Annotated in this window: 105 protein-coding genes (1 of these 105 cut by a window edge); 37 read left to right on the plus strand and 68 right to left on the minus strand. The window is 71.0% G+C overall.

Annotated elements, in window-relative coordinates:
• From BLT21_RS09745 to BLT21_RS15860, 15 genes are all read right to left on the minus strand, one after another.
• A protein-coding gene (locus BLT21_RS09745; protein ID WP_091501490.1) for a dipeptide ABC transporter ATP-binding protein crosses the window boundary here: on the minus strand, positions 1-589 show its start. It extends 1,061 nt beyond the left edge of the window; 589 of the gene's 1,650 nt are visible here — the first part of the coding sequence; the start codon lies at positions 587-589; its stop codon lies off the left edge, out of view.
• A complete protein-coding gene (locus tag BLT21_RS09750) occupies positions 586-1,518 on the minus strand; it encodes an ABC transporter permease (protein ID WP_091501492.1) in 933 nt (310 codons plus the stop codon). The genes BLT21_RS09745 and BLT21_RS09750 overlap by 4 nt, the downstream gene beginning before the upstream one ends.
• A gap of 12 nt (positions 1,519-1,530) precedes the next feature.
• Positions 1,531-2,487, minus strand: a complete 957-nt coding sequence (locus BLT21_RS09755) for an ABC transporter permease (RefSeq protein ID WP_091501494.1) — start codon at positions 2,485-2,487, stop codon at positions 1,531-1,533.
• A gap of 30 nt (positions 2,488-2,517) precedes the next feature.
• Entirely contained in the window at positions 2,518-4,167 is a 1,650-nt protein-coding gene (locus BLT21_RS09760) for an ABC transporter substrate-binding protein (RefSeq protein ID WP_256336013.1), read from the minus strand.
• Positions 4,168-4,387: 220 nt separating this feature from the next.
• Positions 4,388-5,191 carry an ABC transporter ATP-binding protein gene (locus BLT21_RS09765; protein WP_091501498.1) on the minus strand — a complete coding sequence of 268 codons (804 nt, stop codon included), beginning with the start codon at positions 5,189-5,191 and terminating at the stop codon, positions 4,388-4,390.
• Entirely contained in the window at positions 5,188-6,243 is a 1,056-nt protein-coding gene (locus BLT21_RS09770) for a FecCD family ABC transporter permease (protein ID WP_256336014.1), read from the minus strand. Before BLT21_RS09770 ends, BLT21_RS09765 begins: the two co-directional genes overlap by 4 nt.
• A complete protein-coding gene (locus tag BLT21_RS09775; protein WP_091501501.1) occupies positions 6,240-7,292 on the minus strand; it encodes a FecCD family ABC transporter permease in 1,053 nt (350 codons plus the stop codon). Before BLT21_RS09775 ends, BLT21_RS09770 begins: the two co-directional genes overlap by 4 nt.
• On the minus strand, positions 7,282-8,334 hold the full coding sequence (locus BLT21_RS09780; protein ID WP_091501503.1) for an iron-siderophore ABC transporter substrate-binding protein: 1,053 nt from the start codon (positions 8,332-8,334) through the stop codon (positions 7,282-7,284). Before BLT21_RS09780 ends, BLT21_RS09775 begins: the two co-directional genes overlap by 11 nt.
• Positions 8,335-8,382: 48 nt before the next feature.
• The gene (locus BLT21_RS09785) at positions 8,383-10,272 is read right to left on the minus strand and encodes an FAD/NAD(P)-binding protein (RefSeq protein ID WP_218125771.1); all 1,890 of its coding nucleotides are present in this window, start codon (positions 10,270-10,272) and stop codon (positions 8,383-8,385) included.
• Positions 10,273-10,285: 13 nt separating this feature from the next.
• Complete coding sequence (locus BLT21_RS09790) at positions 10,286-11,608, minus strand: NtaA/DmoA family FMN-dependent monooxygenase (protein ID WP_091501506.1); 1,323 nt, start codon at positions 11,606-11,608, stop codon at positions 10,286-10,288.
• Positions 11,605-12,795 carry an LLM class flavin-dependent oxidoreductase gene (locus BLT21_RS09795; RefSeq protein ID WP_091501507.1) on the minus strand — a complete coding sequence of 397 codons (1,191 nt, stop codon included), beginning with the start codon at positions 12,793-12,795 and terminating at the stop codon, positions 11,605-11,607. Before BLT21_RS09795 ends, BLT21_RS09790 begins: the two co-directional genes overlap by 4 nt.
• Positions 12,796-12,887: 92 nt before the next feature.
• Positions 12,888-13,451, minus strand: a complete 564-nt coding sequence (locus BLT21_RS09800; RefSeq protein WP_091501509.1) for a dihydrofolate reductase family protein — start codon at positions 13,449-13,451, stop codon at positions 12,888-12,890.
• A 16-nt stretch (positions 13,452-13,467) separates the two neighbouring features.
• Entirely contained in the window at positions 13,468-14,487 is a 1,020-nt protein-coding gene (locus tag BLT21_RS09805; RefSeq protein WP_091501511.1) for an LLM class flavin-dependent oxidoreductase, read from the minus strand.
• 86 nt (positions 14,488-14,573) lie between these two features.
• Positions 14,574-15,563: a cation efflux transmembrane domain-containing protein gene (locus tag BLT21_RS09810; RefSeq protein ID WP_256336015.1), complete on the minus strand. Its 990-nt coding sequence runs from the start codon at positions 15,561-15,563 to the stop codon at positions 14,574-14,576.
• Positions 15,560-16,054, minus strand: a complete 495-nt coding sequence (locus BLT21_RS15860; RefSeq protein ID WP_256336016.1) for a transporter substrate-binding domain-containing protein — start codon at positions 16,052-16,054, stop codon at positions 15,560-15,562. Before BLT21_RS15860 ends, BLT21_RS09810 begins: the two co-directional genes overlap by 4 nt.
• 142 nt (positions 16,055-16,196) lie before the next feature.
• On the opposite strand from BLT21_RS15860, the gene BLT21_RS09815 reads away from it, so the two are divergent.
• Together BLT21_RS09815 and BLT21_RS09820 are read left to right on the plus strand one after the other, a co-directional pair.
• Positions 16,197-17,483 (plus strand): adenylosuccinate synthase, encoded by a 1,287-nt coding sequence (locus tag BLT21_RS09815; protein ID WP_091501516.1) that lies wholly within the window; start codon positions 16,197-16,199, stop codon positions 17,481-17,483.
• Position 17,484: 1 nt separating this feature from the next.
• A complete protein-coding gene (locus BLT21_RS09820) occupies positions 17,485-18,663 on the plus strand; it encodes a lactonase family protein (RefSeq protein WP_091501519.1) in 1,179 nt (392 codons plus the stop codon).
• A gap of 30 nt (positions 18,664-18,693) precedes the next feature.
• Here BLT21_RS09820 and BLT21_RS09825 read toward each other — a convergent pair whose 3' ends face one another.
• Positions 18,694-19,842, minus strand: a complete 1,149-nt coding sequence (locus BLT21_RS09825) for an AI-2E family transporter (protein WP_091501521.1) — start codon at positions 19,840-19,842, stop codon at positions 18,694-18,696.
• Between the two features lie 88 nt (positions 19,843-19,930).
• Here BLT21_RS09825 and BLT21_RS09830 point away from each other — a divergent pair, with 88 nt between their 5' ends.
• The 5 genes from BLT21_RS09830 (at position 19,931) to BLT21_RS09850 (ending at position 24,251) form a co-directional block, all read left to right on the plus strand.
• Positions 19,931-20,227 (plus strand): chorismate mutase, encoded by a 297-nt coding sequence (locus BLT21_RS09830; protein WP_091501524.1) that lies wholly within the window; start codon positions 19,931-19,933, stop codon positions 20,225-20,227.
• Between the two features lie 334 nt (positions 20,228-20,561).
• Positions 20,562-21,665, plus strand: coding sequence for an ABC transporter substrate-binding protein (locus BLT21_RS09835; RefSeq protein WP_091502224.1), 1,104 nt, complete (start codon positions 20,562-20,564; stop codon positions 21,663-21,665).
• An 84-nt stretch (positions 21,666-21,749) separates the two neighbouring features.
• Positions 21,750-22,622, plus strand: coding sequence for a carbohydrate ABC transporter permease (locus BLT21_RS09840; protein ID WP_091501526.1), 873 nt, complete (start codon positions 21,750-21,752; stop codon positions 22,620-22,622).
• On the plus strand, positions 22,619-23,524 hold the full coding sequence (locus tag BLT21_RS09845) for a carbohydrate ABC transporter permease (protein ID WP_091501528.1): 906 nt from the start codon (positions 22,619-22,621) through the stop codon (positions 23,522-23,524). Before BLT21_RS09840 ends, BLT21_RS09845 begins: the two co-directional genes overlap by 4 nt.
• Position 23,525: 1 nt before the next feature.
• Positions 23,526-24,251, plus strand: coding sequence for an alpha/beta fold hydrolase (locus tag BLT21_RS09850; RefSeq protein ID WP_091501530.1), 726 nt, complete (start codon positions 23,526-23,528; stop codon positions 24,249-24,251).
• Here the strand turns inward: BLT21_RS09850 and BLT21_RS09855 are convergent.
• The 3 genes from BLT21_RS09855 to hisD (BLT21_RS09865) are packed head-to-tail and all read right to left on the minus strand — an operon-like array spanning position 24,218 to position 27,050.
• Entirely contained in the window at positions 24,218-24,964 is a 747-nt protein-coding gene (locus BLT21_RS09855) for an HpcH/HpaI aldolase family protein (RefSeq protein WP_091501533.1), read from the minus strand. The genes BLT21_RS09850 and BLT21_RS09855 overlap by 34 nt on opposite strands.
• A complete protein-coding gene (locus tag BLT21_RS09860) occupies positions 24,964-25,734 on the minus strand; it encodes an SDR family NAD(P)-dependent oxidoreductase (RefSeq protein WP_091501535.1) in 771 nt (256 codons plus the stop codon). The genes BLT21_RS09855 and BLT21_RS09860 overlap by 1 nt, the downstream gene beginning before the upstream one ends.
• The gene (gene hisD, locus BLT21_RS09865) at positions 25,731-27,050 is read right to left on the minus strand and encodes a histidinol dehydrogenase (RefSeq protein ID WP_091501537.1); all 1,320 of its coding nucleotides are present in this window, start codon (positions 27,048-27,050) and stop codon (positions 25,731-25,733) included. The genes BLT21_RS09860 and hisD (BLT21_RS09865) overlap by 4 nt, the downstream gene beginning before the upstream one ends.
• A gap of 109 nt (positions 27,051-27,159) precedes the next feature.
• Between hisD (BLT21_RS09865) and BLT21_RS09870 the strand changes: the two genes are divergently transcribed.
• The 3 genes from BLT21_RS09870 (at position 27,160) to BLT21_RS09880 (ending at position 30,459) form a co-directional block, all read left to right on the plus strand.
• Positions 27,160-28,158: a LacI family DNA-binding transcriptional regulator gene (locus tag BLT21_RS09870; RefSeq protein WP_091501539.1), complete on the plus strand. Its 999-nt coding sequence runs from the start codon at positions 27,160-27,162 to the stop codon at positions 28,156-28,158.
• Positions 28,159-28,287: 129 nt separating this feature from the next.
• On the plus strand, positions 28,288-29,268 hold the full coding sequence (locus BLT21_RS09875) for a nuclear transport factor 2 family protein (RefSeq protein WP_091501542.1): 981 nt from the start codon (positions 28,288-28,290) through the stop codon (positions 29,266-29,268).
• A gap of 24 nt (positions 29,269-29,292) precedes the next feature.
• On the plus strand, positions 29,293-30,459 hold the full coding sequence (locus BLT21_RS09880; protein WP_091501544.1) for a cupin domain-containing protein: 1,167 nt from the start codon (positions 29,293-29,295) through the stop codon (positions 30,457-30,459).
• Positions 30,460-30,495: 36 nt separating this feature from the next.
• Here the strand turns inward: BLT21_RS09880 and BLT21_RS09885 are convergent, their stop codons facing one another.
• Complete coding sequence (locus BLT21_RS09885) at positions 30,496-31,422, minus strand: LysR family transcriptional regulator (RefSeq protein ID WP_091501546.1); 927 nt, start codon at positions 31,420-31,422, stop codon at positions 30,496-30,498.
• A 78-nt stretch (positions 31,423-31,500) separates the two neighbouring features.
• Here BLT21_RS09885 and hisD (BLT21_RS09890) point away from each other — a divergent pair, with 78 nt between their 5' ends.
• The 4 genes from hisD (BLT21_RS09890) (at position 31,501) to BLT21_RS09905 (ending at position 36,374) form a co-directional block, all read left to right on the plus strand.
• A complete protein-coding gene (gene hisD / locus BLT21_RS09890) occupies positions 31,501-32,820 on the plus strand; it encodes a histidinol dehydrogenase (protein ID WP_091501549.1) in 1,320 nt (439 codons plus the stop codon).
• 328 nt (positions 32,821-33,148) lie between these two features.
• Positions 33,149-34,474, plus strand: coding sequence for a quaternary amine ABC transporter ATP-binding protein (locus BLT21_RS09895; protein ID WP_176786868.1), 1,326 nt, complete (start codon positions 33,149-33,151; stop codon positions 34,472-34,474).
• Entirely contained in the window at positions 34,474-35,397 is a 924-nt protein-coding gene (locus BLT21_RS09900; RefSeq protein ID WP_091501552.1) for an ABC transporter permease, read from the plus strand. The genes BLT21_RS09895 and BLT21_RS09900 overlap by 1 nt, the downstream gene beginning before the upstream one ends.
• A 65-nt stretch (positions 35,398-35,462) precedes the next feature.
• The gene (locus tag BLT21_RS09905; protein ID WP_091501554.1) at positions 35,463-36,374 is read left to right on the plus strand and encodes a glycine betaine ABC transporter substrate-binding protein; all 912 of its coding nucleotides are present in this window, start codon (positions 35,463-35,465) and stop codon (positions 36,372-36,374) included.
• A gap of 65 nt (positions 36,375-36,439) precedes the next feature.
• Here BLT21_RS09905 and BLT21_RS09910 read toward each other — a convergent pair whose 3' ends face one another.
• The 4 genes from BLT21_RS09910 to BLT21_RS09925 all read right to left on the minus strand — a co-directional run bounded on the left by BLT21_RS09910 (position 36,440) and on the right by BLT21_RS09925 (position 41,782).
• Positions 36,440-37,282 (minus strand): HlyD family secretion protein, encoded by an 843-nt coding sequence (locus BLT21_RS09910; protein ID WP_091501556.1) that lies wholly within the window; start codon positions 37,280-37,282, stop codon positions 36,440-36,442.
• Between the two features lie 71 nt (positions 37,283-37,353).
• The gene (locus BLT21_RS09915) at positions 37,354-37,539 is read right to left on the minus strand and encodes a hypothetical protein (RefSeq protein ID WP_091501558.1); all 186 of its coding nucleotides are present in this window, start codon (positions 37,537-37,539) and stop codon (positions 37,354-37,356) included.
• Between the two features lie 7 nt (positions 37,540-37,546).
• Positions 37,547-39,868 (minus strand): phosphoribosylformylglycinamidine synthase subunit PurL, encoded by a 2,322-nt coding sequence (purL, locus tag BLT21_RS09920; protein WP_256336017.1) that lies wholly within the window; start codon positions 39,866-39,868, stop codon positions 37,547-37,549.
• Between the two features lie 159 nt (positions 39,869-40,027).
• The gene (locus tag BLT21_RS09925) at positions 40,028-41,782 is read right to left on the minus strand and encodes an alkaline phosphatase family protein (RefSeq protein WP_256336018.1); all 1,755 of its coding nucleotides are present in this window, start codon (positions 41,780-41,782) and stop codon (positions 40,028-40,030) included.
• Between the two features lie 68 nt (positions 41,783-41,850).
• Between BLT21_RS09925 and BLT21_RS09930 the strand changes: the two genes are divergently transcribed.
• A complete protein-coding gene (locus BLT21_RS09930) occupies positions 41,851-42,483 on the plus strand; it encodes a hypothetical protein (protein ID WP_091501563.1) in 633 nt (210 codons plus the stop codon).
• Here the strand turns inward: BLT21_RS09930 and BLT21_RS09935 are convergent.
• The 6 genes from BLT21_RS09935 to BLT21_RS09960 all read right to left on the minus strand — a co-directional run bounded on the left by BLT21_RS09935 (position 42,449) and on the right by BLT21_RS09960 (position 48,467).
• Complete coding sequence (locus BLT21_RS09935; protein ID WP_091501565.1) at positions 42,449-43,036, minus strand: DUF1349 domain-containing protein; 588 nt, start codon at positions 43,034-43,036, stop codon at positions 42,449-42,451. The genes BLT21_RS09930 and BLT21_RS09935 overlap by 35 nt on opposite strands.
• Before the next feature lie 18 nt (positions 43,037-43,054).
• Positions 43,055-43,447 carry an ester cyclase gene (locus BLT21_RS09940; protein ID WP_091501567.1) on the minus strand — a complete coding sequence of 131 codons (393 nt, stop codon included), beginning with the start codon at positions 43,445-43,447 and terminating at the stop codon, positions 43,055-43,057.
• A gap of 47 nt (positions 43,448-43,494) precedes the next feature.
• Complete coding sequence (locus BLT21_RS09945) at positions 43,495-44,853, minus strand: ABC transporter substrate-binding protein (RefSeq protein ID WP_091501569.1); 1,359 nt, start codon at positions 44,851-44,853, stop codon at positions 43,495-43,497.
• Between the two features lie 37 nt (positions 44,854-44,890).
• Positions 44,891-45,847: a carbohydrate ABC transporter permease gene (locus BLT21_RS09950; protein ID WP_091501571.1), complete on the minus strand. Its 957-nt coding sequence runs from the start codon at positions 45,845-45,847 to the stop codon at positions 44,891-44,893.
• Positions 45,847-46,776, minus strand: a complete 930-nt coding sequence (locus BLT21_RS09955; protein WP_091501573.1) for a carbohydrate ABC transporter permease — start codon at positions 46,774-46,776, stop codon at positions 45,847-45,849. The genes BLT21_RS09950 and BLT21_RS09955 overlap by 1 nt, the downstream gene beginning before the upstream one ends.
• Positions 46,777-46,949: 173 nt before the next feature.
• Positions 46,950-48,467: a glycoside hydrolase family 76 protein gene (locus BLT21_RS09960; RefSeq protein ID WP_176786869.1), complete on the minus strand. Its 1,518-nt coding sequence runs from the start codon at positions 48,465-48,467 to the stop codon at positions 46,950-46,952.
• 195 nt (positions 48,468-48,662) lie between these two features.
• On the opposite strand from BLT21_RS09960, the gene BLT21_RS09965 reads away from it, so the two are divergent.
• From BLT21_RS09965 to BLT21_RS09985, 5 genes are all read left to right on the plus strand, one after another.
• On the plus strand, positions 48,663-49,988 hold the full coding sequence (locus tag BLT21_RS09965) for a glycoside hydrolase family 125 protein (protein ID WP_218125784.1): 1,326 nt from the start codon (positions 48,663-48,665) through the stop codon (positions 49,986-49,988).
• A complete protein-coding gene (locus BLT21_RS09970) occupies positions 49,985-50,932 on the plus strand; it encodes a carbohydrate ABC transporter permease (protein ID WP_218125786.1) in 948 nt (315 codons plus the stop codon). Before BLT21_RS09965 ends, BLT21_RS09970 begins: the two co-directional genes overlap by 4 nt.
• Positions 50,929-51,894, plus strand: coding sequence for a carbohydrate ABC transporter permease (locus BLT21_RS09975; protein WP_091501576.1), 966 nt, complete (start codon positions 50,929-50,931; stop codon positions 51,892-51,894). Before BLT21_RS09970 ends, BLT21_RS09975 begins: the two co-directional genes overlap by 4 nt.
• Positions 51,895-51,943: 49 nt before the next feature.
• Positions 51,944-53,194 carry an ABC transporter substrate-binding protein gene (locus BLT21_RS09980; RefSeq protein WP_091501578.1) on the plus strand — a complete coding sequence of 417 codons (1,251 nt, stop codon included), beginning with the start codon at positions 51,944-51,946 and terminating at the stop codon, positions 53,192-53,194.
• A 64-nt stretch (positions 53,195-53,258) separates the two neighbouring features.
• Complete coding sequence (locus BLT21_RS09985; protein WP_176786870.1) at positions 53,259-54,386, plus strand: glycoside hydrolase family 76 protein; 1,128 nt, start codon at positions 53,259-53,261, stop codon at positions 54,384-54,386.
• Between the two features lie 41 nt (positions 54,387-54,427).
• Here the strand turns inward: BLT21_RS09985 and BLT21_RS09990 are convergent, their stop codons facing one another.
• A complete protein-coding gene (locus BLT21_RS09990; RefSeq protein WP_091501582.1) occupies positions 54,428-55,528 on the minus strand; it encodes a GntR family transcriptional regulator in 1,101 nt (366 codons plus the stop codon).
• A 197-nt stretch (positions 55,529-55,725) separates the two neighbouring features.
• Here BLT21_RS09990 and BLT21_RS09995 point away from each other — a divergent pair, with 197 nt between their 5' ends.
• On the plus strand, positions 55,726-56,169 hold the full coding sequence (locus BLT21_RS09995; protein ID WP_143024969.1) for a hypothetical protein: 444 nt from the start codon (positions 55,726-55,728) through the stop codon (positions 56,167-56,169).
• A gap of 118 nt (positions 56,170-56,287) precedes the next feature.
• Here the strand turns inward: BLT21_RS09995 and BLT21_RS10000 are convergent, their stop codons facing one another.
• The 13 genes from BLT21_RS10000 to BLT21_RS10060 form a co-directional block, all read right to left on the minus strand.
• Positions 56,288-57,085 (minus strand): polyprenol monophosphomannose synthase, encoded by a 798-nt coding sequence (locus BLT21_RS10000; RefSeq protein ID WP_091501585.1) that lies wholly within the window; start codon positions 57,083-57,085, stop codon positions 56,288-56,290.
• Between the two features lie 55 nt (positions 57,086-57,140).
• Complete coding sequence (locus tag BLT21_RS10005; RefSeq protein ID WP_091501587.1) at positions 57,141-58,748, minus strand: class F sortase; 1,608 nt, start codon at positions 58,746-58,748, stop codon at positions 57,141-57,143.
• Positions 58,748-59,650: a DUF4397 domain-containing protein gene (locus tag BLT21_RS10010; RefSeq protein ID WP_091501589.1), complete on the minus strand. Its 903-nt coding sequence runs from the start codon at positions 59,648-59,650 to the stop codon at positions 58,748-58,750. The genes BLT21_RS10005 and BLT21_RS10010 overlap by 1 nt, the downstream gene beginning before the upstream one ends.
• Positions 59,651-59,707: 57 nt before the next feature.
• On the minus strand, positions 59,708-61,723 hold the full coding sequence (locus tag BLT21_RS10015) for a glycosyltransferase family 39 protein (protein WP_091501591.1): 2,016 nt from the start codon (positions 61,721-61,723) through the stop codon (positions 59,708-59,710).
• The gene (locus BLT21_RS10020; RefSeq protein WP_256336019.1) at positions 61,720-63,231 is read right to left on the minus strand and encodes a glycosyltransferase family 2 protein; all 1,512 of its coding nucleotides are present in this window, start codon (positions 63,229-63,231) and stop codon (positions 61,720-61,722) included. Before BLT21_RS10020 ends, BLT21_RS10015 begins: the two co-directional genes overlap by 4 nt.
• Positions 63,228-63,764 (minus strand): GtrA family protein, encoded by a 537-nt coding sequence (locus BLT21_RS10025; protein WP_176786871.1) that lies wholly within the window; start codon positions 63,762-63,764, stop codon positions 63,228-63,230. The genes BLT21_RS10020 and BLT21_RS10025 overlap by 4 nt, the downstream gene beginning before the upstream one ends.
• A 147-nt stretch (positions 63,765-63,911) precedes the next feature.
• Positions 63,912-64,586 carry a response regulator gene (locus BLT21_RS10030; protein WP_091501593.1) on the minus strand — a complete coding sequence of 225 codons (675 nt, stop codon included), beginning with the start codon at positions 64,584-64,586 and terminating at the stop codon, positions 63,912-63,914.
• A complete protein-coding gene (locus BLT21_RS10035; protein ID WP_091501595.1) occupies positions 64,583-67,099 on the minus strand; it encodes a sensor histidine kinase in 2,517 nt (838 codons plus the stop codon). Before BLT21_RS10035 ends, BLT21_RS10030 begins: the two co-directional genes overlap by 4 nt.
• 177 nt (positions 67,100-67,276) lie before the next feature.
• Entirely contained in the window at positions 67,277-67,885 is a 609-nt protein-coding gene (gene kdpC, locus BLT21_RS10040; RefSeq protein WP_091501597.1) for a potassium-transporting ATPase subunit KdpC, read from the minus strand.
• A 20-nt stretch (positions 67,886-67,905) separates the two neighbouring features.
• Complete coding sequence (kdpB, locus tag BLT21_RS10045; RefSeq protein ID WP_091501599.1) at positions 67,906-70,083, minus strand: potassium-transporting ATPase subunit KdpB; 2,178 nt, start codon at positions 70,081-70,083, stop codon at positions 67,906-67,908.
• Positions 70,083-71,765: a potassium-transporting ATPase subunit KdpA gene (gene kdpA, locus BLT21_RS10050; RefSeq protein ID WP_091501601.1), complete on the minus strand. Its 1,683-nt coding sequence runs from the start codon at positions 71,763-71,765 to the stop codon at positions 70,083-70,085. The genes kdpB and kdpA overlap by 1 nt, the downstream gene beginning before the upstream one ends.
• A 1-nt stretch (position 71,766) precedes the next feature.
• A complete protein-coding gene (locus BLT21_RS15535) occupies positions 71,767-71,853 on the minus strand; it encodes a potassium-transporting ATPase subunit F (protein WP_256336053.1) in 87 nt (28 codons plus the stop codon).
• 248 nt (positions 71,854-72,101) lie between these two features.
• Positions 72,102-72,317, minus strand: coding sequence for a hypothetical protein (locus BLT21_RS10060; protein WP_091501605.1), 216 nt, complete (start codon positions 72,315-72,317; stop codon positions 72,102-72,104).
• Positions 72,318-72,439: 122 nt separating this feature from the next.
• On the opposite strand from BLT21_RS10060, the gene BLT21_RS10065 reads away from it, so the two are divergent.
• The 4 genes from BLT21_RS10065 to BLT21_RS10080 all read left to right on the plus strand — a co-directional run bounded on the left by BLT21_RS10065 (position 72,440) and on the right by BLT21_RS10080 (position 74,699).
• Positions 72,440-72,829 carry a hypothetical protein gene (locus BLT21_RS10065; RefSeq protein WP_091501608.1) on the plus strand — a complete coding sequence of 130 codons (390 nt, stop codon included), beginning with the start codon at positions 72,440-72,442 and terminating at the stop codon, positions 72,827-72,829.
• A 9-nt stretch (positions 72,830-72,838) separates the two neighbouring features.
• On the plus strand, positions 72,839-73,174 hold the full coding sequence (locus BLT21_RS10070) for a TraR/DksA family transcriptional regulator (RefSeq protein ID WP_091501610.1): 336 nt from the start codon (positions 72,839-72,841) through the stop codon (positions 73,172-73,174).
• Positions 73,175-73,296: 122 nt separating this feature from the next.
• Positions 73,297-73,662, plus strand: a complete 366-nt coding sequence (locus tag BLT21_RS10075) for an ArsR/SmtB family transcription factor (RefSeq protein WP_091501612.1) — start codon at positions 73,297-73,299, stop codon at positions 73,660-73,662.
• A 59-nt stretch (positions 73,663-73,721) separates the two neighbouring features.
• Positions 73,722-74,699: an SRPBCC family protein gene (locus BLT21_RS10080; RefSeq protein ID WP_091501615.1), complete on the plus strand. Its 978-nt coding sequence runs from the start codon at positions 73,722-73,724 to the stop codon at positions 74,697-74,699.
• Between the two features lie 2 nt (positions 74,700-74,701).
• On the opposite strand, the gene sufU is transcribed toward BLT21_RS10080, so the two are convergent.
• From sufU to BLT21_RS10120, 8 genes are all read right to left on the minus strand, one after another.
• A complete protein-coding gene (gene sufU / locus BLT21_RS10085) occupies positions 74,702-75,160 on the minus strand; it encodes a Fe-S cluster assembly sulfur transfer protein SufU (RefSeq protein WP_091501617.1) in 459 nt (152 codons plus the stop codon).
• Positions 75,157-76,485, minus strand: a complete 1,329-nt coding sequence (locus BLT21_RS10090) for a SufS family cysteine desulfurase (protein ID WP_091501619.1) — start codon at positions 76,483-76,485, stop codon at positions 75,157-75,159. The genes sufU and BLT21_RS10090 overlap by 4 nt, the downstream gene beginning before the upstream one ends.
• Before the next feature lie 170 nt (positions 76,486-76,655).
• Complete coding sequence (locus tag BLT21_RS10095; RefSeq protein WP_091501621.1) at positions 76,656-78,716, minus strand: APC family permease; 2,061 nt, start codon at positions 78,714-78,716, stop codon at positions 76,656-76,658.
• An 85-nt stretch (positions 78,717-78,801) separates the two neighbouring features.
• Positions 78,802-79,557, minus strand: a complete 756-nt coding sequence (locus tag BLT21_RS15665; RefSeq protein ID WP_091501623.1) for a hypothetical protein — start codon at positions 79,555-79,557, stop codon at positions 78,802-78,804.
• A 178-nt stretch (positions 79,558-79,735) separates the two neighbouring features.
• The gene (locus tag BLT21_RS10105) at positions 79,736-80,698 is read right to left on the minus strand and encodes a hypothetical protein (protein ID WP_091501625.1); all 963 of its coding nucleotides are present in this window, start codon (positions 80,696-80,698) and stop codon (positions 79,736-79,738) included.
• Positions 80,695-81,909: an amidohydrolase gene (locus BLT21_RS10110; protein ID WP_091501627.1), complete on the minus strand. Its 1,215-nt coding sequence runs from the start codon at positions 81,907-81,909 to the stop codon at positions 80,695-80,697. The genes BLT21_RS10105 and BLT21_RS10110 overlap by 4 nt, the downstream gene beginning before the upstream one ends.
• Positions 81,910-81,999: 90 nt before the next feature.
• Positions 82,000-83,004 (minus strand): LacI family DNA-binding transcriptional regulator, encoded by a 1,005-nt coding sequence (locus tag BLT21_RS10115; RefSeq protein WP_091501629.1) that lies wholly within the window; start codon positions 83,002-83,004, stop codon positions 82,000-82,002.
• Positions 83,005-83,018: 14 nt separating this feature from the next.
• Positions 83,019-84,728, minus strand: coding sequence for a glycoside hydrolase family 13 protein (locus tag BLT21_RS10120; RefSeq protein ID WP_091501632.1), 1,710 nt, complete (start codon positions 84,726-84,728; stop codon positions 83,019-83,021).
• 78 nt (positions 84,729-84,806) lie between these two features.
• Between BLT21_RS10120 and BLT21_RS10125 the strand changes: the two genes are divergently transcribed.
• Positions 84,807-85,325 carry an adenine phosphoribosyltransferase gene (locus BLT21_RS10125; protein ID WP_091501634.1) on the plus strand — a complete coding sequence of 173 codons (519 nt, stop codon included), beginning with the start codon at positions 84,807-84,809 and terminating at the stop codon, positions 85,323-85,325.
• 33 nt (positions 85,326-85,358) lie between these two features.
• Here BLT21_RS10125 and hpxO read toward each other — a convergent pair whose 3' ends face one another.
• From hpxO to uraD, 6 genes are all read right to left on the minus strand, one after another.
• Complete coding sequence (hpxO, locus tag BLT21_RS10130; protein ID WP_091501637.1) at positions 85,359-86,537, minus strand: FAD-dependent urate hydroxylase HpxO; 1,179 nt, start codon at positions 86,535-86,537, stop codon at positions 85,359-85,361.
• Entirely contained in the window at positions 86,534-87,355 is an 822-nt protein-coding gene (locus BLT21_RS10135) for an ABC transporter ATP-binding protein (protein WP_091501639.1), read from the minus strand. The genes hpxO and BLT21_RS10135 overlap by 4 nt, the downstream gene beginning before the upstream one ends.
• 11 nt (positions 87,356-87,366) lie before the next feature.
• Positions 87,367-88,278, minus strand: coding sequence for an ABC transporter permease (locus BLT21_RS10140; protein WP_091501641.1), 912 nt, complete (start codon positions 88,276-88,278; stop codon positions 87,367-87,369).
• A gap of 18 nt (positions 88,279-88,296) precedes the next feature.
• Entirely contained in the window at positions 88,297-89,250 is a 954-nt protein-coding gene (locus tag BLT21_RS10145; RefSeq protein ID WP_091501643.1) for an ABC transporter substrate-binding protein, read from the minus strand.
• Between the two features lie 131 nt (positions 89,251-89,381).
• The gene (gene uraH / locus BLT21_RS10150; protein ID WP_091501645.1) at positions 89,382-89,702 is read right to left on the minus strand and encodes a hydroxyisourate hydrolase; all 321 of its coding nucleotides are present in this window, start codon (positions 89,700-89,702) and stop codon (positions 89,382-89,384) included.
• Positions 89,699-90,208, minus strand: coding sequence for a 2-oxo-4-hydroxy-4-carboxy-5-ureidoimidazoline decarboxylase (gene uraD / locus BLT21_RS10155; protein ID WP_091501648.1), 510 nt, complete (start codon positions 90,206-90,208; stop codon positions 89,699-89,701). The genes uraH and uraD overlap by 4 nt, the downstream gene beginning before the upstream one ends.
• 52 nt (positions 90,209-90,260) lie before the next feature.
• Here uraD and BLT21_RS10160 point away from each other — a divergent pair, with 52 nt between their 5' ends.
• Positions 90,261-90,914, plus strand: a complete 654-nt coding sequence (locus BLT21_RS10160) for a helix-turn-helix domain-containing protein (protein ID WP_176786872.1) — start codon at positions 90,261-90,263, stop codon at positions 90,912-90,914.
• Positions 90,915-90,950: 36 nt separating this feature from the next.
• Here BLT21_RS10160 and BLT21_RS10165 read toward each other — a convergent pair whose 3' ends face one another.
• Positions 90,951-91,553 carry a helix-turn-helix domain-containing protein gene (locus BLT21_RS10165; RefSeq protein ID WP_091501652.1) on the minus strand — a complete coding sequence of 201 codons (603 nt, stop codon included), beginning with the start codon at positions 91,551-91,553 and terminating at the stop codon, positions 90,951-90,953.
• A gap of 149 nt (positions 91,554-91,702) precedes the next feature.
• On the opposite strand from BLT21_RS10165, the gene BLT21_RS10170 reads away from it, so the two are divergent.
• The 7 genes from BLT21_RS10170 (at position 91,703) to BLT21_RS10200 (ending at position 101,757) form a co-directional block, all read left to right on the plus strand.
• Positions 91,703-93,262 (plus strand): NCS1 family nucleobase:cation symporter-1, encoded by a 1,560-nt coding sequence (locus BLT21_RS10170; RefSeq protein ID WP_091501654.1) that lies wholly within the window; start codon positions 91,703-91,705, stop codon positions 93,260-93,262.
• Complete coding sequence (locus tag BLT21_RS10175) at positions 93,259-93,978, plus strand: aspartate/glutamate racemase family protein (RefSeq protein ID WP_091501656.1); 720 nt, start codon at positions 93,259-93,261, stop codon at positions 93,976-93,978. The genes BLT21_RS10170 and BLT21_RS10175 overlap by 4 nt, the downstream gene beginning before the upstream one ends.
• A gap of 102 nt (positions 93,979-94,080) precedes the next feature.
• Positions 94,081-95,484, plus strand: a complete 1,404-nt coding sequence (allB, locus tag BLT21_RS10180; RefSeq protein WP_091501658.1) for an allantoinase AllB — start codon at positions 94,081-94,083, stop codon at positions 95,482-95,484.
• A complete protein-coding gene (locus BLT21_RS10185; RefSeq protein ID WP_091501660.1) occupies positions 95,481-97,085 on the plus strand; it encodes an AtzH-like domain-containing protein in 1,605 nt (534 codons plus the stop codon). Before allB ends, BLT21_RS10185 begins: the two co-directional genes overlap by 4 nt.
• Positions 97,082-98,320, plus strand: a complete 1,239-nt coding sequence (locus tag BLT21_RS10190) for a pyridoxal-phosphate-dependent aminotransferase family protein (protein ID WP_091501662.1) — start codon at positions 97,082-97,084, stop codon at positions 98,318-98,320. Before BLT21_RS10185 ends, BLT21_RS10190 begins: the two co-directional genes overlap by 4 nt.
• A gap of 63 nt (positions 98,321-98,383) precedes the next feature.
• Entirely contained in the window at positions 98,384-99,640 is a 1,257-nt protein-coding gene (locus BLT21_RS10195; RefSeq protein ID WP_091502231.1) for a Zn-dependent hydrolase, read from the plus strand.
• A gap of 737 nt (positions 99,641-100,377) precedes the next feature.
• Positions 100,378-101,757 carry an amidohydrolase family protein gene (locus BLT21_RS10200; RefSeq protein WP_091501664.1) on the plus strand — a complete coding sequence of 460 codons (1,380 nt, stop codon included), beginning with the start codon at positions 100,378-100,380 and terminating at the stop codon, positions 101,755-101,757.
• A 112-nt stretch (positions 101,758-101,869) separates the two neighbouring features.
• On the opposite strand, the gene BLT21_RS10205 is transcribed toward BLT21_RS10200, so the two are convergent.
• The 6 genes from BLT21_RS10205 to BLT21_RS10230 form a co-directional block, all read right to left on the minus strand.
• Positions 101,870-102,673 (minus strand): ABC transporter permease, encoded by an 804-nt coding sequence (locus BLT21_RS10205; RefSeq protein ID WP_091502233.1) that lies wholly within the window; start codon positions 102,671-102,673, stop codon positions 101,870-101,872.
• Positions 102,670-103,476: an ABC transporter permease gene (locus BLT21_RS10210; protein ID WP_091501666.1), complete on the minus strand. Its 807-nt coding sequence runs from the start codon at positions 103,474-103,476 to the stop codon at positions 102,670-102,672. Before BLT21_RS10210 ends, BLT21_RS10205 begins: the two co-directional genes overlap by 4 nt.
• Entirely contained in the window at positions 103,476-104,297 is an 822-nt protein-coding gene (locus BLT21_RS10215; protein WP_091501667.1) for an ABC transporter ATP-binding protein, read from the minus strand. Before BLT21_RS10215 ends, BLT21_RS10210 begins: the two co-directional genes overlap by 1 nt.
• A 23-nt stretch (positions 104,298-104,320) precedes the next feature.
• Positions 104,321-105,430, minus strand: a complete 1,110-nt coding sequence (locus BLT21_RS10220) for an ABC transporter substrate-binding protein (RefSeq protein ID WP_091501670.1) — start codon at positions 105,428-105,430, stop codon at positions 104,321-104,323.
• A gap of 151 nt (positions 105,431-105,581) precedes the next feature.
• A complete protein-coding gene (locus BLT21_RS10225) occupies positions 105,582-108,332 on the minus strand; it encodes a molybdopterin-dependent oxidoreductase (RefSeq protein ID WP_091502235.1) in 2,751 nt (916 codons plus the stop codon).
• Positions 108,333-108,343: 11 nt separating this feature from the next.
• Positions 108,344-109,192, minus strand: coding sequence for an FAD binding domain-containing protein (locus BLT21_RS10230; protein WP_091501672.1), 849 nt, complete (start codon positions 109,190-109,192; stop codon positions 108,344-108,346).
• Between the two features lie 137 nt (positions 109,193-109,329).
• Between BLT21_RS10230 and BLT21_RS10235 the strand changes: the two genes are divergently transcribed.
• Both BLT21_RS10235 and BLT21_RS10240 read left to right on the plus strand, forming a co-directional pair.
• Positions 109,330-110,358 (plus strand): XdhC family protein, encoded by a 1,029-nt coding sequence (locus tag BLT21_RS10235; protein WP_091501674.1) that lies wholly within the window; start codon positions 109,330-109,332, stop codon positions 110,356-110,358.
• Positions 110,355-110,948, plus strand: a complete 594-nt coding sequence (locus BLT21_RS10240; RefSeq protein ID WP_256336021.1) for a nucleotidyltransferase family protein — start codon at positions 110,355-110,357, stop codon at positions 110,946-110,948. The genes BLT21_RS10235 and BLT21_RS10240 overlap by 4 nt, the downstream gene beginning before the upstream one ends.
• Positions 110,949-110,955: 7 nt before the next feature.
• Here the strand turns inward: BLT21_RS10240 and BLT21_RS10245 are convergent, their stop codons facing one another.
• From BLT21_RS10245 to purS, 3 genes are read right to left on the minus strand one after another with little or no spacing between them, the layout of a single operon-like run.
• A complete protein-coding gene (locus BLT21_RS10245) occupies positions 110,956-111,885 on the minus strand; it encodes a 2-hydroxyacid dehydrogenase (RefSeq protein ID WP_091501676.1) in 930 nt (309 codons plus the stop codon).
• A gap of 23 nt (positions 111,886-111,908) precedes the next feature.
• Positions 111,909-112,613, minus strand: a complete 705-nt coding sequence (gene purQ, locus BLT21_RS10250) for a phosphoribosylformylglycinamidine synthase subunit PurQ (protein ID WP_091501678.1) — start codon at positions 112,611-112,613, stop codon at positions 111,909-111,911.
• A complete protein-coding gene (gene purS / locus BLT21_RS10255) occupies positions 112,610-112,855 on the minus strand; it encodes a phosphoribosylformylglycinamidine synthase subunit PurS (RefSeq protein WP_023953132.1) in 246 nt (81 codons plus the stop codon). Before purS ends, purQ begins: the two co-directional genes overlap by 4 nt.
• A gap of 233 nt (positions 112,856-113,088) precedes the next feature.
• Between purS and BLT21_RS10260 the strand changes: the two genes are divergently transcribed.
• Complete coding sequence (locus BLT21_RS10260) at positions 113,089-114,351, plus strand: ABC transporter substrate-binding protein (RefSeq protein ID WP_091501680.1); 1,263 nt, start codon at positions 113,089-113,091, stop codon at positions 114,349-114,351.
• The last annotated feature ends 64 nt before the right edge of the window (positions 114,352-114,415 follow it).

A 114,415-nucleotide genomic window follows, 5' to 3' on the forward strand; every position in this document is an offset into this window, starting at 1 on the left:
TCTGCTTCTGCACCGTGACGTCGAGGGCGCTCGTCGGCTCGTCGGCGATCACGAGCTGCGGCTCGGCCGCGAGCGCCGCAGCGATGAGAGCGCGCTGCCGCATCCCGCCCGAGAACTGGTGCGGGAACTGCTGCGCCCGGGCCTCGGGCTCGGGGATGCCGGCGAGTCCGAGCAGCTCCACCGCCTGCCGGTCGGCGGCGCGACGCGAGGCGAGCCCGTGGATCACGAGCGGCTCGCCGACCTGCCGGCCCACGCGCTTCACCGGGTTCAGGCTCGTCCCCGGGTCCTGTGGGATCAGGCCGATCCTGCGACCGCGCACCGCGCGCCACGCCCGGGACGAGAGCCCGGTCAGGTCTTCGCCGTCGAACCGGATGGCGCCGGCGTCGACGCGGGCGTTGCGTGCGAGCAGGTGGATGACGGCGTGCGCGGTCGTGCTCTTGCCCGAACCGGACTCGCCGACGATGGCGACGACCTCTCCTCGGTCGACCGAGAACGACACGTCCGTCACGGCGGGTCGCGTCTCACCGTCGACCGTGTACGACACGGCCAGCCCGTCGACCTCGAGCAGGGGGGTGCGCGGAGCGGTCATCGGGTTCCTCCGTTGCGTTCAAGAGCGCGTGAGATGCGGTTGGCCGAGAGCACGACGGCGACGATCACGAGCCCGGGCAGCGTCGTGAGCCACCAGGCCACCGCGAGGTAGTCGCGGCCGCCCGACACGAGCGATCCCCACTCGGGCGTCGGCGGCGGTGCGCCGAACCCGAGGAACGACAGCGACGAGATCGCCAGCACCATGACGCCGAACTCGAGGGCGGCGAGGGCGACGACCGGTCCCGACGCGTTCGGCAGCACGTGGCGCGCCAGGATCGTGTACCACCGCACGCCCGACACCCGGGCTGCTTCGACGTACACCGCCGTCGCGACCTGCAGCACCTCGGCGCGCATGACGCGTGAGAACGACGCGACGCTCGCGAGTCCGACCGCGATCGCGACGTTGATCGTCCCGAAGCCCAGTGCCGTGATGAGGGCGAGCGAGAGCAGCAGGCTCGGGATCGCCAGCAGGACATCCATGAAGCGCATGATCGCGTCGTCGACGAATCCGCGCAGGAAGCCGGCGAGCAGCCCGAACACCGAGCCCACCGTGAGCCCGACGGCGACGGCGACGCTCGTCGCGGCGAGCGAGGTGGCCGAGCCGTGCACGACCCGGGCGAACAGATCGCGCCCGAGGTTGTCGGTGCCGAAGAGGTGCGCGGCCGACGGCGGCTGCAGCCGGTCGCGCGCGACGCCCTCGATCGGATCCCACGAGGTGAACCAGGTCGGCGCCACGGCCCACAGCACGACCAGGCCGAGCACGGCGACAGCGAGCACGAGCGTCGGTTGGCGCAGGAACGAGCGGATGCCGCGCGCGGCGCGTGCCCGATCCGCTCCGCCACGAGTCGGTCGACGGCCGCTGCCGGGCTCCGGACGGGCGGGGTCGGCGGGGTCGGTCGGACGCGCGGGGGCGTCGAGGGTGATGGCCATGGTTCCTCCGGCTCAGGCGGCGATGAACGCCGTGCGGGCGAGCGTGATGCGGCGGTCGACGAGCGGGTAGACGAGATCGACGAGCAGGTTGGCGACGACGAAGACGAGGGCGGCGAACACCACGACGATCTGCACGACCGGGACGTCGCGGTTGTTCACGGCGGTCACCACCAGGCGCCCGATGCCCAACCGCGAGAAGACGGTCTCGGTCACGACGGCGCCCGAGAGCAACCCGCCCACGAGGACGCCGCCCATCGTCAGGGTGGGGATGACGGCGTTGCGCAGCGCGTGACCGAACTGCACGCGGGCCTCGCCGGCGCCCTTCGCGCGGACGACCTCGACGTAGGGCTGCGCGAGGGTCGAGCGCAGGCTGCGCGAGAGCAGCTGCGCGATGAACGCCCCCGAGGGGATCGCGATCGTCACGGCGGGCAGCACGAGACTCACGAAGCCGTCGTCACCCATCGCCGGGAACAGGCGCAGCTGGAACGAGAACGCCTGCAGCAGCAGGAGCCCGATCCAGAACACCGGGATGGAGACGCCGATCGGCGGGAGCGAGAACAGCAGGTTGCGCAGCCACGCGGTGCGCGTGAGCGAGGCCGCGAGGGCGAGGACCGCGCCGAGGACGATCGACAGGACGAATGCGAAGCCGGTCAGGGCGAGCGTCGGAGGCAGCGCCTCACCGAGCAGATCGGCGGCGGGACGACCGGTCTGCGTCGAGGTGCCGAAGTCGCCGACCAGGGCCCGGCCGAGCGCCGTGAGGTACTGCTCCCACAGGGGCCGGTCGAGCCCGAGCTCGGCGCGCAACCGCGCCACGAGCTCGGGGTCGACCGCTTCCTGGTCGGCCCCGCCCGCGAACAATGCGGAGGCGTCACCGGGCAGCAGGTACAGGACGAGGAACGAGATCGTGTACGCCGCCCAGAGCACGACCAGGCCCTGTCCGACGCGTCGCGCGATGTATGTCAGCCACATGATGATCCGGTCCCCGTCCGTTCGGCGCGCTTACTCGGCGATCCAGGCGTCGTAGAAGTCGAGACGGCTCGACGCCTCGAACGTGAGACCCTGCACCTTCGACGACGCGGTGATGGTGGTCGAGAGCTCGTAGATCGGGATCGTGATGCCCTCGGTGATGAGCGCGCGCGCCGCATCGTCGACGACCGTCTGACGCTGTGCGGCATCCGTGATCGCCGACTGCTCGTCGAGCAGATCGTCGACGGCGGTGCGCGTCGTGCGCCGGGTGTTCCCGGTCGGGTTGTCGGCCGTGAAGACGGTGCGCAGCACGTCGGGGTCGGACCGGGTCAGGTTGCCGTAGACGAAGTCGTAGGTGCCGTCGGCCGATGCCGCCTGCGAGTCGGCGATGCTGGCGAACTTCAGCTGCAGGTCGACGCCGATCGCGCGCAGCTGCTGCTGGACGAGCTCGAGCACCTCCTTGGGCGACTGCCAGTACGTGACGAGGAAGCTGAGCTTCTCGCCGTCCTTCTCGCGGATGCCGTCGGCGCCGATCGTCCATCCGGCCTCGTCGAGCAGGTCGCCCGCGGCATCCGGGTCGTATTCGAGCACGTCGCTCAGGTCGGTGAAGTACGGCGTCGACGAGGCGAGCGGCGACACCGCCGGCTTGTCGTCGGGTCCGAGCAGGGTCGCGGTGATCTCTCCGCGGTCGATGCCCTTCTGGATGGCCAGGCGCACGTCGGGGTCGGCGAGCTTGGGCGTCGACTGATTCGCGTAGAGGTTGTAGACGACGCCGGGGTTGGCGCGGTTCTCGCTCCAGAAGCCATCGCCCTCGAAGAGCACGGCGTCGGTCGCCGAGATGCCGGTGGTCGCGTCGATCTGCCCCGACTGCAGGCTGCCGGTGCGGTTGCCGGCCTCGGGAACGACGACGTACTCGATCGCGTCGAGGTAGGCCTCGCCGGTGTGCTCGTTGGTCGCGGGGCCCCAGTCGTAGCCCTCCCGACGCACGAGCGTCGCGCCCTGGTTCGGGGTGTAGCTCTCGACCGAGAATGGGCCCGAACCGACGTAGTCGCCGAGACAGCGGTCGGCCTGGCTCACCGCGGCGGTCGCGGGGGAGAGCAGCCCGAGGCTGAACGTCGACGTCGCCTGCAGGAACTGCGCGCTCGGACGCGAGAACGCGATCGTCACGGTGCTGGCGTCGACGACGTCGATGCTCGCGAGGTCGGCGAGGTACGACGACCCGAGCGGAGCCTTCGCGCCGAGTGCCTGGATCGCCTCGAAGTTCGTCTTCACCGAGGCGGCGTCGATCGGCGCCCCGTCGGCGTAGGTCGCCCCGTCGCGCAGCGTGAACGTGAAGCTCGTGGCGTCGGCGTTGACCTCGTAGTCCTCGGCGAGCCAGGGCAGGATTTCGCCCGTCTCGGAGTCCTGCGTGGTCAGCGACGCGACCGTCTGGCGGGCGATCGCGATCGCGTCGTTGTTGCCGACCTGCTGGGGGTCGATGCACTGACTGTCGACGGAGATCGCGAAGGTCAGCGTGCCGCCCGACGCGGGCTCACCGGACGGAGAGGGGCTCGTGCCGGCGGTGGTCGAGCTGCAGGCGGAGAGGAGGAGGGCGCCGGCGGCCGCGCCGGCGATCAGTGCGGCCGGCGCGGTGACGCGATGCGCACGTGAGCGGGCGCGGGAACAGGTGCGGAGAAGAGGCATGCGTCCCAGGCTCGCGACCATGGGCTCGGCCGGCGCGCGCCCCCGTCACACAGCGGAAGACCCCGACACCCGGCTTCACACCCCGTCACGCAGCGTCATCCAGCCCGGCCCCGGTCCCCTCTCCTGCCCTCCGTCGAGTCGCCAGGAACGGCGGATGCTGACGCTCCCTCATCCGCAATCCGTGGCGAGTCGACCCCGGGCGGAGCGAGGCGGCAGGTCGTCAGGCGCGGTGGTGGCGACTGAGGGGAGAGACGAGCGGCGCCCCGGAAGCGGGGTCGGGGATGACGATCGCGTCGATGCCGAAGACCTCGCGCACGAGGTCTGCCGTCACGACATCGACGGGAGCACCCTCCGCGACGATGCGCCCGCCTGACATCGCGACGAGATGGTCGGCGTAACGGCACGCGAGCGACAGCTCGTGCAGCACCATCACGATCGTCGTGCCGCGCTCGTGGTTGAGGTCGACGAGCAGGTCGAGCACGTCTATCTGGTGGCTGATGTCGAGGTAGGTCGTCGGTTCGTCGAGCAGCATGACATCGGTCTGCTGCGCCAGGGCCATCGCGATCCAGACGCGCTGACGTTGACCGCCCGAGAGGGTGTCGACGGAACGGTCGGCGAGCTCGGCGACCCCCGCCGTGCGCATCGCAGCGTCGACGATCGCATCGTCTTCGGATGCGCGTCGCCGCAGCCAGCTCTGGTGCGGGTACCGTCCGCGGGCGATGAGGTCGGCCACGAGGATCGATTCCGGCGCGACCGGCGATTGCGGCAGCAGCCCCAGCACGCGCGCGACCTCCGCGGTCGGCCGCGAACGGATGTCGGCGCCGTCCAGCAGGATCGCGCCCGTGGCGGGCGTGAGCAGCCGGGCCAGAGCCCGGAGCAGCGTCGACTTTCCGCAGGCGTTCGCCCCGACGATCACGGTGATCCGCCCGGGCGGCACGGCGAGCGACAGGCCGTCGACGATCGTGACTCCGTCGTAGCCGAGCGTGATCGCCTCGGCGCTGAGTCGGTGGTCGGCGGTGGTCATCGGGTGCCTCCCGGTCGGGTGGGGTCGGAGCGCGTGAGCAGCCAGGCGAGGTAGGGAGCGCCGATCGCTCCCGTCACGACCCCGACGGGAAAGGGGATGCCGGGAACGGCGTACAGCGCGATCAGGTCGGCCGCGCTGACGAGAGCGGCGCCGGTGGCCGCCGAGGCGACCAGCGAGATCGATCCCGGCCCCACGAGGCGTCGCGCGATCTGCGGCGCCATCAGGGCGACGAACCCGATCGGTCCGCTCGCCCCGACGGCGATCGCGGCGAGAACGACGGCGGTGAGCAGCACACCGACGCGGACCCGCTGCACCCGCACGCCCAGGGCCGCGGCTGTCGCGTCGTCGAGTTCGAGCCCGCGTAGCCCCCGCACCTGCAGAGCCAGCAGGGCGAACGCGATGACCGCGACGACCCCGCTCGTGCCCACGACGCTCCACGACGAGCCGCCCAGACTGCCGACGAGCCAGGTGTACGCGACGCTCACGTCGCGGATCACCGCGCGGGTCAGCACGGTTCCCGTCAGCGCCGTGGCGAAGGCGGAGAACCCGACGCCGACGAGGATGAGCCTCAAGCCGTGCAGCCCGCGGTTCCAGGCCAGGACGCCGATGAGCGCCGCGGCGACGACCGACCCACCGGCGACGAGACCGGTCAGCGCGATCCCACTGACACCGAGACCGAGCACGGCGGCCACGCCGACGGTTCCGGCGGACGCCGTGACCCCCAGCACGTCGGGGCTCGCGAGCGGGTTGCGCAGGACCGACTGGAAGACGGCCCCCGCGGCGCCGAGGCAGGCGCCGACGACGACGGCAGCGAGGGCGCGCGGCATCCGCAGCTCCCAGACGACGAGCGAGACGACCGGCTGGGCGCGGCCTGTGATCGCCTCGACGACCTCTGCCGGCGAGAGCGCCGCCGGTCCCAGCAGCAGCGCCACCGCGAACAGGACGGCGACGGCGACGGCGGCGCCCCCCGAGACGATCGCGACCCGGCGAGCAGATGCTCGACGGAGCGGTTGCGTCAGAGCCGCGGGCATCGCGGCCGGCGCGGGCGTCACAGCCCCGCCATCCGACCCCGCCGCACGAGCGCGATGAAGAACGGTGCCCCGACCGCCGCGACCACGATGCCGACCTGCAGCTCTCCCGGTCGCGCGACGATCCGGGCGACGACGTCCGCCGCGACGAGGAGGACGGCGGCGGTCGGCGCTGCGAAGAGCAGGATCCACCGGTAGTCCGGGCCCGCGATGCTGCGCACGGTGTGGGGCACGATCAGGCCGACGAAGGCGATGGGACCCGCGACCGCCGTGGCGCCGGCTGCGAGCACGACCAGTGCGATCGCCAGAAGCAGGCGCGCGCGGTTCACCCGCAGGCCGAGGGCCGCGGCGGTCTCATCGCCGAGGGCGAAGAGGTTCAGCGTCCGAGCCGACGCCAGCGCGACGGCGGCCGCGACGATCAGGACCGGCAGCACCGGAACGAGCACGTCGAGACCACGCCCGGCCAGGGCGCCGACCTGCCAGAAGCGCATGGCGTCGAGCGCCTCACGGCTGACGATGAGCACCGCCGACACGAGCGAGAACAGCGCCGCGGACACGGCCGCTCCCGCGAGGGCCAGCTTGCCCGGGGTGGCCCCGTCGCGACCTCGCGACGACAGCACCCAGACGATGGCGGCGGCCATCGCCGCGCCGACGATCGCGAACCAGAGATACGAGCTCGGCCCGGTCGCACCGAAGACCGTGATGGCTGCGACGACCGCGAGGGCGGCGCCCTGGTTGACGCCGAGGATGCCGGGGTCGGCGAGCGGGTTCCGGGTCACCCCCTGGGCGAGGGTGCCCGACAGTCCGAGCGCCGCGCCGACGATGATGCCGACGATCGTGCGTGGCAAACGTTTCTGGATGATCGCGATGTGCTCGGGATCGGCGGGATCGTAGGCCGTGAGCGCGTGCCAGACGGTGCCGAGGGGGATGTCGGACGTGCCGATCGCGAGGCTCGCGACCACGACGCCCGTGAGCGCGAGCGCGATCGCTGCCCCTGCCCAGACGCGCCGACGGGGCAGCGACCGCGGCGAGCGGCCACTGCCCCGGGGAAGCGCGAGGGTGTCAGCCGACACGCTCGGCGACGGCGGCGAGCTGCGGGACGTACTGGTCCAGCATCCACGGGATCGACAGCACCGTGGGCGCGCTCGAGGCCATGACGAACGACTCGCCGACGATCGGGGCGAAGCGGTCCTCCTTCACCTGCGGCATGGCGGCAACGAGCGGGTCGGCGACGAAGGCGTCGACGTCTGACTGTGTGCCGAAGTAGGCCACGAGCACGTCGGACTCGAGGGCGTTCAGGTTCTCGAAGCCGAGCTGGTAGAAGTAGCTGTCGTCGTCGGGGGCAAGCGTCTCGACCGAGGGGGCGACCGTCATGCCCAGCTGGGTGAGCAGCTGTACGCGCGGGTCGTCATCGCGGAAGACGTTGAAGATCTCGGGCTGGTTGTTCGCTCCGTAGGCGAACGATGTGTCTGCGAGCGCCGGATACTGCGCCGCGAGGTCGGCGATGTCGGCGTCGACCTGGGCGACCAGGTCGGCGGCCGCGTCCGTCAGGCCCAGCGCCTGGCCGACGATCGCGGTCTGGTCCTCCCACGAGGTCGCCCAGCGCTGGTCGGGGTAGGCGACGACGGGGGCCACCTTGCTGAGCGCGTCGTACTGCTCCTGCGTCAGCCCCGAGTAGGGCGCGAGGATGACGTCGGGGCGGGCTTCGACGAACTCTTCGATGTTCGGCTCGCCCGTGTCGCCGCCCGTCAGGAGCGTGGGGGTCTCGCCGCCGAGGTCCTCGATCGCATCGGTATCCCACGGGAGCACGCCGTCGACGCCGCCGTAGGCGAAGGCGGGCATGGCGACCGGGACGACGCCGAGAGCGAGCACCGCGTCCTGCGCCGACCAGCCCCATGTCGCGATGCGCTCGGGCTTCTCGGGGATCACCGCGTCGCCCAGGGCGGACGTGATCGTGACGGGGAAGCCGGCAGCACCGGCGCCGTTCGCGGCGGGGTCCGTGCTCGCGTTCTCGGCCGCGGGCGCGGAGCAGGCGACGAGGCTGGCGCCGGTGACGAGGAGGGCAGTGATGACCGCGGCGGCGCGGCCCCCGGGACGGGAGAGAGCAGTGTGCATGGAGATCCTGGCTGAAGAGGGCTGTCTGACCGGCGACCCGGTCGGACGTTAGGTTACCCTAACCAGCGGCACGGCTGCGTCGAGAACCGCATCGACGATGGCGCCGGCGGTGCGATCCGTCTGGCGGATCGAGAGCGCGTTCGATCCCGGGCGGGTGAAGGCGCCGCTCTCCGGCAGCGATGTGAAAGGCCCGAGCGCGAAGACGGATGCCGTCGGCACGCCGTCCGCCGTCAGCACGCGGCCGTCGGCGTCGGTCAGCACCCGTGCTTCCGAGCCCTGCTGCTGGGCGAGCGCACGCAGCACGGGGTTCTCGCTGAGAGCGGCGCCGGGTCCCGGCAGCCAGGCGTCGACGAGGCTGCGGGCGACCGTCTCCCCCGGAACCCGGCGGCTCGAGGCGACGAAACCGCGCTCCGGGTCGACGCTCACGTCGGTCTCGGGTCCGAGGAAGCGGACGACCCCGGCATCCGCGAGGGCGAGGAGTTCCTCGAGCCGATGCGCGGGCGGGCCGCTCGCGACGTAGCTGAAGAAGGTGTGCCACCGGCCCGGCAGCGACTGCGAGCGCGAGCGCTCGTTCCACCGGGCCGCGGGGATCTCGGCAAGCGCGAGGAACGACAGCAACGCCGCAAGGAAGACGCCCTGCGCGGCGCTGCGCTCCGGGGTCGTCCGCAGATGCAGGTCGGTGACGATGTGGGCGCGCACCCGCTCGTGCGCGTCGTCGCGGTCGGCGAAGGCCGCAGCGGCCAGCGGGCGGTCGAGCGAGCCGACGTCGAACCGGTCGAGCGGGTCGGGCACCGTCGCCGCGATCGCCTCGAGAAGGGCCGGATCGTCCCACGCGTGCGACTGCAGCACGGTGCGGAACGTCGGCCAGTCGCCCACGACGCGGTCGGGGTGGCCCGTGAACAGCTCGCGGTAGTGGCCGTGTAGCAGCTCGCCCGCGATGAGCGGCCACACGTCGGCCTCGAAGTCGATGAGACGCGGGCGGGCCGCCAGCTCGGCGATCGCCGCGGGCGTCAGCACCTCGCGCTGGGGCGCGTCGCCCTGTATCGCCGACGACACCTTGGAACGGTAGGGCACGCCCCGGCGCGACCCGAGATGCAGGCGGGGCTCGCGCCCGGATGCGACGTAGCGCAGCACGCCGTCGTCGTCGACGAAGCGTCCGCCGCGGCCCTGCGTCAGCAGCACGACGAGGTCGACCGCGGCCAGCCCCATGCCGCGCACGATGACGTCATCGCCCGCGCCGAGCTGCGAGAGGTCGGCGTCGGCCGTGAAGGCGGGAGGCACGTAGTGCAGCCGCTCGCTGCGCGCCGCGTCGATGAGCGCCGCGGTGGCGGCATCCGGTTCGCGACCGGTGTGACCCAGCGCGAACACCACGCCGTCGGTCTCGAGCTCGAGGCCGCTCACCAGGGTGACGCGATTCTCCGGGCTCACGCTCGCGACCGTGTCGCGACGCCAGCGCACCGTGACCCCGCTGGGTGCCTCGGCGACCGTACGCCGGTAGAACCACTCCAGGTAGTAGCTGTGCAGGCGGCGGGTGGGGAAGCTGTCGCCGCGCAGCCCGCGCGCCTCGGCCGCGGCCACCTCGTCGTCGATCTCGATGCCTCGACCGGTCGCGGCCAGCTCGCCGCTGCGCCAGAGCTCGGCCCACTCGATGAGCGACGGGCCCGGACGGATCGGACCGTCGATGGTGCAGCTGTCGTCGGTGAAGACCGTCACGTCGCGCGCCATCGAGTTGAGCTTCAGCAGCGGTGACTGCGCCCGCCGCCAGATGCGGCCAGCACCCGGAGGATGCGGGTCGATCAGCTCGACGTGCAGGCGCGGTGCGCCGACCGAGCGGGCGTCCGCCGTGCCCGCGGCGACGCCGAACCGCGCGATGATCCGCTCGAGGAGCATGATCGCGCGCGGGCCGGCGCCGACGAAGACGAGCCGGTGGACGCTCACGCGAACCGCCGCGTCATCGCACGGGCGCAGCGGCCGGAACCGCGGCCGGCAGCCCGAGCAGATCGCGCAGGGTCGCGCCGTCGTCGTACGAGTCGCGGTACGACCCACGCTCCTGCAGCAGGGGGACGACGCGGGTGGCGAACTCGTCGAGCCCGTTCGGCGTCAGGTGGCCGACGACGGTGAAGCCGTCGGTCGCCCGCTCCTGCACGTAGCGGTCGATCTCGCCCGCGATGTGCTCGGGCGTGCCCACGAACGTGTGCTTCGCCGTCAGCCGGATGACGAGCTCGCGCACGCTCAGGCCCTCGGTCTCGGACAGCTCGCGCAGCGTCGCGATGCGTGCCTGCACCGCCTTGTGGCGGTTGGCCCAGCCGCGAGCCGTCTCCGACCCGGTGTCGGGCTCGACGTCGGGCAGCGGACCGTCGGGGTCGTAGCCGCTTAGGTCGCGGCCCCACACCTGCTCGAGGTACGTGAGCGCCTGCTCCGGCCGCACCTGCTGCAGAGCGATCTCGCGCGACCGCTCGCGCGCCTCGGCATCCGTGTCGCCGATGACGAACGTCGCGGCGGGCAGGATCTTCAGCGAGTCCTCGTCGCGACCCCACGCGGCCAGACGGCCCTTGACGTCGTCGTAGAACACGCGCGCCGCATCGAAGTCCTGATGAAGCGAGAAGATGACCTCGGCGTGCTCGGCCCCGAAGTCGCGACCGTCGGCGGAGTCGCCGGCCTGCACGATCACGGGGCGCGCCTGCGGCGACCGCGGCACATCGAACAGGGCGTCGACGTCGAACTGCGGGCCGGAGTGCCGGATGCGGCGGGGCAGCGCCTCGCCCTCGTCCCACGAGTCCCAGAGCTTCTTCGACAGCGCGGCGAACTCCTTCGCGCGCTCGTAGCGGTCGGCGTGGTCGAGGAACCCGCCGCGACGGAAGTTCGCGCCGTGGAAGGCGTCGGAGCTCGTCACGGCGTTCCATCCGGCGCGGCCGCCCGACAGGTGGTCGAGCGAGGCGAGCTGACGGGCGAGCTCGTACGGCTCGTTGAACGTCGTGCTCAGGGTGCCGACGAGACCGACGTGGTCGGTGACCGCGGTGAGCGCCGCCAGGATCGCGAGGGTGTTGGGTCGGCCGAGCACGTCGAGCTCGTGCACGCGGCCCTTGTGCTCGCGCAGCCGCAGTCCCTCGGCGAGGAAGACGTAGTCGAAGAAGCCGCGCTCGGCGGTGCGGGCGAAGTACTCGAAGGCCGCGAATTCGATCTGGCTGCCCGAGGTGGGGTCGGTCCAGACGGTCGTGCTGTTGACGCCGGGGAAGTGCGCGGCGAGATGGATCTGGCGGGGCGAACGGCTCACAGGGCGACCTTCTCTCGTGCCGGAACGGAGTCTTGGGTGGGGGCGGCGTACCTGCTCGCAGGACGCGGCAGGCCGAGTCGGCCGCGCAGGGTGGCGGCGTCGTCGTCGCGGAGCACGCGGGTCGCGCGCAGCAGCGGGGCGAGGCGCTCGGCGATCGCGACGACGTCGTCGGGCTGGCGCGCGGGCCGCAGTCGCACGCCGTCGACGCCGGTCTCCGCGAGGGCGCGGATGTGCTCGGCGACCTCCGTGGCCGTGCCCGCGACGACGCGCGCATCGGAGCGGAACTCGGCTCCGGCGAGGTCGTCGAGCCGCGCGAGCGCGTCGCGTGCGGCGGGCGATGTCTCCTCGATCAGCACGATCACGTCGGCGAACACACGCAGTCGCTCGGGAGAGCGGCGCAGCTCGGCGGCGGCGCCGTCGAGCTCGGCGAGGATCCCGGTGGCCGCGGCCTCGTCGTGGGGCGTGACGAATACTACGTCGGCGTGCTCGGCAGCCAGTCGGAACGGCACCGTCTGATGCGCGAGCACCGAGATGATCGGGCGCCCCTGGGGCGACCGGGGCACGATCGACGCGCCGGTGATCGAGAAGAACTCGCCCGCGAAGTCGATGTTGTGGATGCGGTCGGCGTCGACGAACCGGCCGCTCGCGGCATCGCGGATGATCGCGTCGTCCTGCCACGAGTCCCAGAGGCGTCCGATCGCGTCGGCGACCTCGCCGGCCTCGCGGAACCCGGTCTCGAGGTCGATCTCGTCGCGCCGGCCGAAGTTCGCCCGCTCGGCGGCCGAACCGCCGACGACGAGGCGCACGCCCGCGCGGCCTCGGCTGGCGAAGTCGAGCGTCTGGATGCCGGTGGCCAGGTGGAACGGCTCGGTGTGCGTCGTCGTGACCGTCGGGATCAGGCCGATCCGGTGGGTGATCGGCGCGAGAGCTGAGGCCAGCAGCACCGCGTCCACGCGCCCGTGCAGACGCCGCGGGTCGGGGTCGTCGGCGTTCTCGGAGCGATCGGTCAGGGTGAGCGCGTCTTCGATGGTCGCGAAAGCGACGCCCGCCCGGTCGAGGACGCGCACCTGGTCGGCCCAGTGACGCGGTGTGGTGAGCGTGCTCGGCGAGAGACCCGCGGCGCGCCACGCGGCGGGGTGCCAGCCGGCCCGCTCGAGGGCGACGGCGAGATGGATGCGGTGAGACATGTGCCCACTGTCGACCTCACCCCGGGCACCGCCAAGGCCGCGCGTCATCCGGCGACACCTGTCGTAACCGGAGTTCGCGGCGGGAGCCCGGGTCAGGCGCTGCGGAGCCGATATCGCGTCGCCACGGCCCCGGACCGGAACGCCGTGCGGTCCACGGGGTCGAGTTCGATCTGCCGGTCCAGGCCCGCGAGCAGGGTCGGTCCGCGCCCCGCGACGACCGGTTGCACGAGGAACTCGAACTCGTCGATCAGCCCCCGGTTCGCCAGGGCCGTGGGCAGCGCCACGCCGCCCACCCAGAGCCCGGCACCCGGTTCGGCCTTCAGTGCCCGAACGGCCGTCTCCAGGTCACCCGAGAGGAGCTCGGCATTCCAGTCGGGGTCGCTGAGGGTCGACGACACGACGTACTTCCGGGCACCGTCGATCGCTTCGGCGAACCGGATCTCCGCCTCGTCCATCCACGCGGGCCACCCGCCCGATGCCGGGCGTCGCCAGGCGGCCGCCATCATCTCGTACGTCACCCGGCCGAGCAGCAGCGCGTCGACCCCGGCCATCTGAGTCGTCCAGAAGTCCATCGACTCCTCGTCGGGCGGCAGTCCCGCTTCGTGGTGGCAGCAGCCGTCGAGCGTCACGTTGATCGAGTAACGGAGAGGTCTCATGCCTCATCCTGTCTACTCACACCTTCGCGGTCCAGCCCAGTGCCGGGCCGAGGTTCGTCGCGAGCTCGCGCACGATGTGCCGCTGGTCCTCGGCGCTGAACGAGAAGGGCAGCTCGAGCAACAGGTCGTCGACAGCGGTGAACGCCGGATCGTTCGCGATCGTGTCGACGATCTCGGCGGTCGAGCCGATGATGTCGCGGGCGATCAGGGTGCGGCCCGGTCCCTGCGGCGCGAGCGTGCGAGGCGTCCGCGTCTCGACGTAAGCGGCGAAGCGCTCGCGCTGCTCGGGAGTGGCGTTGTCGGTCGGCAGGATGACGTGGCCTTTCCCGACCGTCGCGGCGTCGCCGAGCGGATGCCGCGACCGGAAGAGGTCGATCTGCTGCCGCTGCACGTCGGAGAAGACCTCCGAGTCCTCTGCGGTGGAGATGTTGCTGACGAGCAGGTTGAGTCCCGCCGAACCGGCCCACTCCGCCGAGCGCAACGATCCGCCGCCGTACCAGAGGCGCGACGCGAGGCCGGGGCTGTGCGGCTCGACGCGATCGGAGGAGAGCTCGGTGACGCCGCCGAGCCCGATCTCGCGCTCGCGATCGACGGCGTCGCCGCGGATGAACCCGAGGATGCGCTCGATGCGGCGGTAGGTGACGTCCTCGTCGCGCCAGCGCTCGCCGAGCACGCGATCGGCGACGTCGTCGGGGAGCCGCGGCGCCCCGACGCTCAGCCCCGGCTGCAGGCGGCCACCCGAGAGCAGGTCGGCCGTGGCGAGGTCTTCGGCCAGACGGAGGGGCGACTCGAACACCGTCGGGATCACGGCGACGCCGAGATCGATGCGCCGCGTGCGCTGCGCGGCCGCGGCGAGGAACACGGCCGACGACGGCACGCCGTACTGCAGGTGCCGCGTCCGGATCCACCCGCCGTCGAGGCCCAGCTCCTCGCCGTACGAGAACAGCTGCAACGCCTCCTCGAGACCCGTCGCCGGGTCGTCCCGGCGGAACGGCACGATGTGGAGGAACCCGAGTTTGCGCAGTCGACCGGTCACGACATCACGCTAGCCATGCCGAGTGTGCCCGCGGCTCGTGAGCGTTCACATGCCGACACAGTCGCGCGGCACGTCGCGTGTCCACCTCATGCCCGCGACTCGGCGACCGGAACGACGATCGGCAGCTCGCGGACGGGCACGAGCACGATGTCCTGCACCTTCCAGTCCAGCTCGACGCAGCCGTCGCGCGCCGCCTCCAGCTCGTCGAGGCTCGGCATCCGTCCGTCGCGCGGCACGACGAACGACTCGACGTGGAACACATGGCCCTCGTCGCGGACGCGGCTGCCCGCCGCCGACACCCACGGCAGACCCGCGAGATACGCGTCGATCTCGCCCGCGAGAGGATGCGGCTCGGCGTCGTCGAAGGTCGTCGCCCGCGCATCCATGAGGTCCACGATCGCGGCCCGCAGGTTCTTCAGGCCGTCGCGCAGGATGCCCGCCGCGATGAAGAGCGCCGCCGCCGCGTCGAGCCACCACAGGCCGAGACCGATGCCGGTGACGCCGACGATCGAGCCGACCGCGGTCATCCAGTCGGCCTTGTTCATGTCGGCATCCGCGTAGAGCACCTTGTTGTGCAGCTCGCGCGCCAGCTTCAGCTTCGCGCGCCCGAGGAGGACGGGTGGCACGGCCGTCATCGCCATGACGCCGATCATGAGCCACCCGAGCCAGATCGAGGCGCCGAACAGCTCGACAGTCCCGATCGTCGGGTGCTCGCCGCTCAGCAGCCCGATGCCCGACTCGACGATCAGGTACGTGCCCATCGTGGTCAGGGCCACGGCCGCGACCAGGTGGCCGACCCCGACCGAGCGGTGATAGCCGTACGGATGCGTGAGCGTCGGCCGTCGGCGGTTGACCCGGATCGCGATGAGGAACGCCAGCGGCGGGATGAACGACAGCAGATCCTCGATCCACGCCGCCTTCATCGCCTGCGAGTTGCCGAGCACGAGGAAGACCAGCGTCACGGTGACCGCCAGGAACGCGATCGTGATCCACTCGAGCCGCACCGCCCGTCGCAGCGCCTCGACCTGGCGTTCCGGCAGCGTCGTCTGCCCGAACCGCACCTCCGACCGGTTCACAGCTCGCCCGCCTTCGCCCGCTCCGAGAGGAAGGTCTCGAGGTGCGAGAGGAACGCGTTCTCGCCGAGTGGCACGAGCATGACGACCTTGAGGGTGCTGCCGTCCTTCGCCGTGGCCTCGGCATACGGGCGCGTGACCCCCGCCTTGTCGGTCCACGGCGTCTGGTCGGTGATGCCGCCCGCGATGAGGTCGAGCCCGCCGTTCTCGAGCTCGCGCACCAGAGCCTCCTCCGACCCGACGGTCCATTCCACGTCGGCGTCGAGCGAGTCGGCGAAGGCCCGGATCGCGTCCGGCTCGCTGCCCTCCGGCTCGTCGCCGTCGACCTGCACCCATTCGCCGTCGGGCGAGACGCCGGCCCGTAGAGTCCCGCCCTCGACCGAGGCGAGCGTGCCCGACGGGTCGGTCGGGATCGACAGGCCGCAGCCCGCGAGCGCGACCGACGACAGCATCACCAGGACGGCGCCGACCGCTGCAGGAAGCCGATGGTGCATAAGACCCTCCTCGTTGCATTGCCGATGGACGCATCCGACGCGCGCCATCACCCTGGCGCGTGTGCTGCGATCGCCGTAAGGGGGTTGCGTCGGTGTCGATAGGATGGGGTGCAATCCCTCCTCGACAGAAAGGGAGATCCGCATGCCGGGAATCGTCATCGTCGGCGTCCAGTGGGGCGACGAGGGCAAGGGCAAGGCCACCGACCTGTTGGGCGATCGCACCGACTGGGTCGTCAAGTTCAACGGCGGCAACAATGCCGGGCACACCGTCGTCATCGGTGACGAGAAGTACGCCCTGCACCTGCTGCCCAGCGGCATCCTGTCGCCCGGCGTCAACGCCGTCATCGGCAACGGCGTCGTCGTCGACCTCGAGGTGCTCTTCGCCGAGCTCGAGGCGCTGTCTGCGCGCGGGCTCGACATCTCGCGCCTCAAGGTCAGCGCCAACGCGCACCTCATCACGCAGTACCACCGCACGCTCGACAAGGTGACCGAGCGCTTCCTCGGCAAGCGCCAGATCGGCACCACCGGCCGCGGCATCGGACCGGCGTACGCCGACAAGATCAACCGCGTCGGCATCCGCGTGCAGGACCTGTTCGACGAGAACATCCTGCGCCAGAAGGTCGAGGGTGCCCTCGACCAGAAGAACCACCTGCTGGTGAAGGTCTTCAACCGGCGTTCGATCACCGCCGACGAGATCGTCGACGACCTGCTGTCGTACGCCGACCGTCTGCGTCCGATGGTGTGCGACACCGGTCTGCTGCTGGGCCAGGCGCTCGACGACGGCGACGTCGTCGTGTTCGAGGGCGGCCAGGCGACGATGCTCGACGTCGATCACGGCACCTACCCCTTCGTGACGTCGTCGTCGGCGACTGCGGGCGGCGCCGCGACCGGTTCGGGGGTCGGGCCCAACCGCCTCGACCGCATCGTCGGCATCGTCAAGGCGTACACGACGCGGGTCGGCTCGGGCCCGTTCCCGACCGAGCTGTTCGACGACAACGGCGACTTCCTGCGCTCGCGCGGATTCGAGTTCGGCACGACGACCGGTCGTCCCCGCCGTGTCGGCTGGTACGACGCCCCGATCACGCGGTACGCGACGCGCATCAACGGCATCACCGACCTCGTGCTGACCAAGCTCGACATCCTGACGGGCCTCGACAGCATCCCTGTCTGCGTCGCCTACGACGTCGACGGCGAGCGGTTCGACGAAGTGCCGGTCAACCAGTCGGACTTCCACCACGCACAGCCGATCCTCGAGCACTTCCCCGGCTGGAAGGAAGACATCTCGACGGCGCGCACGTTCGACGACCTTCCCGTCGCGGCGCAGGAGTATGTGCTCGCCCTCGAGAAGATGAGCGGCACGCGAATCTCCGTGATCGGCGTCGGTCCCGCGCGCGACGCCGTCATCGTCCGTCACGATCTCGTCGACTGACGTGCGGCTGCTGCTCGGCGGCTACACCGCCGACATGGGCGGGGCGGCGACCGGCATCGGCCTGATCCACGCCGGCGACCCCGACGGGGCGACGGCCGATGGGCAGCTCGCATTGCGAACCGAGGTGCTGCCGGTGTCGTCGCCGTCGTGGCTCGCGCGCCACCCGAGGCTCGACGTGGTCTACGCCGCCCTCGAGTTCCGGGGCGAGGTGCAGGCCTACCGACGCACCGGACCCGATTCGTGGACGCCCCTCGGACGGGCCGTCCCCGCGGGCGAGGCCGTGTGCCACATCGCCGTCGCGCCCGACGGCGGCTCGCTGGTGGCGAGCTGCTGGAGCGACGGCCGCCTCGTGCGCATGACGCTGGACGCCGCGGGCGCGCCGTCGACCCCGATCGTCGCGCCCGCCGCCGCCGACCCGTACGGACCCGATGCTCCCGCCGAGAGGGCCGAGGGCGACGTCGACCTCGCCGCCGCCGCGCGGGCGCTCCGCGAGGCTGCGGGTCCCGAGTTCGCTCACCTCATCCCGGGATCGGACCGGCCCGCACCGGCGCATCCCGGTCCGGACGAGGATGCCGGCGCCGCGCGTCCGTCGCGTTCCCATCAGGCTCGGCACCTGCCCGGCGGCCTGATCGCCACGACGGACATGGGCCTCGACCTCGTGCGATTCTGGCGCGACGGCGGCGCCCGCGGGCTGCGGCCCGTGCAGCAGGTCGCCCTGCCGCTCGGGAGCGGACCGCGTCACACCCTGTGGCATCCGAGTGGCCACCTGTACGTCCTCACCGAACTGTCGCGCGAGGTGTTCGTCCTCTCCGCCGATCGCGAGGGCGTCTGGCGGATGCGGTCGGCGACCGGCCTCCTCGGCTCGCTCGACGACGACACGGCCGCCGAGATCGCGATGACCCCCGATGGCGAGACCGTCTATGCGGGCGTGCGCGGCAGCAACACCCTCGGCGTGCTGCGCGTCAGCGGCGCGGGCGACCGGCTCGAGCAGCTCGCCCTCGTAGATGCCGGGGTCTCGTGGCCCCGCCATCACGTCGTCGTGCGCGACACCCTGCTCGTGGCCGGCCAGCACTCGGACGACCTCGTTTCGATGTCCCGCGACCCGCGCACCGGGGTGCCGGGTCGCGTGCGACACCGCGTCGGCGTTCCGAGCCCCACGTGCGTGCTGCCCGTCGCCTGAGCGCGCGTCTGAACGCCGGCGCGGGACCCGTCAGGTGATGCGCTTCTTCGCGTCCTGACGCGGGATGACGATCTGGTTGATGATGAGCAGGATCGACGCGGTCACCGGGATCGCGACGAGCGCGCCGAGGAGGCCCAGCAGGGTGCCGCCGACGAGCGCGCCGATGACGACGAGCGACCCGGGCACCGACACCGTGCGGTTCATGACCCGCGGCGTCAGCAGGTACGCCTCGATCTGCATGTACAGAAGGTAGGCGGCCGCGAAGATGATGGCCTGAGCGGGCGCCGTCGGGTTCGTCAGCAGGGTGATGACCGAGGCGCCCACCCAGAAGATGACCGTTCCGACCAGCGGGATGAGGGTGATCGCGAAGGCCAGCACCGCGAGCAGCGCCGCGAACGGCACGCCCAGCAGTGTCAGCAGGATGAACGCGAAGACCGCGTTCATGAGGGCGAGCACCACCATCCCCGAGAGGTAGCCGCCGATCGACTCGGTGATCTGCCGCGTCATGTCGGCGACCGTCTCGCGCGACCGTGCGGGCGAGATGCGCACGAGCGCGTTCTTCATGCGCGGGAGCGATGCGAGGAAGTACAGGCTCAGCACGAGCACGATGATCGAACCCGAGACGGCGGTCACGACGTTGACGCCGATCTGGAGCAGCCCGCCGCCGATCGCCGCGATGTTCGCGGGGTTGGTGACGAAGCTCTGCACCTCGTTCAGGACGTCGCTGAGGCTGTCGCCGAACGTGTCCTCGGCCCACCGGACGGTGTCGCTCTGCAGCACGTCGTTGACGATGTTCGGCACGTCGCCCACGAACTGCTCGATCTGGCGCACGACGGGCGGCAGGACGACCCACAGGATGCCCGCGATGATGAGCGCGAGAGCGCCGAACGTGATCACGATGCCCCATGCGCGGCTGATGCCGCGTCGCATCAGGAACCGCACCACCGGGTCGAGTGCGAGGGCCACGAAGAGGGCGATGGCGACGTAGATGAGCACCGTGGACAGGCTGGAGACGGCGAGTCCGAGCACGATCGCCGTCAGCGCCCCGAGGGCGAGGAAGAAGCCGGCGGCGAAGGGGCGGGAGAGCGCGCCCCAGACCGGTCGATCGCGCGACGGCGCCTCGGCTGCCGAGGCGGTGCGGGCCGCGGTCGCGGAGGTGCTCGGGGCGGGCTTGGTCATGGTCACACTCTAGGCCGAGGCCGCCGGCGTCGCCGCGGGGGAACGTCGCCCCTCGACAGCCGATAGGGTCGGCGGGGGAGGAGCCACCATGACCGACGCCACGACCGAACTCCAGCGCCTGCGCGCGAGCATCGACAACATCGACGCCGCCCTCGTCTTCATGCTGGCAGAGCGCTTCCGCTGCACCAAGCAGGTCGGCGAGCTCAAGGCGACGCACGGCATGCCGGCATCCGACCCCGGGCGCGAGGAGCGTCAGATCGCGCGGCTGCGGCGTCTCGCCGAGGAGGCCGACCTCGATCCCGAGTTCGCGCAGAAGTGGTTCGGCTTCGTCGTGGCCGAGGTGATCCGGCACCACCGCATCGCCGCGGAGGACGCGACCGAGTGAGTCGCCGCAGCGGCTGACCGTTCGCCGCTGCCCCTGCAATACTTATACGTATTCACGAAACGTGATCGTTACCAAGCAGGGTCCGGGGTAAGGCTTCCCTTATCGCTATGCATACGTATACGGTGTGGCCATGTCATCCACTCAGAAGCGCGCTTTCGCCCTCGTCGCCGCGGCGGCCGTGGGTGCACTCGCCCTCACCGGATGCGGCGCCGGCAGCCGCACGGGGAACGCGAATGCCACCGAGGTCACGTGCGACTACACCGCACCCGATTCGGCGACCACGGTCAACGTGCTCGCCTACAACTCCTCCGCCATCGACCCCTTCACGAACACCATGGTGTCGAGCTGCTCGAAGGACGATGTCACCGTCAAGCACGATCCGATCGACTTCGGCGGTCAGGTGACGAAGACGACCGCGACCCTCGCGGGCGACTCCGGCACCTACGACATCGTCGAGACCTACGGCTTCGTCATCCCGGGGCTCGCCACCGACGAGAAGCTCGTGCCGCTCGACGATCTCTTCGACAAGTACGCCGACGAGTACGGCCTGAACGAGATCAGCGAGTCGATGCGCACCGGCATGTCGTACGACGGCAAGCTCTACGCCCTGCCGATGCAGGCGCAGATGTTCGTCATGGCCTACCGGGCGGATGTCTTCGAAGACCTCGGGCTCGAGGTCCCGACCACGTTCGACGAGGTCGTCGACGCGGCGGAGGCCATCCGCGCGGCGGGCACGATGGAGTACCCCGTCGCACTCCCCTGGCTCGCGACGGCAGACGTCACGACGAGCTTCCAGGCCGCGATGAACTCCCTCGGAGCCGACTTCGTCGACGAGGCCGGCGATGTCACCCTCGACACCCCCGAGGCCCAGCAGGCGCTCGAGGGCATGCTCGCGCTCGTGCCGTACATGGACCCGCAGGTCACCACCTTCGACCAGCCGAAGGTGCAGCAGCAGATGTACAACGGCACCGCCGCCATGTCGATCATGTTCTCCGGACGCATGAACGACCTCACCCTCGACACCAACAGCAACCTCGCCGACTCGTTCGACTTCGCGGCGCCGCCCAAGCTCTCGGCCGACGCGCCGTACGCCTACAACCGGCTCTCGATCGACGGGTGGTCGATCCCCTTCAACACGAAGCTCGACCACGAGATGCTGTTCGTCATGATGGCGTCTGCCGTCAGCGAGGACGCCTCGAAGGCGTCGGTCCCCGCCGCCTACCCGGCGCGCGAGGGGATGGTCACGTCCGAGAACTCGCCCTACGGCGAGGCCGCGAACGACTCGATCGCGGCCGCGATGCCGCCGATCGTCTCGCCGATCCTGGCCGACCTCACCAATGAGATCCGTCCGATCCTCGTGCAGGTGCTGTCGGGCAACGTCTCGGTCGAGGATGGCATGGCCCAGATGCAGGCGGCGGGCGAAGCCTTCGTCGGCTGACCCGCCCGTCCGCACCGTACCGATGCATCGACGACCGCGGCCTGGATTCGGGTCCAGGCCGCGGCCGTTCGAGAGGAGCACTTCATGAAGGCACGCGAGTTCTGGCTGCTGTTCGCGCCGAGCTTCGTGATCATGGCCGGCCTCTTGGTCGTGCCGCTCGTCCGGACCATCCAGTGGAGCTTCGAGAGCGTCCGCTACGGAACACCCGGCACGTTCATCGGTCTCGACAACTTCACCGACGCGCTCACCGACGAGCGGTTCGGTCGTGCCGCGTTGTTCACCGTCGTCGTCACGATCGTCACGACGACGATCCTGCTCGTGCTGGGCTACCTCATCGCCACCGGGGTGAACCGCCTCACCCGCTCACGTCCGCTCGTGCTGGGGATCATGCTCGTCTCGTACGTGCTGCCGAACCTCGTCGGCGCCGTCGCCTATTCGTGGCTCTTCGACGACAACTTCGGCGGTGTCGTCAACCGGTTCATCGGGCTGCTCGGCGGCACGCAGGTGCTGTGGTTCACCGATCAGGTGCCCAACGCCATCCTCGTCATCTCGAACACCGTCTGGCACATGCTGCCGTTCGCGATGCTCATCATCCTCGCGGGCCTTCAGGGCGTGCCGGTCGAGCTGCGCGAGGCCGCGACGATCGACGGCGCGAACGGGTGGCAGACCCACCTCAACGTCATCATCCCGACCATCCGGGGCGTGCTGGGCTTCGTCACACTGATCTCGATCATGGACGTGCTGCGCATGTTCGACAACCTCATCCCGCTCTCCCCACAGGCGCAGGCGATCGGCAACGAGTCGATCATGCTGTACGTCTACTCCGTCGCGTTCGCCGACGGCGCCCAGAACCTCGGGCTGGGCAGCGCCATCAACGTGCTGACGATCCTGCTCATCCTCGTCATGCTCATCCCCTTCATCCGCGGCATCTTCCAGGAAGCGAGGGCCGAACGATGACGCTCACCGGCGGAGATCTCTCCACGCGAGCCATCACGACCGGCGACATCGAGGGGACGGGTCGCACCACGCGACGCGGCCGGCTCCGTCGCCCGCCCGTGGTCACCGGCATCCTCCTCGCGATCCTCTGCGTCGTGATGCTGAGTCCCTTCATCTGGATGACGCTGTCGGTCACGAAGCCGACGAACGTCGCCTTCGCCAACCCGCCGGTGCTGTGGGACTACCAGCCCACGGTGCAGGCCTTCGTCGATCTGTGGCAGACGACCTACTTCGCCGACTACCTCGTGAACACGATCGTCGTCGCGGTCGTCTCGACCGTCATCGCGTTGATCATCGGCATCCCCGCCGCATACGCCCTCTCGCGTTTCCCGAGCTACGTCTCGGCGATCCTGCTGGTGCTGGCCCTGATCTTCCGGGCGCTCCCGCGCTTCGCCGTGGTGCTGCCGATGTACGACATCAGCCGGGCTCTGGGCATCTACGACACCACCTTCGCCCTCGCCATCGCGCTCGTCGCGATCAACCAGCCCTTCACGATCTGGCTGCTGCGCAACTTCTTCGCCGAGATCCCGCGCGAGCTCGACGAGGCGGCCATGATCGACGGCTGCACGCGGATCGGGATGCTGCGTCGCGTCATGATCCCGCTCATGGGTCCCGGCATCCTGACCGCGGGCATCTTCGTGTTCCTGTTCGCGTTCCAGGAGTATCTGACGGCCCTCGTGCTCACCGACTCGTCGTCGAAGACCGTGCCGGTGTTCATCGCCACTCAGCTCGGGCAGACGCTGCCGATGCTGCAGCAGGCCGGGGCCGCATCCATGCTGCTCACGATCCCCGTGGTGGTGATCGCCTTCATCGCGCAGAAGTACCTCGTCGCCGGACTCAGCGACGGTGCCGTCAAGGGCTGAGGTGGTTCCGCTCGTCCTGCTCCCGGGCATGAACTGCACCGCCGACCTGTGGGCGGGAACGGGACTCGACGACGCCGTCGCGCCCGAGCTCGGCGAGGACAGCCTCGACGCGCAGGTCGACGTGCTCCTGCAGACGCTGCCGCCCGTCTTCGCGATCGGCGGGCTGTCGCTCGGCGGCATTGTGGCGATGGCGCTCGCCCTCCGCGCCCCGGAACGCGTCGCGGGCCTGTGGATCGCCGCAGCGAACGCGAAGGCCCCGACCGATGCGCAGCGCGCCGGGTGGCGATCGTGGCTCGAGCGGCTCGACGACGGAGTCCGGCCGGCGGACCTGCAGCGAGACATCCTCGGGGCGCTGCTCTCCCCCGAGGCTCGCGGACACCGCCCGGATCTCGCGGACCGTGCGGTGCGGATGGGAGGCGACACCGCGCCGGACCGACTGCGGGCGCAGCTGCGCATGCAGGCGACGCGCGTCGACCTGCGCGCCGGGCTTCGCCGCGTCACGGCGCCGAGTCTCGTGATCGACGGCGCGGCCGACGCCCTCTGCCCGCCGGCGTTCCTCGACGAGATCGCGGCGGCGCTGCCGCGGGCGCGCCGGGCGTCGGTGGCGGCCGGTCACCTGATCCCGCTCGAGGAGCCGCAGGCGTTCGGCGGGCTCGTGCGGCGATGGTGGGAGCAGATCGGGCCCGCGACGCCTCAGCCCCGCGCGTCGCGCAGCCCCCGCAGGTGACCCATGAGCGAGTGGGCGAGGTTGTAGACGACGAGCTGCGCACCGTCGGCGAACGCGGCCTCGGCGCCCGCGCGCGTGCCGACGATGTCCATGCGCAGGCGGCCGGCCGCGGCGATCGCCGCAGTGACGACGGCCGACGCCTCCGCGACCGGGAGGTCGTCGGGCCCCGACGACGCCGCCAGGTCGGACGGGCCGATCATGATGCCGTCGAGCCCCGGCGTCCGGGCGATGGCGGACGCCGCGGCGACGCCGACCGGCGACTCGATCATGCCCATGACGAGCGTGTTGTCGAGGAACCAGTCGCGATGGACAGCGGCGTCCGTCTCGCCGAAGCGACCGGCGCGGCTGTACGTCGCGAAGCCGCGCTCGCCGAAGGGAGGGTAGTGCGCTGCCGCGACGATGTCGGCGGCGGCGCGGTCGTCATCGAGGTGGGGCGCGAGGATGCCCTCGGCCCCCTGATCGAGAGCACGCAGGATCATGCCCCTGTCGCCCTCGCCCACGCGCACCATCACGGGCACGCCGTGCAGGGCCGCGACGGCGATGTGCTGACGCAGCGCGATGACGTCGGCAGGACCGTGCTCGGTGTCGATCAGCACGAAGTCGAAGCCCGAGACCGCGAGCATCTCGACGAGCTCCTCGCCCGGCATCCGCAGCAGCGCGCCGATCAGGCGTTCGCCGGAGCGGGCCCGCGACCGCAGCGACTGCCGCGTCATCAGGCCACCATCCCGGCCGACAGGTCGACATCGGCGCCGCTCATGCCGGGCATGTGCAGCATCGCCACCACCGCCGCCCCCACCTCGGTCTCGGTCACCATGCGACCGAGCGCGGACCGCGAGACGAACGCCTCCTCGGCGTCGCGCGGCGTGCTGCCCGAGCGTTCGGCCTCGAGTCGGAAGTTCCGGGTCATCCGTTCGCCGGCGACGGGGCCGGGCGACAGGCTGTTGACCGAGACACCCGAGCTCCCGACCTCGAACGCCAGGGTCGAGGTGAGCCCGAGGACGGCCATCTTCGATGCCGTGTAGGGCGTCCGATGGGCGAGCGGCCGCTTGCCGGAGACCGACGCGACGTTGATGACGTCGCCCGAACCCCGCTCGATCATGCCCGGCAGCAGCGCGCGGCACACGAGGAACGTGCCGCGGACGTTGACGGCGAACACCTCGTCCCAGTCGGCCGCCGACACGTCGGTGAGGGCCGCGACCGGACCGGCGATCCCCGCGTTGTTGACGAGGATCGACACGGCGGAGCCGGCGAGATCGTCGCGCAACCGGTCGACGGAGGCGGGGTCGGAGACATCGCACACGAGACGGCGCGCACCCGCGCCGAGACGCGCGACGACCGCGTCGAGCCGGGCGGCGTCGCGGCCCACGACGACGACCTCGGCACCCGCGGCATGCAGTGCCGTCGCGATCGCCGCGCCGAGCCCGCTGCCGCCGCCGGTCACGACGGCGGTGCGGCCGGCGACCCGACCGGCGAGGGCGGTCACCGTGCGCCTGCCCCTGCGCTCTCGTCGATCCACGCGAAGCTCGCGCCGCCGTGGCGCCAGGCGCGGGCGTCGCCCGAGCGGGCGTGGCCCTCGAAGAGCTCGACGCGCGCGGCGCGCCCGCAGACCTCGCCCAGCAGGGCGGACGACGCGGGGTCGACGATCTCCTGGTAGGTGACCGTCCGCAGGTACTTGCCGACCCAGAGGCCGCCCGTGTAGCGGGCGGCGCCCAGCGTGGGGAGCACGTGGTTCGTGCCGATGACCTTGTCGCCGTACGAGACGCACGTGTTCTCGCCGAGGAACAGGGCGCCGTAGTCGTGCATCTTCGTCAGTGCCTCGCGAGGCTCGCGGGTGAACACCTGGACGTGCTCGAAGGCGAACGAGTCGGCGAGGGCGTAGGCCTCGTCGATGTCGTCGACGACGATCACCTGACCCCAGTCGCGCCACGCGGGCTCGGCGTAGTCGCGCGTCGACATGCCGGGCAGCAGCTCGTCGACGATCTGCATGACGCGCTCGCCGAGCTGCTGCGACGTCGTGATGAGCACGGCGGGGGACTCGGGGCCGTGCTCGGCCTGCGAGAGCAGGTCGACGGCGGTGAGGAACGGGTCGGCGTCGTCGTCGGCCACGATGAGGATCTCGGTGGGGCCTGCGAAGAGGTCGATGCCGACCTCGCCGAACAGCTGGCGCTTGGCCTCGGCCACGTAGGCGTTGCCGGGGCCGGCGATCAGGTTGACCGGCGCGATCGTCTCGGTTCCCACGGCCATGGCGGTGACCGCCTGCACACCGCCCAGGATGTAGATCTCGTCGGCGCCGGCGAGCTTCATCGCGGCCACCGTCGCCGCGGGGATCTCGCCGCGGATCGGCGGCGTGCAGGCGACGACGCGCGGCACGCCGGCGACCTTCGCCGTGATGATCGTCATGTGCGCGGACGCCGTCAACGGATACTTGCCGCCCGGGATGTACGCGCCCGCCGCCTGGACCGGCACGTGCTTCTGACCGAGGTGCACGCCCGGAAGGGTCTCGACCTCGATGTCGACGAGCGAGTCGCGCTGCGCCTGGGCGAACCGGCGCACCTGATCCTGGACGAAACGGATGTCGTCGATGACCTGCGGGTCGAGCGACGCCATGATCTCGGCGACGTGCTCGTCGTCGAGGCGGAAGGGCTGCTCCCAGCGGTCGAACTGCGCGGCGTATCGGCGGACGGCCTCGTCGCCGTTGCCGCGGATGTCGTCGATGATCGTGCCGACCCGCGCGGCGACGTCGCTCTGCGCGGTGTCGGTGAACGACTTGGTGGGCGCCTTCTTCAGGTACAGGGGCATCGGTGCATCCTTCCCATGCATACGTATGTTGCCACTATGACTGCGTATGCACAGAAGGTCAAGTCTCCGGTAGACTCCGACCCGTAAGGCCGAGCCTGCAGGGGGGTCCATGGCTGTCACCAGCAGAGATGTCGCTCGGCTCGCCGGAGTCTCGCAGCCCACCGTATCGCGTGCCCTGCGCGACGATCCCCGCGTGTCGGACGAGACGAAGAAGCGCGTGCGCGAGGCGGCCGAACTGCTCGGCTACGTCCCGAGCGAGGCCGGCCGCGCCCTGTCGTCCGGGCGCACCCGCCGCATCGGGCTGCTCGTGACCGACCTCGGCAACCAGTTCTACTCGCACATCATCGCCCCGCTTCACCGCGAGCTCGAGGCGCGCGGCTACCAGCTCGTGCTGCACACCGAGACGACGGACGAGTCGGTCGCCGAGCGCCTGATCGCGAACGGTCTCGACGGAGTCATCCTCGCGACGACGACCGTCGACTCGGTGGTGCCGCTGCGCCTGCGCGACCGAGGTCTGCCCTTCGTCTACTTCAACCGCACGGCCGCCTACGTCGACGCCGACGCGACCGTCGTGGCCCCGTCGGCCGGGTTCCAGGCCGCCGTCGATCGCGCGCTCGAAGTGGGCCACGAGCGGATCGGCGCCGTGCTCGGCCCCGAGAACACGAGCACCGGGCAGTCCCGCGAACTCGCGCTGCGTTCGGCGCTGGGCGCCCGCGGCATCACGCTCGATCCGGCGTACGTGCGCCGCGGCCCGTTCGACACCCAGACGGGCGACGCCGCCACCGCGGAACTGCTCGGGCTCGCCGACGCCCCCTCGCTCATCTTCTGCGGCAACGACGTCGTCGCGTACGGCGCGTTGAACGCGGCCCGGCGCGCCGGCGTCGAGGTGCCGGACGACGTCTCGATCATCGGCTTCGACGATCTCCCGCCGGCGTCATGGCCGATCATCCAGCTCTCCACGATCGCGTACGACTACGTGCGCATGGCGCGAGAGGCCGGTCGACTGATGGTGGAACGCATCGAGCGCCGCCCCGAGGCGTACGCGCACGTCGAGTTCGAGACGACTTTCGTCGAGCGTCGCACCCTCTCCGCCCCGCACACCCGCTGAGCCGGTCCGGCGGCCGCGCGTCGGTGCCCCTCCGGTCGGCGCGGACTCTTGCGAGCCGGTTGTGCATACGCATACACTGCGAGCATCACACGCCGCGCCGCTCGGCGCCGAACCCCCAAGGAGTGACGAGTGCCTCTCGATCCGGTCGCCTACCAGCCGTACGCCGACCCCGACGACTTCATCCGGGAGGTCACCGACCTCATCTGGGTGGACCGGTCGATCAGCTTCATCCGCGAGAACTACGAGCCCGACTCGATCGTCCACGGGGCCTACGGCACCTCGACGACGCGCGACGAGGTCATCGAGGGCACGCTGATGCGCATCTCGGCGACGCCCGACCGGACCGGCCAGGCCGAGGACGTGATCTGGGAGGCCCGTGGGGACGACGCCTTCCTGAGCTCCCACCTCGTGCTCTCGGGCCACCTGCAGACCTCGGAGCACAGCCGTACCATCGCCAACTGCCTCTACCGGCGCGGTCGCATGGTGGAGGAGTGGGTCGTCCGCGACTCGCTCGCCGGGGCGCTCGCGCTGGGCGTCGACCTCGACGAGCTGGCCCGACTCTCGGCCTTCCGCGGGTACACCGGCTCCTGGACCGAGCCGGCCCCCGCCGACCCGATCTCGGTCGGCGACTCGGGGCCGCGCCCCGACGACCACCGGTCCGAGGTCGAGCGGGTCATCGAGATGATCCAGACGGTGTGGAACGACCGCGACCTGCAGAAGGTCGAGAAGTTCTTCCACCGCGACCTCGTGCTGCTCACCGTGGGGAACCGCGTCGTCATCCGTCCCGAGGGCTACCGGCGGGCGCTCCTGCGCTTCCTCGAGTCGTTCCCGGCCGGACAGTTCGAGATCCGCGACATCCAGACCAACTACGACGTGCGCTACGCGGGACTGCGCGTCGCGGTCACTTGGCGGTTCGTCGGCGCCTACAACGGCGTCCCGAACTACGGTCCGCTCACCGGCAAGCCGGTCGACGTGCTCGGCATCTCGCAGTTCACGTTCCACCAGGGCGCCCTCGTCAAGGAGGTCCGCCTGTGGGACGACATCGCCCTGCGCGCCCAGATCGCGGGCATGCGCGGCGACGAGCCCGTCGGTCCCGGAAACATCTACTGATCCACTGGAGGGAAGAACACCATCATGAGTACCGATCACCTGAGCCACGACACCGTCGTCGACGGGGCCGAGATCGAGCGCCGCACCATCCGCAAGAGCGACTGGGCGCCCCACAACGCCGCTTTCATCGACTGCCGCACCCCCGGTTCGGACCGCAAGGAGAACTACGCCTTCATCGGCGGCGGCGTGTCGCAGAACGCGGGACAGATCATCAACCTGACCGAGGAGCACGGTTTCAACACCGGTGCGGCCGGCATGCCCAACGGCATCTCGAACAACCTGCACCTGCACTTCACCGCTGAGGTCTTCGTCAACCTCGGCGGCGAGTTCCGGCTGCGGTGGGGCATCGACGGCAAGCAGGGCGAGTACGTCAGCACCGACGGCGACATCATCTCGATCCCGACCTGGATCTTCCGAGGCTTCACGAACGAGGGGCCCGACGACGGCATCCTCTGGACGGTCCTCGGCCGTGACGTCACCGGAGGCATCATCTGGGGTCCGTCCGTGCTGAAGGAGGCCGAGTCGTACGGTCTCTACCTGACCGCGGAGAACCAGCTGATCGACACCGTCGCGGGCGACGAGCTCCCCGACGACGTCGCGCTCATCAAGCCCATCCAGCAGAAGTACGTCGACGAGCTGACGTCGTACTCGGTCGAGGAGATGCGCCAGCGCGTCATCCAGCCCGGCGACCGGGTCTACAGCGCCAACGCCCTGCTGTGCGCGAGCCTGCCCGGCGGCGCTGCGGAGCTCAGCCTCGCGATCGGGTACGGCATGAGCGAGGACCGGCGCCAGGTGCCCCGCATCCACGAGCCGCACTCGTTCAACATGGCCTGGCTGCGTGCCGCCGAGGACGAGGGGATGCTGCGTCATCGACACGACAAGAACCAGGCGCTGCTGGTCAAGAGCGGCCGATGGGCGGTGACCCTCAACGGCGACCCGTCGTCGACCGTCGAGCTGGCCCCGTCCGACTCGTTCTCGGTGCCCGCGGGCGCCTGGCGGGCGTTCCGCTGCATCGAGGCCGGCGAGTCCGGCGCGGGCGAGCTGCTCGTCGTGACCTCGGGCGACGACCGCGTCTACCTCGAATGGGCCCCCGAGGTCGTCGACGCCGCGCGCGACGCCGACTGGATGATCGATCCCAACGGATACCTCGCGCCCGTCGGCGTGATGGTCACCGCGACCGAGGACGACTGACCCGGCGCACGTCGCCCGCTCCGGGGCGTCCGCCGGTCACGAGGCCGGCAGGCGTCCCGGATGCGCGTCGAGGCGGGTGCGCAGCAGCTGCTCGGCGAGCGTCGCCATCCGGCGCGCGGCCGGCGAGAGGTAAGCGCCGTCGCGGTGGGCGAGGGCGATCGTGTCGTACACCGGGTCGGCGAACGGCACCGCGGTGACGCCCGCCGGGAATCGTGCCGACTCGGCGATCGTCCGCGAGACGATCGTGTCGGCCGCGCCGCTCGCCACCAGGCCCAATGCCGTCTCGACGTTCTCGACCTCGATCGCCGGGTCGAGGGACAGCCCCTCGAGTCGCGCTCGTTCGAGCAGCTGGCGTCGGGTCGGGTCGGTCCATCCGGCGTACGCGTCGTAGAGGACGAGCTTCGCCGCCGCGACGTCTGCGATGGACACGGGTGCGGTGGGCGCGTCCGGGCGTCCCGACACGAAGAGCACCTCGTCGCGGAACAGCGGCGTGATCCGCAGACCGGTCTCGTCGACCGGCAGCACGAGCAGGCCGGCCTCGATCTCGCCGGCAGCGATCGACCGCGCCACGAGCGCGGAGTTGATGCCGACCAGGCGCACCCGCACGCCCGGGTGCTGCGCGTGGAAGCGCTCCACGAGGTCGGCGAGGTCGTAGTACGCCGCATTGCGGAGCACGCCGAAGGTGCACGTGCCCCCCTCGAGCGAGTGCAGGGCCCGCATCGTCTCGATGCCGTTGTCGATCGCCGACACGGCCTGTTCCGCGTGCGCCCGCAGGGCCGTCGCCGCCTCCGTCGGTGCGAGGCGTCGCCCGCCGCGACTGAACAGCCTCACGCCCAACTCGCGCTCGAGGCGCGCGACCAGCTCCGACACCGACGCCTGCGTGGTGTCGAGCTCGATCGCGGCGGCGGTGAATGATCCGCACTCGAGCGCCGCGAGGAAGGCCTTCAACTGGGTCAGGGTCACGTCCCAATGGTAAACCCGATGCTTCGTATCGGATCCATCGGGCTTGTGGGGGATGAGGGCTCGCCCTAGCGTTCCGGTATGCGATTCACTCCCGCTCTGCTCGAGCGCCTCGACGGTTCCTTCCGCCACCTCAAGACGCCGCTCGTCGACGCCCCGGCGGCGCAACGCGACCCGAAGGTCATCGAGACCGTGTCGACGATGCTCTCCGACATCCAGGCCCGCGGCCTCGACGCCGTCCTCGATTACGCCCGCTCGCTCGACCGATACGAGGGCGGCGATATCGAGCTGACGGCCCAGCAGATCGCGACCAGCGGCGACCGTCTGCCCGCCGACCTGCGCGAGGCGATCGAGCTGGGCTCGCAGCGCACCCGCGCCTTCGCCGCCGAGCAGCGGTCGCACCTGACCGACTTCGAGACCGAGCTCGTGCCGGGGCTCGTGACCGGCGCCCGATACGTGCCCGTGTCGCGCGTCGGCGCCTACCTGCCCGCGGGGCGCTTCCCCCTCACCGCGAGCGCGTTCATGACCGTCGGCGTCGCGAAAGCCGCCGGTGTGCCGACCGTGATCGCGTGCACCCCGCCGCAGCCGGACGGCGGCGCGAACGACGCCGTCGTCTACGCAGCGCACCTCTCCGGTGTCGACCGCGTGTTCGTGCTGGGCGGCGTCCAGGCGCTCGCCGCCATGGCGTTCGGTCTGCTCGGCGACCTGCCGGTCGACATGCTCGTCGGCGCGGGCAACGCGTTCGTCGCCGAGGCCAAGCGCCAGCTGTTCGGGACCGTCGCGATCGACCTGCTCGCCGGCCCCTCGGAGGTCGCCGTCATCTCGGACGAGACCGCCGACCCCGAGATCGTCGCCGCCGACCTGCTCGGCCAGGCCGAGCACGGCCCCAACTCCCCGGCCGCACTCGTCACGACATCGGAGGTGCACGGCCGCGCCGTGATCGAGGCCGTCGACCGTCAGCTCGCCACACTCGCGACCGAACCGATCGCCGGCCCGGCATGGCGCGACTACGGCTCGGTCACGGTCGCCGACGACCGCGAGACCGCCGCCGCCCTGATGGACGACCTCGCGCCCGAGCACCTCGAGGTCATCTCGGCCGACGACACCTGGTATCACGACCGCCTGCGCAACTACGGCTCGATCTTCCTCGGCCCGTGGAGCACGGTCGCATACTCCGACAAGGGCATGGCCGGCACGAACCACGTGCTCCCGACGGCGGGCGGCGCGAAGCACAGCGCGGGCCTGTCGGTCTCGCGCTTCCTCAAGCCGCTGACGTATCAGCGCATCACGCGCTCGGCCACGCCCGAGCTCGCTGAAGCCGTGCAGGTCATCTCCGACTCCGAGGGTATGGCGGCGCACAGCGCGACGGCCACGATGCGGCTCGCCACCTACGCCGACTGAGACGCGCCCGCGCCGTGCGTGATGCCGAGGACATCCCGCGCGGCGCGCGCGTGATAGCGGAACCGCCGATCAGCGGTCAAATCCCCGGGACGATTTGCGACCTCGGGGGAGACGTGAAACGTTGGGTCAGGCCTGTTGTGGGCCTCTACCCGACCAGTCCGCGGTCGCTGGTGGCAACCCTGGGGGTGCCAGACCGGCGAGCGTATGGTCGGCGGCCCGTGCGCGTGGATCCGACATCCGCGGCCGAGACGCCGTCGCGAGACGTGCGCCAGGAGGTCGCCACCCGGGCGTGACCGCTGCAGCCCTGCACCGGCTGCCGAGGTGACCTGTGACCACTCCGTCTTCTGTGGGGGAAGCTCCTTCTCCTGCCCTGGAAGCCAAGAACCTGTACAAGGTGTTCGGCCGGAATCCCAAGACCGTCGTCGAGAGACTGCGGGCCGGCGCCCAGCGCAACGAGATCGCCGACGCCGGGACGGCCGCCGTCATCGACGCGTCGTTCAGCGTCCAGCCCGGCGAGATCTTCGTCATCATGGGCCTCTCCGGATCGGGCAAGTCGACGCTCATCCGCATGCTCAACGGGCTGCACGACGCGACCGCGGGTGAGATCACGGTGAAGGGCGACTCGATCACCGACGTCGCCCCCGCCCGGCTGCGCAGCATCCGTCGAGAGCGCATCGCGATGGTGTTCCAGCACTTCGCCCTGCTGCCGCACCGCACGGTCGCCGCGAACGTCGCCTACCCGCTCGAGCTCCGCGGTGTCGGCAAGGCGGAGCGCACCGCCAAGGCCGAGGAGATCCTCGCGCTCGTCGGGCTCGAGGGCTGGGGCGACAAGCTCCCGTCCGCGCTCTCAGGCGGGATGCAGCAGCGCGTGGGCATCGCCCGTGCGCTCGCCGCCGACAGCGACATCCTGCTGATGGACGAGGCGTTCAGCGCGCTCGATCCGCTCATCCGACGCGAGATGCAGGAGCAGCTGCTGGAACTGCAGCAGAAGCTGCAGAAGACGATCATCTTCATCACGCACGACCTGAACGAGGCGATGTTCCTCGGCGATCGCATCGCGGTCATGCGCGACGGCCGCATCGTGCAGATCGGCACGCCCGAGGACATCCTCACCGACCCCGCCAACGACTACGTCGAGCAGTTCGTCCAGGACGTCGACCGCGCCCGCGTGCTCACGGCCGCGAACGTCATGGAGCGGCCGCGGCCCGTCGTCGCGGAGTCGGCCGGTCCCCGCGTCGCCCTCAAGCAGATGCGCGACGCGTTCATGTCGGCGGCCTACGTCGTCGGTCGCGACCGCACGCTGCTCGGCGTCGTCACCGACCGCGATGCCGTCAAGCTCGTGCGCCGCGGCGAGTCGTCGCTGTCGTCGGTCATCAAGGCCGCGCCGCAGGCCGTCAGCCAGGACGAGGTGCTCATGAACCTGTTCGTCCCCGCCGTCGAGTCGCCGCTGCCGCTGGCGGTCCTGGACGACGAACGTCGCCTCGTCGGCGTCATCCCGCGCATCACCCTGCTCGCCGCCCTCGGCCCCGGCCCGGGCGCGACCGAGGAGATCACCATCCCGCTGCAGCCGATGCCGCAGGCCGCGATCGATGAGGTGCTGGCCGAGGCGACCGCCGTCGACGGCGCAGCCGCCCAGAACGGGGAGGTGCGCTGATGGACGGGTTCCGCATTCCGCTCGGCCAGTGGGCCGAGGTCGTGGTCGACTGGATCCGCGACAACGCGTCGTGGCTGCTCGGCGCCGTCTCGACCGCCGTCGGCTGGCTCGTCGGCTCGCTCGCCGACCTGCTGCTGAGCGCGCCCATCGTCGTCGTGATCGTCGTCGCGGCGTTGCTCGGCTGGTTCCTCCGGTCGTGGAAGTTCGCGATCGGCACCGCGATCTCGTTCGCGATCATCCTCGGCGTCGGGCAGTGGGTCACGGCGATGCAGACGCTCGCGCTCGTGCTGATCGCGACCATCATCGCCGTCGTCATCGCCGTGCCGCTCGGCATCCTCGCGGCCCGCAGCGACCGCTTCAGCGCGATCATCAAGCCCGTGCTCGACCTGATGCAGGCGATGCCCGGATTCGTGTACCTCATCCCAGCGATCGTGTTCTTCAGCATCGGCTTCGTGCCGGGCCTCGTCGCGACCGTGATCTTCGCGCTGCCCCCGGGTGTGCGCCTCACCGAGCTGGGCATCCGCAGCGTCGACTCCGAGACCGTCGAGGCCGGGCATGCCTTCGGCGCCACGCCCGGGCAGATCCTGCGCGGCGTGCAGCTGCCGCTCGCCATGCCGACCATCATGACCGGTGTCAACCAGGTCATCATGCTCGCCCTGTCGATGGCCGTCATCGCCGGCATCGCCGGAGCCCCCGGGCTCGGCAAGGAGATCGTCCAGGCGATGTCGACCGTCAACATCGGCACGGGCGTCGAGGCGGGCCTGAGCGTCGTCATCCTGGCCATCTACCTCGACCGCCTCACCTCGGCGCTCGGCGACATGAGCGGCCAGAAGGGCTCGCTCCTCGGCGTGATCGCCCGGCGCCGCACGGCCGCCGCCGTCACCGCTGCGGCGGAGAAGCGCGAGCTCGTCCCCGCCGCCTGAGCCCCAGAACGTATCCTCCCTGCACCATCCATACGGAACGAACGAATACATACGGAAGGCACACGATGAACAAGCGACACCTCGTCGGGATCGTGGCGCTCGGCGCCGCAGCATCCCTCACCCTCGCCGGCTGCGCGAGCGGCAACCAGGCCGAAGGCGGCACCGGCGGCGACGGCGACAGCCTCGGCACCATCACCCTGGGCTACCTGCCCTCGTGGACGGACGGCCTCAGCACCGCCTACCTGCTCGAGGATCAGCTCGAGAAGATCGGCTACACCGTCGAGATGCAGGAGCTGACCGAGGCGGGTCCGCTCTACGCCGGTCTCGCTCAGGGCGACGTGGACATCTACCCCTCGGCCTGGCCCGAGCTCACCCACGCCTCGTACATGGAGCGCTACGGCGACCAGATCGAGGACCTCGGCGCGTACTACGGCAACGCCAAGCTCACGATCGCCGTGCCCGAGTACGTCGACATCACCTCGATCGAGGACCTCGCTGCCAACGCCGACCGCTTCGGCGGGCAGATCTACGGCATCGAGCCGGGCGCCGGCCTGACCGAGCAGACGCAGGAGTCGATGATCCCCGAGTACGGTCTCGACGGCACGTACGAGCTCGTCACGTCGTCGACCGCGGCGATGCTCACCGAGCTCGACACCGCGATCGCCGCCGAGCGCGACATCGTCGTGACCTCGTGGCGTCCCTTCTGGGCCAACGAGCAGTATGGGCTGAAGGACCTCGAAGACCCGCGCGGCGCCATGGGCGACGCGGAGGCCCTGCACTTCCTGGCCACCGCCGGCTTCGCCGACGAGTACCCCGAGGCCGCCGAGCTGATCGGCAAGATCAAGCTCGACGACGAGCAGTACGCCGCCCTCGAGGACATGGTCGTCAACCAGTACGGCGAGGGCAAGGAAGCCGAGGCGATCACCGCCTGGCTCGAGGAGTACGGCACGCAGGTCGACGGTCTCCAGACCAGCTGACCCAGCCTGTACGAAACCCCCGGGGGAATCCTCGGGGGTTTCATGCGTTCGCCGTGCGGCGAGAGTCAGTCGGGTCGGTCGGCGCGGTCGCCTCGCTCCGCGCGCGGAGGTCGGTCGCGCCGCATCCGGTTCCACATCTCGGTCGAGCGGGTGATCGCGCGCTGGGCGTTGTCGAGGAGATCCTGCGCGACCTCGGTCCAATCGGTCGAGCGGTCATCGGGCTCGGGCAGCTCACGCGGGGTGCCCTGACGCGCAGCCCGCTCGGCCGCGTCGAACGCGTGGGTCGCGCGGCGCACGGCCTCACGGTACGCGCTGTAGTCGGCGGGGGCCATGCGGGTCTCGCGTGTGGCCGGACGCAGCCACGAGGCCTGCTGATGCTCGCGGAGGAACAGCTCGAGCGGAGGCCAGCGGGCGTCGGACATCATCGGGAAACCGATCGCCTTGGCGGCATCCGTCTCGTACTCCATCCAGCGGGCCAGCAGCTCATCGTGCTCGCCCATGAGCCGGGCGAGCGGCATCCGATCGATCTCCTTGCGGGAGGCCGGCATCAGCGCCCGAGCGGCCTGGACACCGGCGCGACGCGCCTTGAGTTCGGCGACCGACGCACGCGCCTGGCGCTCGGCGAGCTGCAGCCGGCGGCGCGCTTCCGGCACCGCGCCCGCCGTCGCCCGCGGCGTCGACTTCTCGGCCTGCGCGCGCATCAGCTCGGCGCGGGCGACCTTCAGCTGTGCCCGCGAATGGGTGACGGCCTGCGTCGCGCGTCGCACATCGAGCTGCGCGGCGTCGAGCTCGAGCCGCCGCTGCGACGGGCGGCGGCGGCGCAGGCCGACGACACCGAGGGCGCCCGCGCCGGCTCCCGCCGGTGCGATCCACCACCACTCGGCCACGAGCGCGAGGACGAGATCCACCACTCCAGCCTACGCATCCGGCTGAGCGGCGTCTGCGTGCCGGGGCCGGGGCCCCGCGGCGCACCGGAGGATCAGCCGAAGAGGAGCGCGAAGACGGTCGAGCCGCCGCCGACGAGGATGAGCGAGACGATCGCGACCCACGCCGTCACCCGCAGACGACGCGAGCGCCCCCGCGCGAAGCCGGCGTACTCGTCGTCGTCGCCTTGCGGCGTCAGGTCTCGTCCGTCGCCCTGCGGCGTCAGGTCTCGTCCGCTCATGCCGCGCTCATGACGTCGGCACCTCGTCGACGATCTCGCCGAAGGCGGCGGGCAGGGTCGCGCGCGAGGCCGCCCGGATCTCGGCGACGGGAACCGTGAACAGGCCCTGCACGTCGAGCACCGACTCGATGCCCTCGGCCGCGTCCGTCACGCCGATGCGGATGACGGGGTAGTTGCGGCCCTCGCAGAGACCCCGGAACTTCACATCCTCCTCGCGGGGGACCGAAACGATCACCCGGCCCGTCGACTCGCTGAACAGCGCAGTGGCGACATCGACGCCGTCGCGCTCGACGATCTCGCTGAGCCACACGCGGGCGCCGACGCCGAAGCGAGTCGTCGCCTCGGCGAGGGCCTGTCCGAGGCCGCCCGTCGACAGGTCGTGCGCGCTCGAGACGAGCCCCTGCTGCGACGCCGCCTGGATGAGGCCGGCCAGCCGCTTCTCGCCCGCGAGGTCGACCTTCGGGGGAAGCCCGCCGAGGTGGCCGTGGACGGTGTCGGCCCAGGCCGAGCCGTCGAGCTCCTCGGCGGTCGTGCCGAGCAGGTAGATGTTCTCGCCGGCATCCTGCCAGCCCGACGGGATGCGGCGGGCGACGTCGTCCACGATGCCGAGCACGCCCACGACGGGGGTCGGGAAGATCGGCTGGTCGCCGGTCTGGTTGTAGAACGAGACGTTGCCGCCCGTGACCGGAACGCCGAGCTCGAGGCACGCGTCGGAGAGGCCGTCGACGGCCTGGCCGAACTGCCACATGACCTCGGGGTTCTCGGGGCTGCCGAAGTTCAGGCAATCGGTGACCGCGGTCGGGGTGGCGCCCGTGACGGCGACGTTGCGGTACGCCTCGGCGAGCGCCAGCTGCGCGCCCGCGTACGGGTCGAGCTGGCAGTAGCGGCCGTTGCAGTCGGTCGCGATGGCGAACCCGAGGCCGGACTCCTCGTCGACGCGGATCATGCCGGCATCGTCGGGGAAGCTCAGCGCCGTGTTGCCGAGCACGTAGTAGTCGTACTGGTTCGTGATCCACGACGTGTCGGCGAGATTGGGGCTCGCCACGAGCTGCAGGAACTCGTCGCGCAGGGCGTCGCCGTCGGACGCGCGGGGGAGGGACGCCGCCGAGTCGGCCTGCAGGCCGTCGATCCAGGTCGGGTAGGCGACGGGACGGTCATAGACGGGGCCGTCGACGGCGACGGTCGAGGGGTCGACGTCGACGATCTGCTCGCCGTGCCAGAAGATCTGCAGGCGACCGTCGCCGGTCACCTCGCCGAGCACGCTCGTCTCGACGTCCCACTTGCCGACGACGGCGAGGAAGGCGTCGAGCTTCTCGGGCGCGACGATCGCCATCATCCGCTCCTGGCTCTCGCTCATGAGGATCTCCTCGGGCGTGAGCGAGGGGTCGCGCAGCAGGACGTTCTCGAGGTCGACGCGCATGCCCGACCCGCCGTTGGCCGCGAGCTCGCTCGTGGCGCACGAGATGCCGGCGGCACCGAGGTCCTGGATCGCCTCGACGAGCTCGCCCGCGTACAGCTCGAGGCAGCACTCGATCAGCACCTTCTCGGCGAACGGGTCGCCGACCTGCACCGCGGGGCGCTTGGTGGGGCCGCCGTCGGCGAAGGTGTCGGAGGCGAGGATGGACGCGCCGCCGATGCCGTCGCCGCCCGTGCGCGCACCGAACAGCACGACCTTGTTGCCGGCGCCGGTGGCGTTGGCCAGCTTGATGTCCTCGTGGCGCATGACGCCGACCGCGAGGGCGTTGACGAGCGGGTTGCCCTGGTAGACCGAGTCGAAGACCGTCTCGCCGCCGATGTTGGGCAGGCCCAGGCAGTTGCCGTAGAACGAGATGCCGCTCACGACGCCGTGCACCACGCGGGCGGTGTCGGGGTGGTCGATCGCGCCGAAGCGCAGCTGGTCCATGACCGCGACGGGGCGCGCGCCCATCGAGATGATGTCGCGGACGATTCCCCCGACGCCGGTCGCGGCGCCCTGGAACGGCTCGATGTAGCTCGGGTGGTTGTGCGACTCGACCTTGAAGGTCACCGCCCATCCTTCGCCGACGTCGACGACGCCCGCGTTCTGACCCATGCCGACCATGAGACGGGTCTTCATCTCGTCGGAGACCTTCTGGCCGAAGCGGCGCAGGTAGTTCTTGCTCGACTTGTAGGAGCAGTGCTCGCTCCACATAACCGAGTACATCGCCAGCTCGCCCGAGGTGGGGCGGCGGCCGAGGATCTCGCGGATCTTCGCGTACTCGTCGGGCTTGAGGCCCAGGGCTCCGTAGGGCTGCTCACGCTCCGGAGTGGCGGTGGCGTTCTCGACGGTATCTGCGACAGGGGTGCTCACGCGGCTGGACTCCAGGACTCGGGATGCCGGACGCGATCAGTCTAGTTGGCGCGACCGGCTCGCCCGCTCGTGCGGGTGAAGCGTCGAGTCGCCAGAAAACGCGGATGCGGGCGGCCCGGCATCCGCATTTCTTGGCGACTCGACGCTGGGAGACGGGGATCAGGGGGTGTCGTAGGCGCCGAAGAGGCCGGTGCCGTGCTCGACGAGGGCGTCGTAGGCCTCGCCGTACGTCGCGGGCAGCGTGCTGCCCGGGTCGAAACGAGCAGCCAGGAGTCCGAGCAGTCCGCGCGCCGGCGGGGTGAGCGGTCGCTTGTGGTGGCGCTCGTCGGGCGCCTTGCGCGCGCCCTTCTCGGGATTGGGCGGCGCGTACAGCGACTGGGGCTGCGGCCAGGTGTAGGGCTGGCGCGGCGTCGTGAGGTTGACGGCGTTGAAGATGGGGTTCGCCGTCTCGTCGCGCACGGTGAGTGGACGCAGCCCGTGGAGTCGGCACAGGGTGTTCGTGACCGAGCCGTGGTGCATCTCGTCGTGCACGACCGTTCCGGCCGCGGTGTACGCGCTGACCACGATCGCCGGCACCCGCAGCCCCAGGCGGTCGAAGGCGAATCCCATCTCGCCCGGGCCGCTCGCGTCGGGCGGCGCGGCCGCCGGCGGAGCGACGTGATCGAAGGTGCCGCCGTGCTCGTCGAAGGTGATGAGGAGGGCGGTGTTCATCGCGTTCGATCCGGATGCCGACGCGCTCGTGCGGATGGCGTCGTAGACGTCCTGCGCGAGCTTGTCGCCCGCCCGCACGTCGCTGTCCGCGCTGTTGGCGATGCGGATGCGACTGCCGTCGGGCAGCTCGAGCTCGCCGTCGCGCGTCGCTCCCCAGGGCGGGTGCATGTCGTTGTGGTTGAACACCATGCGCGGCTCGATGAACGCGTAGTCGGGCAGCGTGCCGTTCGCCGCATCCACGTGGAACTGCTCCATGACGCGGAAGTTCGTCTTCCAGTACCGCTCGAGGACGGGCGCGTGCAGCATGCCGGTGAGCGAGACGAGCTGCGTGGCGTCGTAGTAGACCCGCCAGGTGAGGCCGGCGTCCTCGAGGCGGTTGAAGACCGTGGGAGCGGCGGGGGCGTCGATCCACTTGTCGTAGTCGTCGCCGGTGTGGTTGACGACGTAGCCGTGCGAGGTCGAGGCGTGGAAGAAGCTGCGGTTGCAGAAGGTCTGCGACGGCACACCCGCGAACCATCGGTCGTAGACCGCGAACTCGCGCGCGAGCGTGGAGATCACCGGCAGCATCTCGGGGGAGAACCCGCCCATGGCCGTGGCGTACTCGTCGGGGGTCGGTTCGCGCTTCTTCGCGAGGCGGTAGTTGACGACGTAGTCGTGCACGAAGCCGTCGTTGCGCGCGGTGGCGCCCGCGGCCGGGGCGTTGTAGGGCGCCTGCAGACCGTTGCGAGCGAGGTCGGCGTTACCGGCCGGATCGATCGTGCCGAACAGTTGCGTGTTGACGTGCGGGTAGGTCTCACCCGGGTCGGGCTGCGGCTGCTGCATGACGTGGTCGGTGGCGCCGGAGTAGACGTGCGCGGGCACCACGGAGCCGTCCGGGGCGGTGTTGGCGTAGTCGCCCTGCGGGACGCCGTCGAAGTCGGCCGCGCTCTTCTCGTCTGCCGAGTAGAGGTGTCCCAGCAGGTTGTCGAAGCTGCGGTTCTCGAACATCAGCACCACAACGTGGTCGAAGCCGGCGACGTGACGCGCCGCGAGCGGGGCGAACTCGGGCGGGTGCGCCGTGACGGCGGCCGTCGCGGCCGCGCCGGCCGACCCGCCGATCGCCAGCCCCGCCGCGCCGAGACCGGCGCGGCGCAGGAAGTCGCGGCGCGACGACCGGCGGCTCGCCCAGGAAGCGTCCGTCTCGTCGTGCCCGTCGTCGGTCACGCCCGCCCCCTTCCGCATCCGGTGATGCAGGCGATTGTAGGCCCGGGCGCGCGCACTACTGTCGCACCATGGAACACGCACTGCGTACTGACGGTGACGCCCGGGACGGCGCCCGCTACGGTGCCGCGGTCGTCGCGGCGATGTTCGCGACGTACCTCGCGGTGGCCTTCGACTTCTCGGCCATCGTGCAGGCCGAGCTGTACGCCGGCACCATCACGAACGACATGCCGTTCGTCGACGTGCTGCAGTTCCTGCTCGTGGTCGTCGCGCTCACGGTGGCCCTCGCCCTGTTGCCGACGGCGGCGACGCGTCGCGTCGGCGGCATCACCCTGTCCTGCGTGACGCTGTTCCTCTGGGCGACGTTCGGCCTGTTGCGGGGCGCCGGGCACCTCGCCTCGCTCGATCCGCTGTGGTCCGTCGTGCTGAACCAGGGGTTCGTGGCACTCCTCGCCGGGGTCGGGGGCTGGGTCATCGCCCGCGGTCGGCATCCCGCGTCGTGGGTCGTCGTCGCCGTCGCGCTGCTGCCGCCGCTCGTCGGCCCGCGTCTCGTCGAGGCGAACGTCACGAGCGGGGGATACGCGCTCGCGATGCAGGCGATGGTGATCGCGGGCGGGTCGGCCGCGGTGTGGATCGCGGCGGCGATCGACCGGTGGATGCGCGGGCGGCTCAGTGGTCGGGATGCAGCGACGCGTCGGCGCTGACGCTGCGCCACGAGACGAAACGCACGGTCAGCCCGGCCCGCGTCGGCGCGCAGCAGAACGGGCCGGCCGTCACGGCTGCGGCCGTGTCGAGCGGCGCGACACGAACGAGGCGCCAGTCCTCGTCGTCGACGCGCGCGCGGAGCGTGACGGCGTCTCCGGAGCGGCTCGCGCGGATCGTCACCACTCGGCCCGTCCACTCCGAGACGGGTGAGAGCGACCAGTCCGACATGCCGCGGGTGACGACGGCGCCGAGGCTGTCGGCGCCGTCGCTGTGCTCGACGCCCGCCTTGATCCAGGTCTCGTCGTCGACGCGCAGGAAGACTCCGGCCTGGTCGAACTGGGCCGAGAAGTCGAGCACGAACGAGACCTCGACCGCGGTGCCCGACGGCATCGGAGCGAGCAGGGCGTGCTCGTCGTCGTGCACGAAGCCGTACGAGGTCACGCGCCAGGCGTCGCTGCCCGCGCGGGCCGTCACCAGCAGCGCTTCGCCGTCCGGTTCGACCCGTTCGGGGTCGTTGGTCCAGGTGCCGCGTGTCCAGGCGATGTCCGTCATCGCGGTTCTCCTCTCGGGTCAGTCGGTCAGTTGGGCGAGCAGCGCCGCGTGATCGGTGGTTCCGGCGAACTCGACGATGCGCCCGCCCGCCAGCCGCAGGAACGAGAACTCCGCGACGTTGACGTGACGCCGGGTGGGGCGGATGCCCCGGAACGCGCCGGTGTGGGTGCCGCCGGCCCGCACGTGTGCCGCGATGCGATCGTCCTCGGCGATGAGCTGGATGCGGCGCACCTGCCAGTCCGGGAACGCGTCGAGCACCTCCACCGTGTCGGCCATCCACGCCTCGACGCCTCCCGGCAGGTGCGCGCGCCGGACGCTCGGGTCGATGAACGTCCGGATCGCGTCGAGGTCGTGCCGGTTGCACGCGTCGAGGTAGTCGGCGTACCAGGCGTGCATCTCCCACGGCTCCATCCGCCCATTATCGGCGGCCCGCACGGGCCGGCCCGCCGAGAGGCCGGTCAGCGGGCGGCGGTGGCGTTCTCGTACGCGCGCATCGCGGCATCCTGCGCGTCGGCCAGTGCCTCCTCGGCGGTCTTGTCGCCGAGCAGGGTCGCCGTCACGGCGTTGTTCAGTTCGTTCTGGATGTCCTGTCCGGCGGGGGAGGATCCGAACGACGAGCCGTAGTCCACGACGTCGTAGTAGGTCGCGACGACCTGGTCGAAGCCCTCGTCGCCCGACGACGTCACCCACTTCTCGCGGATCTCCTGGTCGGGCTGCGGTGACCCGGTGAACAGGCCCGTGTTGGCGCCGCCGTCGGCCGCGCGGGTCTCGGCCCGGGCCTCGCCCGCGGCGTTCCAGGCCTCACCGCTCGTGAGCGCCGAGATCCAGGCGCACGCGGCAGCCGCGTTCTTCGCGCCGGCAGGGATCACGAACGCCTGTCCACCCGAGACCGAGAACGGCTCGCCCGTGCTGTCGCGGAACGGCACGGCCTCGATGTCGATCTGGTCGATGTAGGGCGAGAGCACGTTCGGGTACCACTGGGCGTTGACCTGCGCGCCGACCTGGTCGGTCACGTACTGGTTGCCGTCGCCGAACGAGTCGAAGGCGTCGGTGAAGCTCTTCACCTGCGCGAACCCGCCCTGGGCGTCGTTGATGCGCTGCAGCAGCTCGAGGCCGGCGAGGTTGCTCGGATCGTCGAGCGTCGGCGCGCCGTCGTCGCCGGTCAGGCGACCGCCCGAGCCCAGGATCCACAGCGCGGACTGCCCCGTCGACACGGGGTCGAAGCCGAGCCGGGTCGGCACCCCGTTCGACTCCTGGTACATCTTCTCGATCGCGGCGAGCAGGACGTCGGGCTGCGACGTGTCGATCTCGTCAGCGGTCACGCCCGCGGCATCCATCACCCGCTTGTTCAGGATGATCGCCGGCGGCTGGTAGAACTGCGGCGCCCCCCACACCTCGTCGTCGTAGCGCACGTCGTCGACGACGGACTCGTACCAGCGCTCGTCGGCGTCGACATCCTGCGCCTCGAAGCAGGCGTCGAGCGACACGATGAGGCCCTGCGCGGCGTACTGGGTGACGTATCGGCGGTCCATCTGCACGACGTCGGGCACGTCGCCGCTGGCGATGCGGGTCGTGAACTTCTGCGAGTCGAAGGCTGTCGCATCCAGCTCGACCTCGACGTCCGAGAGCTGGGCCGCCGCGTAGTCGAGCCGCGCGGTGCCGACGTCGTCGGCGTTCTCGAACCCCCACGCCGCGAGGGTGCCGGTGGGGGTCGCCGAGAAGTCGACGTCGGCGTCGGCCTCGCCGCCCGAGCAGCCGGCGAGGGCGAGGGCGGATGCCACGGCCACGGCCGTCGCTCCGATCACTCGATTGCGCATGTGTTCCTCCTGTCGTGGTCCCGCGCGAGCACGCGGGTCATCCCTTGCGGCCCTGCGTGGCGACGCCCTCGATGAAGTAGCGCTGCCCGAAGGCGAAGAGGATGAGCATGGGCAGCGTGACGATGAGCGAGGCCACCATCACGTACTGGTAATCGCCCTGACCGCCGGCCGTCGGGCTGTACTTGGTCATGGCGTAGGCGATGCCGAGGGGCGCGGTGAACTCGTCGACCGACCCGGCGTTCAGATAGATGAGCGCGGCCTGCAGGTTGTTCCAGCTGGCCTGGAACTCGAAGAGGAACACGATCACGAACGACGGCACCGACAGGGGCATCGCGATGCGCCAGAACAGTCCCCAGTAGCTGGCGCCGTCGATGCGGGCGGCCTCGAAGAGTTCGCGCGGCAACCCCAGGAAGAACTGACGCTGCAGGAAGATGTAGAACGCCGAGCCGAAGAGGTTGGCCCCCCACAGCGGCACCCAGGTGCCCAGCAGGCCCGTCTCCTTCCAGATCAGGTAAACCGGGATCATCGTCACCGCGCCCGGGAGCATCATCGTCGCGAGCACGAGCCCGAAGAGCAGCTTGCGCCCCGGGAACGAGAAGTAGGCGAAGCCGAACGCGACGATCGAGCTCGAGATCGAGACGGCCGTCGCGGCGAGCAGCGCGATGGCGACGCTGGTGAACATCCAGCTGAGCAGCGGCAGCTGGTTCCACACCTCGGCGTAGTTCTCGGGAACGAACGTCTGCGGGATGAGGCGGTTGTCGAAGACCTCGCCGCGCGGTTTGAAGCTCGCCGCGAGCAGCCACGCGAACGGGTAGAGGAACAGCAGGGCGAAGCCGGTGGAGACGGCCGCGAGCACGACACGACCCGCGACGGTCTTCGGCGTGCCGATGCGGCGCCGGGCGCGGCGGGGGCGTCGACCCGCAGCCGGTGCCGCCGCTGCGGCGAGCTCCGGCGTGGGGTCGCCCACGCCGGGTGTCTGCTGCGTGATCGCCATCAGCGGTCTCCCTCGTAGAAGACGAAGCGGTTGCCGAACTTCACCTGGACGACCGTGACGACCATGATGATGACGAAGAGCAGCCAGGCCATGGCGGCGGCGAAACCGAAGTTGAACTGCCGGAAGGCCTGCTGGAACAGGTAGATCGCGTAGAACAGCGACGCCTCGGGCGACGCGTTGCTCTGGTCTCGCCAGAACAGCAGGTAGGCCTGATCGAAGACCTGGAAGGCCGCGATCGTCAGCACGATGACGTTGAAGAACATCGCGCCCGAGATCATCGGCAGGGTGATGGAGAAGAACTTCCGCATCGGTCCCGCGCCGTCGAGCGAGGCGACCTCGTAGAGCTCGACCGGCACGTTCTTCAGGGCCGCGAGGAAGATGACCATCGTGCCGCTCACCGTCCAGAGCGCCATGATCACGATGCTCGGCTTGACCCAGGCCGGGTCGACGAGCCACTGCGGCCCCGAGATGCCGATGGTCGCCAGTCCCTGATTGATGGCCCCGGAGTTGCCGTTGAGCAGCAAAAAGAACACCGCGGCCGTCGCGACGGCGGGCGTCATCTTCGGAAGGTAGTAGAGGGTGCGGAAGATTCCCGCGCCCCGCCCCATGCGGTTCAGCAGCAGGGCCAGGAGGAGCGCGAAGAGGATCTCGAGCGGCACGGCCATGACCGCGTAGAACAGGGTGTTCGCGAGCGATACGGCGACGCGGGGGTCATCGAACAGTCGCGCGTAGTTGTCGAGGCCGATCGGCCGCGACGAGTTGGTCGCGAGGTTGTAGCTGCTGAACGAGATGTACAGGCTGTAGACCATCGCCCCGACCGTGAAGACGAGGAAGCCGATGATCCACGGCGTCAGGAAGAGGTAGCCCGCCAGCGCTTCGCGCCGGTTGTACTTCTGCCGGATGCTGCGGGCAGGAGCGGAGCTGCTGATGTCGGCCTCCGATGCTTCGTCGCGCCAGAACCGACGGACGCCGTCCTGTGGACCTGAAGCTAGGAGAACCGAGAGACGCTTCCCCAGTGCCTTGACAGGGAAGCGTCTCTCGGGCAGTGATCGCGACGCAGCTGATCGCGGCGATCATGCCGCACCGCGCAGCCTCGATGCGCTCAGTCGGCGACGGTCATCCGATCGAGGTTCAGATAGTTCGTGCTGCCCGCCGCGCTGTCGACACGCAGGTCGACGCGGTTGTAGCCCGCAGCGAGCGAGACGGTCACCGTGCGCGCCTGCCAGTCTCCCCAGCCGGACGTCGCGGGGAACGACAGCGGGGTCGTCGCGCCGTTGACGGTCAGCGCCCGCGAGGCGACGCCCCCGGCCGCGGCGTAATGGAACTGCAGCTCGTAGGAGCCGGCGGCCGCCACGTTGACGTGGAAGGTCACTCCCGTGCCGTCGCCGATCCAGCCGCCGATGTATCCGCGCCCGCTGTAGCCCGACTGCCCGCTTTCGGAGATCACTCCCGAGCGCTCGGTGTTCTCGGCCTCGTAGACGCGGGTGCCCTCGACCGGACCCGTGTAGCCGTCGGGAGTCGCCTGGTGCATGACCGCGACGCTGGCCGCCGCGGCCAGGCTCTGGATGGCGGTCGTGCCGAGCTCGGGCGCGGGAGCGGTCCAGTCGTATGCCCCGATGCCCGCGGAGTTGAGGTGATTGGCCGCCTGGGTCGCGTTGTCGGTGAGCAGCTGCTCGTACTGCGTCTGCCCGGCATCGTCGATCAGCGCGCGGATGTTGCGCGTGAGGATGGCCTTGAACCCGCCCGTGTCGTCGACGCCCTCGAAGAGGAAGGTCCCCGACGAGGTGAGGTTCGCCGTCGCCCAATCGATCGCGGCCACCGCGCGCGAGAGCTCCGCGGGATCGCCCGAGTCGAGGTACATCTCGAGGGCGGCGCCGGCGTAGTTTCCCTGGTTGTACGTCCAGTCCCAGTCGACGAACTGGCCGGTGCCCTCGATGTGGTCGCGCAGCTTGCCTCCGACGTAGAAGTTCGCGTCGAGCCATGCGAAGAGGCTGCGTGCGGTGTCGCGGTACGAGACGTCGCCCGTCGCCGCATAGATGCGCATCGCCGTGTAGACGGCCGTCGCGTTCGTGGCGACGTTCTTCTCATTGCGTTCGCCGTCGCCGATGTCGACGTTCTTCCACCAGATGCCGCCGCCGTAGGTCGTGTCGGCGTACTGGGCGATGAAATCGAACATCTCGATGGCGTCGTCGCGGTACTCGACGTCGCCGGTGATCTCGTACGCGCGGATGGCGCCGCGCGCCCACCATCCGATGTCGTCGTTCCAGTCGTTGTCGCGGAAGTCCGGGTACTGCGTCTGGAAGCCGTCGTAGATGTCGTCGATCATCTGGCGGGCATCGACGTCGCCGGTGCGCTCGTAGACGTCCATCACCGTCTCCCAGAGCTGCGCCTCCCACCAGTAGTCGGTATAGAGACCACCGTGCGGGCCGTGCGCATGCTCCGGATGGATCTGGTGGTCGCTGTAGGTGAAGAAGTAGTTCGCGGAGTCGTCCCAGAAGTCGTCGACGAAGTCGTCGAACGCCGAATCGGCCTGGGGAGGGGTCAGGGCGTGCGCCGGCTGCGGGACCAGCAGGGCAGCGGTCAGCGCCGTGGCGCCGAGGACGGTCAGGGATCTCTTCATCGTTCTCTCCTCGCTGAAAAAACATATTGATTGCGAGCCAGACGGCCGCGACATCGGGGGATGTGAGCAGACCATGAGCTCCGCGATCAGCTTTGCACATATTTATAGCTTTTAATAGACGGATTGGCGGATCCGTCCTATACTCGGGCTCACCGTCCACCGCTGGGCGGGTCCCGACACCACCCGAGGAGCAACGTGGCTCACGTGCATTCGGCATTCATCCGTTCCGTCACCGACCGAGTGCGGGAGCGCCTCGACGACGAGGTCGCCGACGTCTTCGAGCGGTGCTTCGAGAACACCCTCGGCACGACCCTCACGCCGATGCCCGACGGAACGCTCTTCATGCTCACCGGCGACATCCCCGCCATGTGGCTGCGCGACTCGACGGCACAGCTCGCGCCATACCTGCACTTCGCCGCCGAGGATGCCGCGATCTCCGACATGATCGCCGCCGTCTCGCATCGGCAGATCGCCTTCGTCCTCGTCGACCCGTACGCGAATGCCTTCAACGCCGAGCCGAACGGCAACGGTCACCAGGACGACCTCACGGACGGCTCGCCCTGGGTGTGGGAGCGCAAGTACGAGGTCGACTCGCTCTGCTACCCGATCCAGCTCGCGCACGACCTCTGGGCGGTGTCGGGCCGGACCGATCACCTCGACGCCGACTTCGCCGAGGCTGCGCGGCGCATCATCGCGCTGTGGCGTGTCGAACAGGATCATGAGGCGGCGTCGCCGTACCGGTTCCAGCGGTTCGACTGCCCGCCGAGCGACACCCTCGTGCGCGAGGGCCTCGGCCCGGAGACCGCGCCCACGGGGATGACCTGGTCGGCGTTCCGCCCGAGCGACGACGCGTGCGCGTACGGGTACAACGTGCCCGGCAACATGTTCGCCGCCGTCGAGCTCGGTCACATCGCCGACATCGCCGAGGATGTGCTCGCCGACCCCGAGCTCGCCCGCGCAGCTCGCGAGCTGCGGGACGACATCGAGCGCGGTGTCGCCGAGCACGGCCTCGTCGCCGACGCCGAGCACGGCGAGCTGTACGCCTACGAGGTCGACGGTCGCGGCGGGGTGCTGCTCCTCGACGACGCGAACGTTCCGAGCCTGCTGTCGCTCCCGCTCGTCGGATGGTGCGGGCCGGACGACGACCGATACCTCGCGACCCGCCGCTTCATCCTGAGCGATGCCAACCCCACCTTCGTGCGCGGCATCCTGCCGGGCGGGGGAGAGGTGCGCGGGCTCGGCAGCCCGCATACGCCGGCGGGTCACATCTGGCCCATCGGCCTGTGCATCGAGGGCCTCACGACCGCCGACGAGGGCGAACGCGCCCGCATCCTGCGGTTGCTCCTCGACACCGATGCCGGCACCGGGCTCATGCACGAGTCGTTCCTCGCGACCGATCCCGCGACCTTCACCCGCGAGTGGTTCTCGTGGGCGAACGCGATGTTCTGCGAGTTCGTGCTCGACCTCGCGGGTCTGCGCGTGCTGACCCGGGGCGCCGTCGCCGGGGCGCGGCGGTCATGAGCGCGTCGACCGCCGTGCGGCCGAGCTCGGCCGAACAGGCACCCGCCCCTCGTCGCGCGCACCGCCCCGGCAATCCGTCGGCGCGGCAGATGACCCGGAGCGCCTGGCTGTTCCTGCTGGTGCCGGGTGTGCTCTTCCTCGTCTTCATGGCGCTGCCCATCGCGATCGCGCTCGTGCTGAGCCTGACCGACTACGCCATCGTCGGAGACTTCGACTGGCTCGGCCTGCAGAACTACGCCGAGATCGCCGTCGACCCGTTCTTCTGGATCGCGCTGCGCAACACCGCGTACTACACCGTGCTGTACGTGCCGGCGGGTCTCGTCGTCGCGCTCGGCACGGCCCTGCTTCTCAACCGGCGGCAGCGGGCGGTGCGCATCTTCCGCACGCTCTTCTACATCCCCGTCGTGGCGTCGACGGTGGCGACCGCGACGATCTGGTTCTGGATGCTGAACCCGCAGAACGGTCTGCTCAACGTCGTGCTGAGCTGGTTCGGCATCGACGGCCCCGCGTGGCTGTACGAATCGCAGTGGGCGATGATCGCGATCGTCATGATGAGCGTGTGGGCCGGCTTCGGCGCCAACATGATCATCTTCCTCGGCGGGCTGCAGGGCGTTCCCGGCGAGCTGTACGAGGCCGCTCGTCTCGACGGCGCGAACGCCTGGCAGCAGTTCCGATACGTCACTCTGCCGTCGCTGACCCGGACCACGTTCCTCGTCTCGACGCTGCTGATCATCGGCGCGTTCCAGGTCTTCGACCAGGCCTACGTCCTCACCAAGGGCGGGCCGGGCAACTCCACCGTGACGATGGTCTATTACATCTACAACAAGGGCTTCGGCGCCCTCGAGATGGGCTACGCCTCGGCGCTGTCGTTCATCCTCTTCCTCATCATCCTCGTGTTCTCCCTGGTGAACGCACGACTCACGAATCGGGGAGGCGTCCGATGACGAACACCCTCGACGGCTCCGTCGACGGCGGCAGCGCCGTCCAGACCGCGCTCGCGGCGCGCACGCCGGTCGGCGCCGCCCCCGTCTCGCGCCCCCGCACGCCGCGCCAGCGCGCCGGCACGGTCGCGTGGTACGTCGGGGTGATCCTCGTCAGCATCGTCACGGTCGCACCGCTCGTCTGGACGATATCCACCTCGCTCAAGCCGGCCACCGAGATCCTCTCCGGAGCACTGTCCCTCATCCCCGACAACCCCACCCTCGAGAACTATGTCCGCGTCTTCGACGAGGTGCCCTTCGGGCGGTACTTCGTGAACTCGCTGGTGCTCGGCATCGGCGGCGCGGCGACGAACATCTTCTTCGGCGCGCTGGGCGGCTACGCCCTCGCCAAGCTGCGGTTCCGCGGCCGTACGGCGGTGTTCGCCGTGTTCCTGTCGTCGCTCATGATCCCGGGGATCATCACGATGATCCCGTCGTTCCTGATCCTGCGCGCCATCCCGTTCGCGGGCGGCAACGACATCCTGGGGCAGGGCGGTCTCGGCCTCATCAACACCTACTGGGCCGTCATCATCCCGGGCGCCGCCGGCGCGTTCGCGGTCTTCTTCATGAAGCAGTTCTTCGAGACCCTGCCCGACGAGCTCGGCGAGGCGGCGCGCATCGACGGCGCCGGCGAGTTCCGCATCTTCGCGCTCATCTACTTCCCGCTCGCGAAGGCCGGGCTCGCCGTGCTCGGCATCATCAGCTTCCAGGCGGGATGGAACAACTTCCTGTGGCCGCTCATCGTCCTGGGCAGCCAGGACATGATGACGGTCCAGGTCGGGCTCGCCTCGTTCGTCAACAACTACGAGACCGCGTTCGGGCCGCTCATGGCCGGCACCGTGGTCGCGAGCCTCCCCGTGCTGCTCGTGTTCCTCTTCGCCCAGCGATACATCATCGAGGGCGTCGCGCACGTCGGCACCAAGTAGACGACACTCTCCCACCCGCAACCACACCATCCGATCACAGGAGATTCCGATGAAGAACACCGTGCGCTCGCTCGCCCTGCTGGGCGTCGCGACCCTGACCGTCACCCTCGCCGGCTGCGGCGGCTCCGATGCCGGCAGCGGCGGCGACGGACCCGCGCCCGTCGTCATGTGGGGCTCGTGGTCGGGCGACCAGGTCGCCCAGCTCGAGGCCCAGGCCGCCCGCTTCAACGAGTCGCAGGACGACTACGAGGTCAGCTACGTGCCGCAGGAGCTCGTCGAGGAGAAGCTGCTCACCGCGCTCGCCGGCGGCCAGGTGCCCGACATCGTGCTGTGGGACCGCTATCAGACCTCGCTCTACGCCCCCAAGGGGGCTCTCGCCCCGATCGACGACTTCGTCGCCGAGGACTCCGTCGACACCGGCGTCTTCTACGAGCCGGCGCTCGGCGAGATGGAGGTCGACGACAAGCTCTACGGCCTGCCCCTGCTCGTCGACAACCGCTCGCTCGTCTACAACCGGGCGCTGCTCGACGACGCCGGCGTTGCGGCGCCGACGACTTGGGACGAGCTCCGGGCGGCCGCCCAGGCGCTCACCCTGCGCGACGGCAGCAAGCTCGTGCAGTCGGGCTTCGACCTGAGCGACCCCGGGCTGTTCAGCATGTACCTCGCGCAGGCGGGGGGTGAGCTGCTCAACGACGACGAGACAAAGACCGCCTTCAATAGTCCTGAAGGTCTGGAGGTGCTCGAGTTCTGGCAGAGCCTGCTCGATGACGGCGTGTACTCGCAGGGCTTCGGTGACACGGGCGACGCGTTCGCCGAGGGGCGCACCGCGATGAAGCTCGACGGCCCCTGGGCGCTGTCGACCCTCGACAAGGTCGACGGGCTGACCTACGGCGTCGCACAGCCCCCCGCCGGCCCCGACGGCGGCACCGGCGCGTACATGGGCGGCTTCGGGCTCGTCATCCCCGAAGGCGCCAAGAACGCCGAAGGGGCGTGGGAGTTCATGAAGTGGTGGACGACCGAGGCCGAGAACGGCGTCGCCTTCGGAGAGATCTCCGGGTGGATCCCGGCGAACATCGAGGCCGCGAACGACCCCTACTTCACCGAGGACGAGCACTACGCGGCCTTCATCGAGACCATGAACTACGCCGGCGCTCGGCCGAACGTCCAGGGCTTCTCCGACGTCGAGGGCAAGGCTCTCGTGCCCGCGCTCGAGCGCTTCATGTCGGGCGAGATCTCCGCCGAGCAGGCGCTGAAGGATGCGCAGGAGCAGGGCGACCAGATCCTCGCGCAGAACCGATGACGCGCCCGGCCCGCACCTCGGCTCGCGAAGCCGCCGGCATCCCCACCCAGAGAGAAGAGCACGCATGACCCGTCCCGCCGCGACCGCGTGGACGTCCCGAGCGGATGTCGCCCAGGAGAGCCTCGACCACTTCTTCGGCGTCCCCGGCATCCAGTTCCTCGCGAACAGCCACCCGCACGACCGCGGCGACACCGCGGTGTTCAACTACTGGTGGCTGGCGCACGTCATCGACGCCCGCATCGACGCGTGGCTGCGGACGGGGGAGGCCCGCTGGCTCGAAGCGGCCGTCGCCGCCCGCGACAACATCGTCGAACGCAACGGCGGCTCGCTGTTCAACGACTACTTCGACGACATGCTCTGGTTCGCGCTCGCACTCGAGCGGCTCCACGCCGCGACCGGCGATCAGCGTCACCTCGACGACGCCCGCGCGATCTGGGACCACGTCGTCGAGCACGGCTGGAACGAGACCCTCGGGTGGAGCCTCGCGTGGCGGAAGCAGCAGCTGGCCTACAAGAACACGCCGGCCAACGGTCCGCTCGTCATCCTCGGCGCGCGGCTGCATGCGCTCGACGCGTCCGGCGACCAGCTCGATTACGCCCGTCGCGCCTTCAACTGGCTCACGGCGAACCTCGTCGGGCCCGACGGGTTCGTCGAGGACGGCGTCAATCGGAACGACGACGGTGCGGTCGACACGCAGTGGCGCTTCACCTACAACCAGGGTCTGTACGCGGGGGCGGCGCTCGAGCTCTTCCGCGTCACGGGCGACCGTTCGATGCTCGAGCGGGCGGTGCAGACCGCCGTCACCGCCGTTCGCGAGCTGAGCGACGGCTCGGTGTTCCGCGACGAGGGCGACGGCGGCGACGAAGGCCTGTTCAAGGGCGTGTACTACCGCTATCTCGGGGAGGTGCTCGCGGTCCTCGTCGACGAGCCGGACTTCGCCGACGAACGGGCGCTGCTCGAGGGCTTCCTGCGGGCGAGCACGGATGCGCTCTGGCGCACCGGAGTCGTCGACGGCATGCTGCGCCCCGGCAACGACTGGTCGGAGCCGGCGGGGGAGTGGATCCCCTATTCGACCGCGGTCAGCGCGATCTTCGCGACCGAGCAGCGGGCGCGGCTCGAGGCCGCCGGAGGCAGGGGCGAACCGGTGGGGGCGGGCTCAGCCACCGCATCCCGCTCGGCCACCGGCGCCTGACGCGCGGCGTCCGACGCGGCTCGGCAACCGACGGCGTCCCCTCACGTGCGAGGGGGCGCCGTCGACGCGCCCGGCACCAGCTCGGTGGCGAGCACGACCTTGTCCACGGTGAGAGGCTTCGCGATCTGCTGCTGCAGCGCCGCGATCCCGCGGGAGCCGAGCTCGGTCTGCGCCTGGCGGATGTGGGTGAAGCGGAACAGTCCGGTGTCGAAGAAGGCGTCGGGGTGGTCGAAGCAGACCACCGACACGTCACCCGGGACGCTGAGCCCGAGCCGCGCGCAGGCCTCGCGCAGCATGAGTGCGATGTTGTACTCGGCCGCCACGTAGCCGGTGATGTCGGGATGCTCCCCGACGAACGCGATGAGCCGCTCGATGTCGTCCTCGACGGTGTCGGTGCTGCCGGGCACCGTCGACTCGAGCGTCTGCAGCTCCGCACGGTTCTCCAGCGGCAGATGGTTCATGGCGTGGGCGTGGATGTACCCGTTCCGGCGGTCGTCGCTCGACGACACGTGGCTCGACGGTCCCACGAAGCCCACGGTGCGGTGCCCGAGCTCGAGCAGATGCTCCGTCGCCGCACGGCCCCCACCGAGGTTGTCCGAGCAGACGGCCGACACGGGGATCCCGTCGAACAGGCGGTCGAGGATGACGAGCGGGAAACGCCGCGCGACGAGCTCGAGGGCCGCGGGCGGTATGTACTCCGACGAGCTCGGCAGCAGTACGAGCCCCTCGACTCCCGCATCGACGAGCGCGCGGATGCACGCGTCCTCCTCGGCGAGGTCGCCGCCCGACCGCTTGAAGATGACGTGCGTGTCGGCGCCCGCCGCGGCGAGGACTCCTTCGATGATCTTGTTGCCGAAGGTGTCGTCGAAGCTCGTCAGGACGCAGCCCAGGAGTCGGGTGGAGACGTCCGATCCCGCGGGCGGCACGGTCGTCGCCGTGGCGCTCGTCACCACGGTCCCGATGCGCGGACGGCGCATGATCATCCCCTCGCTGCGCAGCAGCTCGAGCGCCCGCTTGACCGTGATCGCGCTGACGTCGAACTGCTTCGACAGCTCGGCCTCGGAGGGCAGACGCTCGCCGACCGGGTAGGTGCCGTTGGTGATCGCCAGACGCAACGACTCGTACACGCGCTTGTACAGCATCCCGATCCTCCTCCGACTGGATTTCTTATATTTAATCTACAGGGCGGCGGCGGGAACCCGAAGCCTGCTCCATCGGGGCTCGCACGCGCCGCGCCTACGACGAAGGGATGCCTGACGATCTCACCCTGCCGAAGATGATTAATCACTCATTTTGTCGTGAGCTGGTTCACGCGGTCGCGGGCGATATGTAACGTGAAATGACCGTCAATGCACCGGGACGTAATTCCGCTCGGATCATCCCGGTCGGCAATTTACTCGAAGGAGAGAGAATGTCCCTCACAAAGAAGATTGCAACGGGTCTCGGTGCTGGCCTCCTGGCCGCTTCCGTCATCGTCGCGTCGCCCGCTTCGGCCTCGGAGGCCGAAGCTCAGCAGGCGTCGGCCGCGGTGGCACCGGCGAACACCACCCACTCGCTCTACGTCTCGCATGCCGAGGTCGAGCGGATGTACACGGGCATGAACGATCTCGGCTCGCTCTGCGCAGTCGCCCCCATCCCGTATCCGATCAGCATCGCCTGTGCCGGTTTCGCACCCTCACAGGCCATCGAGCAGGCCTATTGGCAGGAAAAGCGCGTGCGCGTCGATTACACGAGCTGCGGCTTCAATTACTGCAGCTCGACGAGCTTCCACGTCGTCGATTGACCGGCCTGTTCGAGCAGCGGACCGTCAGCTGAACGTGCAGCGCGGCTGCGTCGAGATCGAGACGGATCTCGGTCTCGACGAGCCGCGCGCTCGGATCCGAAACGGCCGGTCACGTCTCTCAGGCCGGAGCGAGCCGGCGCGTGTTGGCCCGGACGGAGGGAAGCCGGCGGTGGTGGACGACGAGTTCGCGCAGGGCGCTCACCCGCCGGCGGACGCCCCAGACGCTCACCTTCCACAGTGACTCGCGGACGATGTTCCCACTCATCTTGCTCTCGCCCCGTTCGCGTTCGATGAAGGTGATCGGCACCTCGACCACGTGCAGCCCGCGCTCGAGGCCGCGCCAGAGCAGATCGAGCTGGAAGCAGTACCCGTGCGACTCGACGGAGTCCAAGCCGATCGCCTCGAGGGCCTCCGTGCGGTACGCGCGGTAGCCGCCGGTGGCGTCGCGGATGTCGATGCCGAGGGCGAGGCGAGCGTAGACGTTGCCTCCGATGCTCAGCACCTTGCGGTGGAACGGCCAGTTGACGACGCTGCCGCCCGGCAACCAGCGGGAGCCGAGCACGATGTCGGCGGACCGCAGCTCGCTGAGCATGACGGGCAGGGATTCCGGCTGGTGCGATCCGTCCGCATCCATTTCGACGAGGACGTCGTACCCGCGCTCGCGGCCCCAGGCGAAGCCCGCGAGATACGCGCGCCCCAGGCCGTCCTTCGCGGTGCGGTGGAGGACGTGCACGCTCGCGTGCCGGGATGCGAGACGGTCCGCGAGATCTCCGGTGCCGTCGGGCGAGGAATCGTCGACGATGAGCACGTCGGAGACCCCGACGGCGAGGACGCGGTCGACGATCCCCTCGATGTTCTCGACCTCGTTGTAGGTGGGGACGATGGTCAGCGCTGCGTTCATCTGGACGATCTCCATTCGGGTGGCAACGATTCGGGCGGTTCGGGGCGGTTCGGGGCGGTTCGGGCAGGTTTCAGGCGGCGATCGCGGTGACGACGATGTTGTCCTCGTACAGGCCGGTCTCGGAGCTGATCGGTCCGCCGCAGGTGACGAGGCGGAGCTCCGGCGTAGGTACCGGCGCATAGATCGATTCGGTGGGGAATCCGTGCTTCTTCACGCTCTGCATGCTCGTGACGACGAATTCGGCCACGGACCCGTCGCTGCGGGACACCGAGACGGTGTCACCGGGGCGCAGCCGGGGGAGGTTGTGGAAGATCGCCGGGGCGGTCGGTGAATCGACGTGGGCGGCGATGACGGCGGGTCCGACCTCGCCCGGAACGACCCCGTCCTCGTACCACCCGACGTCGTTGTAGTCGGCGGGCGCCTCGATCCAGCCGTCCGCGCCGCGCCCCAGCCCGATGAGGTCGGATTCGAGGCCGATGGCCGGGATCGACACGTGCACGGGGACCGCGTCCGAGGCGGCCTCCGCCGGCACCGGATCCTGGAACGCGCCCGCACTCGAGCTCGACGACGCTCCCGTCGCCGAGCTCGACGACGGCCCGAGCGGGGGACAGCCCGCGAGGGCGTCATCGGTCAGCATCGCCTCGGCGAGGGCGTTCCAGGCGTCGCCGTAGTATGTCGGCGTTCGCGCGGCGGTGTCTCTCATCCGCCCGAGATCGGCGCCGGCATCGTCGGTGCGCCCCGCCGCGGCATAGGCGGCCGCACGCGCCGCGTAGGCGACAGGGTGCTGATCCGTCGTCACGGCACCCGAACCCGAGTCGAGCTCGGCAGGCAGCACGTCGTCGCCCGGGAACGCCGTCGCCATCGTCGCCGCGAGCTCGGCGTCGGCGGCGTCGCAGGACTCGGCGTACCGGATCGGTGCGCGGGCGGCGTCGTATCCGAAGCCCGGCTCGCCCGTACCGTCCGCTGCGCCGGCGATGGCCACCGACCCGTCGGTCGCGACCGTCGCCCAGTTCGTCGGGAGCGCGTTCGCGTCCAGCAGTGCCTCGGTGGCGGCGCGACTGCCCTCGGCGAGCTCGTCCCAGCGCTCGTCGCCCGACGCGTCCGCCAGCACCGCGTAGGCCGCGGGCGATGCGTAGGACGGGTTGTACGCGTGCGGCGATGCCGTCGCCCACGTGCCCGGGAGGAGGATCCGTCCGAGATCGGTCGTCGCCGTCATCTCCTCGAGCAGCGCGTCGCCGAGGGCGAGTCCGTCGGCCGACAGATCGTCGCGGCCGAAGGCGTCGCCGGCCAGGACGAGGGCGCGCGCGGCGTCGAGGTCGGCGTCGGATGCCGGCTCGTCGTCGACGACCGCCCCGTCTTCCCAGCGCCAGGCGAGCAGCAGGTCGTCGCGCTGGAGGTTGTCGGTGGTCCAGTCCCAGATCTCGTCGAATCGGGCTTCGTCGTCGGCGACGACGGCGAGCAGCAGGCCGTACGCCTGGCCTTCGCTGACCGTGTCGCCGCCCTGGTCGGTGCGGACGACACGCCCCCCGTCCACGTAGGTATCGAGGAACGCGTCGGCCGCCACCGTCGCGCCGGTATCGGATGCGGCGCCGTCGGTGACCGGCCCGGAGCACGCCGTCACCGCCAGTGCGATCGCGGCGCCCGATGCGGCAGCCGCGAGGAAGCGCGGCGCCCGCATCAGGCGGTGTCCCGCGCTCCGCGGCGCCGCACAGCCGCGGTCGTGACGACGGCAGCCGCGAGCAGTGCAGCGGCTCCCACGAAGATGCCGGTCGGTGCGGTCTCGCTGCGCGCGGCGCCGCCGCCGCCGGTCTCGATGCCTCCGACGGGCATGTCGGCGAGGGTGGCGGAATCGGTGACCGCCGTGGCCGTCAGAGCTCCCGACGAGGTGTCGAGCACGAAGAGGGTCGAGACCGAGCCCGCGGGCAGGTCCACTGCCGCGGTCGACACGTCGTCGGCGCCGGCGAGCTCGAGGTTCCACGACCCCGCCGCGACGGCGGCGTAATCCGTGGCCGAACCGGTCGGGACGTCGCGCGCGATGGGCCGGCCCTGTGCGGTGTCGACGCTCACCGTCGGCTCGACGGTCGACGCCTGGATGACGCGCACGCGCGCCTCCCCCGCGGCCGGGGCCGAGAGGTCGTCCTCGAAGACGACGGTCTGGAGGTCGGCGTTGACGCCGTACGCCGCGACCGTGACGGGGCCGCCCGCTGCGACGTCGACGGACTGCTGGACGATCGGCTCGGCATCGTCTGCCGCATCCGACGGCACCATCGAGACGACGTACGTCCCCTCGGCGAGCGGGATGTACGAGCTCACCGCACCGTAGGCGACATCGTCGAGCTCGTACACGACGGCACCGCCGGCGAGCGCGGTCATCTGCACGTCGACGGACTTCGTGTCGGGCGAGAGGTGCGCGACGCGGGCCCAGCCCCCGGGTTCAGCGGGAACGGCCGCGGATGCGGCGGGGGCGACGGCGATGCTGATGGCGAAGGGGATGGCTGCGGCGGCGACGACAGCCAGCCCGCGGATGCCTCGCCCGGCGGTGCGGGCGTTCGGGTCGAGGTGCGAAGTGTGACGAATCATGATGATCCTTTCTTCGGGGTTGGGCCGGGAGGTGCCGCCCGGCGCGGGGGGAGGGTCTCAGGCCGCGGGGCGCGGCAGGAGTTCGGTGGGCTCGACGGGCGAGAAGGTCACGACGAGACCCGCGTCGCTGCGCTCCACGGACAGCGGGGCGAGCGAGCCGGTGAGCGAGGTGAAGAATCGCAGTGCCGCGTCCGACCCCGCGGCACGTCCCCGGGCGTCCTCTCCGGCGAACGAGCTGATGACCAGCTGCCGGTAGACGCCGGAGGGATCGCCCTCGAGCTGGGCGATGTCGGCGATGTCGATACGGCCCGTCGCGGCGATCTGCGCGAGGGACAGCAGGATGCGACCGTCGACGACGCCGGCTGTCATGAGGTCCTGCTCCTCGACGGGCACACCGACATCGGGGTTGGTGAGGAGCTGCTGCCCGGCGAGAGAACGCGCCGCGTACAGGCCGTCGTCGGCTGCCTGCGCGAGACCGGACTGATCGCGGTCGATGTACCGGACCTCGACCTGCTGCGTGCCCTCGCCGAACGACGCCACCACCACGCTGTTGTCGATCGCCTGGCGGACCGTCGGGAACTCGGTCGGGAAGGTGCGCATGGAGTCGGTGGTGACGACGTAGTCGTAGTCGCGCCATCCGTTGGGAGCGAGCGCCTGGACGTCGGAGTCGGTGTCGGCCTTGTAGTACCAGACGACGTTCTCGCGGCGGAACCCTTCGTCGACCAGGTCCACCCACATCGCGTCGTCGACGAGGATGCGGGCATCGCCCGAGGCGTTCTCGACCATCCAGGTCTCGGCATCGCGCAGCGGGCGATCGAGGTCTGCGAGCAGGAAGCCGCGCAGCTGCGTCGTCCACAGCGGGACGGCGGCGACCATCGCGACGACGAGCGCTGCGGCGATCCCCGCCCCGCCGATGCGTGAGAGCACCGGATGCCGTCCGCTGCGGGACCGGAGCCGTTCGACGGCGACCTGGCCGATGCCCGCGATGACGATGGCGGCGAACGGCAGCATCATGATGACGTAGGGCACGGGCAGATAGCCGCCCCGGAACATGAACGCCGTGAGCGCGAGCAGTGCGACGGCCCAGGGCCGCAGCCGCCGGACGAACAGCGCGGCGACCGCGGCGGCGAGGCCGGCGACGATCAGGACCGAGTCGAGCTGCCACCACATCCCGACGGTGCGGGACATGAGGCTCTCGGGATCGAGCAGCGACCCGCTGCCCTCGCGGGATGCCAGCTGGAAGGCGAGCCCTTCGAAGAGGCTCACTCGGCCGGGGCCCGGCATGACCTCGCCCTTGACGAGGGCGAACGCGACGTACGTGAGACCCAGCAGTGCGAGCACCGACGACGCCACGGACAGCGTGTACCGGCGCGTGGTGCGGTCGGCGCCGCGCCACATGAACCAGGCCAGCAGCGGCAGCGCCAGCAGATACGTCTCCTTCGTGAGCACGGCGATGCCGAATGCGGCCGCCGCGCCGATGTATCCGAGCAGCTGCTTGTTGCGGCTCATGCCCAGCAGCAGCGCGGCGAGGAGCCAGGCCGTCGCGATGTTGTCGAGGTAGACCTGTCGGTGGAACTGGACGGCGAGCGGCGACAGCAGGAAGAGGACGACCGCGACCGAGGCCGTGGGGCGCACGAAACCGATGCGCCGGACGACGAACCACAGCAGGATCGCCGCGACCACGGTGGCCGCCATCACGGCCTCGCGTGCCGCGATGACGGCGACGTCGTAGCGGTCCCACGCGCCGGTGAGCGCCGCGTACCCGGCGATCTGGATCCATCCGAGGGGCGGGTGGTCGTACCAGTACGTGTAGTGGGTCAGCTCGCCGAGGTTGCCGATGGCCCAGGCCTGCGCGGTGTAGGTGCCCTCGTCGTCGATGCGCTGCGGCGAACCCGCGAGGTTGACGAGGTTGACGATCAGTCCGACGACCACGGCGGGGAGCAGCCAGGCGAGGTCGGTGAGACGAGCGCGCCACGGCGACACGGGGCGGATGCCGGCGGTGTCGCCGGTGCCTCCGTCATCGGTGGGCGTCGAGACCGGTACCGCCGGTGAGCGGTCGAGTGTCGAGGTCATTTGTTCTCCTCCGAGGCAGAGGCGGCGATCAGCGCCGGGGATGCGGGCGCAGCCGTGTCCGCGGCGGCGGGGGATGCGGGTGCGTCGCGGTGCGCTCCCGTGTGCTCGGTCTTCTCCCAGCTGCCGTCACCGCGCAGCTGGCGGACGACCGAGCGGACGGCGGCTGCCGCGAGGAAGATCTGGTACGGCACGAGACCGAGGACGAGCTTGACGTAGTCGCGGACGCGGACCTTCTTCCCGTAGACCCGCCCGAACTCGGTGAGCCCGGCCGCCTCGACCACCAGCGTGATGACGGTGGGCAGCAGCGGGAGGAACGTCACGAGGGCGACGGCGGTCGGCACCTTGACCAGGAGGATGAACGCGATCGAGATCGGGATCAGCACACCCGTCGCCGCCTGGATGAACGGCATGTTGAGCAGGTACCGCGCGTACATGCGCTGGCGGAGGGTGGGGAGCTTCTTCCATTCGCCCTTGCCGAGCACCTGCAGGAATCCCTGGTTCCAGCGCGTTCGCTGCTTGTATAGCGACATGAGCGTCGGCGGGGTCTCTTCGCGGGTCACGTACTCCGGGTTGTAGGCGACGACGACGTTCGCGCCGTCGCTCGAGAGGCGGACGCCGAGTTCGCAGTCCTCGGCGAGGCATTGGTCGTCCCAGCCTTGCGACCATTCGAGACGATCGCGGGTGACGAAGACCGTGTTGCCGCCGAGGGGGATGAACTTGGAGCGTGCGTGGAAATGCAGTCGGGAGCGGAACCAGAAGTAGTACTCCAGGACATTCCGCAGCGACCACCAGCTCGTCTCGAAGTTCATGAGCTGCACGCCGCCCTGCACGACGTCGGCCCCGGTCTCCTGGAACTTCGAGTCGACGACGGTGAGGAGGCCGGGGTGGACCTCGTCTTCGGCGTCGAACACACCCACGACGTCGCCGGTCGCGATGGCCAGCGCACGGTTCAGTGCCTTGGGCTTGTTCTTGGGCACGCTGTCGTCGACGACGACCTTGATGAGGTGCGGGTGACGCGCGGCGGCCTCCCGCACGACGAGTTCGGTGCCGGGATCGTCGTGTCCGACGATCGCGATGATCTCGAAGTCGGGGTGGTCCTGCTGGGCGAGGCGGTCGAGGGTCTGGCCCATGACCTCCTCCTCGTGCCGCCCGGGCACCAGCAGGGTGAAACGATGACGCGCGGGGCGCGGGGACGAGCTGAACTGCGTGGCCCGGAGATCCGCCGCCGAGCGCCATGCGTGCAGCATCCACCAGAGGGTGGTCGCCGCCACGGCGGTGAGGAGGAGGGCCAGCAGGATCACTCCGCTGTAGCCGAACCACTCGCCCACGGACCAGGCCATCAGGCCGTCGGCGTCCGCCGGGACGCTGGAATCGATCGGGGCGGGAACGTCGACTTCGCCCACCGACGGCTGTCCGGGGGCGGGCGCGACGGGGGTGAGCAGCGGGTCGGGGGTGGGGCCGGGGTCGGGCTGGGCTCCGGCGATGACGATGCGGTCAAGAGGGATCACGAGGGACCTCCGGTGTCCGGACGGACGGTTCGACGAGCGGGATGCGGCAGGCGCAGAGTGCGCGAACGCGGGGAGAAGACGAGCCACCGGTATGCGGCGAACCGGAAGGCTGTTCCGAGCACGAGACCCACCCCGTTGCCCGAGATGTTGTCGGCGAGCTGCGAAGTGAAGCCGAGCACGTAGTGCGAGACGAAGAGGCAGCCGGCGGCGATCAGCAGGCCCACGACGTTGACGACGGCGAAGAGGATGCCTTCGCGGACGGCGTGCGGGGAGCGGTCGCGCCGGAAGGTCAGGTAGCGGTTGCCCAACCAGGCGAAGGCCGTGGCCACGGCCACGCTGACGACCTTGGACCAGATGGGGGAGTCCTGCAGGACGGTCGCCCGCACGGTGTTGTAGACGACCAGATCGACGATGAACGCGAGCCCGCCGACGAGGCCGAAGCTGGCGAGCTGGCCGATCAGCCGTGATCCGGCGGGCCGGGGCTGCGCAGCGGGGTCGGTGCCCGTGCGGGGAGCGGTCCGCGGGGGCTCCACGGTGCGGGGCCGGGTGGCCCTCGTCGTCTCAGTCTCGATATCTCTCCGCACGATGGGTGATCCGGTGCGGGGAAGTCAGCGGTTTGGAACGGTCAGGGGGTTCCCAGGGCGACGTAACCTGCCGTTCTTCTCGGGCAGCGCGCGCCGTCAGTCGACGACGAGTCGGTACCCCATCCCCGACTCGGTCAGCAGGCGCTCCGGATGCGCGGGATCGACCTCGAGCTTCTTGCGCAGCTGCGACACGTAGAGCCGCAGGTAGCCCGTGTCGTTGACCTGCTCGGTGCCCCACAGCTCCTTCAGCAGGTCCTGCCGGGTCACGAGCGCCCCGGGGCTGCGCGCCAGGAAGTCGAGCATCCGCCACTCCGTGGGGGTGAGGTGAACGCGCTCGCCCGCTTGCGTCACCGTCTTGGCGGCGCGATCGATCTCGACATCGCCGAATCGCACCAGCGGAACGGACGCCGTGCCGGCCGCGCGCCGCGTCAGGGCGCGCAGACGCGCGAGCAGCTCGTCGATCTGGAACGGCTTGGTGACGTAGTCGTCGGCTCCCGCGTCGAGCGCCGTCACCTTGTCGGCGGAACCGGTGCGACCCGACACGACGATGATCGGCACCTCGCTCCACCCGCGCACGGCCTCGATGACCGCGACGCCGTCGAGACGCGGCATCCCGAGATCGAGCACGATGACGTCGGGATGCTCGGATGCCGCCGCCGCGATGGCCCCCGCGCCGTCGGCGGCGGCGACGATGTCGTAGCCGTGCGCCGCGAGCGTGATGCGCAGCGCACGCACGAGCTGAGGATCGTCGTCGGCCAGGAGGATCTTCACCCGTCGATCCTCTCGTGCCCGGGCGCCGTCGCGAGGGGCAGCTCGATCACCATGGTGAGTCCGCCGCCGGGGGTCTGCTCGGGCAGGAGCGCACCCCGCATCCCCTCGGTGAAGCCCTTCGAGAGCGCGAGGCCGAGCCCGAGGCCCGTGGTGTTGTCGGTGTCGCCGAGACGCTGGAACGGGGCGAAGACGTCGCCGTGCCGCTCGACGGGGATTCCGGGCCCGTGGTCGATGACCCGGATCTGGGCCCGCCCGCCCAGCGCGCTCGTGCTGATGCGGACCGGTGCGCCGGCGGGAGCGTGCCGGTGCGCGTTGGCGAGGACGTTCACGATGACGCGCTGCAGCAGCACGGGATCCGCCGACAGCGGCCCGATCGTGTCGTCGAGGGCGAGCTCGACGGCACCCGGCCCGACGCCCAGCTCGTCGACAGCGGCCAGCACGGCATCGGCGGCGTCGACGGGGCGCAGGGCGACGGCGAGGGCGCCGGCCTCGATGCGGCTGACGTCGAGCAGGTCGGTGACGAGCGCGGTGAGGGTGCCCAGGCTCTCGTCGGCGGTCTCGAGCAGCTCCGCCCGATCCGCCTCGCCGAGTGCGGGACCCGCCGCCCGAAGCCCGCCGAGCGCCGCGACCGCCGCGGCGAGGGGCCGACGCAGATCGTGGCTCGCCGCCGACAGCAGGGCGCTGCGCACCCGATCGGTCTCGGCCAGCACGCTCGCGGTGCTCGCGGTGCGCTGCAGGTCGGCCTGCTCGAGAGCGGCGCCGAGCTGAGCGACGACGACGTCGAGCAGGCGCCGTTCCGAGCCGTCGAGCTGCCCCGACTCGCTGCCGTGCAGCTCGAGCACGCCGCGGTCCCCGACATCGACCCGCAGATGGCGGTCGTCGCGCACCGGCTCGCCGTCGGCCGCGATGACCGTGCCGTCGGTCGCGAGCAGGCGCGCCCCCGACATCCCGAACGCCTCGCGGGCACGCGCGACGAGCGCGGGGACGGAGCCGTCACCACGCAGCACGCTGCCGGCCACGGCGGCCAGCAGCTCGGCCTCGGCCGCCGCCCGCCGCGCCGCGCGGGTGCCGCGTGCCGCCCGGTCGACGATCACGCTCACGAGCAGCGCAATCACGACGTAGAGCACGAGCGCCCACGTGTGCAGGGGGTCGGCGACGGTCACGGTGTACAGCGGCGCGACGAAGAAGAAGTCGAGTGTGACGCCCGACATGACCGCCGCGAAGACGGCGGGCCAGAGCCCGCCGACGAGAGCCACCACGACGACGAGCAGCTGGTAGGCGAGCACGTCGCTCGTGATGGACTCGGGGCTGCGGAGAGCGACGAGCAGCCAGGTCAGCAGCGGCCCGCCGGTCAGTGCCACCGCGAAGCCCAGCACGCGTCGCCGCACGCTGAGCGCGCCGCCGGCGACGCGCGGCAGGGTGAACCGCCCGCCGGCGGCGGCATGGGTGACGATATGCACGTCGATGTCGCCGGACTCCCGGATCACCGTCGCACCGATGCCCGGCCCGCTCAGCGCCGCCGCGAGTCGGCCGCGCCGGCTGACGCCGACGACGAGCTGCGACGCGTTGACCGATCGCGCGAACTCGACGAGAGCGACGGGGATGTCGTCGCCGACGACCTGGTGGTAACTCCCGCCCAGCGACTCGACGAGCGCGCGCTGCGCGGCGAGGGCCGCCGGGTCGGCGGTGCGCAGGCCGTCCTGCCCCGACACGTGCACAGCCAGCAGTTCGCCGCCGGCCGACCGATCGACGATGCGCGCGCCGCGGCGGATGAGCGTCTCGCCCTCGGGGCCGCCGGTGAGCGCGACGACGACGCGCTCGCGCGCCTGCCACGTGCCCCGGATGCCGTGCTCGGCGCGATAGTCCTGCAGGGCGCTGTCGACCTCGTCGGCGAGCCACAGCAGCGCGAGCTCGCGCAGGGCGGTGAGGTTGCCGAGCCGGAAGTAGTTCGAGAGGGCGGCGTCGATGCGCTCGGCGGGATAGACCAGCCCGGCGGCGAGGCGGTCGCGGAGCGATGGCGGGGCGAGGTCGACGAGCTCGATCGGGTCGGCCGATCGCACGACGGCATCCGGCACGGTCTCGCGCTGGGCGACTCCGGTGATCTGCTCGACGACGTCGCCGAGCGACTCGATGTGCTGGACGTTGACGGTCGTGATGACGTCGATGCCGGCATCCCGCAGCGATTCGACGTCCTGCCAGCGCTTCTCGTTGCGCGAGCCGCCGACGTTGGTGTGCGCGAGCTCGTCGACGAGCGCGACGCGCGGAGCCCGGGCCAGCACGGCCTCGAGGTCCATCTCGTCGAGGGTGACGCCCCGGTGCTCGAGGCGACGGCGCGGCACGAGCGGCAGGCCGGTGGTCATCGCGGCGGTCGCGGCCCGGCCGTGGGTCTCGACGATCGCGACGACGACGTCGACCCCCGCCTCGAGCAGGCGACGGCCCTCTTCGAGCATCTCGTAGGTCTTTCCCACGCCCGGTGCCGCACCCAGCAGCACCCGCAGCCGTCCCCGCCTCACGGCATCACCCTAGTTCTCCCGTGCTCGGCTCGCCCGGCGCCCGTGTGCCGCGATGCAAGAGATCGGCCGCGACACCCCGTTGCGGGGCCGTCGCTCCGGCGCGCCGCGCAGCATCCCTTGCATCGCGGCCAGGACCGGATGCCGGGGATGCCGTCGTCGCGGCGACGCCGGGCCGGGTCACGGCGCGAGAGCGTCCAGGTCGGCGTTCAGCTCGACGACGTTCACCCGCGGCTCGCCCAGGAACCCCAGGTCACGACCCGCCGTGTGCTCGGCGACGAGGTCGTGCACCTCCGCCTCCGAGAGCCCGCGCTCGGCCGCGACCCGCGCGACCTGCAGCTCGGCGTAGGCGGGCGAGATGTGCGGGTCGAGGCCCGAGGCCGAGGCGGTGACGGCATCCGCGGGCACGTCGGCGACGTCGACGCCCTCGCGGTCGGCGATCGCGGTGCGGCGCTCCTCGATCGCGGCGACGAGGTCGGCGTTGTTCGGGCCGAGGTTCGAGCCGCTCGACGCCGCCGCGTCGTAGCCGTCGCCGGCCGCCGAGGGGCGCGACTGGAAGTACTGCGGCAGCGCCGCGCCGTCGGCATCCGTGAACGACTGCCCGATGAGGGACGAGCCGACGACCTGGCCCTGCGGATCGCGCAGCAGCGATCCGCCGGCCTGCGCCGGCAGCGCGAGGCCGACGAGCGAGATCACCAGGGTGTATCCGACGCCGAGGACGAGGGTGAAGACGAGCATCGCGCGGACGGCGACGGCGGAGGTGCGCAACGAGGCGCGGACCGTGGACATGAGAAGACTCCAGTCGGGGCTCAGAAGCCCGGGATGAGGCTGACGACGAGGTCGATCAGCTTGATGCCGACGAACGGGGCCACGACGCCGCCGAGGCCGTACACGACGAGGTTGCGGCTGAGGATCGACGAGGCGCTGGCCGCGCGGTACTTCACGCCGCGGAGCGCGAGCGGGATGAGCGCGATGATGACGATCGCGTTGAAGACGATCGCGCTCGTGACGGCGGATGCCGGCGACGACAGCTGCATGACGTTGAGCGCTGCGAGCCCGGGGAACACCCCCATGAACATCGCCGGGATGATCGCGAAGTACTTGGCGATGTCGTTCGCGAGCGAAAACGTCGTCAGGGCGCCGCGCGTGATGAGCAGCTGCTTGCCGATGCGGACGATGTCGATGAGCTTCGTCGGATCCGAGTCGAGGTCGACCATGTTGCCGGCCTCCTTCGCCGCCGACGTGCCCGTGTTCATCGCCACGCCGACGTCCGCCTGCGCGAGGGCGGGGGCGTCGTTCGTGCCGTCGCCCGTCATCGCGACGAGGTGACCGCCCTCCTGCTCCTTGCGGATGAGGGCGAGCTTGTCCTCGGGCGTCGCCTCGGCGAGGAAGTCGTCGACCCCCGCCTCCCTCGCGATCGCGGCCGCGGTGAGCGGGTTGTCGCCGGTGATCATGACGGTGCGGATACCCATCGAGCGCAGCTCGTCGAAGCGCTCGCGCAGCCCGTCCTTGACGACGTCCTTCAGGTGGATGACGCCGAGCAGTGTTCCGGTGCCCGACGGGTCGAGGGTCGCGACGGCCAGCGGCGTGCCGCCGGATTGTGCGATCGCGTCGGCGTTGTGCAGCAGCTCGGCTCGGGCCTCTGCCGAGACCGGGCGCGCTGACGCGTCGAGCCAGGCCAGCACCGACCCGGAGGCGCCCTTGCGCACCTGCGTGCCGTCGGGCAGGTCGACGCCGCTCATACGCGTCTGCGCCGTGAAGGGCACCGCGACGGCGTCGCGCGGGAGTTCGGCGACGACATGGCGCGCGGCCGCCAGCTCGACGACCGACGTGCCCTCGGGCGTCGGGTCGGACAGCGACGAGAGGGATGCCGCGCGGGCGAGGTCGGCCGCGTCGACACCGGTCATGGTGACGAACTCCGACGCGCGCCGGTTGCCGTAGGTGATCGTGCCGGTCTTGTCGAGCAGCAGGGTCGTCACGTCGCCGGCGGCCTCGACGGCGCGCCCCGACATCGCCAGCACGTTCCGCTGCACGAGGCGGTCCATGCCCGCGATCCCGATCGCCGAAAGCAGCGCGCCGATCGTGGTGGGGATGAGGCAGACCAGGAGGGCGACGAGCACCGGGATGCTGACGGGCGACGCGCTGTACGAGGCGATCGGATTCATGACCAGCACGACCACGACGAACACGATCGACAGGCTCGCGAGCAGGATATTGAGGGCGATCTCGTTCGGCGTCCGCTGACGCGCGGCACCCTCGACGAGGGCGATCATCCGGTCGACGAACGTCTCGCCCGGCTTCGAGGTGATCGTCACGACGATGCGGTCCGAGAGCACCCGGGTGCCGCCGGTCACGGCGCTCCGGTCGCCGCCGGATTCGCGGACCACGGGTGCCGATTCGCCGGTGATCGCCGACTCGTCGACCGTCGCGATGCCGTCCACGATGTCGCCGTCGCCGGGGATCAGCTCGCCGGCCTCGACCAGGACGACGTCACCGAGCCGGAGGTCGGCGGAGGCCACGTCCTCGGTGGCGGTGCCGCGGGCGGCGGCGTCCGTCCGGGGGTCGTAGGAGACGACCCGGCGCGCGGTCGTGGTGGTGCGCGTCGCGCGGAGCGCCTGCGCCTGCGCCTTGCCGCGGCCCTCGGCGACCGACTCGGCGACGTTCGCGAAGAGCACGGTCAACCAGAGCCAGATCGCGATGCCCCACGTGAACCCGCCCGGGACGGTCGTGCCGCCCGACGTCTCGGGACCGCCCAGGAACGGCTCCGCGATCGCGATCGCCGTGGTGAGCGCGGCGCCCACCCACACGAGGAACATCACCGGGTTGCGCCACTGTGCGGCGGGGTTGAGCTTGCGCAGGGCGCCCGGCACGGCCGCGCCCACCTGCTCGAGCCTGAAGACGCCGCGACGGTGCGACGCGGCGGTCGCGTCCGGTTCGGTCGACGGGCGGCCGGACGACGGGCGCGTTTCGGTCAGAGGGGCAGACATCAGGAGAGTCCTTCGGCGAGGGGGCCCAGGGTGAGGACCGGGAAGTAGGTGAGCGCGGTGATGATGACGACGACGCCCGCGAGCAGACCCGCGAACTGCGGGCGGTGCGTCGGCAGGGTGCCGGCGCTCGACGGCACCGTGTCCTGCGCGGCGAGGGATCCGGCGAGGGCGAGCACGAGCACGATCGGGACGAAGCGGCCGAGCAGCATCGCGATACCGAGGGCGGTGTTCAGCCACGGGGTGTTGGCCGTGAGGCCGGCGAACGCGGAGCCGTTGTTGTTCGCCGCGGAGGTGAACGCGTACAGGAGCTCGCTCAGGCCGTGGACACCCGGGTTCCAGATCGAGGTGCCCTCGACGTCGGCGCGCACGGCCGGGATCGCGAAGCTCAGCGCCGTTCCGGCGAGCACGAGCGTCGGCGTCACGAGGATGTAGAGGCTCGCGAGCTTGATCTCGCGGGGCCCGATCTTCTTGCCGAGGTACTCCGGGGTGCGCCCGATCAGCAGGCCGCCGACGAAGACGGCGAGGATCGCGAGCACCAGCATCCCGTACAGGCCCGAGCCGACGCCGCCCGGGGCGATCTCGCCGAGCATCATGTTGAGCATCGGCAGCATCCCGCCCAGGGGGGTGTAGCTGTCGTGCATCGCGTTGACGGCGCCCGTCGAGGTGAGGGTCGAGGTCGCCGAGAAGAGCGTCGAGGCGCCGATGCCGAAGCGCGTCTCCTTGCCCTCCATCGCGGCGCCCGCGAGCTGGGTGGCGGTGCCGCCGCCCGCGACCTCCGCCCAGGTGCCGAGGGCCAGCGAGACGACGAAGATGCCCGCCATGACGGCGACGATCGTGTAGCCCTGGCGGTCGTCGCCGACGATGCGGCCGAACGCGCGCGGCATCGCGAACGGGATGACGAGCATCAGCAGCACCTCGAACAGGTTCGTCCACGGCGTCGGGTTCTCGAACGGGTGGGCGGAGTTCGCGTTGAAGAAACCGCCGCCGTTCGTGCCGAGGAGCTTGATGGCTTCCTGGCTCGCGACGGGGCCGCCCGGGATCGACTGCGCGCCGCCGGCGATGGTCTGCACGTCGGTGAAGCCCGCGAAGTTCTGGATGACGCCGCCCGCGAGCAGTACGACGGCCGCGACGATCGACAGGGGCAGCAGGATGCGGCCGAGCCCGCGCACGAGGTCGACCCAGAAGTTGCCGATCGTGCCGGAGCGGCGGTAGGCGAAGCCGCGGACGAGGGCGATCGCGACGGCCATGCCGACCGCGGCGGAGACGAAGTTCTGCACGGCCAGACCGGCGAACTGCACGGTGTAACCGAGGGTGACATCGGGCGAGTACGACTGCCAGTTCGTGTTGGACACGAACGAGATCGCGGTGTTGAACGAGAGGTGCTCGCTCGGTGCGGGCAGGTCGAGACTGAACGGCAGGAGCGGCTGGATGCGCTGCAGCCCGTAGACGATCACGACGCCCACCAGCGAGAACAGGAGAACGCCGCGGGCGTAGGCCTGCCAGGTCTGCTCGGCTCGGGGGTCCACCCCGATCAGCCGGTAGGCGCCCCGTTCGATCGCGAAGTCGCGGGGCGAGCTGTAGACACGGGCGATGTAGTCGCCGACGGGGCGGTACAGCAGGACGAGGATGAGGGCGAGGGTCGCGATCTGGAGCGACGCGAACCCGATCTGCGCGGCATCCACGTCAGAACCGTTCGGGTCGCACGAGGGCGACGACGAGATAGACGATGGCGGCGACGGCCAGGACGGTCGCGAGGAGCGAGAAGACCATCACAGCTTCTCGACCCCCCGGGCGACGAGGCCGACGACGGCGAAGAGCGCGAGGATCGCGGCGAGGTAGATGAGGTCGAGCACGAGATCCGATGCAACACCCCGCCGGATGCCGCATCCGCCGTCCTCACGGAATCCATACGCCCCGGCCGCCGCTCCTCACGCACCCCTCACGGTCCGGGGGTGCCGGCGCGACGCCGGCACCCCCGGACCGCAGGTGTATCGCGAGGCCGAGCCGTGCGGCGCGGGTCAGGGCGCGAGGGGCGAGGACTCGTCGTCGATGACCCCGATGCCGACGGCGTGGTGGCTCGGCTCCTCGTCCTTCTTCTCGGGCGCCTTGGGCTCCTCGCCCGGCTCCTTCGCGACGCTGGGCTCCTCGAGCTCCTCCGTCGACGGGTTCTCGTCGGGCGCGTGCTGGGCACCCTCGTCGGCGTGCTCGGCCTCGTTGTCGTGGTGATCGGTCATGTCGTACTCCCTTCCACCTCAAGCGTGCGCCGATCCGGCCGCCCGCGTCACCGGCTTGACGTAGCGGCGCGCGTGCCCGAAGAACGAACCGTCCGGAGATGCTCCGTCGGTAGGGTGCCGATATGACGACCCGGGCCGGCTTCCGACTGCTGCAGCTGTCGTTCGCCTTCGTGGCCGCGGTGCTGTGGATCGGCGTCCTGATGATGGCGATCCCCGCCGGGATCAATGACGGGCCGATCGGTGCCTGCATCGACGCGTGGGATGACCGTGTGGTCTTCGACGCCTCGATCGCGCCGGAGTCCGTCGCTGTCGACGGTGCGTGGCAGATCTTCCCCCTCGGCGTCGGATGTCGCTACACGGCCCCCACCGGGGAGTCGGTGTTCATCGCGCCGAGCATCCTGCCCACCGTTCTCGCCGTGCACGCCCTGGTCTTCACCGCGATCCTCGGCGCCGTCTTCGTTCATGACAGGTGGCCGGAGCCGCGTCGCCACGACGACCTCCTGCGGGCGTAGGGTCGCGGGATGGACCCGGAAGCGCGACTGCACGAGCGCAAGCGCGAGCTCACCGTGCAGCTCGACCGGCTGGATGCCGACGACGACAGCCTTCGTCACGACCGAGCCGACGCGACCGCCGACGATGAGCACGACCCCGAGGGCTCGACCCTGTCGGGGGAGTGGCAGCGGGTCGAGGCCCTTCGCCGCGCTGCACGGGCCGAGCTCGCCGAGGTCGAGGCCTCCCTTGCCCGCGTCGCCGACGGCACCTACGGCGTGTGCGCGAGCTGCGGCCGCGACATCCCGGTCGAGCGCCTTGAGGTCCGGCCCCACGCGACCATGTGTGTGGCCTGCGCCTCGCGCTAGAGGCGTGCCGCATCCCCCCGGTCGACCTGTTGCGCCGATTTCCGAAGCCCCCTCGCCGATCCGCGAATCCGGCGCGGCGGAAGCATTGACAGCAGCATCCGCGAGCTCTAACGTACAACCAAATGGTTGCACGAAACGATCCCCGACCGAGTGAGCGGAGCGAGCTGAGCGATGACGACATCGACCGTCTCTTCCACGCGCTCGCGACCGCGACGCGTCGCGACATCCTCCGCCGCACGATCGAGCACGAGCAGTCGGTGTCGGCGCTCGCGGCCGACTACGACATGTCGTTCGCGGCGGTGCAGAAGCACGTCGGCGTTCTCGAGACCGCGGGCCTCATCGTCAAGCGGGCCGAGGGGCGCGAGCGCCTCGTCCGCGCCGATCCCGCGATGATCGCCCGAGCGCGCGCCCTGCTGGCCCGCTACGAAGACCTCTGGCGCGCCCGAGTCGACCGGCTCGACGCGCTGCTCGCCGAACCCGAAGACTGACCCCCGCATACCGACCCCGCCCGCCCCTCCCGCGCTGTATCCGTTCGAAGGAGAATCCGATGCCCGTCACCGACATCACCACCGACGCCGACAACCTCACGATGACGCTCGTGGCGGATGTCGCCGCGCCCGTCGACCGCCTCTGGCGCGCGTTCACGCAGCCCGCGCAGCTCGAGCGCTTCTGGGGCCCTCCCGGCTGGCCCGCGACCTTCACGCGGTTCGACTTCACGCCGGGCGGACGCGCGCAGTACGCCATGGCGAGCCCGCAGGGCGAGAAGTCGCGCGGCACCTGGGAATTCATCGCGATCGACGAAGGCCGCAGCTTCGAGGTGCTCGACGCGTTCGCCGACGAGAACGGCGAGCCGATGGAGCAGTTCCCGGCGATGCGGATGGTGTTCACCTTCGATCCGACCGAGACCGGCTCCCGCCTGACGAACGTCACCTACTTCACCTCCGCCGAGGGCCTCGAGCAGGTCATCGCGATGGGCGCGATCGAGGGCTCGCGGCTCGCCATGGGCCAGCTCGACGCGGTCGTGCAGGACCTCCGCGCCTACGCACAGGGGCAGGGCACCCGCGTCGAACTGCTCGACGACACGCACGTACGCATCACCCGCTTCATCGACGGGCCGCGTGAGCTCGTCTGGCGTGCGCACCACGAGAGCGAGCTGCTGAAGAAGTGGATGCTGGGCCCCGACGGCTGGACCATGACGGTCGCCGAGCCCGCCGCCCAGGTCGGCGGCACGTACCGGTACGCCTGGGAGCAGGAGGGCGCTCCCGAGACGGCGTTCGGCTTCGAGGGTGAGCTGCTCCAGCTCGACGCGCCGCGCCGCGCCGTGACGACCGAGCGGATGGCGGGGGTCGAGGGTCCCGCCACCGTCAACGACCTGCAGCTCTACGAGGAGGACGGCGCGACACTGCTGACCCTGCTCATCGAGTACCCCGACAAGGACACCCGCGACGCGATCCTCGCCACCGGCATGGCCGACGGCATGGAGGACTCGTACGCCCGCCTCGAAGGCGAGGTGCTCGCGGCCTGAGGTCAGGCTCGCGCGAGCCCGTCCTCGAGGGCGACCCATGCGAGCATCGCGCACTTCACCCGCGCCGAGAATTTCGAGACGCCCGAGAGGGCCGCTGCGTCTCCGAAGGTCTCCTCGTCGAGAGGAATCGTGCCGCGCGAGCGCAAGGCCTCGCGGAATCCCTCGATGAGGCTCATGGCGTCGGCCCGCGTCATCCCGTCGCCCTCGGCCTCCTCCTCGACGAGCGAGGCGAGCATCGAGGCCGAGGCCTGCGATATCGAGCAGCCGGTGCCCTCCCACGAGACCTCGGTGATGCGGTCGCCGTCGACGGCGACGCGCAGGGTGATCTCGTCGCCGCACACCGGGTTCTTCTGGTGCGAGTCGGCGTGCGCCGCGTCGCCGACATCGTGCAGCGGATTGCCGACCGGATGCTTCGAGTGGTCGAGGATGAGCTCCTGGTACAGCGAGTCGAGCCCGGTCATGCGCGTGCCCCTTCGGCCTGGTCGGTGACGCCGAAGAACCCGCGGATGCCGCGCACCGCGTCGAGGAACAGGTCGACGTCGTCCTCGGTGTTGTACAGCGCGGTCGAGGCGCGGACGGATGCCGTCATCCCGAACTGCCGGTGCAGCGGCGCGGCGCAGTGATGTCCGACGCGCACCGCGATGCCCTGCGCGTCGAGGACCTGCCCCGCGTCGTGCGCATGCACGCCATCGACATCGAACGACCAGAGGCCCACCCGGTCGGCGCCCGGCGCGTCGCCGAGCAGCCGGATGCCGGGGATCTCGCGCAGCCCCGCGCCCATCCGGTCGGCCAACGCGGCCTCGTGCGCGTGGATGTCCTCGAGCCCGACATCCTGCAGGTAGCGGACCGCGGCGGCCAGACCGATCGCGGGCCCGACGGCCTGCGTTCCGGCCTCGAACTTCTGCGGGGCCGGCAGGTACTCGGCGTGGTCGAGCGTGACGGTGGTGATCATCGACCCGCCGGTGAGGAACGGCGGCAGGGCGTCGAGCACCTCGGCGCGGCCGTAGAGTCCGCCGATCGCGTAGGGCCCCAGCATCTTGTGGCCGCTGAAGACAGCGAGGTCGACGCCGAGCGCCGGCAGGTCGAGCGGCAGGTGCGGCGCCGACTGGCAGGCGTCGAGCACGGTCGTCGCGCCGACCGCCTGCGCGAGCGCGACGATCTCGGCGACCGGATTGACGATGCCGAGCACGTTCGAGACGTGCGTGAAGGCGACGATGCGGGTGCGTTCGCCGATGATGGCCGCGGCGGCATCCAGGTCGAGCGTGCCGTCGGCCCTCGCCGGGATGTGACGGAGCACAGCGCCGGTGCGGGCGGCGAGCTCCTGCCAGGGGATGAGGTTGGCATGGTGCTCGATCGCCGTGGTCACGATCTCGTCGCCGGGGGTCAGGGCGTAGGGGCTCGAGGCGGGTGCGCCGCGTCCGAGCGTCGCGTTGCCGATGGCGTAGGCGACGAGGTTGAGGCCCGCGGTCGCGCCGCTGGTCCAGACGAGTTGCTCGGGCTGCGCGCCGACGAAGCCGGCCACCGCCGCGCGCGCGTCCTCGAACAGATCGGTCGCCTCCGCGGCGAGAGTGTGCGCGCCGCGGTGGACCGCGGCGTTCGCGTGCGTGAGGAAGTCGCGCTCGGCATCCAGCACGGCGGTGGGCTTCTGGCTCGTCGCGGCCGAGTCGAGGTACACGAGGCGGTGCCCGTTGACCTGCTCCGAGAGGATCGGGAAGTCGGCGCGCAGCGTGACCGCGTCGAGCGGGCTGACGCGCGGCGAAGCGGCGGGAACGGCGGGAGAGCTCACCCCTCTAGGCTACGCCGCCCCCGCCGGCCCGGCTCGGGCCCGCGGCAGGGGTGGGATCGCGCGGCGGCGGTGCGGCAACTCCTCAGAACCGGGCCGCCCGACCCGGGATCCGGCCTGACCGGCAGCCCGAGACGCCGTTTCTGAGGAGTTGGCGCGGACGGCGCGGCGCGTCAGCGCTCGTCGGGCTCGGTATGGGCGACCAGGCCGTAGGTCGTCGAGGCGCGACCCGCGCGGTCGTCGCCCGGCATCGGACGCGAACGCCGGCCGTAGACGATCTCGGACGAGTCGAGCAGCCAGGGCACGAGGGTGATCTGCACGCCGTGCACCATCATGAGCTGCTGCCCGATGCGGCGCGCGCGGCGGTTGTGCAGGAACGTCTCCCACCAGTGCCCGACGATGTACTGCGGCAGGTAGACCGTCACGACCGACGATCCGTGCTTCTCGCGGTACTTGCGGATGAAGGCGGCGAGCGGGGCGGCGTACTGCCGGTAGGGCGACTCGATGATGACGAGGGGGACCGGCATCCCGTGCACCTGCCAGTCGGTCTGCACCTCCTGCGCCGTCTCTTTCGACACCGCGACGTGCACGGCGATCGTCTTGTCGTGCTTCGCCGACAGGGCGTAGTCGACGGCCTTGGCGACCGGCTTCTGCAGCCGGTTGACCAGGACGAGGGCGACGTCGCCCGTCGAGCCGAAGTGCACGTCGTCGTCCATCGCGATCTCGTGCTCGACGTCGCGGTAGTAGCGGCTCACCCCGACCATGAGGAACGCGAGGATGGGAATCGCGATGAACACGAGCCAGGCGCCGTGGGTGAACTTCGTCACGGTCACGATGACGAGCACCGCGACGGTGAAGGTCGCGCCGATGCCGTTGATGACGAGACCGCGGCGCGCTTCCGCGCGGTCGGCCGACGCCGACGGATGCAGCAGCCGCAGCTCGCGCCGCCAGTGCTTCACCATGCCGACCTGACCGAGCGAGAACGACACGAACACGCCGATGATGTACAGCTGGATCAGCGTCGTCAGGTCGGCCTGGAATACGACGAGCACGAGGATCGCCGCGAGGCCGAGGATGATCATGCCGTTCGAGAACACCAGACGGTCGCCGCGGGTGTTGAGCGACTTCGGCGCATAGCCGTCGCGGGCGAGGACCGCGCCGAGCAGCGGGAAGCCGTTGAAGGCGGTGTTCGCGGCGAGGAGCAGCACGCACGCGGTCGCCGCCTGGATGATGAAGAACGGGATCGAACCCATGCCGAAGGTGGCCGCCGCGATCTGGGCCATGAGGCTCGGCTGGGGCTGGTTGACGCAGTCGAAGCCGACCAGGGCGCAGGGGTCCTCGGCGTAGTGGACGCCCGCGATGAGGCCGAGCGCCGTCAGGCCAGAGAAGAGCAGGATGGCGATGAGGCCCATCATCACGAGCGTCTTCTGCGCGTTCGCGACCTTCGGCGCACGGAAGGCGGGAACGCCGTTCGACACCGCCTCGACGCCCGTCAGGGCCGAGCATCCGCTCGAGAACGCACGCAGGATGAGCAGGATCAGGGCCACCTGGCTGAGGCTCTCGGCCTCCATCGCGTACTGGGCGCTCTCGGCGACGGGCGCATCGCCGAGGGCCACGCGCACCAGTCCGGTGACCACCATGACGCCGACCGAACCGATGAAGATGTAGGTGGGCACGGCGAAGGCCGACGACGCCTCGCGCACGCCGCGCAGATTGACGACGATGATCAGCACGACGAACCCGACCGCGAGCTCGACCCGCCACGGGTCGAGGAACGGCAGCGCCGAGATGATGTTGTCGACGCCGGACGCCACCGACACCGCGACGGTGAGGATGTAGTCGACCAGCAGTGCGGCCGCCACGACCACGCCGGCCTTCTCGCCGAGGTTTGTGCGGGCGACCTCGTAGTCGCCGCCGCCCGACGGGTACGCCTTGATGAGCTGGCGGTAGCTCAGCACGACCACGATGAGCAGGGCGACGACCGCGAGCGCCACCCACGGGCTGAACGCGAGCATCGCGGTGCCGCCGATCGCCAGGATCATCAGCAGTTCCTGCGGCGCGTAGGCGACCGATGACAGCGCATCGGAGGCGAAGATCGGCAGGGCCCGGCGCTTCGGCAGCAGCTGGTCGTCGAGCTTCTCGGAATCGAGCGGATCGCCGATGAGGATGCGCTTCGCGATGGGGGTCGAATCGTCGCCCGCATCCCGACTGTCAGTGGTCACGGCGGGCGACATTACGCCTGGCGCGGCATCCTGCGCAATCTCGCCGCGCCGAGCGTCACCAGAGTGTTGTCGAACCGCCCCCGTCCGGTCGTCTCGGTCACAGTGTGCTCCAGGGGCGGTAGCGGATCAGGACGACCCCCGAGCCCACCTCGGCGTCCGCGAAGACGCTGTACGACAGGTCCTCCACCGGACCTTCGGGTGAATGGATCTCGGTGCGGTCTGTGTCGAAGACGAATCGCAGCTGCGCGTCGCCGCCGGACATCGGGAACTCTTCGTCCGGGTCGCTCGCCCGCACCTCGTCGGCGGTCGCACCGACGGCGAGCCCGAACTCGGGCTCGATGGGCACTCCCCTGACCTCGTTGGAACCGATGCCGATCCAGGTGGGGATGCTGTATTCGTCGCGCGGCTTGTCGCCGTCGACGACGATCATGTCGTACAGCGTGAAGCCGCTCCAGTCGTAGGCCGTGTAGTCCGGGAAGTGGTTCCCGTCGCCCGGGTAGACGCTCATCCGGGGCTCGGCGCCGAAGGCCTCGGTCAGTGCGGCGACCGCGGGCCCGACCTCATCGCGCCAGCGGAACTCGAGGAGTGTCGACCCGTCGTCGGCGACGATCGTGAAGCCGGTCGCCGCCATGACGACCTCGGCCGCGACGGGCGCGGCATCCGTCGGCGTCGCGGACGGGGTCGGCGACGGCGGAATGGCGGGCGTGCTCGTGCTCGCGCTCGGTGACGGAGCCGCGACCGGTGCGGCATCGCGCTGCGTCAGCAGGAACACGGCGATCGCGGCGGCGACCAGCAGCACCGCTGCGACGATGCTCAGGATGACGACTGGTCGGCGCGAGCTGGCTTCGGTCATGTCCGTCATCCTGGCAGGGAGCCCGGTGCCGGCGACATCCCGCAGCCGTGCCCGGATGCAACGAATCAGTCACGACGCGCCGGGTGCGGATGCCGCACCGCGGGGTGTCGCCCTCGATCTCTTGCATCGCGGCACGGGCACGGGCAGGGGCACGGGCACGGTCGGCCGTGCGCGCGCCTCAGCGGCCGGCGCGGAAGGTGTACGTGACGGTGACCCGGCTGCCCTCGACCGTGACGGCGGCGCCGAAGCGGCGCTGGCCGTCCTGGTAGAAGGTGTTGCGGTCCGAGCCGAACACGAACGACCCGCCCGCGCCGGACTCGGGGCCGAGCGCCGCGACCTCGTCGGCCGTCATGTCGAGCCCGACGCCGAAGTCGTCGGTGACCGGCACATCGATGTCGGAGTCGTACGAGATGTATGTCGGAGCCGGCACCTCGGCGCGGGGACGGTTGCCCGCGCTCAGGAAGACGTCGTACAGGCGGAAGCCCTCCCACACGTAGATGTTGTACGCGTAGTTCTCGGCGTCGCCGTTCTGGAAGTCCTCGGTCGGCGCGGCGCCGAACAGCTCCGTCAGCGCAGCCACGGCCGGGGCCGCGTCGTCCGCCCAGGCGTGGGTGAAGGTGGTCGAGCCGGTCGCATCGGTGATCGTGAAGCCGTCGCCGGTCACGGCGACACCCGCGGTCGCGGCGGGCGCGCTCGGCGACTCCGACGGATTCTGGGGCGCGCCGCTCTGCTGCGGGATCGACTGCGTCGCCGGGGCCGTGGGCACGGGGTCGGCGGTCGGCTCTTGACGCTGCGACTGCTGCACGAGGTAGATCGTGAAAACGACGACCACCGCGACGACGAGCAGGCCCGCGATGCTCGACAGGATGACGAGCGTACGCCGGTCTCCGCCGCCGCCCTCGCCGGCGTCGCGTTCGGTCGCGCGCTCGGGCCGCTCGTCGGGCCACCCCGCCATGACGGGTGCCGTGCGCGGCGCCTTCTCGCGCTTCGGCCCCGGCTCGCGGCTCGCGCGCGGCTTCTTCTCCCGCGGCTCGCGCGGCGCCTTCGGCTCGCGCGGCGCCTTCTCGCGCTTCGCGCGGTCGGGCTTCGGCGGCGGCTCGTACGGCTCGAAGTCGGCGAACGGGTCGTTCGGATCGCTCATGCCAGGAACTCCGTGGCGGCCACGACGAGGTTCTCGACGCCGCGCTCGATCGTCGGATGCATGATCGGTGCGAAGAAGGGCGAGTGGTTCGTCGGGATGTCGCGCTCGACCGTGCCCGCGGCGACGGCATCCGCGAACTTCTGCGGGTCGACGCCGCCCCAGAACCAGAACACCAGGGGCGCGCCGGTTTCGCGGGCGAACCACGAGACGTCCTCGCTGCCCGTGAACATGCCCGGGTCGACGACGCTGCCCTCGCCGAACGCGCGCTCGAACGCCGTGGTCAAGCGTGCGGTGGCGGTGTGGTCGTTGATCGTCGGGGGCAGGGTGTGATCGGTCGTGATGGTCGGCTCGGTCTCGGCCCCGGATGCCGCCGCCTCGGCGCGCACGATGCGCTCGACCTTTGAGAGCACGCGCTCGCGGGCCTCGTCGTCGGGGTAGCGCAGACTGAGTTCGAGCTTCGCCTCGGCGGGGATGATGTTGTTCTTGAGTCCCGCGTGGATGGATCCGACGGTCACGACGGCGACGTCGCGGGGGTCGACCTCGCGCGAGACCACGGTCTGCAGGCGCATCACGGTGGCGGCCGCCATCACGATGGGGTCGATCGTGGAGTGGGGCCGCGATCCGTGCCCGCCCCGGCCGTGCATCACGACGGTGAGCCCGTCGGAGGCCGCCATCTGCGTACCGGGGCGCACCCCGATGATGCCCGCGGGGAGCGGGGTGACGTGCTGGCCGAGCACGATGTCGGGCTTGGGGAAGCGGTCGAGCACGCCGTCGGCGATCATCGCCTGCGAGCCGGCGCCGTACTCCTCGGCGGGCTGGAACACGGCGACCACGGTGCCCGACCACTCGTCGCGCGTCGCGATGAGGCGCTCGAGCGCGCCGAGGAGGGCCGTGACGTGCATGTCGTGCCCGCACGCGTGCATCACCGGCACGTCGTTTCCGGCGGGGTCGACGCCGCGCGCGGTCGAGGCGTATTCGAGGCCCGTCTGCTCGGGCACGGGCAGGCCGTCCATGTCGGCGCGGAGCCAGACGACCGGGCCGTCGCCGTTGCGGAGCGCGGTGGCCACGCCCGTGCGGCCGATGCCCTCCTCGTACTCGAGGCCGAGCTCGCCGAGCCGAGCCGCGATGATCGCGGCGGTCCGCGTCTCCTGGAACGACAGCTCAGGGTGCCGGTGCAGGTCGGTGTAGAGGGCGTCGAGATCGAGGGCCATGTTCCGAGCCTACGGGAGGGGGCTGCACGCCGCCGGGGAACGCTGCACGTGCCCGGTCAGGCCGGCCGGGTCATCAGGCGGGGCCGGGGGTCAGGCGGGCGGCGCGGTGCTGGTGCGCTCGACGAGCGCGAAGTCGAGGTCGACCGGCGGCTCGGACGTCGAGCCGTGCAGTGCCGCGATCATCGCCGCGGCGACGCGCTCGCCCTGCCGGCCGGGGAACTGGTCGACGGTGGTGAGCCCGAAGAAGGCGCCGAGGTCGTGCCCGTCGACGCCGACGACCGACAGGTCCTGCGGCACGCGCAGCCCGAGCTCGCGCGCCGCGAGGATGGCCCCGATCGCCATCTCGTCGGATGCCGCGAAGATCGCGGTCGGCCGCTTCTCGGCGTCGCGCAGCAGTCGGGTCGCCGCCTCGTGCCCGCCGCCCATGGTGAAGTCGCCCGCTGCGAACCGGTCGTCGCGAACGGCGACGCCGGCGTCGGCGAGGGCCGACTCGAATCCGCGCCGACGCTGCGAGGGGATGTGGAAGTCGCCCTCGAACTGCGGGTGCAGGCCGATGTGGGCGATGTCGCGGTGCCCCAGGCCGAGCAGGTGCTCGGTCGCGGTGCGGGCCACCTCGAGCTCGTTCACCGTGAGCGACCGCAGCCCGGCCAGCTGCCCGCCCATCGCGATGACCGGCAGACCGAGGTCTCCCAATTGCGCGATCTCGGCCCGGGCGAGGGCCATCGACACGACGATGACCCCGTCGACGCGCTGTCGCCGCAGCGAGGTCGCGAACACGCGGCTGCGCTCGTCGACCTCGGCGGTCAGGGCGTACAGGGCGACGTCGTAGTCGTTGCGCTGCAGGGTCGCGGCGATGCCCGTGAGCACCCGGGAGAAGAACCACCGATCGAGTATCGGCACGAGCACGCCGATGTTGCGCGTTCGTCCCGTGGCGAGGCTCGACGCCGCGGACGACACGACGTAGCCCAGGTCGGATGCCGCCCGCAGCACGCGCTCGCGCGTCGCGGACGACACCGGGCCGCGGCCGCTCAGGGTGCGGGAGACGGTCGCCGTCGAGACCTGCGCGCGTCGCGCGACGTCGTCGATGCCGGCCATCTCCCGCCCTCCCGTCAGCCCACGCGCAGCCAGACCGCGGCGTCGACGGGCAGCTCACTGCCGGCGCCCGCGCCGAGGTCGGCGACGCTCGAGACCAGGATGTCGCCGGCGGGCAGCGCGACCGGACTCGTGCCGGTGTTCGCGACGACGAGCACATCGCCGTTGCGGAAGGCCACGACGTCGTCGCCGAGGTTCAGGTCGACCCACTCGAGCGCTCCCGCCCCGAGGTCGTGACGTCGCCGCGCCGCGAGCAGGTCGCGGTACAGCGCCAGGGTCGAGGCCGGGTCGCCATCCTGCGCCGACCGCGCGAGGTCGTTCCACTCCTCGGGCTGCGGCAGCCACGAGGCGCCTGTCGGGCTGAAGCCGTACCCGGGGGCGTCGGCCTCCCACGGGATGGGCACGCGGCATCCGTCGCGGCCGTAGCGCTCGCCGTCGGTGCGGAACCAGGTCGGGTCCTGCCGGGCCGCGTCGGGCAGGTGCACGACCTCCGGCAGTCCGAGCTCCTCGCCCTGGTAGAGGTAGGCCGAGCCGGGCAGGGCGAGCATGAGCGTCGTCGCAGCGCGGGCGCGGGCGAGGCCGACGACGGCATCGGGCTGGCCGGGGGAGTCGGGCCCGAGGCCGTGACCCTGGGGGTTCTCGGCCGTGAGCGCCAGGCGCGAGGCGTGACGGACGACGTCGTGGTTCGACAGCACCCAGGTGGCGGGGGCGCCGACGGCGGGGAACGCCCGCAGCGACTCGGAGATCACCTCGGTGAGGTGGTCGGCGTCCCACTCGGTCTGCAGGTACGGGAAGTTGAACGCCTGGTGCATCTCGTCCTGCCGCACCCACAGCGCCGTCTCGTCGACGGTCGGCAGCCACGCCTCGGCGCAGAGGGCCCGGTCGCCCTCGTACTCGGCGAGGATGCGGTTCCAGCGGCGATAGATGTCGTGCACGCCCTCCTGGCCCCAGTAGGGGACGTCGAGGCTGTCGCCGCCCATCGATCCGGCGTCTTCTGCCGGCACGAAGTCGGGCAGTCCGTCGGACTTGACGAGGCCGTGGGCGACGTCGACGCGGAAGCCGTCGACGCCGCGGTCGAGCCAGAACCGCAGGATGCGCTCGAACTCGTCGCCCACCTTGGGGTTGGCCCAGTCGAAGTCGGGCTGCGTCGAGTCGAACAGGTGGAGGTACCACTGGCCGGGGGTGCCGTCGGGGTTCGTCGTGCGCGTCCAGGCCGGACCGCCGAAGACCGACTCCCAGTTGTTGGGCGCCTCGTCGCCGTTCTCGCCCTTGCCGTCGCGGAAGATGTAGCGGGCGCGCTCGACGCTTCCCGGTGCCGCCGCGAGCGCCTGCTGGAACCACGCGTGCTGATCCGACGAGTGGTTGGGGACGAGGTCGACGATGACCCGGATGCCGCGGGCGTGCGCCTCGTCGAGCATCGTGTCGAAGTCGGCCAGTGTGCCGAACAGCGGGTCGACGTCGCAGTAGTCCGCGACGTCGTATCCGGCGTCCTTCTGCGGGGAGCGGAAGAAGGGGCTCAGCCAGACCGCGTCGACGCCGAGGTCGGCCAGCGAGCCGAGCCGCTCGGTGATCCCCGCGAGGTCGCCGATGCCGTCACCCGAGGCGTCGGCGAACGAGCGGGGGTAGATCTGGTAGATGACGGCGGAGCGCCACCACTCGGCGCCGGGGCGGGAGGTCCCGATCGGGGCGAGGGTGGAGGCCGCGGTGTCCACGGAGGAGGAGGTCATGCGCGTCAGCCTAGTGCAAGCGCTTGCAGTCGGGTGGGAGCCGCCGGTCCCGTCGCCGATCGGGCCTAGGGTGGTTCGGTGACTTCCGACCCCCTCGAGCACGCCGAGTCGCTCATCGCGCTCATCCCCGACTTCCCCGAGCCGGGCATCCTCTTCCGCGACATCTCGCCGCTGCTCGCCGACGCGACCGCGCTGCGCACCGTCGTCGACGCGATCGTGTCGCCCTTCGCCCGCGAGTTCGACGTCGTGGCGGGCGTCGAGGCGCGCGGCTTCCTCATCGCAGGGGCCGTCGCCGCCGCGAGCGGCGTCGGTATGGTGCCGATCCGCAAGGCCGGCAAGCTGCCGCGCCCCGCCGCATCCGTCTCCTACGACCTCGAGTACGGTCAGGCGACGATCGAGATGGCCGACGATCTTCCTCCCGGCACCCGGGTGCTGCTCGTCGACGACGTGCTCGCGACCGGCGGCACGCTGCGCGCCGCGCAGCGACTGCTCGACGGGCTCGGCTACCGCACGATCGGCACGGCGGTGCTCATGGAGCTCTCCGACCTCGGCGGTCAGGACGTGTGCGGCCCCGTGCACACGGTGTTCCGCGTCTGACCCGGCACGCGCCCTCGCCGGCGCGCGCCGCGCTCACAGCACACCCGCGCCGAGGTTGATCGGGCTGCCGACGGTATTGCCGACGATGCCGCGGATGATGCCGGCCCCGTCGGTGCCGCGCAGGCTGCGGTACCAGTTCTCGGTGACCTCCGGGTCGGCACCGTGCGTCTCGGCCGCGCGGGCGCGGGCCCGCAGCACGAGGTCGCCCGCCCGCTCGACGCGCGACGCGGCGTAGCGCCGCAGCGTGTCCTCGACCGACACGGTGTCGGTCGCGACCGCGATGCCGAGGGCGAACGCGTCCTCGAGCGCCGAGCACGCGCCCTGTCCGATGTCGGGCGTGGTGTTGTGCGCGGCGTCTCCGAGGATCGCGACCCGGCCGCGGGTCCAAGTGTCGAAGGGGTCGATGTCCCAGATCTCGACGCGGTTCAGCGACCCCTCGCGCTCGATCGCCTCGACCAGCGCCCGCGTGCCGGGTGCCCAGTGCGCGAACGCCTCGTGCAGCTCGGCGAGGGCGTCGCCGTCCTCGCCGGAAGGGCGCGGGATGTCGAACCAGTAGTAGAAGCGTCCGCCGGCGATCGGCATGACCGCTGCGCGCTTGCCCTCGGCGACGTAGGTGGTCCATTGGTCGTCGGGCCCGATGCGGCCGTCGAGCGCGACGAGGCCGTTGTAGTTCGTGTATCCGGCATACGTCCGCTCGATCGGCGGTACGTCGGGCCCGGTCACGTGGTCGCGCGTGAACGATCGGGCCCCGTCGGCGCCGATGAGCATGTCGGCCGTGTCGGTCGTGCCGTCCGCGAAGGTCGCGGTGACGGTGGTGCCGTCGTCGTCGATGCCCACGAGCTGCATCCCGAGCCGGATGCGGTCGGTGCCGAAGCGCTCCATGAGGAGGTTCTGCAGGTCCGCGCGTGCGACGGGGTACGCCCGTTGCCCGGTCTGCTGCTCGACCGGTGCCAGCGAGAACCGGCACAGCTCCTCGCCGGTGATGCCGTCGCGGTAGGCCATGTGGTCGAGCGCGCCGCCGAGCGCCGCGACCTCGGCCCCGAGCCCGAGCCAATTCAGCACCTTGACGCCGTTCGACCAGAGCGACAGCGCCGCGCCGACCGGCCGGTTCTCGCGCATCCGGTCGTAGATGACGACGTCGTGGCCGAGCCGCTGCAGGGCGATGCCGGCGGTCGTGCCGCCGACGCCGGCGCCGATCACGATGACCTTCATGCCGCCGCCACCGGTTCGTGGACGAGGTCGGAGATGATGCGCTTGTACTCCGTGAACGCCGGTGCGAGGACGTCGCGCTGCGGGGGCAGGTCGATCTCGACGATGCGGCTGATGTGCCCGGGAACGCCGTGCGACGCGCCGCCCGTCATGACCACGACCCGGTCGGCGAGGAAGACCGCCTCCTCGATCGAGTGCGTGATGAACACCACGGTCGTGCGCGTCTCGAGGTGGATCCGCTTGAGCTCGGCCTGCAGGTCGGAACGCGTCAGCGCGTCGAGGGCGCCGAACGGCTCGTCCATGAGCAGCACGCGGGGTTCGTTGGCCAGCACGCGTGCGATCGCGACGCGCTGCTGCATCCCGCCCGAGAGCTGTCCCGGGTACTTGGTCGCGAACCGGGTCAGCCCGACCGCCGCGAGGAAGCGATCGACCAGCTCGTTCACCCGCGCACGGGGGAGGCGCCGGCGCCGAGGGCCGTACGCGATGTTCTCGCGCACCGTGAGCCAGGGGAACAGCCCGTAGTCCTGGAAGACCACTCCGCGATCCGGCCCGGGACGCGTGACGGGGGCGCCGCCGACCGAGACCGAGCCGCTGCTGGCGTCCTCGAATCCGGCGAGGATGCGAAGCACGGTGCTCTTGCCGCATCCGGAGGCTCCGACGATCGCGACGAACTCGCCCGAGGCGATGCTCAGGTCGACGCCGGCGACGGCCTGGGTGCCCGCCCATTCGGGCCCGTAGCGCTTGCCCAGGTCGGTGATCTCGACCGAGGCCGAGGTGTCGGCGGCGGAGACGTCCGTCCGAGGGGAGGTGGTGTCGGTCATCGTCGTTCCAGTCACTTGATGAGGGGGCGGCCGCGCGTGGCGAGACGGAAGGCCCCGACGAGGATGCGGTCGGAGAGGAAGCCGGCGGCGCCGATCGCGACCATGCCGACCACGACCATGTCGGTGCGCACGACGTCGCGGGCGAGGATGATGGCCGACCCGAGGCCGACGTTCACCCCCACCGACTCGCCGAGCACGAGCACGACCCAGGCGATGCCGAGGCCGACGCGCAGGCCGTTCATGATGGCGGGCGCCGACGCGGGCACGACCACCTGGGTGAGGATCTCGCTGCGCCGGGCGCCCAGCATCCGCCCGGCTTCGACCAGCCGCTGCGGCACCTCCTTCGACCCGCTGATGGCTCCCAGCACGATCGGGAAGAACGCCGAAAGGGCGATGAGGAAGATCGTCGCCTGGTCGCCCCAGCCGATCAGCAGCCCGACCAGCGGCACCCACGCGGTCGCGGGGATGGGCCGGAAGAGGTTGATGAAGGGGTCGAAGAGGCCGTCCATCGTGTACGAGCGGCCCATGACGATGCCGAGCGGGATGGCGATGGCCGCGGCGATCGCGAAACCGATCAGTACGCGCAGCGCCGACGTGCCGAGGTTGACCCAGAGGTCTCCCGAGAAGGCGTCGTCGTTCACGCCGCCGAACCCGTAGTCCCACAACGACGTCACGACCTCGGCGGGCGTCGGCAGGAACGCCATCCGGATGCCGACGAACGGGATCTCCCATTCCTGGTCGCGGCCGATCTGCCAGAGGACGAGGAAGAGGAACGGCACCGGCAGGCCGAGCAGGAACCGGTAGAGAGCTGGCCGCTGGTTGGGTCGGCGCGCCGGCGGGCGGCGCCGGACGGGTGCGCTCGCCGGTGCACCGGCGACGACGGCTGCGTCGTCGGTGCGCCCGGATGGGACGGTGTCGGTCATGGTGCGTCTCCCCGCGGGTCAGTCGGCGAAGCTCGTGTCGACGATCGTGTCGGCGGTGGGGGTCGAGGTGATCAGCCCGATCGAGGCCATAGCCTCGGCGAGGGCCTCGAGCTGTCCGACGTACTCGTCCGACAGGTCCGACCGCAGCCAGAAGTTCTCGAGCGCCGACGTGAAGACCTCCTCGTCGCCGCCGAACTCCTCGACCATGCCGGGCAGCCACTCGTCGATGTTGTCGGCCATGTAGGCGGTCGTCGCGGCGTGGGTGTCGACGACGCGCTGCACGAGCTCGGGGTTCTCCTCGATCAGTTCGCCGGTCGTGACGAGACCGATGTTCACGCGTCCGATGGCAGTCGAGTACGGGTCGACGACCTCGGTGCCACCGGCCGCCTTCGCGATCGAGACTCCGATCTCGACACCCATGAAGGCGTCGATGTCGCCGCTCGCGAAGGCCGACGCCATCTCGGGCACGGGGATCGGCGTGAGCTCGAAGTCGTCGGGCGACATGCCCGCGTCGTCGATCAGCAGTCGCAGCGCGACCTCCTGTGCGGAGCCCTGGACGATGCCGATCTGCGAACCCTCGAGCTCGGCGAGCGAGGTCTCGCCGTTGCCGATGAACCCCGACCCGCCGTCGGCGGCGCTCGCGACGATCCGCAGGTCGCGGTTCTGGGAGATCGACGAGATGGTCGGCGTGACGCCGGTGATGGCGAAGTCGATGCTGCCCGAGACCAGGGCGTCGGACAGGGCCGGGGTCGTGTCGAGCGTCACGACCTCGAACTCGACGCCGTCGACGGCGTGGTCGGCGTAGAGGAACGGCTGGTAGAAGTGCGGCTGGCCGCGCAGGGTGCCGATCTTGACGGTCTCGACGCCGTCGCCGCCTGCGGTGTCGTCGCCGGCGGAGCTGCAGCCGGTGAGGACGAGGGCGGCGAGGGAGACGGCGGCCAGGAGGGCGATGCGGGGTGAACGTGCGCGCATAGGGGTTCCGATCGGAGGAGGACGACGGTGCAGGGGACTGCCGTCATTCAACGGTTTCCGATCGCTCGCGAGGTGAAGGCCGTGTAACGACTCTGTTAAGCCAGCGCTTAACCCCGACGCGGGCCGCCCGTTCAGCTGCCGCGGTAGGTCGAGTACGCGAACGGGCTCAGCAGCAGAGGCACGTGCAGGTGGGGCTCGTCGCCGACGGTGAATTCGACGGTCACCGACGGGTAGAACGTCGCGGTGCCCGACCGTGCGAAGTGCTCGCCGGTGCCGAAGGTCAGGGAGTAGACGCCGGGCTCGAGCAGCTCGGGTCCGAGGGCGAGCCGACCGTCGGCATCGGTCGAGCCTGTCGCGACGACGGTTCCGCCGGCGTCGGCGAGCTCGATCGCCACATCGACCGCGGGGGTGCCGGTCGCGGCGTCCAGCACATGGGTGGTCAGGTGGGTCATGCCGGAGCCTCCTCGGTGACGGTCTGCGAGAGGCGGAGCAGCGCGATCTCGGCCAGCTGGCCGAGGGCCTCGCCCGTCTCGGTGCGGTCGTCGTTCCCGAGGCGACGCTCGAGCTCGGACCGCATCTCGCCCGGGGTCCGACCCGCCGCCCGGATGAGGAAGACGCGGTCGAACCGTTCCTCGTACCGCCGGTTGCCGACCGCGATCGCCGCGGCGTCGTCATCGGATGCCGACCGCATCGCGGCCTGCTCGGAGCGCGACGCGTCGCCCTCGGCGCCCGGCTCGTCGACCCGGGCGCCGATGCGCGGATGATGCGCGAGCGCGGCATCGAGGTCGTCCCCGTCCCAGTGGGCCGCCTCGGTCCGCGCCCGGGCGCCCAGCTCCGCGACGTCGCGGTACGGTCGCCCCGCGACCAGGGTGTCGACCCAGCGGGGGATCGGAGCCCAGACGGCGACGACGCGTCGGGCCTCGTCCGCGCTGAGGGCGTGGAACTCGTCGAGGTGCATGCGCGCCACGGTACTGTCACCGCGTTTCTCCCGCGTTACATATCATCGTGCCGTGGAACCGCAGCGCGCCGAGCCCGACCTGCCCGCGTCGATCGGGCGCCGCCTGCGGGCCCTGCGCACCCGGACGGGGCGGTCGTTGGCCTCGGTCGCGCAGGAGATGGGCATCTCGGCGAGCGCGCTGTCGCAGATCGAGACGGGCGCGATGCAGCCGTCGGTCCATCGGCTTGTCGAGCTCGTGGGCGTGCTGGGGGCCCCGGTCTCGGTGATCTTCGACGACCACGCCGTCGCGGTGGTCCCCGATCCCGACGCCCCGGGCGAGCTCGACGAGCCCGTGCCCGGGGTCTTCGTCGCGCGCGTGGGCACCGAGACCACGGCGCACCTCGGTGGCGGCGTCACCTACCGGCGGCTGACTCCCGTGCCCATCAGCGGGGTCGAGCACTTCGAATCGACCTACCCGCCGGGGGCGAGCTCGAGCGCCGACGGCGGTCTCCTCGTGCACGCGGGTTACGAGAGCGGGCTCGTGGTGACGGGCACGCTCACCTTCGAGTTCACCGACGGCGAGGTCGAGCTCGGGCCGGGTGAGTCGCTGTCGTTCGCGGCGTCCCGTCCGCACCGGGTCGCCAACCGTACCGACAGCGTCGCGGTCGCGACGTGGCTCACGGTCGTCGGATCGACCGGCCCCGTCGACGGGGCGACGGGGCGCTGAGTCGTCGGCAGCTCACGTCGGACGGAGTGACCGGCCTCACGCGGGCGCGTGCACGATCAACCACGTCGCAACGGCGATCTCGTCACCGTCGTTGTGGATGCGGTGCGGCCGCGAGCAGGGATAGCTGATCGTGTCGCCGGGGCGCAGGACGACCCGCTCGTCGGTGAAGTCGACCGTCAGCTCGCCCGAGAGCATGGTGCCGACCTCGTAGCCGTCGTGCCGGAAGAGGTCGGTGTCGCGGTGGGCCGACGACCCGGGCGGGTAGGTCGACTGGAAGTAATCGATGCCCGGGCTCGGTCCGGGAGACAGGCGGCGGAAGGTCACTCCGTCGCCGAGCTCGACCGTCGTCGCCTGCGCGGCGCGGACCAACGAGAAGCCGTCGATCTCGGCGGCGAGCGCCGCGGCCGGGGCCGCATCGCCCGTCTCGAACACGGCGGCGAGGGGGACGCCAAGGGCGTCGGTGATGGCGAGCAGGCGCGAGACGCTGGGCTGCAGCACGCCGCGCTCGATCTGCGACACCGCGCTCGGGCTGATGCCCAGCGCGGCGGCGACGGCGCGCGCCGACATGCCCTGTTGCCGACGCAGTTCCCGCAGCCGACCGCCGACCTCGATCCCGGTCCCCAGCGCGAGCTCTGACATGGCGCCGAGTCTAAACGGCCCACGACGACGGTCGGCGTCGACGGCCGTGAAGTCCCAACTTCACACCGTCGTTACACCGGCGAAACCCGTGCGGCTCGATTAACCCATAGCTTCACTTTCCAGATCCCCTCCTGGAAGGTTCCGACGCCATGACCGCACCCCCGAACATCCTGCCCGCCGACACGACCGCGCCCGATCGGGGCTACGACCCCCGACTGTCGAACGAGGACCTCGCGCCGCTCCGCAAGCAGAAGTGGACCTGGTACAACATCTTCGCCTTCTGGATGTCGGACGTGCACTCCGTCGGCGGGTACGTCACTGCGGGGTCGCTCTTCGCGCTCGGCATCGCCGCCTGGCAGGTGCTCGTGGCCCTCGTGGTCGGCATCGTGATCGTGCAGGTCTTCGCCAACATGGTCGCGAAGCCCAGCCAGAAGACGGGCGTCCCGTATCCCGTGGTGAACCGCGCCATCTTCGGGGTGCGCGGCGCGAACATCCCCGCGATCATCCGGGGCATCATCGCGATCGCCTGGTACGGCGTGCAGACCTTCCTGGCGGCGCAGTCGCTGAACATCATCTTCCTGAAGTTCATCCCCGGATCGGCTGCGCTGCTCGACGTGAGCTTCCTCGGCCTGTCGGCGCTCGGATGGATCTCGTTCTCGATCCTCTGGGTCGCGCAGGTGGCGCTGTTCTGGAACGGCATGGAGGTCATCCGACGCTTCATCGACTGGGCCGGACCGGCCGTGTACGTCGTGATGATCGTGCTCGCGGTGTACCTCGTCAGCCAGGCGGGCTGGGAGAACATCGACCTGAACCTCTCCGACCCCGCTGCCGCGCCGCACGACGTCTGGGGCACCCTCGGGCTCATGGCCATGGCGGTCGGCATCGTCGTCGCCTACTTCGCCGGGCCCATGCTCAACTTCGGCGACTTCGCGCGGTACGGCCGCTCGTTCAGCCAGGTCAAGAAGGGCAACTTCTGGGGCCTTCCGGTGAATTTCCTGTTCTTCTCGATCCTCACCGTGCTCACCGCCGCGGCCACCGTGCCGGTGTTCGGCGAGCTGCTCCTCGATCCCATCCACACCGTCGAGGCGATCGACACGCCGTTCGCGATCCTGCTGGGCGGGCTGACCTTCGTCACCGCCACGGTCGGCATCAACATCGTCGCGAACTTCATCGCGCCCGCCTTCGACTTCTCGAACGTCGCGCCGCAGAAGATCTCGTGGCGCATGGGCGGCATGATCGCCGCGGTCGGATCGGTGTTCCTCACGCCGTGGAACTGGTACTCCGACGCCACCGCCATCCACTACTCGCTCGGCATCCTCGCGGCGCTCATCGGCCCGTTGTTCGGCCTGCTGATCGCGGGGTACCACATCGCGGCGAAGCAGCGGATCCGCACCGACGACATGTTCACCATGAGCGAGACGGGGGCGTACTGGTACCGCAAGGGCTATAACCCCAACGCGATGAAGACGCTCGTCGTCGCGGGGGTGCCGACGATCCTGCTGGCGATCCTGCCGAAGACCTTCGCCGACATGGGGCTGTTCGACGTCTCGTGGATCGGCAACTTCACCTGGTTCATCGGATGCGGGCTCGCCTTCGCGGCGTTCGTGCTGTTCGAGCGTCGCGACCCGCAGGTCCCCACGTTCGCGGGCGAGATCGAGGGCATCTCGGACGGAACGCTGCCCGAGTCCGCAGCGGGGTCTGTCGCGTGAGGATCACCCTGATCAACCCCAACACCTCCCGGGCGATGACGGCGAAGATCGCCGCCGCCGCCCGGGAGGTGGCGGGGCCCGGGGTCGAGATCGTCGCCGTGCACCCCGTCGATGGCGCGGCCGCGATCGAGAGCCACGTCGACGAGATCGCCGCCGCGCGTTCGGTCGTCGAGATCATCCAGGACGACCGCGCCGCGGGCGGCAGCGACGCGTACGTCGTCGCCTGCTTCGGCGACCCGGGGCTCGATGCGGCACGCGAGCTCGTCGACGTTCCGGTCATCGGGATCGCCGAGGCCGCGATGCACGTCGCCACGCTCTCGGGCCGGCGGTTCGCGGTCGTCACGACGCTCGGACGCACGCTCGGCCGCGCGCGCGATCTGCTCGCCCGGTACGGGATGACGTCGGCGTGCGCCTCGCTCGTCGCTTCCGGCATCCCGGTGCTCGACCTGGAGGACACCGGTTCCGACTCCTTCGAGCGGATCGCCGCTCTGTGCGCCGCCGAGGTGGCGGGCGGGGCCGACGTCATCGTGCTCGGATGCGCCGGGATGGCCGACCTCTGCCACGCCCTATCGGAGCGCGTCGGTGTTCCCGTGGTCGACGGGGTCGGCGCCGCGGTCGGGCTCGCTTCGGCGATGGTGCGGATGCGGGTGGGGACGAGCAAGCGCGAGGAGTATGCCACCCCGCCGCGTCGTCACGAGAGCGTTACATCGGGGTAACCGCCGCGGTGGCGTTAACCCATAGCTTTATATTCGACAAGCGGCGTCGCGCCACCGCGACGCCGCCCCGATCCTCGCCCCCGACCCCGCCCCGGAGATCCCGTGACCGCATCGCCCCCGTCCCGCCTCGTCGTGCGCGCGCGCCGCGTCTTCGACGGCGCGGCCTTCGTGCCCGCAGCCGTCGTCGTCGAGAACGGCCTCGTCGTCGCCGTACTCGACGAGGAGGCACCGGTCGCGGACGCCGCCGAGCTGCGCGTCCCCGCCGACGCGGTGCTGCTGCCGGGACTCGTCGACTCGCATGTGCACGTCAACGAGCCCGGGCGCACCGAGTGGGAGGGCTTCGGCTCGGCGACCCGGGCCGCGGCTGCGGGCGGGGTCACGACGATCGTCGACATGCCGCTCAACTCCATCCCGCCGACCACGACCGCCGCCGCGCTCGAGATCAAGCGCGCCGCCGCCGCGGCATCCGCCCGCGTCGATGTCGGGTTCTGGGGCGGGGCGGTGCCCGAGAACCTGGGCGGGCTCGCACCGCTCCACGAGGCCGGCGTCTACGGGTTCAAGTGCTTCCTCGCGCCGTCCGGCGTCGACGAGTTCGGCCACCTCGACCGCGAGCAGCTGCGCCTCGCGATGGGCGAGGTCGCCGCGCTCGGCTCGCGCCTCATCGTCCACGCCGAGGATCCCGAGCTGCTCGGCGCCGACGGCGCGCTCGGTCGCGGATACGACGCGTTCCTCGCCTCGCGACCGGCCACGAGCGAGGCGTCGGCGATCGAGGCCGTCATCGACGCCGCGCGCGCAACCGGTGCCCGAGCCCACATCCTGCACCTGAGCGATGCGCGGTCGCTGCCGGCGATCCGGGCGGCCCGCGCCGCGGGCGTCGACCTCACGGTCGAGACGTGCCCCCACTACCTGACGATCATCGCCGAGGAGATCCCCGACGGCGCCTCCGAGTTCAAGTGCTGCCCGCCGATCCGCGAGGCCTCGAACCGCGACCTCCTCTGGCAGGGGATCATCGACGGCACCATCGACGCCATCGTCAGCGACCACTCGCCCTCGACCGTCGATCTCAAGCGTGCCGGCGACGGCGACTTCGGCCTGGCCTGGGGCGGCATCTCCGGCCTGCAGGTCGGGCTGTCCGCCGTGTGGACCGAGGCCCGCGAGCGCGGCATCCCCCTCGAGGCGATCCTGCCGCTGTTCACGGCGGGTCCCGCCGCCGTCGCCGGACTCGACGCCGTCGGGCGCATCGTCCCCGGCGCTCCCGCGCACCTGGCCGTCTTCGCCCCCGACGACGTCGTCCACGTCGACGCGCGCGAGCTGCGCCACCGCAATCCGATCTCGGCGTACGACGGCCGCGTGCTCACCGGTCGGGTGCGCCGCACCTGGCTGCGGGGCGAGGTCGTGTTCGCCGCCGACGCGGATGCCGCCGGAGACGCCGTCGCCGGAGCTGCGACCGGGCGCCTGCTCGCGCGGAACGGGGCTCTCGTCGCCGTCGGCGAGGACGCATCATGACCGATCCCGCCCACGGGATCCCCGCCGAGCTGGCGGCGGCGTTCGCCGACTACGAGCGGGCCATCGTCGAGAACGACCTCGCGGCGCTCGATGCGGCGTTCGCGCCGGGGCCCGGCACGATGCGCGCGGATGCCGCCGGTCTGCTCGTCGGCCATGACGCCATCAGCGCCTTCCGCGGTGCGCGCGGCGGCGTCGCGGCGCGCACGATCGAGACGATCGAGTACCGGCCGCTCGCGCCCGACGTCGCGCTGCTCATCTCGGTCTCCCGCTACGCCGCGGGCGGTACCGGCCTGCAGACCCAGCTCTGGCAGCGCATCGACGGCCGCTGGCTCATCACCGCCGCGCACGTCACACCGCGTCCGCAGGCCTTCGACCGGTCGATCTGGCGCACCGTGGGCGACCCGCTCTACCAAGGCGCCTGGGAGGGGCCGCTCGCCGGACTAACCGTCGCGGTCAAGGACCTCTTCGCGATCCGCGGCTATCGCATCGGGGCCGGCAACCCGGCCTATCTCGACTCCGCTCGCGCCGAGACGACCACCGCACCCGCTGTCGGCGACCTGCTGCGCGGCGGAGCATCGCTGCGCGGGATCGCGCGGACCGACGAGTTCGCGTACTCGGTCGCGGGTGACAACGCCCACTACGGCACCCCGCCGAACGCCGCGCTGCCCGGGGCGCTCCCCGGCGGCTCGTCGAGCGGACCCGCATCCGCCGTCGCCGCCGGGCACGCCGACATCGCCCTCGCGACCGACACCGCCGGATCGGTGCGCGTTCCCGCCTCGTATCAAGGGCTCTGGGGTCTGCGGACGACGCACGACCTCGTTCCCCGACAGGGGCTGCTGCCCCTCGCGCAGAGCTTCGACACGGTCGGATGGCTGACCCGCGACGGCGCGACGCTGGAGCGGGTCGCCGAATGGTGCCTCGGCTACGCCGGGTCGGAATCGACCGAGAGCGTGCGGGGCGCGTCGGCCCGCGACCTACCGTGGCGCTTCGCCGTGCCGGGCGAGATCGTCGATGCCGCCGAGCCCGGCACCCGGCGCGCGTTCGCCGACCTGCTCGACCTCCTCGCGGCATCGGGCGAGGAGGTCTCCGTGGAGCAGGTCGCGATCGGCGACCTCGATGCGTACCTCGACCCGTTCCGCGTCGTGCAGGGCGCCGAAGCCTGGCGCAACAACGGCGACTGGCTCGCCCAGCATCCCGGTGCCGTGGGAGACGCCGTCGCCGATCGCTTCCGGGCCGCCGCCGCCGTGACACCCGACGACGAGAAGCGGGCGCGCGCCGCGCTCGCGCCCCTCGCCGACCGGCTGCGCGGACTCGCCGAGAACGCGGTCCTGCTGCTGCCGACCGTGCCGGGAGCCGCGCCGCCCCGTACCGCCCGCGGCGCCGCTCTCGACGCCGTGCGGCGTGACACACTGCGCATGACGACGCCCGCCGCCGTCGCCGGCCTCCCCGCGATCTCGATGCCGTTGCTCACTGTGCCGTCGCCGCTCGGAACAGCGCCCGTCGGAGTCAGCCTCGTCTCGCGGGCCGGAACCGACCTCGCCCTCGTGCGGCTCGCCCGCCGCCTCTTCTCGCTCCTCGACCCCCGGACGGACACCCCATGACGAACCCGACCGTTCCGATCCCCGGACCCATCGACCCGCCCGCCCGCCTGCTCATGGGCCCCGGGCCGATCTCGGCCTATCCCAGTGTGCTCACCGCGATGTCGGCCGCTCTCGTCGGCCAGTACGACCCGTTCATGACGAAGACCATGACCGAGACGCAGGAGCTCTACCGCGCTGTCTGGAACACGCGCAACGACGCCACCATGCTCGTCGACGGCACGAGCCGCGCCGGCATCGAGGCGGCGATCCTCTCGCTCGTGCGTCCCGGCGACCGGGTGCTCGTGCCCGTCTTCGGACGCTTCGGACACCTGCTCGCCGAGATCGCGGAGCGCGCGCTCGCCGAGGTGCACACCATCGAGACCGAATGGGGACAGGTCTTCACGCCCGCCGCGATCGAAGAGGCCGTCGTGCGGGTGAAGCCCACGCTGCTGGCGCTCGTGCAGGGCGACACCTCGACGACGATGAACCAGCCGCTCGACGAGATCGGCGCGATCTGCGCGAAGCACGGGGTGCTGTTCTACTCCGATGCGACCGCCTCGCTCGGGGGGAACGAGTTCGACGCCGACGGGTGGGGGCTGGATGCCGCCACCGCGGGACTGCAGAAGTGCCTCGGCGGCCCGAGCGGCTCGGCGCCCATCACCCTGAGCGAGCGCGCGGTCGAGGTCGTGCGCTCGCGGGCGCGCATCGAGGCCGGCATCCGCGAGCCCGGCGATCCCGACGCGGCCGACTTCGTGCGGTCGAACTACTTCGACCTGGGCATGATCCTCGACTACTGGGGGCCGCGCCGGCTCAACCACCACACCGAGGCGACGTCGATGCTCTACGGGGCGCGCGAATGCGCCCGCGTGCTGCTGCTCGAGGGGCGCGACGAGGTCATCGCGCGCCATCGGCTCGCGGGCGCCGCCATGCTCGCCGGCGTGCAGGCCCTCGGGCTCACGGTCTTCGGCGACGTCGCGCACAAGATGAACAACGTCGTGGCCGTCGAAATCCCCGACGGGGTGCCCGGCGACGAGGCGCGCGCCGCGCTCCTCACCGACTTCGGCATCGAGATCGGCACGTCTTTCGGCCCGCTCCACGGCCGGGTGTGGCGCATCGGCACCATGGGCTACAACGCCCGGCAGGACGCCGTGCTCACCACCCTCTCGGCGCTCGAGGCGGTGCTGCGCCGCTACGGCGCCGCGGTGCCGGTCGCCGGCGGGGTCGAGGCCGCGGCGGACGTCTACCGCGGACGCTGAGCCGTGGCATCCGCTCTGCTCTCCGTGTCGCCCGAACGCATCGCCGAAGCGGCGCGCCGGGTGATGTCGCGCTGCGACGAGCTCGCCCGCATCAGCGCGGCCCCCGACCGCATCGAGCGGGTGTACCTCTCGCCCGAGCACGCCCGCGTCAACCGCCTCGCCGCCGAGTGGATGCGCGAGGTCGGCATGGCCACGCACCAGGATGCCGCCGGCAACCAGCTCGGCCGACTCGACACCGACGGCGACGGCCCCGCGCTCATGATCGGATCGCACCTCGACACGGTGTCGGACGCCGGACGGTACGACGGCATCGTCGGCGTCCTGATGGGGATCGAGGTCGTGCGGATGCTGCGCGAGCCCGCCGACGGCAGCGGCGAGGGCTCGTCGTGGCGGTCGCCGCTGCCGTTCGCGCTCGAGGTCGCCGCCTTCTGGGACGAGGAGGGCACGCGCTTCGGCAAGGCGCTGCTCGGGTCGTCGGCGGTCGGCGGCGTCTGGGACGACGCCTGGTGGGAACTCGCCGACACCGAGGGCACGACTCTCGTGCAGGCGTTCCGCGAGTTCGGGCTCGACCCCGGCCGGGTCGGCGAGGCGGCGCGCCGCCCGGACGAGCTCGTCGGATATCTCGAGGCGCACATCGAACAGGGGCCCGAGCTCCACCGCCGCGGTGAATCGCTCGCCGTGGTGTCGTCGATCGCGTCGGCCCGACGGTTCCTGCTGTCGGTCGAGGGCGAGGCGCGGCACGCCGGCGGCACGCCCTACGACATGCGGCGCGACGCGCTGCTCGGCGCATCCGAGGCGGCCCTCGCGGTCGAGCGGATCTGCCGGTCGGAGCACCACATCATCGGCACCGTCGGCCAGTTCGAGGCGTTCCCCGGCGGGGTCAACATCGTGCCCGGAGAGGTGCAGTTCTCGCTCGACCTGCGGGGCGAGTTCGACGGCGAACGCGACCGCGTCTGGCGCACCCTCACCGCCGAGCTCGACGAGATCATGGGCCGTCGCGGCCTGCGCTGGCAGCACCGCGAGATCCACAACGCCGCGGCGGTCGCCTGCGCGCCGCTGCTGCAGGACGTCGTCCGCGAGGGCATCCGCGCGACAGCCGGCGACGTCGGCGACGAACCCCCCGCGATCTTCAGCCGGGCGGGGCACGACGGCATGGCCCTCGGAGGTCTCACCGACATCGGGATGCTGTTCCTGCGCAACCCCGACGGCATCAGCCACCACCCCGACGAGGACGTCTCCACCGCCGATGTCGCCCGCGGCATCCGAGCCCTCGCCGAATCCGTCCTGCATCTCGCCGCCGACCGCCGCGCCGCCGCCTGACCCGCCCGCGCCGGGGTCGGGTTCTCGGCGCGTCCCCGTGCCGTCCACAGGCTGAGAACCGCGTGGCCGGTCGGAGGCGGCGGTTTCGGCGGCTTCATCCTGTGCGCGGCACACAAGTCGCGGCGGCCGGGCCCGCCGGGCCCGCCGAGCCCGCCCGAGCCTCCAGCCCCGCGCTCGCCTTCGGCACCGCGCGGGGTTGGGGCGCTCCTGCGCAGGGCCTCTCGTCCTACCGCCGGGCCGTCCACAGGCTGAGAACCGCGTGGCCGGTCGAGGCGGCGCTTTCCCGCGGCCTCATCCTGTGCGCGGCACACAGATCGCGGCGGCCGGGCCCGCCCGAGCCTCCAGCCCCGCGCTCGGCTTCGGCACCGGCGCAGGGTTGGCGCGGTTCCGCGAACAGGCTGAGAGGGCTTCGAGCGGCTGGCGGGGCCGGATACGGAGCGTTCAGCCTGCCGACGGCACCGCGCAACGTCGGGCGACGGCTCATATCTCCGCACCGCCCCACCCGCACCTCAGCACACCGCGCCTCCGCCCCCGCCCGCGCCTCAGCACCGCGCCCCCACCCGCACCTCAGCACACCGCGACCTCGTGCTTCCGCCCGCAGCCGGACCTCCGCACCGCCCCGCCGCGACCTCGCCCGCATCTCAGCGACCCGCACCTACGACCCCGCCCGATCCTCCCCGCGCCGGGCGCAATACCCCTGACCCGAGGGCGAAACATGGGCTCGGTAGCGTGCGGGTATGCGCCTGCTCGTGACCCACGCCCGCCTCATCACGGTGCCCGCCGGCACCGACGACCCCGGCTACATCGAGGAGGGCTGGATGCTCGTCGGCGACGACGGGCGCATCGCCGCGATCGGCGCCGGGGACCCGCCCGCGGGCACCACCGCCGATGAGACCCTCGACGCCGCAGGCTCGTTCGTCGCCCCCGGCTTCGTCTCGAGCCATTCGCACCTGTTCACCTCGGGCCTGCGCGGTCTGGGGGTCGGCGAGACGCTGTACGGCTGGTGCGACGCGATGCTCGGCACGACCGCGCACATGACCGCCGACGACGTGTATTGGTCGACGCTCCACGGCGCCCTCGACTTCCTGTCGAACGGCGTGACGACCGCCTACAACTTCACCGACCCGCTGCAGTCCTGGGAGTCCATGGTCGACGGCAAGCGCGTCGGCGATGCCCGCATGCGCGAGCTCGAGTACCACACGCGTCAGGCCGACGCGACGCGCGACGCCGGCATCCGGTTCGTCGATTCGATCGGCATGGATGTCACCGTCGGTTCCGACGACGAGATCTTCGACAGGTTCGCCGCGTCGGTCGCCCACACCCGGACGATGGACCCCGATTTCGCGCTCGGCGCGTCGATCATGGGTCAGGTGCAGTGGTCGCCCCGCGCGGAGGCGGCATGGCTCGAGGTCGAGGCGATGCGCCGCTACGGCGTCACCAATCAGGCGCACTTCCTCGAGTCGCCGGAGGCGGTCGAGCATCAGCGGTCGAAGTTCGCGCAGTACCGGGATGCCGGGGCGCTCGGTCTCGGTCTCGTCTTCGGTCACTTCATCCAGACGACGCCCGAGATCATCGACGAGGCCGTCGCGGGCGGCGCCGCGATGTCGTGGCAGCCCGCCTCGAACGGGCGGCTCGCGTCGGGGACCGCACAGGTACCCGAGATGCTCGCGAAGGGCATGAAGGTCGGCATCGGGCTCGACGATCAGGCGTGCACGGATGTCTCGGACCCCTGGCAGAACATGCGCATGGGCATCTACCAGCAGCGGGCGCGCCTGCAGGATCCGCTCGCGATGATGCCCGAGCAGGTGCTGCGGCTGCACACCCTCGGGGCGGCCGAGATCATGGGTGTCGCGGATCGGGTCGGGTCGCTCGAGGTGGGCAAGCTCGCCGACTTCGTGGTCGTCGATCCCCGGCGTCCGGATGTCGGGCCGCTGTGGCATCCGGTGCGGAGCTACGTTCTCGCGATGAGCCCGCGCAACCTGTCGCGCGTGTACGTCGGCGGTGTCCTGGCCGATGATCGCGGCGCGTCGACGAACCCCCTCGCCGCCGAGGCCTCCGCGCGCCTGCACGAGACCCTCGCCGAGGTCGCGCGCCGCCGCCCCACCCACCCCCACTGACCCCGCCCCGCCCCGCCCCGCGAGCCGCGCCCCGCGAGCCGCGAGACGACACGTGCGCCCCGAGGCGGCGGGGTGAACCCACCGTCTCGGGGCGCAGCTGTGGTCTCGCGGGTCAGGCGACGGAGGTGGTCATGCCCATGCGGGTCAGGACGAGGGTCTCCACGATCTGCACGAGGTTGTAGAGCACGAGGGTCAGCAGGGTGATGATCGCGACCGAGGCCCACAGGTCGTCGAAGCGGGCGGTCGCGGTGAACTTCACGATCATGCCGCCGATGCCCTGCCCCGTCGACAGCCACTCGGCGAGCAGAGCGCCGGTGACGGCGCCCGGCACCGAGACGCGGGCGGCGGCGAAGAGCGAGGGCAGCGCACCCGGCACGCTGACCTTGCGCAGCTGCGCGAGCCGGCCCCCACCGTAGACGTGTACGAGGTCGAGGCTCTCCTTCGTCGCGCGGCTCAGCCCGAACAGGATCGAGGCGAGCGCGGGGAAGAGCACGACGATCGAGCCGATGACGGCGACGGATGCCGCGGTGCCGCGGCCCGTGATGAGGATGATGACGGGAGCGATCGCGACGAGCGGCACCGAGCGCAGCAGCAGCGCGAGCGGCATGACCCCGGCCTCGATCGCCTTCGACAGCGAGAACGCCACGGCGAGCAGCAGGGCGATGAGCATGCCCACGCCGAAGCCGAGGGCGGCGTCCTGCACGGTCTGGCCGATGAGCGGCCACAGGTCCATGCGATTCTCGGCGGCGTCGTCGGCGGTGAACAGGAACTCCCACACCTCGGCGGGACCCTTCGCGACGTAGGTCGAGATCCCCGTGAGGTTGACCACGGCCCACCACAGTGCGAGCACGATGAGCACGGTCGCGAGCGCGTTGAGCAGGGAGCGTCCGAGCGAGCGGCGGATCGCGACGATCATGCGGCCGACCTCCCCGAGACCCACGGTGTCACGAGACGCGCGACGAGTCCGAGGGCGGCGTATCCGATGAGGGCGACGATGGCCGACAGCAGGAACACCGCCCAGACGCGCGGCGAGTCGAGGTCTCCCTGCAGCTTGATGAGGGTGATGCCCACGCCTCGGTCGATGGCGCCCATGTACTCGCCGAGGATGGCCCCGAGGAAGGCGCTCGGCACGGCGATCTGCAGCGCGTTCAGGATGGCGGGGGCGGCGGCGATCAGCCGCACTTTGCGCAGTTGCGTCCACCGCGATCCGCCGTACACGCGCACCACGTCGAGCGACGCCTTGTCGGCGGCCTTGAATCCCAGGAGCGCGCCGACGACGGTGGTGAAGAAGACCGCCAGCGCGGCGAGGAAGATGGCGGTCGCGCTGGGGTCTCCGGCGCGTTTGGCTCCGCCGAGCACGACGATCGCGATGCCGCCGACGGCGACGACCGGCAGGCAGTAGCTGACGACGGCGATCTGGGTGACGACGACCTCGAGGCGGGGGAGCAGCAGCACGGTCGATGCGAGCAGGAGCGCGATCACGTTGCCCCACGCGTAGCCGATCATCGCCTCGCCGATCGTGACCTGGAACACCGTCCAGTACGGCGCGAGGCCGTCGCGGGCGATGGTCTCGAACACGGTGAACGGTGAGGGCACGGGGGTGAAGCTCGTGCCCTCGGGCGGCGAGAACGCCGTGACCGACAGCAGCCACCATGCCGCGATCAGCACGACGGCCCCGATGACGCCTGCGAGCCAGGTCGGCATTCCGGCGCGGCGCATCACGACTCCGCGTCGGCGCGGCCGTCGCTGCCGAAGAGCAGCTCGGACGCGCGGTCGACCAGCGCGTGGAACTCGGGGGTCCGCATCATCTCGGGCGTGCGGGGCCGCGGCAGGTCGACGTCGATGATCTCGACGACGCGGCCGGGGCGCGGCGACATGACCGCCACGCGGTCGGAGAGGAAGATCGCCTCGGAGATGCCGTGGGTGACGAGCAGCGTGGTCGCGGGCTTCTCGGTCCAGATGCGCAGCAGTTCGAGGTTGAGGTTCTGCCGGGTCATGTCGTCGAGCGCGCCGAACGGCTCGTCGAGCAGCAGCACCGACGGCTTGAGCGCGAGCGCGCGGGCGATCGACACGCGCTGCCGCATCCCGCCGGACAGCTGGGCGGGCTTGGACTTCTCGAAGCCGGTGAGCCCGACGAGTTTGATGAGCTCGTCGATGTACGCCTTGTCGGGCGTGCGACCCGCGATCTCGAAGGGCAGGCGGATGTTGGCGAGCACGCTGCGCCAGGGCAGCAGGGCGTGGTCCTGGAACGCGATGCCCAGCTCGTGGTCGCGCCGCAGCTCGTGCGGTGTCTTGCCGTCGACGCGGACTTCGCCGGCCGTCGGGTTCTCGAGGTCGGCGAGGATGCGCAGGATCGTGGACTTGCCGCATCCCGAGGGGCCGAGCAGGGCGAGGAACGAGCCCTTGTCGGTGTGGAGGTGGGTGTCCTGCAGCGCCGTCACGGTCCGGCCGCGGCCGGTGTGGAAGGTCTTGCTGAGGCCGTCGATCAGGATGCCGGTGCCGCGAGGGGCACCGGCATCCCGGGTGTCGTGGTGTGTCATGTGATGGTGGGAAGCGTCCGAACTTACGGGAGGTAGTCCAGCAGCTCCGGGTTCTCGTCGTAGATCTCGTCGATGATGGTGGTGTCGAACAGGTCGTCGACCGAGACATCCCAGCCCGCGGCGGCGAGCGAGTCGACCGTCTGCTGCTTCAGGTCGTCCGAGATCGTGAACAGGCCGTTGGCCTCGGTCTCCTCGGTCGAGATGAGCAGGTTCTGCGCGGCGATGCCGGCCGTGGTCTTCTCGGGGTCGAGGGCGCCGAACACGGCCTCGAGGCCGTCCTCCGATTCCTCGGCGGCCTGGTTGTAGTACTTCTGCACCAGGCTGACGGTGTCGTCGACGGGCTGCTGGAACACCTGGGTCCAGCCCTTGATCTCGGCGATCAGGAACTCCTTGAGCAGCTCCTTGTTCTCGGCGAGGTACTGGTCGGTGACCGTGAAGGTCTCGGCGACGTAGGGAACGCCGTTCTCGGCGTACGAGAGGTTCGTGATGTCGTAGCCCGCGAGCTCGACGGTCAGCGCCTCGTTGGTGAGGTAGGCCATGAACCCGTCGACCTGGCCGTCCATCAGCGGGGTCGGGTCGAAGTCGACGGGAACGACGGTGACCTGGCTCGGGTCGATGTCGTTGGCGTTGAGCAGCGCCGCGAACACGGAGGCGTTGGAGTCCTGGACGCCGATCGTCTTGCCGATCAGATCCTGCGGCGTGGTGATGTTGCCGCCGTCGGCCAGCGACAGGATCGTGAAGGGGTTCTTCTGGAAGGTCGCGCCGATGATCTTCAGCGGCGCCTCTTCCTCGGCGACGGCGGCGCCGACCGAGGCGGCGTCCGAGAGTGCGACCTGAACGGTGCCCGACAGCAGCTTCGCCACGCCGGTGTCGGGGCCGGAGATGCCGATGACCTCGTCGAAGCCGGCCTCGTCGTAGTACCCGTTCTCGTAGGCGTAGAACTCGCCGGCGAACTCCTCGTTCTTGATCCACGAGTACTGCACGCTGATCTCGCCGAACGAGGCGGAGTCGTCGGAGCCCGACGCGCCGGGCTCGGCGGCGTTCGACGAGCAGGCCGAGAGGGCGAGGGCGGCGACGGCAGCGGTGGCCAGGGTCGCGGCGAGGCGGTGTTTCCGGATGCGCGGTGCGGGCATCGGTTCTCCTTCGGGTGTGCGGGTGCAGGAACGCAGCGCGGGTGCACGGATGCCGCTGCGGGGAGGTGCTGGCTTGAAGCTATTGCTTGAATATTTCGGTCACCGTCGCGCTCGTGTTTCGATGCTGTGACGGCTTCCGATGCGTCGCGCCTCAGCGGGGGTCGCGCTGAGCCAGCCGCCAGACCCGGTCGCGGCTGAAGGGCTGCTCGTAGGGTCGTCGCCCGAGGGCGCGGGCGATCGCGTTGCCGATCGCGGGTGCGACGGGGTTGTAGGGCGACTCGCTCATCGACTTCGCCCCGAACGGTCCGAGCGCGTCGTCGGTCTCGGCGAAGTAGACCTCGGTGTCGGGGATGTCGGCCGACTGCGGCACGCGGTACGTACGGAACACCGGGTTCATCACCCGGCCGCCGTCGTCGATCATGACCTCTTCGTACAGTGCGCTGCCGATGCCCTGCGCGACTCCGCCCTCGACCTGTCCGCGGCATTGTGCGGGGTTGAGGACGACGCCGGCGTCCGCCGACTGGACCGACTGGAGAATGCGCACCGATCCGGTCTCGGGGTCGACGGCGACGCGCACCGCGTGGACGTTGAAGGCGAGCGAGCGCTGATCGCCGAGCTCGCTGCCGTCGGCCGTCAGCCCGTGCTCGTCGCGATGCGCGGGGTCGGCCGCGGCGATCAGCTCGGCGGCGCCGACGACGCCCGCGGGGGTGCGGACCGCGCCGTCCGGCCGCAGCACCGCGTCGGCCGAGGACGTTCCCGTGAGAGCAGCCGCGGCGTGCCGCATCCGCTCGGCCAGCGTCAGACAGGCGGCGTGCAGCGCCTTCCCGGCGACGGTGATGCCTGCCGAGGCGAACGCGCCGGTGTCGTGCCGGACGGCGTCGGTGTCGGCGCTGCGCACCTCGAGGCGGTCGCTGCCCAGCACCGACGACGCGATCTGTCTGTGCACCGTGCTCGTGCCGTTGCCGAACTCGACCGTTCCGGTGCGCAGCAGGTACGAGCCGTCGGGACGCAGCGTCGCGGTCGTGTGGGCGATGTGGCCGAACGGCGCCATCGTCGCGATCATCGCCGCGGCCATGCCCTCGCCGACGAGCCACCCGTCGGGCGCGACGACCTCGTGGCCGCGGCGCAGCGCAGCCTCGGCCAGATCGATGCACTGATCGAAGCCGTAGCTGCCCCAGACGAGGTCGTGCTCGTGTGTCGCATCGGCCGGTCCGACCGCGTTGCGACGGCGCAGCTCGAACGGGTCGATGCCGAGCTGCTCGGCGAGCATGTCCATCGCCGACTCGACGCCGAGGATGACCTGGCCGAGCCCGTAGCCGCGGAAGGCGCCCGAGGGGACGTTGTTGGTGTAGACCACCTCGGCGTCGAGGCGCACCGCGTCGCACCGGTACAGCGCGACCGACTCGGCCAGCGAATGGAACATGACACCGCGCGAATGGTTGCCGTACGCGCCGGTGTCGCTGAGGAGGTCCACCGTCATCGCCGTCAGGCGGCCGTCCGCGGCGGCGCCGAGGGTCACCGACACCCGCATCGGATGCCGCAGCGACGCGCGCTGGAACTGCTCGGTGCGCGAGAACTCGTAGGCGACCGGGCGTCCCGTCCGCAGCACCGCGAGCGCGACCAGGTCCTCGGTGAAGATCTCCTGTTTGCCGCCGAAGCCCCCGCCGACGCGCGCCGTGAACACCCGCACGCGGTCGGCGGGCAGGTCGAAGAGCCGCGCGATCTCGTCGCGCGTGAGGAACGGCACCTGCGTGGAGGAGCGGATGACGAGGCGCCCCGCGTCGTCGAGCCACCCCACCGACCCGTGCGTCTCGAGCTGCGCGTGCGAGACGCGCTGCGTCGACCACGTGCCGCTCACGACGGCGGCGCTCGCCGCCAGCGCCGCTGCGGTGTCGCCCGTCTCGCGGTGCATCGCGGCGATGACGTTGCGACCGGCGTCGTCGACGCGGTCGGCGGGTGTGCGGTCGGGATGCAGCAGGGGGGCGCCGGGGGTCCGGGCCTCCTCGGGATCGAAGACGGCCGGCAGCACCTCGTAGTCGACGCGCACCAGGCGCCGGGCGGCGTCCGCGGCCTCCGCGGTCTCGGCGACGACCGCGACGACCCGCTGTCCGACGTGACGGACGACCTCGTCGAGCATGAGGGTGTCGTCGGGATCGTCCTCGCGGTGCTCGTGCCGGCCCGTCGAGTAGCGGATGCGGGGGACATCGGCCGGGGTGAGGATCGCGACGACGCCGGGGACGGCCCGAGCGGCGTCCGCGTCGATCCGGCGGATGCGGGCGTGCGCGTGCGGCGACCCGACGACGCGCAGCACGAGCGGCGGACCGGCGGGGGTCTCGGCGAGGTCGAACGTGTACGGTTCGCGGCCCTGCACGACGCGCCGTGCCGCCTCGGGTGAGACCGAGCGGCCGACGCCGCGAGGGGCGGGCGCGGCCCGGTCGTCGCGCGCGGGCGCACCAGTCTCCCGCACGGGGCCGAGAACCGAGGCGCGGACGGCCTCGCGGATCGGACGATATCCGGTGCACCGGCACAGGTTGCCCTTGAGGCGGCGGTCGAGGTCGTCGAGGTCGTCGGCGCACATCGTCGAGGCGGTCACGCTCAGACCCGGTGAGCAGAACCCGCACTGGAAGCCGAAATGCTCGATCAGCGCCTCTTGCACCGGGTGCAGGTCGTCTCCCGGAGCGAGGCCGGCCGCGGTCGTGACGGTGCGGCCGTCCAGCCGCGCCGCGGGGATGAGGCACGAATGCACCGGCTCGCCGTCGAGCAGCACCGAGCACGCTCCGCAGTCTCCCGCGTCGCAGCCCTTCTTGACCTCGAGGTGACCCGTCTCACGCAGCATCGTGCGCAGGCACTGCCCGGCCCGGGGGTCGGCCGCCACGGCCACCCCGTCGACCTCGAACCTCACGCCGCCGGTCGTCATGCCGCCGGCATCTGGTCGTGTCCGTGCCGCAGGTCGGCGGCGACGCGGCGCGCGAGCACGCTGCTGACGCCGCGGCGCCAGTCCGCCGCGCCCAGGGGGTCGCTGTAGTAGCCGGGGGCGGCCTCGACGGCGGCGACGAGTGCCGCGTCGGACGGGAGCGTCTCGAAGCGCAGCACGACCGGACGACGGACGGCGGCCGTGACCGTGAACGTCGCCGAGCCGTCGCCGTCGAGGCGACCGGTGACGACGGCGCCCGAGCGGCCGAGCTCGGCGAGGGCGATCTTGTGCAGCGCCGCGGGCGAACGCAGGGTCGCGGCGGGGATCTCGATCGCGCGCAGCAGGTCGCCCGGCGCGAGGCACGTCTTCCCGTCGTCGACGACGAGGTCGGCGACGAGCATCCGCGCCTCCGACCCGTCGGCGCGCCAGATCACCGCGACGCCGTCGAGCGCCGCGCACAGGCTGACCATCGCTCCGGCGGCGAAGGCGCGGCACAGGTTGCCGCCCACGGTGGCGGTGTTCCAGATCTTGAAGCTCGCGAGGAGCGCGTTCGCGGCCATCGGCACGAGATCGAGCGCCGCCCAGTCGGCGGGTGCGTGAACCTCGAGGCGGCCGGCGGCGAAGGCGACGAGCCGCGCGATCGTGCACGTCGCGGCGATGCGCAGGCCGGTCTCGTCGACCTCGAGCTCGGGCCAGCCCATCGTCGTGAGGTCGACGAAGCCCGTCGTCTCCGGCTGCGGCTCGGACATCAGCCACGTTCCCCCGGCGAGGAATCTCTCGCCCGGCGCGAGTGCCAGATCGCCCCGCGTCCGAGCCGTGCGGAACCCGGTCACGGTCGTGATGTCCATCGCTGCTCCTCTCGGCTCGGGCGTCGGATGAGTGAATCAGCCCCGCATTTCGACCGTGTTTCACGCCGCCGCAACGAACCGGCAACACGCGACGCCTAACGTGCGGAGGAGTCCTGTTCCCGCCCCGAGGAGGTCCGATGCGCGAGATCCTCGCCGTCGCCCGCGACGAGCTGGCCGCCGGCCGACCCGTGGCGGTGGCCACCGTCGTCGCGGCTTCGGGCAGTTCACCGCGCGAGATCGGCGCCTCGATGCTCGTCTCGGCGGACGGGCGGGCGTTCGGCAACGTGTCGGCGGGATGCGTCGACGGGGCCGTCTACGAGAGGTGCGTCGAGGTGCTCGCCGGCGCCGACGCGACACTCGACCGCTTCGGGATCGCTGATGACGACGCGATCGCCGTCGGGCTGTCCTGCGGCGGCACGATCGACGTGCTCGTCCGCGCGCTCGCGCCCGGCTCGTCGGGGGCCGCGACGCTGAACCTCCTCGCCGCCCGAGAGTACGATGCCGTCCCCACCGTGCTCCGCCTGCGGACCTCCGGCGCGCGGATCGGATCGGCCTCGATCGTCGAGTCCGCGACCGATCCCGCCCCGTCCGGATGCGTGGACCTCGCGTTCGGCGCACCGCCCCGGCTCGTCGTGGTGGGCGCCGTGGAGGTCGCGGTGGCCCTCACCGCCCTCGGATCGGCCGCGGGCTTCCAGGTGACCGTAGTCGATCCCCGCGACGTCTTCGCGAGACCCGATCGCTTCCCCGGTGCGCACGTCGTCGTCGACCAGCCCGGGCGGTACCTCGCCGCGGCCGCCCTCGACGCAGGCACCGCCGTCTGCGTCCTGACCCACGACCCGAAGTTCGACGTGCCGGCGCTCGCCGCTGCGCTCGCGTCGCCGGCGTCGTACGTCGGCGCGATGGGCAGTCGCGCGACCTGTGCCGACCGCATCCGCCGTCTCGCCGAGCAGGGGGTCGCGCCGGCCGCCCTCGCGCGACTGCGGTCGCCCATCGGACTCGACCTCGGCGGCTCGAGCGCGGCCGAGGCCGCGCTCTCGATCCTGGGCGAGATCGTGGCGGTGCGCCGCGGCGGGACCGGCCGACCGCTGCGCGGCGAGTCCGGGCCGATCCGCCGCGCCACGGCTCCCGCGCCTCTCGGATGCGGCGTCGACCACCTGGTGACGTGACGACCGCCGGGGCGGACCGCATCGCGCCCGTCGGGATCGTGCTCGCGGCCGGCGCCGGCACCCGGTACGGCATGCCGAAGGCGCTCGCGACCGGGCCGGACGGCCGGCCCTGGCTGAGCGCGGTCGTCGACGCGCTGACCGCGGCCGGCTGCGCACCGATCCTCGTGATGCTCGGCGCCGCGCCCGAGGCGCCCGTCCCCGCGGGGGTCGCCGCCCACGTCGTCGAGGACTGGCGGGCCGGCCTGTCGGCCACGGTCCGAGCCGCGCTCTCGGCGGCGTCCGACTCCGACGCCGAGGTCGCGGTCATCCTGCCGGTCGACGTCCCCGACATCCCGGCCGCCGTCGTCGTCCGGCTGCTCGCCGCCGCCGGCGGCGACCCCGCGGCGCGCCACCGCGCCGTCTTCGACGGACGGCCCGGTCACCCGGTCGTCCTCGGCCGGGAGCACTGGGACGCCGCCGCCGGCGCAGCGTCCGGCGACCACGGGGCAGGCGCCTACCTCGCGCGCGTCGGCGCGATCAGCGTGGAATGCGCCGACCTGTGGCACGGTCGCGACGTCGACCGCGAGGTCGGCCGCACCACGAGCGGCTGATAGGCCGTCAGGCGTCGACGACGTTGAGCGGCTCTTCGCCCGCGGCGAGCCGCTCGATCTGGGTGCGCACGAGCTTCGCGATCCGGGGGCGCATCGCGTCCGCTGCTCCGCCGACGTGGGGGACGACGAGCGCGCCGGGGGCGTGCCACAGCGGGTGGTCCTCGGGCAGCGGCTCCGGGTCGACGACGTCGAGGGCGGCGCGCAGACGCTCGGACTGCAGCTCGGCCACCAGGGCATCCGTGTCGAGGACCGTGCCGCGCCCGACGTTCACGACGAGCGCGCCGTCGGGGAGGAGGCCGAGCTCGTCGGCGCCGATCAGGCCCTTCGTCGGCTCGCCGCCCGGAAGCGTGATCATGAGGATGTCGGTGCGCGGCAGCAGCTCGGGGAGCTCGTCGATGCCGTGGATGTGCACGCCGTCCTCGTCCCGGGCGCGCGAGGCCACGGGGACGATCTCGGTCTCGAAGGGCACGAGGCGTGCGGCGACGGCTTTACCGACTCCGCCATAGCCGAGCACGAGCACGGTGCGGTCGGCGACGCTGCGGCTGAACTGCGGCGCCCAGCGGCCGGCCTCCTGGTTGCGCACGTAGTCGGCGAGGTCGCGCTGCGCCGCGATCGTGAGGCCCACGGCGATCTCGGCGGTCGCGGTCTCATGCACGCTCGAGGCGTTGGCGAGGCGGGTGCCCTCCGGCAGGTAGGCGCCCATGCCCTCGTACCCGATCGACTGGCTCTGAAGGAGTCCGACGCGGACGCCCTCGAGAGCCGAGAGCAGGCGCTTCGCCGACATGTACGGGGGCACCACCATGTCGAATGCGTCGCGAGGAGCGGGCGAGCGGAGGTCCCAGACCACCAGCTCGACGCCGTCGGGGAGCGCGCCGACGTCTGCGGCCAGCTCGTCGGTGGGCACGCTGACGACGACGGTGCGGGGGGATTCGCTCATGCCCCCACGCTACCGACTCGGGGTCAGACCCGCGCGAGGACGGCCGCGACGGCCGACGTGAAGAACGTCAGTCCGTCGGTTCCCGAGCGCATCGCGTCGGTCGTGTTCGGCCCGAAGCCGGGTTCGACGGCGTGCTCGGGGTGGGGCATGAGACCCACGACGTTGCCGCGCTCGTTCGTGAGGCCGGCGATGTCGTCGAGCGAGCCGTTGGGGTTCACGCCGCGGTAGCGGAACGCGACGAGTCCGTCGCCCTCGATCTGCTTCAGCGTCTCGGCCGAGCACGTGAACCCGCCGTCGGCGTTCTTCAGCGGGATGACGATCTCCTGACCCGCGTCGAAGCCGCTGGTCCAGGCGGTGTCGGCGTTCTCGACGACGAGGCGCTGATCGCGGCGGATGAACTGCTGGTGCGCATTCCGGATCAGTCCGCCGGGCAGCAGGTGCGCCTCGACGAGCATCTGGAAGCCGTTGCAGATGCCGAGGATCGGCATGCCCTGGGCCGCGGCGTCCTTGACCTCCGACATGATCGGCGCGAGCGCAGCGATCGCGCCGGCGCGGAGGTAGTCGCCGTAGCTGAAGCCGCCGGGCAGCACGAGGGCGTCGACGCCGTCGAGGTCGTGCGAGCCGTGCCACAGGGCGACCGGCTCGCCGCCCGCCAGGCGCACCGCGCGCTGCGCGTCGCGGTCGTCGAGCGAGCCCGGGAACGTGATGACGCCGATGCGGGCGGTCACTCCACGACCTCGATGTTCACGACGTCTTCGATGACCGAGTTCGAGAGGATCTCGTCGGCGATGCGGCGCGCGGTCTCGAGGGTCGCGTCGTCGGCGCGGTCGACCGTCAGCTCGAAGCGCTTGCCGATGCGGACGTCGGAGAAGCCGGCGACACCCAGACGGGTCAGGGCGCCCGATACCGCCTTGCCCTGCGGATCCAGCAGCTCGGCCTTGGGCATGACGTCGACGACGATGGTGGGCATTGCTCGCTCCGGAGGTCGCGGGATGGGTGCGCGACCAGTCTACGGGTGGGATGCGGCACCGCCGTGCCGGATGTGGCGGACCTCGTGACCGGATCGTGATCATGATCATGGGAGCGCTCTCTTGCGTATTTTGGGAGCGCTCCCGTATGGTCGTGGGCAATCGGTGAGAGCGCTCCCAACGCAGGGTGCGCAGCGCCGCGCACCAGATACCCGCAATCACGAAGGAGTGACACGTGAACTCACGCGCACTGCGGCGGATCGGCCTCGTGGCCGGCGTCGCAACCACCTCGGCCATCGTCCTCGCCGGATGCTCGGGCGGGGGTGACCAGGCCGCATCCGGGGGTGACTCCGACACCGTCACGCTGGCGACGTTCAACGACTTCGGCTACACCGACGAGCTGCTCGCGGAGTTCACGGAGGAGACCGGCATCACGGTCGTCCACACGAAGGCCGCGACGTCGAACGACGCGCGCACCAACTTCTTCCAGAAGCTCGGCAAGACCGGTCTCGCCGACGTCGAGGGCGTCGAGGTCGACTGGTTCCCCGAGATGATGCAGTACTCCGACCTCATCGCCCCGGTGCCCGGCGACCTCGCGGGCCGCTGGCTGGACTGGAAGGAGAAGGCCGCGACCGACGCCGACGGCAACCTGGTCGCCTACGGCACCGACGTGGGCCCGCAGGCGATCTGCTACCGCGCCGACCTGTTCGAGGCCGCCGGGCTGCCGACCGACCGTGAAGAGGTCGCTCAGCTCTTCCCGACGTGGGACGCGTTCTTCGAGGTCGGCAGCGACTACGTCGCCAAGACCGGCCAGCCCTTCATCGACTCGGCCAACTCCGTGCTCCAGGGCGTCGTCAACCAGCTCGAGGTCGCCTACGAAGAGCCGGACGGCACCGTCGTCGCCACCGAGAACCCCGACATCCGTGAGGCGTACGACACCGTCGTCGACAAGGCCATCCCGATCGCCGCCTACCCCGGTCAGTGGACCGACGACTGGTACGCGGCCATGGCCAGCGGCAAGTTCGCCGCGATGCTCTGCCCGCCGTGGATGCACGGCATCATCGAGGGCGAAGCGCCGGACATCGCCGGCTGGGACATCGCGAACGCGTTCCCCGAGGGCGGCGGCAACTGGGGCGGCTCGTACCTGGTCGTCCCGGCCAACGGCGCGAACCTGACGAACGCGCAGAAGCTCGCCGACTGGCTGACCTCGCCCGAGACGCAGATCAAGGCGTTCAACAACGCCGGCACCTTCCCGAGCCAGCCCGAGGCGCAGTCGAGCCCCGACCTGACCGGATTCGTCAGCGCGTACTTCAATGACGCCCCCACGGGTCAGATCGGCATCGATCGGGCCAACGCGATCACCGTGACCACCTTCAAGGGACCGAAGTACTTCCAGTTCCACGACGCTCTGGGCAACGCGATCACTCGTGTCTTCGACGGGATCGAAGACAAGGAGACCTCCTGGAACACCTGGGTGAACGAGGTCGGAAGCTTCTGACCGACCCCGCCGGGGCGTGCCGTTCGACCGGCGCGCCCCGGCGTCCCCCTCCCCACGCACTCGA

This window comes from Microbacterium sp. cf332 (assembly GCF_900102175.1).
Taxonomy (GTDB): domain Bacteria; phylum Actinomycetota; class Actinomycetes; order Actinomycetales; family Microbacteriaceae; genus Microbacterium.

Excerpts from the sequence above, each read along its gene's own strand:
- BLT21_RS10215 (WP_091501667.1), bottom strand. The coding sequence starts at position 104,297 with ATGACACACCACGACACCCGGGATGCCGGTGCCCCTCGCGGCACCGGC.
- BLT21_RS10105 (WP_091501625.1), bottom strand. The coding sequence starts at position 80,698 with ATGAGCGATCCGAACGACCCGTTCGCCGACTTCGAGCCGTACGAGCCG.
- sufU (WP_091501617.1), bottom strand. The coding sequence starts at position 75,160 with ATGACCGGGCTCGACTCGCTGTACCAGGAGCTCATCCTCGACCACTCG.
- BLT21_RS09975 (WP_091501576.1), top strand. The coding sequence starts at position 50,929 with ATGACGAACACCCTCGACGGCTCCGTCGACGGCGGCAGCGCCGTCCAG.
- BLT21_RS09935 (WP_091501565.1), bottom strand. The coding sequence starts at position 43,036 with ATGACGGACATCGCCTGGACACGCGGCACCTGGACCAACGACCCCGAA.
- BLT21_RS09985 (WP_176786870.1), top strand. The coding sequence starts at position 53,259 with ATGACCCGTCCCGCCGCGACCGCGTGGACGTCCCGAGCGGATGTCGCC.
- BLT21_RS10200 (WP_091501664.1), top strand. The coding sequence starts at position 100,378 with ATGCGCCTGCTCGTGACCCACGCCCGCCTCATCACGGTGCCCGCCGGC.
- BLT21_RS09880 (WP_091501544.1), top strand. The coding sequence starts at position 29,293 with ATGAGTACCGATCACCTGAGCCACGACACCGTCGTCGACGGGGCCGAG.
- BLT21_RS09905 (WP_091501554.1), top strand. The coding sequence starts at position 35,463 with ATGAACAAGCGACACCTCGTCGGGATCGTGGCGCTCGGCGCCGCAGCA.
- uraD (WP_091501648.1), bottom strand. The coding sequence starts at position 90,208 with ATGCACCTCGACGAGTTCCACGCCCTCAGCGCGGACGAGGCCCGACGC.
- BLT21_RS09815 (WP_091501516.1), top strand. The coding sequence starts at position 16,197 with ATGCCGGGAATCGTCATCGTCGGCGTCCAGTGGGGCGACGAGGGCAAG.
- BLT21_RS10145 (WP_091501643.1), bottom strand. The coding sequence starts at position 89,250 with ATGCGCGCACGTTCACCCCGCATCGCCCTCCTGGCCGCCGTCTCCCTC.
- BLT21_RS15535 (WP_256336053.1), bottom strand. The coding sequence starts at position 71,853 with ATGGTCTTCTCGCTCCTCGCGACCGTCCTGGCCGTCGCCGCCATCGTC.
- BLT21_RS09950 (WP_091501571.1), bottom strand. The coding sequence starts at position 45,847 with ATGGCGATCACGCAGCAGACACCCGGCGTGGGCGACCCCACGCCGGAG.
- BLT21_RS10205 (WP_091502233.1), bottom strand. The coding sequence starts at position 102,673 with ATGATCGTCGCGATCCGCCGCTCGCTCGGACGCTCCCTGCTCAACGCG.
- purS (WP_023953132.1), bottom strand. The coding sequence starts at position 112,855 with ATGCCCACCATCGTCGTCGACGTCATGCCCAAGGCCGAGCTGCTGGAT.
- BLT21_RS09970 (WP_218125786.1), top strand. The coding sequence starts at position 49,985 with ATGAGCGCGTCGACCGCCGTGCGGCCGAGCTCGGCCGAACAGGCACCC.
- BLT21_RS10195 (WP_091502231.1), top strand. The coding sequence starts at position 98,384 with ATGTCGCGCTGCGACGAGCTCGCCCGCATCAGCGCGGCCCCCGACCGC.
- BLT21_RS10080 (WP_091501615.1), top strand. The coding sequence starts at position 73,722 with ATGCCCGTCACCGACATCACCACCGACGCCGACAACCTCACGATGACG.
- BLT21_RS09830 (WP_091501524.1), top strand. The coding sequence starts at position 19,931 with ATGACCGACGCCACGACCGAACTCCAGCGCCTGCGCGCGAGCATCGAC.
- hisD (WP_091501537.1), bottom strand. The coding sequence starts at position 27,050 with ATGCCCCTGTACCTGAAGAAGGCGCCCACCAAGTCGTTCACCGACACC.
- BLT21_RS10120 (WP_091501632.1), bottom strand. The coding sequence starts at position 84,728 with ATGACCTCCTCCTCCGTGGACACCGCGGCCTCCACCCTCGCCCCGATC.
- BLT21_RS10135 (WP_091501639.1), bottom strand. The coding sequence starts at position 87,355 with ATGACCGACACCACCTCCCCTCGGACGGACGTCTCCGCCGCCGACACC.
- BLT21_RS10185 (WP_091501660.1), top strand. The coding sequence starts at position 95,481 with ATGACCGATCCCGCCCACGGGATCCCCGCCGAGCTGGCGGCGGCGTTC.
- BLT21_RS09995 (WP_143024969.1), top strand. The coding sequence starts at position 55,726 with ATGACCGTCAATGCACCGGGACGTAATTCCGCTCGGATCATCCCGGTC.
- BLT21_RS10165 (WP_091501652.1), bottom strand. The coding sequence starts at position 91,553 with ATGTCAGAGCTCGCGCTGGGGACCGGGATCGAGGTCGGCGGTCGGCTG.
- BLT21_RS09940 (WP_091501567.1), bottom strand. The coding sequence starts at position 43,447 with ATGGAGCCGTGGGAGATGCACGCCTGGTACGCCGACTACCTCGACGCG.
- BLT21_RS10110 (WP_091501627.1), bottom strand. The coding sequence starts at position 81,909 with ATGGCCCTCGATCTCGACGCCCTCTACACCGACCTGCACCGGCACCCT.
- hisD (WP_091501549.1), top strand. The coding sequence starts at position 31,501 with ATGCGATTCACTCCCGCTCTGCTCGAGCGCCTCGACGGTTCCTTCCGC.
- BLT21_RS09930 (WP_091501563.1), top strand. The coding sequence starts at position 41,851 with ATGGAACACGCACTGCGTACTGACGGTGACGCCCGGGACGGCGCCCGC.
- BLT21_RS10005 (WP_091501587.1), bottom strand. The coding sequence starts at position 58,748 with ATGCGGGCGCCGCGCTTCCTCGCGGCTGCCGCATCGGGCGCCGCGATC.
- BLT21_RS09840 (WP_091501526.1), top strand. The coding sequence starts at position 21,750 with ATGAAGGCACGCGAGTTCTGGCTGCTGTTCGCGCCGAGCTTCGTGATC.
- BLT21_RS09990 (WP_091501582.1), bottom strand. The coding sequence starts at position 55,528 with ATGCTGTACAAGCGCGTGTACGAGTCGTTGCGTCTGGCGATCACCAAC.
- BLT21_RS09900 (WP_091501552.1), top strand. The coding sequence starts at position 34,474 with ATGGACGGGTTCCGCATTCCGCTCGGCCAGTGGGCCGAGGTCGTGGTC.
- BLT21_RS15665 (WP_091501623.1), bottom strand. The coding sequence starts at position 79,557 with ATGACCGAAGCCAGCTCGCGCCGACCAGTCGTCATCCTGAGCATCGTC.
- kdpB (WP_091501599.1), bottom strand. The coding sequence starts at position 70,083 with ATGTCTGCCCCTCTGACCGAAACGCGCCCGTCGTCCGGCCGCCCGTCG.
- BLT21_RS10245 (WP_091501676.1), bottom strand. The coding sequence starts at position 111,885 with ATGAGCGAATCCCCCCGCACCGTCGTCGTCAGCGTGCCCACCGACGAG.
- BLT21_RS10170 (WP_091501654.1), top strand. The coding sequence starts at position 91,703 with ATGACCGCACCCCCGAACATCCTGCCCGCCGACACGACCGCGCCCGAT.
- BLT21_RS10190 (WP_091501662.1), top strand. The coding sequence starts at position 97,082 with ATGACGAACCCGACCGTTCCGATCCCCGGACCCATCGACCCGCCCGCC.
- BLT21_RS15860 (WP_256336016.1), bottom strand. The coding sequence starts at position 16,054 with ATGCACCATCGGCTTCCTGCAGCGGTCGGCGCCGTCCTGGTGATGCTG.
- BLT21_RS10140 (WP_091501641.1), bottom strand. The coding sequence starts at position 88,278 with ATGACCGACACCGTCCCATCCGGGCGCACCGACGACGCAGCCGTCGTC.
- BLT21_RS09780 (WP_091501503.1), bottom strand. The coding sequence starts at position 8,334 with ATGCACACTGCTCTCTCCCGTCCCGGGGGCCGCGCCGCCGCGGTCATC.
- BLT21_RS10015 (WP_091501591.1), bottom strand. The coding sequence starts at position 61,723 with ATGACCTCGACACTCGACCGCTCACCGGCGGTACCGGTCTCGACGCCC.
- BLT21_RS09765 (WP_091501498.1), bottom strand. The coding sequence starts at position 5,191 with ATGACCACCGCCGACCACCGACTCAGCGCCGAGGCGATCACGCTCGGC.
- kdpC (WP_091501597.1), bottom strand. The coding sequence starts at position 67,885 with ATGTCCACGGTCCGCGCCTCGTTGCGCACCTCCGCCGTCGCCGTCCGC.
- BLT21_RS10220 (WP_091501670.1), bottom strand. The coding sequence starts at position 105,430 with ATGCCCGCACCGCGCATCCGGAAACACCGCCTCGCCGCGACCCTGGCC.
- hpxO (WP_091501637.1), bottom strand. The coding sequence starts at position 86,537 with ATGAAGGTCATCGTGATCGGCGCCGGCGTCGGCGGCACGACCGCCGGC.
- BLT21_RS09845 (WP_091501528.1), top strand. The coding sequence starts at position 22,619 with ATGACGCTCACCGGCGGAGATCTCTCCACGCGAGCCATCACGACCGGC.
- BLT21_RS09800 (WP_091501509.1), bottom strand. The coding sequence starts at position 13,451 with ATGAGACCTCTCCGTTACTCGATCAACGTGACGCTCGACGGCTGCTGC.
- BLT21_RS09945 (WP_091501569.1), bottom strand. The coding sequence starts at position 44,853 with ATGCGCAATCGAGTGATCGGAGCGACGGCCGTGGCCGTGGCATCCGCC.
- BLT21_RS09960 (WP_176786869.1), bottom strand. The coding sequence starts at position 48,467 with ATGAAGAGATCCCTGACCGTCCTCGGCGCCACGGCGCTGACCGCTGCC.
- BLT21_RS09755 (WP_091501494.1), bottom strand. The coding sequence starts at position 2,487 with ATGTGGCTGACATACATCGCGCGACGCGTCGGACAGGGCCTGGTCGTG.
- BLT21_RS10060 (WP_091501605.1), bottom strand. The coding sequence starts at position 72,317 with ATGACCGATCACCACGACAACGAGGCCGAGCACGCCGACGAGGGTGCC.
- BLT21_RS09795 (WP_091501507.1), bottom strand. The coding sequence starts at position 12,795 with ATGTCTCACCGCATCCATCTCGCCGTCGCCCTCGAGCGGGCCGGCTGG.
- BLT21_RS09980 (WP_091501578.1), top strand. The coding sequence starts at position 51,944 with ATGAAGAACACCGTGCGCTCGCTCGCCCTGCTGGGCGTCGCGACCCTG.
- BLT21_RS10230 (WP_091501672.1), bottom strand. The coding sequence starts at position 109,192 with ATGGACATCACGACCGTGACCGGGTTCCGCACGGCTCGGACGCGGGGC.
- BLT21_RS09915 (WP_091501558.1), bottom strand. The coding sequence starts at position 37,539 with ATGAGCGGACGAGACCTGACGCCGCAGGGCGACGGACGAGACCTGACG.
- BLT21_RS10210 (WP_091501666.1), bottom strand. The coding sequence starts at position 103,476 with ATGCGCCGCGCCGGAATGCCGACCTGGCTCGCAGGCGTCATCGGGGCC.
- BLT21_RS09835 (WP_091502224.1), top strand. The coding sequence starts at position 20,562 with ATGGTGTCGAGCTGCTCGAAGGACGATGTCACCGTCAAGCACGATCCG.
- BLT21_RS09825 (WP_091501521.1), bottom strand. The coding sequence starts at position 19,842 with ATGACCAAGCCCGCCCCGAGCACCTCCGCGACCGCGGCCCGCACCGCC.
- BLT21_RS10000 (WP_091501585.1), bottom strand. The coding sequence starts at position 57,085 with ATGGAGATCGTCCAGATGAACGCAGCGCTGACCATCGTCCCCACCTAC.
- BLT21_RS09870 (WP_091501539.1), top strand. The coding sequence starts at position 27,160 with ATGGCTGTCACCAGCAGAGATGTCGCTCGGCTCGCCGGAGTCTCGCAG.
- BLT21_RS10095 (WP_091501621.1), bottom strand. The coding sequence starts at position 78,716 with ATGTCGCCCGCCGTGACCACTGACAGTCGGGATGCGGGCGACGATTCG.
- BLT21_RS09750 (WP_091501492.1), bottom strand. The coding sequence starts at position 1,518 with ATGGCCATCACCCTCGACGCCCCCGCGCGTCCGACCGACCCCGCCGAC.
- BLT21_RS10075 (WP_091501612.1), top strand. The coding sequence starts at position 73,297 with ATGGTTGCACGAAACGATCCCCGACCGAGTGAGCGGAGCGAGCTGAGC.
- BLT21_RS10010 (WP_091501589.1), bottom strand. The coding sequence starts at position 59,650 with ATGATTCGTCACACTTCGCACCTCGACCCGAACGCCCGCACCGCCGGG.
- BLT21_RS09760 (WP_256336013.1), bottom strand. The coding sequence starts at position 4,167 with ATGCCTCTTCTCCGCACCTGTTCCCGCGCCCGCTCACGTGCGCATCGC.
- BLT21_RS09855 (WP_091501533.1), bottom strand. The coding sequence starts at position 24,964 with ATGACGCGGCAGTCGCTGCGGTCGCGGGCCCGCTCCGGCGAACGCCTG.
- uraH (WP_091501645.1), bottom strand. The coding sequence starts at position 89,702 with ATGACCCACCTGACCACCCATGTGCTGGACGCCGCGACCGGCACCCCC.
- BLT21_RS10235 (WP_091501674.1), top strand. The coding sequence starts at position 109,330 with ATGCGCGAGATCCTCGCCGTCGCCCGCGACGAGCTGGCCGCCGGCCGA.
- BLT21_RS10115 (WP_091501629.1), bottom strand. The coding sequence starts at position 83,004 with ATGGCCGGCATCGACGACGTCGCGCGACGCGCGCAGGTCTCGACGGCG.
- BLT21_RS10070 (WP_091501610.1), top strand. The coding sequence starts at position 72,839 with ATGGACCCGGAAGCGCGACTGCACGAGCGCAAGCGCGAGCTCACCGTG.
- BLT21_RS10065 (WP_091501608.1), top strand. The coding sequence starts at position 72,440 with ATGACGACCCGGGCCGGCTTCCGACTGCTGCAGCTGTCGTTCGCCTTC.